This is a genomic window from Rhodoferax sp. MLSD5-FHT05B10, from assembly GCF_058793415.1.
The window spans coordinates 1-113992 of sequence record NZ_JBXAFT010000001.1; the positions used below are offsets into that span (position 1 = coordinate 1).

At 62.1% G+C, this 113992-nt stretch carries 103 protein-coding genes and 3 tRNA genes (1 of these 106 cut by a window edge); 76 read left to right on the top strand and 30 right to left on the bottom strand.

Translation table 11 applies throughout. From position 1 onward, the window contains the following. The 4 genes from AC1Q5W_RS00005 to AC1Q5W_RS00020 all read left to right on the top strand — a co-directional run. The coding region (locus AC1Q5W_RS00005; RefSeq protein WP_492703985.1) for a DNA polymerase III subunit gamma/tau C-terminal domain-containing protein at positions 1–690 on the top strand (690 nt) is incomplete at its 5' end. A gap of 27 nt (positions 691–717) precedes the next feature. Then, the gene (locus AC1Q5W_RS00010) at positions 718–1050 is read left to right on the top strand and encodes a YbaB/EbfC family nucleoid-associated protein (protein ID WP_296162168.1); all 333 of its coding nucleotides are present in this window, start codon (positions 718–720) and stop codon (positions 1048–1050) included. Positions 1051–1072: 22 nt separating this feature from the next. Further along, positions 1073–1663 carry a recombination mediator RecR gene (gene recR, locus AC1Q5W_RS00015; RefSeq protein WP_492645677.1) on the top strand — a complete coding sequence of 197 codons (591 nt, stop codon included), beginning with the start codon at positions 1073–1075 and terminating at the stop codon, positions 1661–1663. A 41-nt stretch (positions 1664–1704) separates the two neighbouring features. Continuing rightward, positions 1705–2118, top strand: a complete 414-nt coding sequence (locus AC1Q5W_RS00020; protein ID WP_492645678.1) for an MAPEG family protein — start codon at positions 1705–1707, stop codon at positions 2116–2118. Positions 2119–2149: 31 nt separating this feature from the next. Here the strand turns inward: AC1Q5W_RS00020 and AC1Q5W_RS00025 are convergent, their stop codons facing one another. Together AC1Q5W_RS00025 and gloB are read right to left on the bottom strand one after the other, a co-directional pair. Then, positions 2150–3715 carry a transglycosylase SLT domain-containing protein gene (locus AC1Q5W_RS00025; RefSeq protein ID WP_492645679.1) on the bottom strand — a complete coding sequence of 522 codons (1566 nt, stop codon included), beginning with the start codon at positions 3713–3715 and terminating at the stop codon, positions 2150–2152. Next, positions 3712–4482, bottom strand: coding sequence for a hydroxyacylglutathione hydrolase (gloB, locus tag AC1Q5W_RS00030; RefSeq protein ID WP_492645680.1), 771 nt, complete (start codon positions 4480–4482; stop codon positions 3712–3714). The genes AC1Q5W_RS00025 and gloB overlap by 4 nt, the downstream gene beginning before the upstream one ends. Here gloB and AC1Q5W_RS00035 point away from each other — a divergent pair. The 4 genes from AC1Q5W_RS00035 (at position 4481) to AC1Q5W_RS00050 (ending at position 10170) form a co-directional block, all read left to right on the top strand. Further along, the gene (locus AC1Q5W_RS00035; RefSeq protein ID WP_492645681.1) at positions 4481–5251 is read left to right on the top strand and encodes a class I SAM-dependent methyltransferase; all 771 of its coding nucleotides are present in this window, start codon (positions 4481–4483) and stop codon (positions 5249–5251) included. The two genes, gloB and AC1Q5W_RS00035, sit on opposite strands and share 2 nt — an antisense overlap. 38 nt (positions 5252–5289) lie before the next feature. Beyond that, positions 5290–5742 (top strand): ribonuclease HI, encoded by a 453-nt coding sequence (rnhA, locus tag AC1Q5W_RS00040; RefSeq protein WP_492646178.1) that lies wholly within the window; start codon positions 5290–5292, stop codon positions 5740–5742. Between the two features lie 160 nt (positions 5743–5902). Further along, a complete protein-coding gene (locus AC1Q5W_RS00045; RefSeq protein ID WP_492645682.1) occupies positions 5903–7084 on the top strand; it encodes an efflux RND transporter periplasmic adaptor subunit in 1182 nt (393 codons plus the stop codon). Next, complete coding sequence (locus AC1Q5W_RS00050; protein ID WP_492645683.1) at positions 7081–10170, top strand: efflux RND transporter permease subunit; 3090 nt, start codon at positions 7081–7083, stop codon at positions 10168–10170. The genes AC1Q5W_RS00045 and AC1Q5W_RS00050 overlap by 4 nt, the downstream gene beginning before the upstream one ends. Here AC1Q5W_RS00050 and moaA read toward each other — a convergent pair. Continuing rightward, positions 10167–11327 carry a GTP 3',8-cyclase MoaA gene (moaA, locus tag AC1Q5W_RS00055; RefSeq protein ID WP_492645684.1) on the bottom strand — a complete coding sequence of 387 codons (1161 nt, stop codon included), beginning with the start codon at positions 11325–11327 and terminating at the stop codon, positions 10167–10169. The two genes, AC1Q5W_RS00050 and moaA, sit on opposite strands and share 4 nt — an antisense overlap. Before the next feature lie 187 nt (positions 11328–11514). Between moaA and AC1Q5W_RS00060 the strand changes: the two genes are divergently transcribed. Genes AC1Q5W_RS00060 through AC1Q5W_RS00070 form a run of 3 tightly spaced genes read left to right on the top strand, consistent with a single transcriptional unit; the run spans position 11515 to position 16296 of the window. Next, entirely contained in the window at positions 11515–13383 is a 1869-nt protein-coding gene (locus tag AC1Q5W_RS00060; protein ID WP_492645685.1) for a TonB-dependent receptor plug domain-containing protein, read from the top strand. A gap of 10 nt (positions 13384–13393) precedes the next feature. Beyond that, complete coding sequence (locus AC1Q5W_RS00065; protein WP_492645686.1) at positions 13394–14329, top strand: ABC transporter substrate-binding protein; 936 nt, start codon at positions 13394–13396, stop codon at positions 14327–14329. Next, the gene (locus AC1Q5W_RS00070; RefSeq protein WP_492645687.1) at positions 14326–16296 is read left to right on the top strand and encodes a hybrid sensor histidine kinase/response regulator; all 1971 of its coding nucleotides are present in this window, start codon (positions 14326–14328) and stop codon (positions 16294–16296) included. Before AC1Q5W_RS00065 ends, AC1Q5W_RS00070 begins: the two co-directional genes overlap by 4 nt. On the opposite strand, the gene AC1Q5W_RS00075 is transcribed toward AC1Q5W_RS00070, so the two are convergent. After that, positions 16281–16910 (bottom strand): response regulator transcription factor, encoded by a 630-nt coding sequence (locus tag AC1Q5W_RS00075; protein WP_492645688.1) that lies wholly within the window; start codon positions 16908–16910, stop codon positions 16281–16283. The two genes, AC1Q5W_RS00070 and AC1Q5W_RS00075, sit on opposite strands and share 16 nt — an antisense overlap. A gap of 118 nt (positions 16911–17028) precedes the next feature. Beyond that, positions 17029–19080: a sodium-translocating pyrophosphatase gene (locus tag AC1Q5W_RS00080; RefSeq protein ID WP_492645689.1), complete on the bottom strand. Its 2052-nt coding sequence runs from the start codon at positions 19078–19080 to the stop codon at positions 17029–17031. Between the two features lie 255 nt (positions 19081–19335). Here AC1Q5W_RS00080 and ppa point away from each other — a divergent pair, with 255 nt between their 5' ends. Continuing rightward, positions 19336–19875 (top strand): inorganic diphosphatase, encoded by a 540-nt coding sequence (gene ppa / locus AC1Q5W_RS00085; protein ID WP_492645690.1) that lies wholly within the window; start codon positions 19336–19338, stop codon positions 19873–19875. Positions 19876–20028: 153 nt separating this feature from the next. Here ppa and AC1Q5W_RS00090 read toward each other — a convergent pair whose 3' ends face one another. Next, positions 20029–20823 carry an esterase/lipase family protein gene (locus tag AC1Q5W_RS00090; RefSeq protein WP_492645691.1) on the bottom strand — a complete coding sequence of 265 codons (795 nt, stop codon included), beginning with the start codon at positions 20821–20823 and terminating at the stop codon, positions 20029–20031. A 337-nt stretch (positions 20824–21160) separates the two neighbouring features. Between AC1Q5W_RS00090 and AC1Q5W_RS00095 the strand changes: the two genes are divergently transcribed. Continuing rightward, entirely contained in the window at positions 21161–21679 is a 519-nt protein-coding gene (locus tag AC1Q5W_RS00095; RefSeq protein ID WP_492645692.1) for a chemotaxis protein CheW, read from the top strand. Between the two features lie 44 nt (positions 21680–21723). Continuing rightward, positions 21724–23541, top strand: coding sequence for a methyl-accepting chemotaxis protein (locus AC1Q5W_RS00100; RefSeq protein ID WP_492645693.1), 1818 nt, complete (start codon positions 21724–21726; stop codon positions 23539–23541). Between the two features lie 13 nt (positions 23542–23554). Here the strand turns inward: AC1Q5W_RS00100 and AC1Q5W_RS00105 are convergent, their stop codons facing one another. Next, complete coding sequence (locus AC1Q5W_RS00105; RefSeq protein WP_492645694.1) at positions 23555–24763, bottom strand: GNAT family N-acetyltransferase; 1209 nt, start codon at positions 24761–24763, stop codon at positions 23555–23557. 62 nt (positions 24764–24825) lie between these two features. Between AC1Q5W_RS00105 and AC1Q5W_RS00110 the strand changes: the two genes are divergently transcribed. Together AC1Q5W_RS00110 and AC1Q5W_RS00115 are read left to right on the top strand one after the other, a co-directional pair. After that, positions 24826–26502 carry an NAD+ synthase gene (locus AC1Q5W_RS00110; RefSeq protein WP_492645695.1) on the top strand — a complete coding sequence of 559 codons (1677 nt, stop codon included), beginning with the start codon at positions 24826–24828 and terminating at the stop codon, positions 26500–26502. Positions 26503–26568: 66 nt separating this feature from the next. Further along, on the top strand, positions 26569–26907 hold the full coding sequence (locus AC1Q5W_RS00115) for a P-II family nitrogen regulator (protein WP_492645696.1): 339 nt from the start codon (positions 26569–26571) through the stop codon (positions 26905–26907). A 3-nt stretch (positions 26908–26910) separates the two neighbouring features. Here the strand turns inward: AC1Q5W_RS00115 and AC1Q5W_RS00120 are convergent, their stop codons facing one another. The 5 genes from AC1Q5W_RS00120 to AC1Q5W_RS00140 all read right to left on the bottom strand — a co-directional run bounded on the left by AC1Q5W_RS00120 (position 26911) and on the right by AC1Q5W_RS00140 (position 29686). After that, positions 26911–27246 (bottom strand): diacylglycerol kinase, encoded by a 336-nt coding sequence (locus AC1Q5W_RS00120; RefSeq protein WP_492646179.1) that lies wholly within the window; start codon positions 27244–27246, stop codon positions 26911–26913. An 86-nt stretch (positions 27247–27332) separates the two neighbouring features. Continuing rightward, positions 27333–27827, bottom strand: a complete 495-nt coding sequence (locus AC1Q5W_RS00125; protein WP_492645697.1) for an RDD family protein — start codon at positions 27825–27827, stop codon at positions 27333–27335. A gap of 83 nt (positions 27828–27910) precedes the next feature. Then, a complete protein-coding gene (locus AC1Q5W_RS00130; RefSeq protein WP_492645698.1) occupies positions 27911–28699 on the bottom strand; it encodes a DUF3106 domain-containing protein in 789 nt (262 codons plus the stop codon). Beyond that, positions 28692–29123: a DUF3619 family protein gene (locus AC1Q5W_RS00135; RefSeq protein ID WP_492645699.1), complete on the bottom strand. Its 432-nt coding sequence runs from the start codon at positions 29121–29123 to the stop codon at positions 28692–28694. Before AC1Q5W_RS00135 ends, AC1Q5W_RS00130 begins: the two co-directional genes overlap by 8 nt. Further along, the gene (locus AC1Q5W_RS00140) at positions 29120–29686 is read right to left on the bottom strand and encodes an RNA polymerase sigma factor (RefSeq protein ID WP_492646180.1); all 567 of its coding nucleotides are present in this window, start codon (positions 29684–29686) and stop codon (positions 29120–29122) included. Before AC1Q5W_RS00140 ends, AC1Q5W_RS00135 begins: the two co-directional genes overlap by 4 nt. Positions 29687–29983: 297 nt before the next feature. Here AC1Q5W_RS00140 and AC1Q5W_RS00145 point away from each other — a divergent pair, with 297 nt between their 5' ends. From AC1Q5W_RS00145 to AC1Q5W_RS00170, 6 genes are all read left to right on the top strand, one after another. Next, positions 29984–31777 (top strand): acetolactate synthase 3 catalytic subunit, encoded by a 1794-nt coding sequence (locus AC1Q5W_RS00145; protein WP_492645700.1) that lies wholly within the window; start codon positions 29984–29986, stop codon positions 31775–31777. A gap of 97 nt (positions 31778–31874) precedes the next feature. Further along, the gene (ilvN, locus tag AC1Q5W_RS00150; protein ID WP_492645701.1) at positions 31875–32366 is read left to right on the top strand and encodes an acetolactate synthase small subunit; all 492 of its coding nucleotides are present in this window, start codon (positions 31875–31877) and stop codon (positions 32364–32366) included. A gap of 63 nt (positions 32367–32429) precedes the next feature. Beyond that, complete coding sequence (gene ilvC, locus AC1Q5W_RS00155; RefSeq protein WP_492645702.1) at positions 32430–33446, top strand: ketol-acid reductoisomerase; 1017 nt, start codon at positions 32430–32432, stop codon at positions 33444–33446. Positions 33447–33615: 169 nt separating this feature from the next. Next, a complete protein-coding gene (gene pssA / locus AC1Q5W_RS00160; RefSeq protein WP_492645703.1) occupies positions 33616–34431 on the top strand; it encodes a CDP-diacylglycerol--serine O-phosphatidyltransferase in 816 nt (271 codons plus the stop codon). Between the two features lie 217 nt (positions 34432–34648). Then, positions 34649–36187: a 2-isopropylmalate synthase gene (locus AC1Q5W_RS00165; RefSeq protein ID WP_492645704.1), complete on the top strand. Its 1539-nt coding sequence runs from the start codon at positions 34649–34651 to the stop codon at positions 36185–36187. Between the two features lie 146 nt (positions 36188–36333). Beyond that, positions 36334–37365, top strand: coding sequence for a serine hydrolase (locus AC1Q5W_RS00170; RefSeq protein WP_492645705.1), 1032 nt, complete (start codon positions 36334–36336; stop codon positions 37363–37365). Between the two features lie 9 nt (positions 37366–37374). Here AC1Q5W_RS00170 and AC1Q5W_RS00175 read toward each other — a convergent pair whose 3' ends face one another. Genes AC1Q5W_RS00175 through aat form a run of 3 tightly spaced genes read right to left on the bottom strand, consistent with a single transcriptional unit; the run spans position 37375 to position 39699 of the window. Beyond that, complete coding sequence (locus AC1Q5W_RS00175) at positions 37375–38163, bottom strand: IclR family transcriptional regulator (RefSeq protein WP_492645706.1); 789 nt, start codon at positions 38161–38163, stop codon at positions 37375–37377. Next, positions 38160–38939, bottom strand: coding sequence for an arginyltransferase (locus AC1Q5W_RS00180; protein ID WP_492645707.1), 780 nt, complete (start codon positions 38937–38939; stop codon positions 38160–38162). The genes AC1Q5W_RS00175 and AC1Q5W_RS00180 overlap by 4 nt, the downstream gene beginning before the upstream one ends. Positions 38940–38949: 10 nt before the next feature. After that, on the bottom strand, positions 38950–39699 hold the full coding sequence (gene aat, locus AC1Q5W_RS00185) for a leucyl/phenylalanyl-tRNA--protein transferase (RefSeq protein WP_492645708.1): 750 nt from the start codon (positions 39697–39699) through the stop codon (positions 38950–38952). An 83-nt stretch (positions 39700–39782) separates the two neighbouring features. Between aat and AC1Q5W_RS00190 the strand changes: the two genes are divergently transcribed. Further along, a tRNA-Pro gene (locus tag AC1Q5W_RS00190) sits at positions 39783–39859 on the top strand. A 65-nt stretch (positions 39860–39924) separates the two neighbouring features. Continuing rightward, a tRNA-Arg gene (locus tag AC1Q5W_RS00195) sits at positions 39925–40001 on the top strand. A 420-nt stretch (positions 40002–40421) separates the two neighbouring features. On the opposite strand, the gene AC1Q5W_RS00200 is transcribed toward AC1Q5W_RS00195, so the two are convergent. Next, positions 40422–40994, bottom strand: coding sequence for a GIY-YIG nuclease family protein (locus AC1Q5W_RS00200; RefSeq protein WP_492645709.1), 573 nt, complete (start codon positions 40992–40994; stop codon positions 40422–40424). A gap of 79 nt (positions 40995–41073) precedes the next feature. Here AC1Q5W_RS00200 and AC1Q5W_RS00205 point away from each other — a divergent pair, with 79 nt between their 5' ends. Next, complete coding sequence (locus tag AC1Q5W_RS00205; RefSeq protein ID WP_492703988.1) at positions 41074–41319, top strand: hypothetical protein; 246 nt, start codon at positions 41074–41076, stop codon at positions 41317–41319. Positions 41320–41796: 477 nt separating this feature from the next. Here AC1Q5W_RS00205 and AC1Q5W_RS00210 read toward each other — a convergent pair whose 3' ends face one another. Continuing rightward, positions 41797–43533, bottom strand: a complete 1737-nt coding sequence (locus tag AC1Q5W_RS00210; protein ID WP_492645711.1) for a PAS domain S-box protein — start codon at positions 43531–43533, stop codon at positions 41797–41799. Between the two features lie 458 nt (positions 43534–43991). On the opposite strand from AC1Q5W_RS00210, the gene AC1Q5W_RS00215 reads away from it, so the two are divergent. The 14 genes from AC1Q5W_RS00215 to AC1Q5W_RS00280 all read left to right on the top strand — a co-directional run bounded on the left by AC1Q5W_RS00215 (position 43992) and on the right by AC1Q5W_RS00280 (position 56744). Further along, positions 43992–44099 carry a potassium-transporting ATPase subunit F gene (locus tag AC1Q5W_RS00215; RefSeq protein ID WP_492645712.1) on the top strand — a complete coding sequence of 36 codons (108 nt, stop codon included), beginning with the start codon at positions 43992–43994 and terminating at the stop codon, positions 44097–44099. Beyond that, the gene (gene kdpA, locus AC1Q5W_RS00220; protein WP_492645713.1) at positions 44099–45898 is read left to right on the top strand and encodes a potassium-transporting ATPase subunit KdpA; all 1800 of its coding nucleotides are present in this window, start codon (positions 44099–44101) and stop codon (positions 45896–45898) included. The genes AC1Q5W_RS00215 and kdpA overlap by 1 nt, the downstream gene beginning before the upstream one ends. 32 nt (positions 45899–45930) lie before the next feature. Next, a complete protein-coding gene (kdpB, locus tag AC1Q5W_RS00225) occupies positions 45931–48006 on the top strand; it encodes a potassium-transporting ATPase subunit KdpB (RefSeq protein WP_492645714.1) in 2076 nt (691 codons plus the stop codon). Positions 48007–48015: 9 nt separating this feature from the next. Further along, the gene (kdpC, locus tag AC1Q5W_RS00230) at positions 48016–48588 is read left to right on the top strand and encodes a potassium-transporting ATPase subunit KdpC (RefSeq protein ID WP_492645715.1); all 573 of its coding nucleotides are present in this window, start codon (positions 48016–48018) and stop codon (positions 48586–48588) included. A gap of 10 nt (positions 48589–48598) precedes the next feature. Further along, positions 48599–48748, top strand: a complete 150-nt coding sequence (locus AC1Q5W_RS00235; protein WP_492645716.1) for a hypothetical protein — start codon at positions 48599–48601, stop codon at positions 48746–48748. Beyond that, positions 48732–51491, top strand: coding sequence for a DUF4118 domain-containing protein (locus AC1Q5W_RS00240; protein WP_492645717.1), 2760 nt, complete (start codon positions 48732–48734; stop codon positions 51489–51491). Before AC1Q5W_RS00235 ends, AC1Q5W_RS00240 begins: the two co-directional genes overlap by 17 nt. Positions 51492–51502: 11 nt before the next feature. Beyond that, on the top strand, positions 51503–52204 hold the full coding sequence (gene kdpE, locus AC1Q5W_RS00245; RefSeq protein ID WP_492645718.1) for a two-component system response regulator KdpE: 702 nt from the start codon (positions 51503–51505) through the stop codon (positions 52202–52204). Between the two features lie 210 nt (positions 52205–52414). Then, on the top strand, positions 52415–53107 hold the full coding sequence (locus AC1Q5W_RS00250; protein ID WP_492703991.1) for a GIY-YIG nuclease family protein: 693 nt from the start codon (positions 52415–52417) through the stop codon (positions 53105–53107). 324 nt (positions 53108–53431) lie between these two features. After that, complete coding sequence (locus AC1Q5W_RS00255) at positions 53432–54424, top strand: helix-turn-helix transcriptional regulator (RefSeq protein WP_492645720.1); 993 nt, start codon at positions 53432–53434, stop codon at positions 54422–54424. Between the two features lie 71 nt (positions 54425–54495). Beyond that, positions 54496–54774: a hypothetical protein gene (locus AC1Q5W_RS00260; RefSeq protein ID WP_492645721.1), complete on the top strand. Its 279-nt coding sequence runs from the start codon at positions 54496–54498 to the stop codon at positions 54772–54774. 17 nt (positions 54775–54791) lie between these two features. Further along, positions 54792–54971, top strand: a complete 180-nt coding sequence (locus AC1Q5W_RS00265) for a hypothetical protein (protein ID WP_492645722.1) — start codon at positions 54792–54794, stop codon at positions 54969–54971. Further along, positions 54968–55333 carry a metal-dependent hydrolase gene (locus AC1Q5W_RS00270; protein ID WP_492645723.1) on the top strand — a complete coding sequence of 122 codons (366 nt, stop codon included), beginning with the start codon at positions 54968–54970 and terminating at the stop codon, positions 55331–55333. Before AC1Q5W_RS00265 ends, AC1Q5W_RS00270 begins: the two co-directional genes overlap by 4 nt. A gap of 48 nt (positions 55334–55381) precedes the next feature. Further along, complete coding sequence (locus tag AC1Q5W_RS00275) at positions 55382–55732, top strand: hypothetical protein (protein WP_492645724.1); 351 nt, start codon at positions 55382–55384, stop codon at positions 55730–55732. Between the two features lie 496 nt (positions 55733–56228). Next, positions 56229–56744 carry a hypothetical protein gene (locus AC1Q5W_RS00280; protein WP_492645725.1) on the top strand — a complete coding sequence of 172 codons (516 nt, stop codon included), beginning with the start codon at positions 56229–56231 and terminating at the stop codon, positions 56742–56744. A 92-nt stretch (positions 56745–56836) separates the two neighbouring features. Here AC1Q5W_RS00280 and murI read toward each other — a convergent pair whose 3' ends face one another. Together murI and AC1Q5W_RS00290 are read right to left on the bottom strand one after the other, a co-directional pair. Further along, positions 56837–57691 carry a glutamate racemase gene (gene murI / locus AC1Q5W_RS00285; RefSeq protein WP_492645726.1) on the bottom strand — a complete coding sequence of 285 codons (855 nt, stop codon included), beginning with the start codon at positions 57689–57691 and terminating at the stop codon, positions 56837–56839. A 10-nt stretch (positions 57692–57701) separates the two neighbouring features. Next, positions 57702–59255 (bottom strand): fumarate hydratase, encoded by a 1554-nt coding sequence (locus AC1Q5W_RS00290; RefSeq protein ID WP_492645727.1) that lies wholly within the window; start codon positions 59253–59255, stop codon positions 57702–57704. Between the two features lie 168 nt (positions 59256–59423). On the opposite strand from AC1Q5W_RS00290, the gene acs reads away from it, so the two are divergent. The 5 genes from acs (at position 59424) to AC1Q5W_RS00315 (ending at position 65120) form a co-directional block, all read left to right on the top strand. Further along, positions 59424–61421, top strand: coding sequence for an acetate--CoA ligase (gene acs / locus AC1Q5W_RS00295; protein WP_492645728.1), 1998 nt, complete (start codon positions 59424–59426; stop codon positions 61419–61421). Between the two features lie 112 nt (positions 61422–61533). Then, positions 61534–61779 (top strand): TIGR04438 family Trp-rich protein, encoded by a 246-nt coding sequence (locus AC1Q5W_RS00300; protein WP_492645729.1) that lies wholly within the window; start codon positions 61534–61536, stop codon positions 61777–61779. Between the two features lie 51 nt (positions 61780–61830). Further along, the gene (gene lgt, locus AC1Q5W_RS00305) at positions 61831–62631 is read left to right on the top strand and encodes a prolipoprotein diacylglyceryl transferase (protein WP_492645730.1); all 801 of its coding nucleotides are present in this window, start codon (positions 61831–61833) and stop codon (positions 62629–62631) included. 58 nt (positions 62632–62689) lie between these two features. Beyond that, positions 62690–63535 carry an enoyl-CoA hydratase/isomerase family protein gene (locus AC1Q5W_RS00310; RefSeq protein WP_492646181.1) on the top strand — a complete coding sequence of 282 codons (846 nt, stop codon included), beginning with the start codon at positions 62690–62692 and terminating at the stop codon, positions 63533–63535. Positions 63536–63551: 16 nt separating this feature from the next. Next, complete coding sequence (locus tag AC1Q5W_RS00315) at positions 63552–65120, top strand: malonate--CoA ligase (protein ID WP_492645731.1); 1569 nt, start codon at positions 63552–63554, stop codon at positions 65118–65120. A 36-nt stretch (positions 65121–65156) separates the two neighbouring features. Here the strand turns inward: AC1Q5W_RS00315 and AC1Q5W_RS00320 are convergent, their stop codons facing one another. Beyond that, positions 65157–65600: a universal stress protein gene (locus AC1Q5W_RS00320; protein WP_492645732.1), complete on the bottom strand. Its 444-nt coding sequence runs from the start codon at positions 65598–65600 to the stop codon at positions 65157–65159. Positions 65601–65706: 106 nt separating this feature from the next. Here AC1Q5W_RS00320 and AC1Q5W_RS00325 point away from each other — a divergent pair, with 106 nt between their 5' ends. The 9 genes from AC1Q5W_RS00325 (at position 65707) to AC1Q5W_RS00365 (ending at position 73592) form a co-directional block, all read left to right on the top strand. After that, entirely contained in the window at positions 65707–68070 is a 2364-nt protein-coding gene (locus AC1Q5W_RS00325; RefSeq protein ID WP_492645733.1) for a heavy metal translocating P-type ATPase, read from the top strand. After that, positions 68070–68207, top strand: coding sequence for a cbb3-type cytochrome oxidase assembly protein CcoS (gene ccoS / locus AC1Q5W_RS00330; protein ID WP_492645734.1), 138 nt, complete (start codon positions 68070–68072; stop codon positions 68205–68207). The genes AC1Q5W_RS00325 and ccoS overlap by 1 nt, the downstream gene beginning before the upstream one ends. A 99-nt stretch (positions 68208–68306) precedes the next feature. Further along, positions 68307–69743, top strand: coding sequence for a cytochrome-c oxidase, cbb3-type subunit I (ccoN, locus tag AC1Q5W_RS00335; RefSeq protein ID WP_492645735.1), 1437 nt, complete (start codon positions 68307–68309; stop codon positions 69741–69743). A 13-nt stretch (positions 69744–69756) separates the two neighbouring features. After that, positions 69757–70383, top strand: coding sequence for a cytochrome-c oxidase, cbb3-type subunit II (ccoO, locus tag AC1Q5W_RS00340; protein ID WP_492645736.1), 627 nt, complete (start codon positions 69757–69759; stop codon positions 70381–70383). 19 nt (positions 70384–70402) lie between these two features. After that, a complete protein-coding gene (locus tag AC1Q5W_RS00345; protein WP_305648168.1) occupies positions 70403–70540 on the top strand; it encodes a cbb3-type cytochrome oxidase subunit 3 in 138 nt (45 codons plus the stop codon). A 21-nt stretch (positions 70541–70561) separates the two neighbouring features. Further along, complete coding sequence (gene ccoP, locus AC1Q5W_RS00350; protein WP_492645737.1) at positions 70562–71473, top strand: cytochrome-c oxidase, cbb3-type subunit III; 912 nt, start codon at positions 70562–70564, stop codon at positions 71471–71473. Positions 71474–71499: 26 nt separating this feature from the next. Next, positions 71500–72966 (top strand): cytochrome c oxidase accessory protein CcoG, encoded by a 1467-nt coding sequence (gene ccoG, locus AC1Q5W_RS00355; RefSeq protein ID WP_492645738.1) that lies wholly within the window; start codon positions 71500–71502, stop codon positions 72964–72966. 9 nt (positions 72967–72975) lie between these two features. After that, positions 72976–73248 (top strand): FixH family protein, encoded by a 273-nt coding sequence (locus AC1Q5W_RS00360; protein ID WP_492645739.1) that lies wholly within the window; start codon positions 72976–72978, stop codon positions 73246–73248. A gap of 53 nt (positions 73249–73301) precedes the next feature. Next, on the top strand, positions 73302–73592 hold the full coding sequence (locus tag AC1Q5W_RS00365) for a hypothetical protein (protein WP_492645740.1): 291 nt from the start codon (positions 73302–73304) through the stop codon (positions 73590–73592). Positions 73593–73608: 16 nt separating this feature from the next. Here AC1Q5W_RS00365 and fnr read toward each other — a convergent pair whose 3' ends face one another. Continuing rightward, the gene (gene fnr, locus AC1Q5W_RS00370) at positions 73609–74328 is read right to left on the bottom strand and encodes a fumarate/nitrate reduction transcriptional regulator Fnr (RefSeq protein WP_492646182.1); all 720 of its coding nucleotides are present in this window, start codon (positions 74326–74328) and stop codon (positions 73609–73611) included. Positions 74329–74530: 202 nt separating this feature from the next. Here fnr and hemN point away from each other — a divergent pair, with 202 nt between their 5' ends. The 3 genes from hemN to AC1Q5W_RS00385 are packed head-to-tail and all read left to right on the top strand — an operon-like array spanning position 74531 to position 77751. Continuing rightward, positions 74531–75925, top strand: coding sequence for an oxygen-independent coproporphyrinogen III oxidase (hemN, locus tag AC1Q5W_RS00375; RefSeq protein WP_492645741.1), 1395 nt, complete (start codon positions 74531–74533; stop codon positions 75923–75925). A 9-nt stretch (positions 75926–75934) separates the two neighbouring features. Next, positions 75935–76624: a sulfite exporter TauE/SafE family protein gene (locus tag AC1Q5W_RS00380; protein ID WP_492645742.1), complete on the top strand. Its 690-nt coding sequence runs from the start codon at positions 75935–75937 to the stop codon at positions 76622–76624. 41 nt (positions 76625–76665) lie between these two features. Continuing rightward, positions 76666–77751 (top strand): GGDEF domain-containing protein, encoded by a 1086-nt coding sequence (locus AC1Q5W_RS00385; RefSeq protein ID WP_492645743.1) that lies wholly within the window; start codon positions 76666–76668, stop codon positions 77749–77751. Between the two features lie 52 nt (positions 77752–77803). On the opposite strand, the gene AC1Q5W_RS00390 is transcribed toward AC1Q5W_RS00385, so the two are convergent. The 3 genes from AC1Q5W_RS00390 to AC1Q5W_RS00400 are packed head-to-tail and all read right to left on the bottom strand — an operon-like array spanning position 77804 to position 82143. Beyond that, positions 77804–78991 carry an efflux RND transporter periplasmic adaptor subunit gene (locus tag AC1Q5W_RS00390; protein WP_492645744.1) on the bottom strand — a complete coding sequence of 396 codons (1188 nt, stop codon included), beginning with the start codon at positions 78989–78991 and terminating at the stop codon, positions 77804–77806. Positions 78992–79006: 15 nt separating this feature from the next. Next, the gene (locus AC1Q5W_RS00395) at positions 79007–81370 is read right to left on the bottom strand and encodes an ABC transporter permease (RefSeq protein ID WP_492645745.1); all 2364 of its coding nucleotides are present in this window, start codon (positions 81368–81370) and stop codon (positions 79007–79009) included. Beyond that, the gene (locus AC1Q5W_RS00400; RefSeq protein WP_492645746.1) at positions 81367–82143 is read right to left on the bottom strand and encodes an ABC transporter ATP-binding protein; all 777 of its coding nucleotides are present in this window, start codon (positions 82141–82143) and stop codon (positions 81367–81369) included. Before AC1Q5W_RS00400 ends, AC1Q5W_RS00395 begins: the two co-directional genes overlap by 4 nt. A gap of 83 nt (positions 82144–82226) precedes the next feature. On the opposite strand from AC1Q5W_RS00400, the gene dusA reads away from it, so the two are divergent. After that, complete coding sequence (dusA, locus tag AC1Q5W_RS00405; RefSeq protein ID WP_492645747.1) at positions 82227–83228, top strand: tRNA dihydrouridine(20/20a) synthase DusA; 1002 nt, start codon at positions 82227–82229, stop codon at positions 83226–83228. Here the strand turns inward: dusA and AC1Q5W_RS00410 are convergent. Together AC1Q5W_RS00410 and AC1Q5W_RS00415 are read right to left on the bottom strand one after the other, a co-directional pair. Next, on the bottom strand, positions 83225–85738 hold the full coding sequence (locus tag AC1Q5W_RS00410) for a sensor domain-containing protein (protein ID WP_492645748.1): 2514 nt from the start codon (positions 85736–85738) through the stop codon (positions 83225–83227). The genes dusA and AC1Q5W_RS00410 overlap by 4 nt on opposite strands. A gap of 126 nt (positions 85739–85864) precedes the next feature. Beyond that, entirely contained in the window at positions 85865–86536 is a 672-nt protein-coding gene (locus AC1Q5W_RS00415) for a GntR family transcriptional regulator (RefSeq protein ID WP_492645749.1), read from the bottom strand. A 126-nt stretch (positions 86537–86662) separates the two neighbouring features. On the opposite strand from AC1Q5W_RS00415, the gene scpA reads away from it, so the two are divergent. From scpA to AC1Q5W_RS00445, 6 genes are all read left to right on the top strand, one after another. Continuing rightward, positions 86663–88834: a methylmalonyl-CoA mutase gene (scpA, locus tag AC1Q5W_RS00420; protein WP_492645750.1), complete on the top strand. Its 2172-nt coding sequence runs from the start codon at positions 86663–86665 to the stop codon at positions 88832–88834. A gap of 35 nt (positions 88835–88869) precedes the next feature. Next, entirely contained in the window at positions 88870–89919 is a 1050-nt protein-coding gene (gene meaB, locus AC1Q5W_RS00425) for a methylmalonyl Co-A mutase-associated GTPase MeaB (protein ID WP_492645751.1), read from the top strand. A 61-nt stretch (positions 89920–89980) separates the two neighbouring features. Then, complete coding sequence (locus AC1Q5W_RS00430) at positions 89981–91513, top strand: acyl-CoA carboxylase subunit beta (RefSeq protein ID WP_492645752.1); 1533 nt, start codon at positions 89981–89983, stop codon at positions 91511–91513. A gap of 20 nt (positions 91514–91533) precedes the next feature. Beyond that, a complete protein-coding gene (locus AC1Q5W_RS00435; RefSeq protein WP_492645753.1) occupies positions 91534–93582 on the top strand; it encodes an acetyl-CoA carboxylase biotin carboxylase subunit in 2049 nt (682 codons plus the stop codon). A gap of 5 nt (positions 93583–93587) precedes the next feature. Beyond that, complete coding sequence (locus AC1Q5W_RS00440) at positions 93588–94073, top strand: VOC family protein (protein ID WP_492645754.1); 486 nt, start codon at positions 93588–93590, stop codon at positions 94071–94073. A 145-nt stretch (positions 94074–94218) separates the two neighbouring features. Next, complete coding sequence (locus tag AC1Q5W_RS00445; RefSeq protein ID WP_492645755.1) at positions 94219–95736, top strand: methyl-accepting chemotaxis protein; 1518 nt, start codon at positions 94219–94221, stop codon at positions 95734–95736. A 14-nt stretch (positions 95737–95750) separates the two neighbouring features. On the opposite strand, the gene rsxB is transcribed toward AC1Q5W_RS00445, so the two are convergent. The 4 genes from rsxB to AC1Q5W_RS00465 form a co-directional block, all read right to left on the bottom strand. Next, a complete protein-coding gene (gene rsxB / locus AC1Q5W_RS00450) occupies positions 95751–96440 on the bottom strand; it encodes an electron transport complex subunit RsxB (RefSeq protein ID WP_492645756.1) in 690 nt (229 codons plus the stop codon). Further along, positions 96437–97789 (bottom strand): polyhydroxyalkanoate depolymerase, encoded by a 1353-nt coding sequence (locus AC1Q5W_RS00455; RefSeq protein ID WP_492645757.1) that lies wholly within the window; start codon positions 97787–97789, stop codon positions 96437–96439. Before AC1Q5W_RS00455 ends, rsxB begins: the two co-directional genes overlap by 4 nt. Positions 97790–97842: 53 nt before the next feature. Then, positions 97843–99189: a hypothetical protein gene (locus AC1Q5W_RS00460; protein WP_492645758.1), complete on the bottom strand. Its 1347-nt coding sequence runs from the start codon at positions 99187–99189 to the stop codon at positions 97843–97845. Positions 99190–99252: 63 nt separating this feature from the next. Next, a complete protein-coding gene (locus AC1Q5W_RS00465; RefSeq protein ID WP_492645759.1) occupies positions 99253–100449 on the bottom strand; it encodes an amino acid aminotransferase in 1197 nt (398 codons plus the stop codon). 140 nt (positions 100450–100589) lie between these two features. On the opposite strand from AC1Q5W_RS00465, the gene uvrB reads away from it, so the two are divergent. The 13 genes from uvrB to AC1Q5W_RS00530 form a co-directional block, all read left to right on the top strand. Next, the gene (gene uvrB, locus AC1Q5W_RS00470; protein ID WP_492645761.1) at positions 100590–102710 is read left to right on the top strand and encodes an excinuclease ABC subunit UvrB; all 2121 of its coding nucleotides are present in this window, start codon (positions 100590–100592) and stop codon (positions 102708–102710) included. Positions 102711–102811: 101 nt separating this feature from the next. After that, the gene (locus AC1Q5W_RS00475; protein ID WP_492645762.1) at positions 102812–103348 is read left to right on the top strand and encodes a Fe-S cluster assembly transcription factor; all 537 of its coding nucleotides are present in this window, start codon (positions 102812–102814) and stop codon (positions 103346–103348) included. Between the two features lie 48 nt (positions 103349–103396). After that, entirely contained in the window at positions 103397–104617 is a 1221-nt protein-coding gene (locus tag AC1Q5W_RS00480) for an IscS subfamily cysteine desulfurase (protein ID WP_492645763.1), read from the top strand. 22 nt (positions 104618–104639) lie between these two features. Then, positions 104640–105026, top strand: coding sequence for a Fe-S cluster assembly scaffold IscU (gene iscU / locus AC1Q5W_RS00485; RefSeq protein WP_492645764.1), 387 nt, complete (start codon positions 104640–104642; stop codon positions 105024–105026). Positions 105027–105032: 6 nt separating this feature from the next. After that, on the top strand, positions 105033–105356 hold the full coding sequence (gene iscA, locus AC1Q5W_RS00490) for an iron-sulfur cluster assembly protein IscA (RefSeq protein ID WP_492645765.1): 324 nt from the start codon (positions 105033–105035) through the stop codon (positions 105354–105356). After that, positions 105353–105871 carry a Fe-S protein assembly co-chaperone HscB gene (gene hscB, locus AC1Q5W_RS00495; protein ID WP_492645766.1) on the top strand — a complete coding sequence of 173 codons (519 nt, stop codon included), beginning with the start codon at positions 105353–105355 and terminating at the stop codon, positions 105869–105871. The genes iscA and hscB overlap by 4 nt, the downstream gene beginning before the upstream one ends. A 60-nt stretch (positions 105872–105931) precedes the next feature. Beyond that, positions 105932–107788: a Fe-S protein assembly chaperone HscA gene (hscA, locus tag AC1Q5W_RS00500; protein WP_492645767.1), complete on the top strand. Its 1857-nt coding sequence runs from the start codon at positions 105932–105934 to the stop codon at positions 107786–107788. An 8-nt stretch (positions 107789–107796) separates the two neighbouring features. Next, positions 107797–108135 (top strand): ISC system 2Fe-2S type ferredoxin, encoded by a 339-nt coding sequence (gene fdx / locus AC1Q5W_RS00505; RefSeq protein WP_492645768.1) that lies wholly within the window; start codon positions 107797–107799, stop codon positions 108133–108135. A 2-nt stretch (positions 108136–108137) separates the two neighbouring features. Then, the gene (gene dnaQ / locus AC1Q5W_RS00510) at positions 108138–108842 is read left to right on the top strand and encodes a DNA polymerase III subunit epsilon (RefSeq protein WP_492645769.1); all 705 of its coding nucleotides are present in this window, start codon (positions 108138–108140) and stop codon (positions 108840–108842) included. A 41-nt stretch (positions 108843–108883) separates the two neighbouring features. After that, positions 108884–108958, top strand: a tRNA-Val gene (locus AC1Q5W_RS00515). 199 nt (positions 108959–109157) lie between these two features. Further along, complete coding sequence (locus AC1Q5W_RS00520; protein WP_492645770.1) at positions 109158–111173, top strand: sensor histidine kinase; 2016 nt, start codon at positions 109158–109160, stop codon at positions 111171–111173. Continuing rightward, positions 111170–111778, top strand: coding sequence for an ANTAR domain-containing response regulator (locus tag AC1Q5W_RS00525; protein ID WP_492645771.1), 609 nt, complete (start codon positions 111170–111172; stop codon positions 111776–111778). The genes AC1Q5W_RS00520 and AC1Q5W_RS00525 overlap by 4 nt, the downstream gene beginning before the upstream one ends. A gap of 248 nt (positions 111779–112026) precedes the next feature. Then, a protein-coding gene (locus AC1Q5W_RS00530) for a putative bifunctional diguanylate cyclase/phosphodiesterase (RefSeq protein ID WP_492645772.1) crosses the window boundary here: on the top strand, positions 112027–113992 show its 5' portion. It continues 233 nt past the right edge of the window; 1966 of the gene's 2199 nt are visible here — the first part of the coding sequence; its start codon is at positions 112027–112029; its stop codon lies off the right edge, out of view.

Sequence of the window (113992 nt, forward strand, 5' to 3'; positions counted from 1 at the left end):
GCCCGACCCCGGGCGGTGCAGCCGTGGGAAGAGGCCGAGGACGCACCGCCCAAGGCGGCTGCGGTGGTGCCACCGGGCCAGGTGCTGCCCGTGCGCAACAGTGCGCCGCCCACCGCACCCGATGCGCCAGACGATGAAGACGGGTATGAGACCGATCCGGCCTTCAATTCGGAACCCAATTGGTCTGCAGCCCCCGTGGAACCTGCGCGGGAAGCTACTAAAGTTGTAGCAGTTCCGGTGCGCATGCAGGCCGAGTCCCGCGCCGACGCCGTCGCTGCCCAGGCCGCGCCGGTGCTGGTTCCCACCGAAGAGGGCGACTTCTGGCACGCCACGGTGCAGCAACTCATCCAGGCTGAGGCCATCACCGCCATGGTGCGGGAACTGGCGCTGCAATCGCAACTGGTGGCGCGCGATACCGACCAGTGGATCTTGCGCCTGGAGCGCGAGTCGCTCAACCAGGCCGGCACCCGCGACCGCCTGACCGCCGCGCTGCAGGCGGCCGGGTTTGACGTCAAGCTGGTGGTGGAGATTGGTCGCGTGACCGACACCCCGGGGCGGCGCAACCAGGCGGCGTCGGCCGAGAAGCAGCTCGCCGCCGAGAAGATTATTTTTGACGCACCGTTTGTGCAGGCCATGATGCGGGACTTTGGCGCGAAAATCGTGCCCGGTTCCATCAAGCCGCTCAGTTAATTCATTGCAACCTTTCAAAGGAAACCCATGTTCAACAAAGGACAACTCGCCGGCTTGATGAAGCAAGCCCAGGCCATGCAGGACAACATGAAGAAGGCCCAGGACGAGCTGGGCAATATCGAAGTAACGGGTGAGTCGGGCGCGGGCCTGGTCAAGGTCACCATGACCTGCAAGCACGACGTCAAGCGCGTCACCATCGACCCCAGCCTGCTGGCCGACGACAAGGACATGCTGGAAGACCTGGTGGCCGCCGCCTTCAATGCGGCGGTGCGCAAGGCCGAGGAAACTTCGGCCGAGAAAATGGGCAAGATCACCGCCGGCATGCCCGGTCTGCCCGGTGGCATGAAGTTCCCGTTCTGAGTACAAGCGCAGGACGCTGCCGGTGGCCGACGCCCATTCCCTGGAGATGCTGATCCAGTCGCTCAAACGCCTGCCCGGCGTGGGGGTGAAGTCGGCCCAGCGCATGGCCTTCCACCTGTTGCAGCACGACCGCGAGGGCGCGTTGACCCTGGCGCGTGCGTTGCAGGCGGCTGCCAGCGACGTGCGCCACTGCGAGCGCTGCCACACGTTCACCGAAGCGCAGATTTGCGCCACCTGCCTGGACCCGCAGCGCGACCACAGCAAGCTGTGCGTGGTGGAAACCCCGGCGGATCAGTCGGCCCTGGAGCGCACCGGCGCCTACCGCGGACTGTATTTCGTGCTGATGGGCAAGCTCAGCCCGCTGGACGGCGTGGGCCCGAACGACCTGGGCCTGAAGAAGCTGTTTGAACGCGCCTGTGACGGCGTGGTGCAGGAGGTGATCCTGGCGACCAATTTCACGGCCGAAGGGGAGGCCACGGCGCACGTCATCAGCGAGGCACTCAAGGCCCGCGGCCTGCGGCTCACCCGCCTGGCGCGTGGTGTGCCCGCAGGCAGCGAGCTGGAGTACGTTGATCTGGGCACCATTGCCCATGCCCTGGTGGACCGGCGCTGACGCCCCCTGAACCCCAGTTTTTTTATCCGAAAGTTTTTTTCATGCCTTACGCCCACTTCACCATCGCCTACTGGTGCGTGCTGATTGCCGCGCTGTTGCCTCTAGGTTGTTCCAGTCTGGCCAAGGCCGGCATGTTTGGCAAGCCGCGACGCGAAGGCGGGTACGACAACGAGAACCCCCGTGCCTGGTTGGCACGCCAGACCGACTGGCGCGCCCGCGCCAACGCCGCGCAGGCCAACAGTTTTGAGGCGCTGCCGTTTTTTGTGGGTGCGGTCATCATCGCCCACCTGCTCGGCGCCCATCAGGGCCGGCTGGACGTGCTGGCCTTCCTGTTCGTGGTGATCCGCCTGCTGTACATCATGATGTACGTTTCGGGCATGGCCAAGGCGCGCAGCCTGGCATGGACGGCCGGGCTGCTGGTGAACATTGCCATTCTGTTCGTAGGCTACCGCTAGACCGGCGCGGCAGCGCCCTGGCGCGGCGCGGTCAGCGCTTGGCCACCCGGGTGCTGGACGCTTTCGATTTCTTGCCGTGCTTGCCACCGGCGGCCTTGCCGGCGGAAGCCGTGCGGGTTCCACCTTTTTTGGATGCCGTGGCCCGTGAGCCGGCATGCGACTTGCCGCCGCGCGACGTGGCGGGCAAAAACACCACCACCTGCTGGCCCGGCTTGAAGCGGGCCGATGCATTGACCTTGTTCCACTGCGCCACTTGGTCCGCGCTGACCCGGTATTTGCGGGCCACGCTGGCCACGCTGTCGTTCTTGCCGGCCCGCAGCACGCTGCGCTTGAGCACTACTTCGGGGGCCAGCGAGAGCTGGCCGTTGTCCGCCACTTTCTCGGTCACGTCCTGGTTGATGTGGTTGGCGCGGGGAACCAGCAGGGAGGAGCCGGCCCGGATCACCACCCGGGGGGGAATGGCGTTGACGCTGCGCAAATCGGCCTCGGTCATGCCGACGCGCTTGGCAGCATCGGCGGGACGCATGGTGCTGGGGGCAATCCAGACGGTCCAGCTCGCCAGCCGGCCGCCGCCATAGGCTTCCAGATTGCTTTGGAAAATTTCGGCGTTGTCCCAGGGCAGCAGGATCTGCGGGGTGCCGGCGGCCATGATGACGGGCCGATTGATGGACGGGTTCAGGGCCTTGAAGTCGTTCAGCGGCACTTCAGCCAGCCGGGCGGCGAGCGAAACATCAATGTCGCGCCGGATGGTGACGGACTGGAAGTACGGGTGGTTTTCAATGAGCGGCAGGGCGGAGTTGAAGGCCTCGGGTTGCGACACGATGTTCTTGATGGCCTGCAGCTTGGGCACGTAGAACCGGGTCTCCATCGGCATGTTCAGGTCCGGGTAGCCGGTGGGCAGGCCGGCACGTCGGTTCTTGGCAATGGCGCGCCCTACGCTGCCTTCGCCCCAGTTGTAGGCCGCCAGCGCCAGATGCCAGTCGCCAAACATGCCGTACAGCTTTTGTAGGTAGTCCAGTGCCGCGCGGGTGGAGGCCAGCACGTCGCGTCGGTCGTCCCGAAATGCGTTCTGCTTGAGTTCGAAAGACTTGCCCGTGGCAGGCATGAACTGCCACATGCCCGCGGCCTTGGCCCCGGAGACGGCCTGCGGATTGAAGGCGCTTTCAATGAAGGGCAGCAAGGCCAGTTCGGTGGGCATGTTGCGCACTTCCAGCTCTTCCACGATGTGGAAGAGGTATTTCTTGGACCGCTCCGTCATGCGCAGGATGTAGTCGGGGCGCGAGGCATACCACTGCTCGCGGTCATGGACCAGGTCGTTGTCCAGGTCCGGCATGGCATAGCCGCGGCGGATGCGGTCCCACAGATCGACCGGCGGCGCCAGCGACATGACGGTTCGCGTGGGCATTTGCTGCGCGGTGATGGGCGTGAGCGCAGGGCGGCCGGTTGCAGTTCTGGCGGCAGGGGCTGCGGAGCGCCCCAGCACGTTGCTGGAGTGCAGCGTGAGCCCGTCCGGCGGGGTGGCGTCGGTGGAGAGGGTGCTTGCGCACCCGGTCAGCCACAGCAGGCCCGCGAGGCAGGAGAGCTTGAAAAAGTTCATCGGTATTGGTTCTTCCATTCGCGCAGCGTGGCAAAGGTGCCTGCCTGGTCCACGCCCCGCGCATCAAATCGGCGGGCGGCGGCTACGACGGTGGGTTGGCGGCTGCGCAAAAAAGGGTTGATCTGGCGTTCCAGCGCAAGGGTGGACGGCAAGGTAGGTTGCCCCTGGGCGCGCAGGGCCTGGCAGTGGGCATTGTAGGCAACGAGCTGGGCATTGTCGGGTTCGATTTCCAGCGCAAATTTCAGGTTGCTCAGGGTGTATTCGTGGGTGCAGCAGACACGGGTGGCATCGGGCAGGGCCGCCAGCTGGTCCAGCGATGCCAGCATTTGCTCCGGTGTGCCTTCGAACAGGCGCCCACAGCCGGCGCTGAACAGGGTGTCGCCGCAGAACAGCAGGGGGCTGGCGTCCATGGCCGGGCAGTAGAAAGCGATATGCCCGGCCGTGTGGCCCGGCACCTCCAGCACCTGGAAATCCAGCCCGAGGAGGCGCACCACCTCGCCACCGACCAGCCGTTGCAGCGGCTCGGGCATGGGTTCGTGTGCAGGGCCGAAGACCGGCGCACCGGTCACTTGGCGCAGGCGGTCGACGCCCGCGGTGTGATCGGCGTGGTGGTGCGTGACTAAAATGCCCTGCAGATGCACGCCCTCGCGCTGCAGGGCCTGGATCACCGGCTCGGCATCGCCGGGGTCCACTACCAGAGCCTGTTGCCCGTCGTGCAGCATCCAGATGTAGTTGTCGACATAAGCAGGCAGCGGTATTAACTTCATGAGCACTCAAATTATAGGTTTGCAAGACTGGTTCCACACGCCTGCAGGCCAATACCTGCTGGAATGGGAGCGCACCCAGGTGGACGCAGCGGTGGCCGACATATTTGGTTACCATGCGCTGCAGTTGGGTGTGCCGGAACTCGATGGCCTGCAGGCTAACCGCATGCCCCACCGCTGGCTGGCCACGGATGACCTGCCGCAGGCCGGACATCCGCCTGTGCGCGAGGTGGTGCTGGTGAACGACTTTACCGCCTTGCCGTTTCCCGCCGCCAGCCTGGACCTGGTGGTGCTGCCCCATACGCTGGAATTCAGTGCCGACCCCCATGTGACCCTGCGCGAGGTGGAGCGCGTGCTGGTGCCGGAAGGCCGGGTGGTCATTTGCGGGCTCAATCCCACCAGTCTGTGGGGTTTGCGCCAGCGCCGTGCCCATCTGTACCGCAAACTGGGCGTGGGGCGCCTGTTCCTGCCGGACGGTGGCGAGTTCATTGGCTACTGGCGGCTGCGGGACTGGCTGCGTCTGCTGGGCTTCGAGGTCGAGGTGGGGGAGTTTGGCTGCTACCGTCCCGGTGTGGGCAATGACAAGTGGTTGCAGCGCTTTGAATGGATGGACCGTGCCGGGGCGCGTTGGTGGCCCATTTTTGGTGCCGCGTATTTTTTGGTGGCAGTCAAGCGCGTGCGGGGCATGCGCCTGCTGGAGCCGCAGTGGAAAACCGCGCCGGCGCGTGTGCGCAAGTCGGTGTCGGTCGCCAACCGGGCGAACGACCGTTAATGGATGCAGGAATCAGGATAGTGACCAAGAAAGAAACGTTGAGCCATGTAGTGATTTACACGGACGGTGCCTGCAAGGGCAATCCGGGCCCCGGTGGCTGGGGCGCCTTGCTGCGCTCGTCCGATGGGACCGAAAAGGAGCTGTTCGGCGGCGAGCTGGAAACCACCAACAACCGCATGGAAATGACGGCCGTGATCCAGGCGCTTGCCGTGCTCAAGCGCCCGTGCGCGGTGACGCTGAACGTGGACAGCCAGTACGTCCTCAAGGGCATGACCGAATGGCTCGCGGGCTGGAAGGCCAAGGGCTGGAAGACGGCAGCCAAGCAACCGGTCAAGAATGTGGACCTGTGGCAGCAGCTGGACCACCAGGTGACTCACATGGGGCACTCCATTGACTGGCAGTGGGTTCGTGGACACAACGGCGACCCGGGCAACGAGCGCGCGGATGCGCTGGCCAACCGGGGTGTGGAGAAGGCCCTGGGCCGGCACTGAACGCGCGGGCCGGATTGCGCGGCCCGTGTAAAGCTGTGCAAAGTTGTGGCGCCGTCGGCTGGCGCCTGGGTTCCCGACGCCGATTGGCGCGGCTCGAACTGGTACATTGAGGGTCTGCTGCGTGTCGCTTTTCCAGGCGCGCCTTGATGAGATTCCAAAGATGTTTTTCGTTCGTTTTTGCGCTGAAGTGGTGAACCGGAAAAAATGGACGCTGTCGTTTCCGCTGGTCGCAGCCCTGGCCGGTGCCAGTCTGGTGGCGGCCTGCGGTAGCAAGACGGATTCAGGGCCCGCACCTGCAGCCAGTGCCGGTGCCAGCCGGGCAGGGACCGCGGCGCCGATTGCCGTGACCACATCACTCGCCCGGCAGCGGGATTTCGATGTGAACCTGCAGGCGATCGGCACCGTGGCAGCCGTGTCGAGCGTGGACGTGAAACCCCAGACCACCAGTGTGCTCACGCGGGTGCATGTTCAGGAGGGGCAGTTCGTGCGGGCCGGTGATCTGCTGTTTTCACTGGATGCACGCGCGGACGAGGCCAACGTGGCCAAGGCGCGGGCCCAAATGGCCAAGGACGAGGCCGCGCTGGCCGACGCCCAGCGCCAGCTGGCACGGAGCCGGGACCTGATTGCCAAGAATTTCATCTCGCAGGGGGCGTTGGACACCAACCAGGCGCAGGTGGAGTCCCAGCTGGCAACGGTGGCGGCGGATCGCGCGGCCCTCAATGCGGCGGAGCTGTCGCTGTCGTACACGCGGGTCAAGGCGCCGGGCGCCGGGCGGCTGGGTACGGTCAATGTGTACGCCGGAACCGCCGTCCAGGCCAATCAGACCACGCTGGTGACCATCACCCAGCTCGACCCGGTGTCCGTGGCATTCAACCTGCCCCAGAGCAATTTGGAAACCGCGCTGGCCGGCCTGAAGGGTGGGGGCATCCGGGTGACCGCGAAACTGCCGGAAAACAAAGGTGCTGTGCAGGGGCGTCTGCAGTTTGTGGACAGTGCGGTGGATGCAGCAACCGGAACGGTCAAGGCCAAGGCCCGTTTTGACAACCGCGAGGCCCAGCTGTGGCCAGGCGCCTTTGTCAACGTAGAGCTGACCGCCGGCACGCTGAAAGATGCCGTGGTTATTCCGCTGGCATCCATCATCCAAAGCACGCGCGGGCCCATCGTGTACGTGGTTCAGGACGGGAAGGCAGTGGTCCGCAAGGTCCAGGTTCTGGCATCGCAGGCCGATGAGGCAGCCGTGACCGGTGTGCAGGGTGGCGACCGTGTGGTGCTGGAAGGGCGGCAGAACCTGCGGCCGGACTCGGCCGTAGTGGAGCGCGCAGCCGGGTCGGCGAAGCCATGAACCTCTCTGAACTGTTCATTCGCCGTCCGGTGATGACGGTGCTGCTGAATCTGGCCATTGTGCTGGCCGGAGTGATCGGCTACCGCAGCATTCCGGTGGCGGCCTTGCCGAGCTATGACACGCCGGTGATCAACGTGTTTGCATCGCTGCCCGGTGCCAATCCGGAGACCATGGCGACCTCGGTGGCCTTGCCCCTGGAGAAGCAGTTCCAGACCATTCCGGGCCTGGCGCTCATCAGCTCGACCAGTACCCTGGGCAACACGTCGCTGACACTTGAGTTCGAGGAGGGGCGCGACATTGACGGTGCGGCACTGGACGTGCAGGCGGCGCTGCTGCGGGCGCAGCGCTCGCTGCCCCAGGACATGACGCAGTTGCCGGCCTACCGCAAGGTCAATCCGGCTGACGCACCGGTGCTGCTGGTGGCCCTGACTTCGCCGTCCCTGGCCCCGTCGGACCTGCAGGACTACGCGGAACATCTGATTTCCCCTACGCTGTCCACGATCAGTGGCGTGGCCCAGGTCAACATCTTTGGTTCCAAGCGCTTTGCCGTGCGCGTGCGCGTGCTGCCGGAGGCGATTGCCGCGCGCAACATCGGGCTGGATGAACTCTCTGCCGCCCTGCGCGCAGCGAACGTGAACACCCCCGTCGGGACGCTGGACGGTAAGCGCCAGATGCTCACGCTGCAGGCCAACCGGCAATTGCGCAACGCGGCCGAGTTTGCGGACCTGATTATCGCCACGCGCAATGGCGCACCGGTGCGGCTGAAGGATATTGCCAGCGTGGAAGACAGTGTGGAAACGGCAAAGACGTTTGCCAACTTGAACGGCGAGCCGTCGATTACGCTGGCCATCCTGCGCCAACCGGGGGCGAACACGGTGCGGGTGGTGGACGCGGTGCGGGCCGCTTTGCCCACCTTGCAGGCGCAGATGCCGCAGTCGGTCCGGATGACGGCGGTGAACGACCGGTCGGTTTCGGTGCGCGACGCGTTGCACGACGTCTCGCTGACGCTGGTGGGAACCATCGCGCTGGTGGTGCTGGTGATTTTCCTGTTCCTGCGCCGTTTCGTGGCCACGGCCATTCCCACATTGTCCTTGCCCGTTTCGCTGATTGGCGCGGTGGCGTTGCTGTGGGGGATGAAGTACAGCCTGGACAATGTCTCGCTGCTGGGGCTGACACTGGCCGTGGGGCTGGTGGTGGACGACGCCATCGTGATGCTGGAAAACATCATGCGGCACGTGGAAAACGGAGAGGCGCCGTTCAGCGCGGCACTGCGTGGTTCGCGCGAGGTGGGGTTCACCATTGTGTCGATCTCGACCTCGCTGATTGCCGTGTTCATTCCCATCTTTTTCATGCCAGGCGTGATCGGCCTGCTGTTTCATGAGTTCGCCGTGGTGGTGGGCTTGTCCATTGTGGTGTCGGCCTTTGTGTCTCTGACCCTGGTTCCTATGCTGGCCAGCCGGTTCCTGAAGAATGAGCCACACGAAAAGACGCCGGGCAAGCTGGAACGTGTGGTGGAAGCCGGGTTCGATGCAACCCTGCGCGCCTACACGCGCACGCTGGACATGGCATTGGGGCACCGCAAGACCGTCCTGCTGGTAGCGCTGCTCACGTTCCTGGCAACTGCCTGGCTGTTCAATGTCATTCCCAAGGGGTTTTTCCCGGAAGAAGACATTGGCCAGATCACGGTCTCGACCGAGGCGGCAGAGGACACGTCGTTCACCGAGATGGTTCGTCTGCAGGAGAGCGCGGCGGCCATTATCCGGGCGGATGCCAATGTGGGCGCGGTCAGCTCCTTCAACGGCGGCAGCGGGGCCCAGAATGCCGGACGCATGTTCGTTACGCTCAAGCCCCGTGGTCAGCGCCAGCCGATGAAGCAGGTGATTGAAGGCCTGCGACGCAAGCTGCGGGACGTGACGGGGATTGCCGTTTTCATGCGGCCGATTCAAAACCTGCAGCTCGGCGGACGCCCGAGCAAGGCCCAGTACCAGTACATTCTGCAGAGCGTTCGCGCCGATGAGCTCAACGACTGGGCCTCGAAGCTGCAGGAACGATTGCGGGCCGATCCGCTGTTTCGCGATGTGACCAGTGACGCCCAGCTGCGCGGACTTCAGGCCCAGTTGCAGATAGACCGCGATCGTGCCAATTCCCTGGGCGTTTCCATTGACCAGATCCGCTCCACCCTGTTCAGCGCCTTCGGCGAGCGCCAGGTTTCCACCATCTATCTCCCGACGGACAGCTACCAGGTGATCCTGGAGGCTGCTCCGCAAGCCAAGCTCGATGAGCGTGCCATTAGCGCCATCTATGTGCGATCTGCCACGGGTTCGCTGGTGCCGCTTTCGGCGTTCACGACCGTGCAGAGAACGGTGGGGCCGACTTCCATCAACCATGTGGGCCAGTTGCAGGCGGTGACGGTGTCATTCAACCTGGCGCCCGGAGCCGCGCTGGGTGATGCAACAACCCGCATCGATGAGGCGCGCGCGGCCATCAGGCTGCCAACATCGATCATTACCAGCTATGGCGGAGACGCGGCTGTCTTCAAGAGTTCCCAGGGAAGCCAGATCGTGCTGATCATTGCGGCGCTGCTGGTGATCTACATCTTGCTGGGGGTGCTGTATGAAAGCTACATCCACCCCATTACCATCCTGGCCGGTCTGCCGTCGGCCGCGGTCGGTGCGCTGGGCACCTTGATGCTGTTTGGACAGGATCTCACGATCATTGCCACCATCGGCATTCTGCTGCTGATCGGCATCGTGAAGAAGAATGCGATCATGATGATCGACTTTGCGTTGGATGCACAGCGACACCACGGCATGACGCCGTCCGAGGCGATCCGCGAGGCCTGCATCCTGCGTTTCAGGCCCATCATGATGACAACGCTGGCCGCCTTGATGGGAGCCGTGCCGATTGCCCTGGGTCTGGGGGCCGGTGCCGAGTTGCGCCAGCCTCTGGGGCTGGCGGTGGTGGGGGGGCTGGTATTTTCCCAGGCCGTGACGCTCTATATCACCCCGGTGATCTATCTGGCGCTGGATCGCTTCAGCGGCAAGGGGCCGGTGACCACGCCGGAGTCGACAGCCGCGGCATCCTAGCCGCCGATGTAACTCATCTCGACCCGGCGGCCGCCGGTTCCGGTGTCGGCCGTCATGGCACCGCGCAATTCTGAATAGCGGTCCGCGCGCGCACCCCAGATATGGCCGATGGCCGAGGCCAGGTCCGCGTCGCTGGCCGTGCCCCGCACCAGACTGCGCAGGTCGTAGCCCTGGTTGGCGAACAGGCACAGGTACAGCTGGCCTTCGGTGGAGAGGCGGGCGCGGTTGCAGTCGCCGCAAAAAGCCTGCGTCACGCTGCTGATGACGCCGATTTCCCCGGCCTGCACGTCATGGGCACCTGCGGCGTCGGCAAAGCCCCAGCGTTGAGCGGTCTCTCCCGGTGCGGCAGGTTCCAGCGCCACCAGGGGCATTTCAGCCTGGATGCGCTGGATGACTTCAGCCGAAGGCAGCACGTCGTTCATGCGCCAGCCGTTGGTGGCGCCCACGTCCATGTATTCGATGAAACGCAGCACGATGCCGCTGCCCTTGAAATGGCGCAGCATGGGAATGATTTCCTGGTCGTTGGTTCCCCGTTTCACGACCATGTTGACCTTGATGGGGCCCAGGCCTGCCTCGCGTGCAGCGTGGATGCCGTCGAGCACATCGGCGACCGGAAAGTCCACGTCGTTCATGCGGCGGAATGTGGCGTCATCGAGCCCGTCCAGGCTCACGGTGACCCGCTGCAGGCCCGCTGCCTTCAGATCTCTGGCTTTGCGCGCCAGCAGCGACCCGTTGGTGGTGAGTGTCAGGTCCAGGGGCTTGCCTTCCGTCGTGCGCAACGTCGCCAGCTTTTCAATCAGTACTTCAATGTTCTTGCGCAGCAGCGGCTCTCCACCGGTCAGGCGGATCTTCTGCACGCCGTGGGCCACAAACTGCTGGGCAATGCGGGTGATTTCCTCGAACGACAGCAAGGCGGCGTGTGGCAGGTACGGGTGGTCCTTGTCAAAAATCTCCTTGGGCATGCAGTAGTTGCACCGGAAATTGCAGCGGTCGGTGACGCTGATGCGCAGATCGCGCAGATCGCGCCCCAGGGTATCGGTCAACAGGCCTTGCGCCGCGATGTGCTCCCCCGGCGCCAGAGGAATCGACGGTGGTGGGCTGACTTTTCCGGCTTGGACAACCAGTGGAATGACACGGGGAGTGGAACGTTCGGACATACCCGCTATTGTCCCTTGTCTGTGGCAAATTTGCGACGCAATACAGTGCAAAATTGTGAATACCAAACAAGAGCGAGAGAACGCGCCGTCGTTGGAGACCCTTTCATGCACAAAAAATACATTTTTTTCTTTCTGCTATTGCCAGCTTTCGCTGGCGCAGGCCCAAACCGGTGTTGCGTCAGCGGCCGTGTCCGAGCGCGATTTCCTGGGGGATGTGCCCATTGTCCTGTCGGTGTCGCGTCTGGCGCAGCCGTTGGACGAGACTCCCGGTGCCGTAACCATTCTGGACCGGCAGTTCATCCGCATGTCCGGCGCCCGGGACGTGGCTGACCTGCTGCGGCTGGTGCCGGGGTTCCAGACCACCACAGCCTTTGAAACCGATGCGCCCATGGCCACCTACCATGGTCGCAGCAACGATTGGGCCAACCGCATCCAGGTTCTGGTGGACGGTCGGTCGGTGTATTCCGGCTATTTGCAGGGTTCAATTGGCATGGGCCTGCAAACCCTGGGACTGGATGACATTGAGCGCATCGAAGTGCTGCGCGGCTCCAATTCTGCGGCCTACGGAGCGCGTGCCTTTTTGGGGGTCATCAATATCGTTTCGCGGGACGTCCGGGAAACGGCCGGAGCAGCCGGTAGTCTGACTGCCGGGGAGAACGGCGTGGCGGACGTGGCCGCCCGCCTGGGCTGGGGGGATGAATCGGCGATGTACCGCATCAGCGCCGATACCCGTGAAGACAATGGCCTGCGCGGAGCGTTTGGCAAGAACCAGGTTGGCCGGGCGAATTTCTCCACACACCTGTCACCCGGGGGCGGGAATGAACTGGATGTGCGCGTCGGCATGCTGGACATTAACGCCGGCCGTGGAACGCCTGGAGACGCCGGCAATGCCGCACGCATGCGTTACCAGGGCTCCCAGTTTGTGCAGCTGGACTGGCGTAAAACCGTGGCGGACGACCAGGACGTGGCGGTCACGCTCTCGCACACGGAAAACACGTACCGGGATAATTTCCCCTACCTGAGCAACAATTTTGGGGCCCTGTATTACGGAACGCTGATTGACTTCAGTGGGCGCGAGTTCAATGACGCGCTGACCCTGCAGCACACCGTGCGGTTTTCCTCTGCGCTGCGCACCGTATGGGGTGCCGAATTGCGACGGGAGCAGCTGGTTTCGCGCTCCAGTTTCGATGTGCGGCGACAGGTCAGCACGGATTTCCACCGCGTGTTTGGCAATGCCGAGTGGCGCTTGTCGCCGGCCCTGATCCTCAACGCCGGCCTGATGGGGGAGCATAGCGATATCGGGGGGGATTCCGCATCGCCGCGTGTCATGCTGAACTGGCATGTCGTCGACGGGCATACCCTGCGTGCCGGTGTTTCACGGGCATTCCGTCCCCCCAGCGCCTTTGAGAAATACGGGGACGTCAAGTACTACGACATCAACGGTGCCAACCCGCTCACCTTTGTCGCCAGCAACGGTCAGGTGAAGTCCGAGCGCGTGGAGACTCGGGAGTTGGGTTACTACATGAATCTGCCGGCCGCCGGCTTGAGCGGGGACTTGCGCCTGTTCGATGAGCGCATTTCGGACGGCATTGTGTGCCTGCTGGTCATTCCACAGAACTGCGTCAACAAGGAAGACTACGCCATTACGGGCGCCGAGTACCAGATCACCTGGAAGCCGGGTGTGGACACCCAGGTCTTCTTCAACCAGACCTGGACCAATATTGCGGATGCGACGGACTTCCGGACCCTGCACGGAGCCCCCAAGTTTGCGGGGTCGTTGACGGTGATGCACACGCTGGCATCGGGCATTGCGCTGTCCCTGATGCACCAGCGGACCGAGGAAGTCGCCTTGATGTCGAATGACTCGGGAGGCGTGGCCAATCCGTTGTGGTCCATGGGCCGCACCGACGTCCGCATTGCCAAGCCGTTCCGTGCGGGCAAGACCCGGGCCGAGCTGGCGCTGACGATCCAGAATCTGGATATGCCTTATCGCGACGGCGATACCAAGTTCTTCTTTGACCGCCGGGCCCTGGTGTCCCTGCGGTTCGAACAGTAAGGCCTGCCCGGTGCCCGTCCCCCTGCTCAAATTCCTTGCGTGCCTGTGGTGGACGCTGTGCTGGGTGGGGGCGGTGCAGGCGGCGAGCGTGGTGGTTGTCACCAGCGAACGCAGCGCCGGCTATACCGATGCTGCCGGCGCGCTGGTGGGCGAACTGGAACGCAGCGGGGTGCCCCGGTCGGACATCGCCCTCCTTTCGGTCCCGGAGTCCGCAGGTGTGGCGGTGGCGGGGGAGGCGGCACCCCGCCTGTTCGTGACCCTGGGTGCCGATGCGCTGAAGCAGATGCTCCTGCGCGATGTGCGGGTGCCGGTGCTGGCCGCACTCATTCCCCGCAGCAGCGTCGAACGGGTGCGCAAGGAATCGGGCAACAAGACCGCCGCGGTGACGGCGCTGTACCTGGACCAACCGTTTGGACGCCAGCTGGACCTGTTGCGGCTGGCGTTGCCCGCGGCCAAACGGATTGGGGTCTTGTGGGGTACGGAGTCCGTGCAACAGCAGTCCTTGCTGCTGCCGGCGCTCAGCGCGCGGGGCTTGAGCCTGGTCAGTGGTTCCGTGGCGCTGAGCGGTTCGCTGTTTGGCGGACTCAAGACCGTGCTGGATGATGCTGACGTGTTGCTGGCCATTGCCGACCCCCAGGTTTTCAACAGCGCCACCATTTCCAGCATTTTGTTGACGACCTACCGCGCGCATACGCCGGTGCTGGCCTTTTCTCCCGCGTATGTGAAGGCGGGTGCCTTGCTGTCCCTGCACACCACGCCGACCCAGGTCGGGTTGCAGGCGGCAACCATGGCACGCACCTTGCTGCAGGGAGGGGCACTGCCGCCGGCCCAGTACCCCGCGGAGTTCTCCATCGGAGTGAACGAGCATGTGGCCCGCTCACTGGGCTTGGCATTGGATGCTGCCACGCTCACCGACAGCTTGCGACGAATGGACAAACGGCCATGATATTCACCACCATCCGCACCCGCATGCTGGCCGCCGCGCTGCTGCCCGTGACTCTGGTCATTGTGGTCCTGGTCGGTGTCTTCTGGAGCACCCGGGTGGGCGACCTGGACGCGGCCCACCGGCAGCGGGCCAAGCTGCTGGTGCACCAGGTCGCCATCGCCAGCGAATACGGGCTGTTTTCCGGCAACCTGACCAACCTGCAGAGCGTGGTGAACGGCATGCAGCGTGAGCCCGACGTGCGATCGGTTGCCGTATTCGGTGCCGGTGGCTTGTTGCTGGCCCGGGCGGGTGCTGGCGGGTACCAGACGCTCGCGGACCTGTCGAGTCCCGTCTATGTGCAGCAACAGCGTGCGCGGGGCATTGACGTGTTGACGGAGGTCATCAGTACCAGCGATGTGCAGCTCGACGACCTGTTCTCACCGCCTCCGGGGGGGCAGTCGGTGCCCCCCATGGTGCTGGGTCACGCCGTGGTGGAACTGTCAACGGACGGCCTGCGCTCCCACCAGCGGGACATCCTGTTCGTGGCGGTTTTTGTGGGGTTTGTGGGTTGGATGGTGGGCGGTGGGCTGGCGACCCGGTTGGGGCAGGGGGTTGTGCTTCCTGTGGCCCGGGTGTCGCGCATGATCGAGCGCATTGGGCGGGGTGACCTGGCGGTGGGGGCCGATCCGGACCCGAAGGACCCCCTGTACGAGCTGCAGATGGGGTTGGGTCGGATGGCGGAGCGCCTGGCCTGGAGCCGAGAGGATCTGGAGCAGCGGGTGGCCACCGTCACGCACGAACTGCGCCTGAAAAAGGAGGAGGCAGAGGCCGCAACGCTGGCCAAGTCGCGCTTTCTGGCGGCGGCCAGCCACGACTTGCGCCAGCCCACCCATGCACTGGGCATGTTCATTGCCCGTCTAGGGCAGCTGCCGATGGATGCGCAGACCCGGCAGCTGGTGGGCAGCCTGGAGGCGTCCGTGCATGCCATGCAGGACCTGCTCGATGGCTTGCTGGATCTTTCCCGACTGGATGCCGGAGCGGTGCCGGTGCACGTGCGGGCGGTACCGATGGACGCGCTGTTGGAATCGGTTCGTAGCGTGCTGGGGCCTGTGGCGGCGGACAAGGGGCTGCGCCTGCGGGTACGCTCCACGGCCTTGTGGGCCATGACCGATGAGATGCTGCTGCAGCGCATGGTGATGAACCTGGTTCAGAATGCCATTCGCTACACCGAGCGGGGCACGGTGCTGCTGGCGTGCCGGTCGGCCGATCACGGCAACGGCGTGCGCATTGAGGTGTGGGACAGCGGCATCGGCGTTTCACCCGAGCACCAGTCCGAAATTTTCAAGGAGTTCTACCAGGTCGGCAATACCGGGCGCGAACGTTCCCGGGGGCTGGGCCTGGGACTCAACATCGTCGAGCGCAGCGCGCGCTTGCTGGGTCACACCGTGGTCCTGCGTTCCAACCTGGGCTGCGGTACCCGTTTTTCCATCACCGCGCCACGGGCAATGGCTCCGGCTGCCATGCCGGTGGTCGTTGCCAGCGTGCTGCCCAGTGTGGCGGGGCTCGATGGGGTGCGGGTGCTGGTGATCGAAGACGATGGTTCTGCCCGTGAGGCGATCCGCGAACTGCTGGCTTCCTGGGGCTGCCATGTGGAGGCGGCGCAGACCCTGGAGCAGGCACGGGTGCTCCTGCGCAACGGGGCCATTCCGGATGTGATCGTGAGCGACTTCCGTCTGGGCGACGGCAGCAACGGCTTGTCGGCCATTGCCAGTCTGCGCGATCTGGCCGGACAAGACATACCGGCCTGCCTGATGAGTGGAGACACCGATGGTGCGCTGATGCAGGCGGCCAAGGCGGCCGGTCTGACGCTGCTGCACAAGCCCGTTCGCCCGGCCAAGTTGCGCAGCCTGTTGCGCCATTTGACCAGCGCAGCCGCGGGAGGGCAGAGGACAGTGGCGCCGGGTGATGGGGTTCAGGACGCGGTGTAACCGCAGCGCGCTGCGGCAACCACCGCCTGGGTGCGGTTGTGTACGGCGAAGTGCCGCAGGATGGCGGTGACGTGGGTCTTGATGGTTTCTTCGGAAACGTTGAGTGCCTGGCTGATCTCCCGGTTGGACTGGCCATCAAGCAGACCGCGCAGCACCAGCTCCTGGCGCTGGGTCAGCGCAGGCCGCTCGGAGGCCGGATCGGGCTGTTCCGGCAGGGTGTCGGTTTCCAGTTCATGCGGCAGGTAGACGTCACCGTCGAGTACCCGCCGCACAGCGCCCAGCAGTTCGTCGCTGAGGCTGGATTTGGTTACAAAGCCCGCGGCGCCGGCCTGCAAAACCTGGCGCATGATCTGGACGTTGGCCGAACCGGACAGCATCACGATGGGAAGTTCCGGATGCTGTTGCCCAAAGATGGCCAGGGCCTCCAGCCCGGTCATGTCGGGCAGGCGGTAATCCAGCAGGATCAGATCCAGGTCGTTGTGGGATTGGGTTGTCGCGAATGCCTGGGCGCAGGTGCCCGCCTGCAGGACCTCTACAGATTCGTCCAGGCCCTTGAGCACCTGGCGCAACCCTTCGCGTACCAGGGCATGGTCATCAACAACAAGAATTTTCACGGTTGGATCGGTGACAAAGCGGCATTCGGAGATACGCAGCTATGGTAACCCAAGGTGTGAAGATCGGTTCAAAAAAAGAAAGCCCGCCTAAGCGGGCTTCTTTGGGGCACGGTGGAGATCAGCTGTGGATCTTCATCATGACGGGAACGATTAGCAGCGCCACGATGTTGATGATCTTGATCAAGGGATTGATGGCGGGGCCGGCCGTATCTTTGTAGGGATCGCCCACGGTATCACCTGTGACCGCGGCCTTGTGGGTTTCGGAACCCTTGCCGCCGTGGTGGCCGTCTTCGATGTACTTCTTGGCGTTATCCCACGCGCCGCCACCGGTGCACATGGAGATGGCCACGAACAGACCGGTCACGATGGTGCCCATCAGCAGGCCCCCCAGCGCCGCCGGGCCGAGGACCAGACCAACCAGAATCGGCGCCACTACGGGCAACAGGCTGGGGATCATCATTTCCTTGATGGCGGCGGTGGTGAGCATGTCGACGGCGGTGTCGTACTCAGGCTTGCCCGTGCCGTCCATGATGCCCTTGATGTCGCGGAACTGGCGGCGCACTTCCACCACCACCGAGCCGGCGGCGCGGCCGACGGCCTCCATTGCCATGGCGCCAAACAGGTAGGGGATCAGGCCGCCAATGAACAGGCCGATGATGACCATCGGATTGCTCAGGTCAAAGGTAATGGCCTTGCCGTAGGCCTCCAGCTTGTGGGTGTAGTCGGCAAACAGCACCAGCGCGGCCAGACCGGCGGACCCGATGGCATAACCCTTGGTCACGGCTTTGGTGGTGTTGCCCACTGCGTCCAGCGGATCGGTAATGTCGCGCACGGCAGCGGGCATCTCCGACATCTCGGCAATGCCGCCGGCGTTGTCGGTGATGGGGCCGTAGGCGTCCAGCGCCACCACGATGCCCGCCATGCTGAGCATGGAAGTGGCCGCAATGGCAATGCCGTACAGACCGGCCAGCGAGTAGGCGGTCCAGATGGACACGCAGACAAAAATCACCGGCCAGGCGGTGGAGCGCATGGAAACCCCCAGGCCGGCAATGATGTTGGTGCCGTGGCCGGTAGTGGATGCCTGTGCGATGTGCTGCACCGGCCCGTACTGCGTACCGGTGTAGAACTCGGTGATCCAGACCAGTGCCGCTGTCAGCACCAGACCGACGGTACAGGCGCCAAAGAGTTTCATCTGCGCACCGGTTCCGCCCAGCGCGTTGTCGGGGATGAGCGACTGCGTGACGAAGTAGAACGCGACCAGGGACAGCACGCCGGCGACGGCCAGGCCCTTGTACAGCGCCGGCATCACGTTCTTCATGCCGGGAGAGGCTTTGACGAAGAAGCAGCCGATGATGGATGCCACGATGGACACCGCGCCCAGCGCCAGCGGATAGATCACGGTGCTGGTGCCGCCACCGGAAACCAGCAGGGTGCCCAGCACCATGGTTGCAATCAATGTGACGGCGTAGGTCTCGAACAGGTCGGCGGCCATGCCGGCGCAGTCACCCACGTTGTCGCCCACGTTGTCGGCAATCACGGCCGGGTTGCGTGGATCGTCTTCGGGAATGCCGGCTTCGACCTTGCCCACCAGGTCGGCACCAACGTCCGCCCCCTTGGTGAAGATGCCGCCACCGAGGCGCGCGAAGATGGAGATCAGCGAGGAACCGAAGGCAAATCCGACCAGCGGATTCAGCTTGGCGACGGAGACGGCGCCATCGGGTACCAGAAACCAGTAAAACGCCGTCACGCCCAGCAGGCCCAGGCCGACGACCAGCATGCCGGTCGTGGCACCGCCACGGAAGGCCACGTCCAGTGCCGGGCCAATGCCCTTGGTGGCGGCCTGCGCCGTGCGCACGTTGGCACGGACCGAGACGTTCATGCCGATGAAGCCGCAGGCGCCCGACAGAACGGCGCCGACCACAAAGCCGGCGGCACTCAAGGGGTCCAGAAATACGCCAATCAGCACGGCCAGTACCACGCCGACAATGGCGATGGTCTTGTACTGCCGCGCCAGATAGGCGGCAGCGCCGGTCTGGATGGCAGCTGCAATTTCCTGCATGCGCGCGTTGCCGGCGTCTTGGGAAAGAATCCAACTGCGTGCCCAGAAGCCGTATGCCACGGCAATGAACCCGCAAACAAGCGCCAGAATCAGCGCCGAGTTGCCCGTCATAGAGATACCTCCTGATGTTGTTTCGCTAGGGAGGGGCGCCACGCTAGCGGAGCCCCGCTGCGTTGCTTCCTCGTGCGTCCGGGAGGGGAGACGATTGGCCAACCCGGTCACTGTACCCGGAAAAAACCGGTTTTCCGGGCCGAGCAAGGCGGGTGTCAGTAAAATCAGGGTTAATCCTAGGCACAGGCCTTGGCCCATCCCGATCATGGCGCCGCATCCAGCGGCCCCTGCAAACCTCAAAGCGGAGCAAATTCAATGTCCCTGGACAACGTCACCCCTGGAAAAAACATTCCCGAGTCGTTCAACGTCATCATCGAAATCCCGATGAACGCCGATCCGGTCAAGTACGAAGTGGACAAGGAATCCGGCGCCATTTTTGTGGACCGTTTCATGAGCACGGCCATGCACTACCCCACCAACTACGGCTATGTGCCCCAGACCATTTCCGGTGACGGCGACCCCGTGGACGTGCTGGTGATCACTCCCGTGCCCCTCATCCCGGGTGTGGTGGTGACCTGCCGTGCCATCGGCATTTTGAAAATGACGGACGAGGCCGGTGAAGACGGCAAGGTGTTGGCCGTGCCTACCAACAAGATCCTGTCGCTGTACAGCCGTTGGGAAAAGCCGGAAGACCTGCAACCTTTGCGCCTGAAGACCATTGCCCACTTCTTTGAACACTACAAGGACCTGGAAGAAGGCAAGTGGGTCAAGGTACTGGGCTGGGAAGGCCCCGAGTCGGCCCATAAGGAAATCATGGACGGCATCGCCAACTACAACAAGAAGACACAGGCCTGATACCCTGGCGCGTGAGAGGGAGTAAAAAACGCATCGTTTTTGCCCCTGAGCCGCGCAGATACTGCGCAAGCAGCTATCAAAAACAGAGCGCCTGCAGCGTGGCTGCCAGGCGCTTTTTCGTGTCTGCTCCAGCCAACGGCAGCTACAGCGGTCTTATCGGCCGGGGTTTGGGAACACCAGCCGCTTGATGCCGGAACTGCGCTCAAAATGGCGCCACTGCCCGGCGGGCTGTGCCAGCCGGTCGGCCACGGCCCACCAGGCGCTGGGGTTCATCCCCAGGCCGATATGGCTGGCAAAGACTTCCACATTCTCGGTGTGCGGGTTGCGCGCGCAGGGCGCCTGCACGCTGGTTGGCCAGGCCACGACACCGTCAGTCCGGGAATAGATGGACGTGGTGGGAACCGGTGGAGCAGCCGGCAGGTCGAAGTTCTCGGTTTCGCGCACGATGCTGCGCCCGCTGATCAGCTCGTACAGGCGCCAGGCATTGGTGCTTTTGTGCGAGCCGGAAAAAGGGGTTCCCAGGGTGATCACGCTGCGCACGCAGTGGGGCAGCGCCTTGGCCAGCTCGCGGGCGTAAATGCCGCCCAGGCTCCAGCCGATCAGGCTCGCCTTTTCGCCAGAGGCTTCAAACGTGTCGATGACCTGCCGCTTGGCCGTTTCCAGAATGCCGGCACGCGGGCCGAAGTTGTAGCCCTGGTTCCAGCCCGACACGTCGTAACCCAGGTTCCGCAGATAGCCGCGCAAGGGCAAGGTGGAGCCATCGCTGGCGGACAGGCCGGGAAACACGATGACGGGGTGCCCGTCTCCACACGGCGCGCGCATCAGCGCGGGCCAGCTCGGCAACACCGACCACAACTCCCAGGGTGCGCGCAACTCCAGCGCGACCAGGAGCGCGTTAGGCGGTGGTGGGTGGTTGCCGTCGGTTGCGGGTGTGTGCGCGTTTGCCATGGAGGGAAGGCCGGGCGGCCTTGTCAGTTGCTGAACCTGGGGCCAACGTTAGCAGCATTTGGTGCGGGTTGCTTCCATAAAGTGCCCGTTTTTGGGCCGGGTATTCGCTGGTTCGTCACCTAGGTGACTGGTTTCGCTTTGGGGGTCCGGGGCGCGTGGTTACGCTCGCGTACCGTGGGGCAGCCTGCGTGCGATGGCGTTTCCAAAGCAGGGAATGCGTGCCGATTGGAAGGGTATTCCCGCACCTTTTCCGACCGCTTTACACAGGAGCGCCGTGTATGATGAATTGAAGGTTCTGCGGCGCGCGGAGCCTTTGATTGATGTCAAGGAAACAACCATGCAAACTGCGCAGAACCCGTCTTCTTCTCCCGGTCAGGGTACACCTGAGAGCCCGGTGGTGGCGGACTCGGGGCAGTACCTGACGCTGCGTTTGGGCGGGGAGGAATACGCCATCGATATTCTGCGTGTGCAGGAAATCCGTTCGTATGAAGAGCCCACCAAAATGGTCAACTCCCCCAGCTTCATCAAGGGGGTGATCAATTTGCGCGGCGTCATTGTTCCCATTGTGGATCTGCGCCTGAAGCTCAACATTTCCAAGGTTGAGTACAACGAATTCACCGTGGTCATCATTTTGAACGTGCGCGGCGTCATGGTCGGGGTGGTGGTGGATTCGGTGTCCGATGTGGTGTCGCTCGATGCCAAGGTCATCAAGCCGGCCCCGCAATTCGAATCGTCGATCGAGGCGCGTTTCATCCTGGGGTTGGCCAATGTCGGCGAGCGCATGCTGATCGTCATGAACATGGACGCCTTGCTGAGCAATGCCGAAATGGGGATGGTTTCTGCCGCCTTGAGCTGATGCATGCCGGTTTGTTTTATTTCTGATTTTTGGGTTTCTGGTTCATGAATTTCTCCGACTTCAAAATCCGCACCAAACTGGGTGCTGCCTTTTTCGTCATGGCGCTGCTGACAGCCGTTACTGGCGGGTTTGCCGTATCGCAGCTGGCGCGCATCAATGCCAACACCGATGACATGGCCACCAACTGGTTGCCCAGCAGCCGGTATGTGGGGGAGATGCAGGGCTTGTTGGGGGACCTGCGCCAGGGCGAGCTTCTGCACGTGATGGCGGTCATTCCGGAAGACAAGAAGCCCGAAGCCGACCGCATTGCGGCCGACAAGGCCAAGCTGGCGGAAGTGGGCCGCAAGTTCGAAACGCACCTGAAATCACCGGCTGAAAAACAGGCCTGGGATACGTACAACAAGAACCTGGCCGCGTACTACGCCAGCAACACCAAGTTGCTGACCATGTCGGACTTGGGCCCTGCCGAGGCCGCCGCCAGCTTTGACTTCCTGCGGGGCGAATCCCGCCTGGCCTTCCGGTCGCTGTTCAAGGCAATGGAAGAGATGTATGCCTTGAATGGCCAGGGCGTCAAGGATGCCTATGGCGGCGCACAGCAAACCTACACGGCATCCCAGGTGGGGGTGCTCGTGATGCTGGGGCTGGCGGTGGCGCTCGCGGTGGTGATGGGTATCTGGATCACCCGCCAGATCACCGGGCCCATCGAGTCCGCAGTGGAGGCCGCCAAGGAGTTTGCCGATGGCAATCTGACGTCGGAGTTGCAGGCCAAGGGAACCGATGAACCGGCGCAACTCCTGCACGCGCTGGAGGCCATGCGCCTGGGGCTGGCCAAGGTGGTGGCCAATGTCCGCCAGGGCTCGGAAAGCGTGGCCACGGCCAGCGCCGAAATCGCCCAGGGCAACCATGACCTGTCGGCCCGCACCGAGCAGCAGGCCAGCGCCCTGGAGCAGACCGCGGCGTCCATGGAGGAACTCAGCTCCACCGTCAAGCAAAACGCCGACAGCGCCCGCCAGGCCAGCCAGCTGGCGACCAATGCGTCAACCGTTGCCGTGCGGGGCGGTGAAGTGGTGGGTCAGGTCGTGGAGACCATGAAGGGCATCAACGAGTCTTCGCGAAAGATCAACGACATCATCAGCGTTATTGACGGTATTGCCTTCCAGACCAACATCCTGGCCCTGAACGCAGCCGTGGAAGCGGCCCGCGCCGGCGAACAGGGCCGCGGCTTTGCCGTGGTGGCCAGCGAAGTGCGCAGTCTGGCCGGTCGCTCGGCCGACGCCGCCAAGGAGATCAAGAACCTCATTGGCGCCAGCGTGGAGCGGGTGGAGCAGGGCACGGCGCTGGTCGATCAGGCGGGTGTCACCATGACGGAAGTGGTGAGTGCCATCAGACGGGTGACCGATATCGTGGGCGAGATCAGCGCCGCCAGCCATGAGCAGGCCTCGGGTGTCACCCAGGTGGGCGAGGCGGTGACGCAGATGGACCAGGCCACGCAGCAAAACGCGGCGCTGGTGGAGGAGATGGCGGCGGCGGCTTCCAGCCTGAAAACCCAGTCGCACGATCTGGTGCAGGTGGTTGCGGCCTTCAAGCTCAGCGCCAGTGACGCCAATGCGGCACCGTCGCGGGTGGCGGTGCGCTCCAGTGTGCCGCGCAGCACGCCGTTTGCTGGGCCTGAACGCCGGATCCATGATCAGGGCACCGTGCTGTCACGGGCCGCGGTGGTATCCAAGCCACAGGGCGCCGGTGCAGCGCCGGTAGCGGCGGCCCGTGCCGCAGCCCCGGTAGCCAGCACACCCCCGGCGAGTCCGGCAGCCGCCGTCAAAGTGGCGGCCACGGCGGGGGATGGCGACTGGGAAACCTTCTGACCTCGCGGGGTGCCTAACGCCCCTGGCCGTTGTGCCGCAGGGGGCTGCGTTCGGCCAGGTCTTCCAGATACTGACCGATTCCCTGGTCCTCGCGCTCCAGAAACCGGGCCACCGCGTCGGCGAACGCCGGGTGTGCCAGCCAATGGGCGCTGGTGGTTTTGACGGGCAGCAGGGCGCGTGCCATTTTGTGTTCGCCCTGGGCACCTCCCTCAAAACGCTGGTAGCCATGGGTTATGCACCACTGCAGCGGCTGGTAATAGCAGGCCTCAAAGTGCAGGCAATCCACCCGTTCCAGTGCGCCCCAGTAGCGACCATAAGCAACCCCGGCTGAATTTTGTGTCCCATTTGGGCCACCAGACGTTGCAGCATCTGCGTCAACAGCTATCAAACTGCTAGCAACCGCGCGGCCAGCCCGCTCGGCGATGAACAACAGCCAGTGCTGCGGCATGGTGTCGGCCATACGCTGGAAGAAGTCGCGGTTCAGGTAGGGTGCGTTGCCGTGCTCCAGGTAGGTGCGCTCGTAGCAGTGGTAGAAGAAATCCCAATCGGCTGGGGTGATGTCGGAGCCCTGAGCCCAGCGGAAGGTGATGCCGGCCTCCTGCACCTTGCGCCGCTCCTGGCGGATTTTCTTGCGTTTCTCCTGCGTGAGCGATGCCAGGAAGTGCTCGAAGTCGCGGTAGGCGGGGGTGGCGTTGTTCCAGTGGAATTGCACCGTGTGGCGCAGCTTCAGGCCCGCCTCGGTGCAGGCCGTCACGTCCGCCGCCTGGGCAAACAGCAGGTGCAAGGATGACAAGCCCGACTGCCGGCACCATTGCACCAGTGCCTGCACCAGCGCAGCGCGGGCGTGCGCGCTGCGGGCCAGCAGGCGGGCGCCGGGAACGGGGGTAAAGGGCACGGCCACGACGGCTTTGGGGTAGTACGACAGGCCGTGCTGCTGGTAGGCATTGGCCCAGGCCCAGTCAAACACGTATTCACCATAAGAGTGGCTTTTGGCGTACAGGGCGCAGGCTGCGACCAGCACGCCGCCCGACTCCAGCGTGAAGAAATGGGGCGCCCAACCGGTTTCCGGGGTCGCGCAGCCGCTGGTGTGCAGCGCGCAGAGGTAGGCATGGCGCATGAAGGGGCTGGCGTCGGCTTGCAGGTGCAGCAGGGTGTCCCACGCCTGGGCGTCCACGTCCAGCGGTGAGGTGACGACGCGAATGACATAATCGTTGTCAGCCATGCGGCTCCTGGTGCGCGGGCCCTGCGCCGGCAGTGCCGCTATTAACGAAACGATGTTGGTTCATGACTCTCAAACTGTGCATTGCACAACTCAATTTCATCGTCGGTGATCTGGACGGTAATGCAAAAAAAATCATCGATGCCGCCCGGCAGGCGCATGCCAGTGGCGCGCGCCTGCTGCTGACACCGGAGTTGTCGATCTGCGGCTATGCGGCCGAAGACCTGTTCCTGCGCCCGGCCTTCATCCGCGCCTGCGATGATGCCGTGAAAACAGTGGCCCGCGAGCTGGCCGGGTTAAAGGACATGACGGTGGTGGTCGGCCACCCCACGGGAGGCGACAGCCGTACCCGCTCGGTGGCGGTGCAGAACCGCTTCAATGCCGCCAGCGTGCTGTGCGAGGGGCAGGTGGTGGCCACCTATGCCAAGCGCGAGCTGCCGAACTACCAGGTGTTTGATGAACGCCGCTACTTCACGCCCGGCACCGGCGTGTGCGTGTTCGAGGCAGGCGCCGCAGGCGAGCGCATCCGCGTGGGGCTGCTCATCTGTGAGGACGCCTGGTTTGAGGAACCCGCCCGCCTGGCCCAGGAGGCCGGCGCGCAGATGCTGGCGGTGATCAATGCGTCGCCGTTCCATGTGGGCAAGGGCTATGAGCGGGAAGACACCATGCGTGAGCGCGCCCGTGCCACCGGCTTGCCGCTAGTCTATGCCCACCTGGTGGGCGGGCAGGATGAGGTGGTTTTCGAAGGCCATTCGTTCGCCTTGAATGCCGACGGTTCGGTGGCCGGTCGAGCCCCCAGTTTCCAGGAAAAACTGTTCGAAATCATTGTGGAACCTGCGCAGACAGCTATGAATATCGTAGCAACGGTGGAGCCCATCCGCTCCCCCGAGCAGGACCTGTGGGATGCGCTGGTGCTGGGGGTGCGTGATTACATCGGCAAGAACGGCTTTCCCGGCGCCATTCTGGGCTTGTCGGGCGGCATCGACTCGGCGTTGGTGCTGGCCATCGCGGTCGATGCGTTGGGTGCGGACAAGGTGCGGGCCTTCATGATGCCCTCGCCGTACACCGCCGACATCAGCTGGCTGGATGCCCGCGACATGGCCGCCCGCATGGGGGTGCGCTACGAGGAAATCTCCATCGTGCCGCAGTTCGAGGCCTTCAAGGCGTCCCTGGCACGGGAGTTTGCCGGCCTGGCGGAAGACACGACCGAGGAAAATATCCAGGCCCGCATCCGCGGCACCCTGCTGATGGCGTTGTCCAACAAGTTTGGCAGCATCGTGCTCACGACCGGTAACAAGTCGGAAATGGCCACCGGCTATTGCACGTTGTACGGCGACATGGCGGGCGGCTTTGCCGTGATCAAGGACCTGGCCAAGACGCTGGTGTTCAAGATGGCGGCCTGGCGCAACGCCCATGACCCGTACGGCACGGGCAGCAATCCGATACCCGAACGCATCATCACCCGCCCGCCCAGCGCGGAGCTGCGCCCGGACCAGACCGACCAGGACAGCCTGCCGCCCTACGAGGTGCTGGACGCCATTGTGGACCGCTACATGGAAAACGACCAGAGCATCGAAATCATCGTGGCCGCAGGTTTCGCGCGGGCCGATGTGGAGAAAGTCACCCGCCTCATCAAGATCAACGAGTACAAGCGCCGGCAGGCCCCTGTGGGTATTCGGGTGACGCATCGCAGCTTTGGCAAGGATTGGCGTTATCCTATTACCAACCGCTTTCGCGCCTGAAACCTTGTGGGTCAGATCACTTTCACAGCAAATGTGCTCTGACCCCAACTGATGAGAGAGATTTCCATGAAGCAAATTACCGCCGTTATCAAACCGTTCAAACTCGAAGAGGTGCGCGAAGCACTGGCCGAATGCGGCGTTACGGGCCTGACCGTGACCGAAGTCAAGGGCTTTGGCCGCCAGAAGGGGCATACCGAGTTGTACCGCGGCGCCGAATACGTGGTGGATTTCCTCCCCAAGGTGAAGGTGGAAGTGGTCGTCAAGACCGATGATGTGGACCGCTGCGTGGATGCCATCGTCAAGGCCGCACATACCGGAAAAATCGGGGACGGCAAGATTTTTGTCACCAACGTTGAGCGTGTGGTGCGCATCCGCACCGGCGAGCAGGACGAATCCGCCGTCTGACCGTCAGGCAAGGCGCTGGTACAGGGCGGCAGCCCATATTCCAGCGCACAGCAGCAGGCTGAGCAAGACAGCCGCGCTTCCCATGTCCTTGGCCCGCTTGGACAGATCGTTCCACTCCGGGCCAATGCGGTCAATGGCGGTTTCCACCGCCGTGTTCAGCAACTCCACCACCATCACGAACACCACGCTGGCCGCCAACAGGGCGGTTTCCACCCAGGTCTGCCCAAGCCACAGGGAGAGCGGCAGCAGGACCATAGCCGCCAGCGCTTCCTGGCGAAATGCTGTTTCGCTCCAGCCGGCGCGCAAGCCGGCCATGGAGTAGCCGGTGGCGTGCCACATGCGGCTCAGCCCCCTGCGGGCTTTTTGCGGGTTGACGGCGGCCGGGGGTGTAGGGGCATTCACGGTGTGAAAGGGTGTCGGGGGTATTACCGGCTCAAGGGCGGCGAGACGACCAGGCGGGTGCCTGCCAAGGCATCGTGCCAGAATTGCCCTTGCGGGTGCAGGCGGCTCAACAAGGCCCAGACAACCACCCAGCCGGAGATGATGAGGGCCGATTCGGCCCCGGTGAGGTGAAAGGGGGCGATGCCGGCCAGCGGGGGCAAGAACCACAGCCAGCTCAGGCAGTAGCGCGCCAATGCGCGGGCCTGAGAAATGGCGGCGCCCTGGCGGTCAACGACACGGATATCCCAGGTTTTCATGGCCAGGGTCTGGCCTTTGGCCCAGAACCATACGAAGTAAATGCCAAAAATCACAAACAGGAACGCCTGCAGGGCGTGGCGATTGTCCAAGGCGTTGTGCGTCTGGCTCAGGGTGCCAAAGAGGTAGCCCGCCAGGAAAACCACGCCAAACATCAGCATGCCTTCGTACAGCCAGCAGGCCATGCGGCGCCACAGGCCCGGGGTTTTCAATTCGTTTTGCATTGGAAAAGGTACATGCCGTTAGAGGCGACTGCGCATTGTAGGGGGATGCGCAGTGGCTTCCCGCCGAACCGGCCCCTGCGGCCTCAGTTCGCCAGAACGGGGGCGAGTGCCGGAGCTGCAGCAGGGACTGTGGCGGGCACAGGGGCTGCGGTGGGTACAGGAGCGCTGGCTGCCGGGCGGGGAGCTCGAGGCAGCAAGGTGTTGCGGTCTACCAGGGGCTTGCCGCTGGTCGCAGCGGGGCCTTGTGGCGGCGTGCGGCGGGTAACCGGTACCTTGGCCAGCTTTTCGGGCGGTACGGGCTTCACGGCGATCGCCGTGCCAACGGGTTTCTTGGGCGCGTGGGCGGCCAGTTTTTCCTTTTCTTCCGGGCTCAGGGCCTGGTAGGCTTCCCAATTGGCGGCCCGTTCAGCAGGCGGCATTTTCTTGGTTTCAGCAAAGTTCAGACGGGCCCGCTCACGGTCACGCGGTTTGAGTGCGGCCCACTCTGCCATGCGGCTGTTCAGCTTGCCCTGCTCTGCGGGCGCCATGGCGGGGTAGTTTTTCGCAATGGTGATCCATTTGCCCCTTTGGATCACGCCCAACGTGTTCCAACTCGCGGCCAGTGGCTGCAGAATTTGCTGCTGCGCCGGGGAAAGCTCTTTCCACTGGGGGCCAGCAGCGGCTGCTCCGGGTGTGGACGCCGCTGGACGTGTCACGGCCGGCGCCGCCGTCATTTTGGGGGGCTCGGGGGTTTGGGCCGAGGCCGGAGCGTGGAGGCTCAGCAGGAAGCCTGCTCCCAGCGCCATCAGTGCGGCCAGCTGGCGCGCACCGCTGCGAGCACGCCGCAAAGGGTGGAAAAACGGTAGGGGCTGCTTCAGAAAATGCTCAGTCACGGTGTTTCAGGTTCAGGTACTGCGCGAAACCGGGGTCGGTATAGGCAGCGGGCGGGAGATCATCCGTGAGGAGTGCGGCATCCACTTCAGCGAGTTCATTGGTGCGCCGCTGTTCCTCCACGACGGCAATGGCCAGCAGCCCGGCGATCAGGGCCAGCAGCGGTACCAGGGAGGCAATGCGGTTCCAGAAGCTGCGGTCGTCACCACCCATGTGCAGGGTGGCGGCACCACCATGGGACGCCACGCCGGATGCCACCTGCAGCTTCACGACCTTGCGCTGGGACAGGGCCACCATGCGGGCTGCCTTCAGGCGCTCGGAAATATCGTTGGGCAGGCTGTCGGTGGTGTCGTTCAGGCGTGCAGCGATGCTGCGCCCCAGGCTGTCCTGGTAATCGTCCCAATGGACCTCGTGCGAGTTAGTCATAGTTGTATTCCCTTTGCCTTCAAGGCTTGCGCCAGGGCATGAACAGCCCGTGAGCAGTGCGTTTTGACACTGCCTTGCGAGCAGCCCATGGCCGCAGCGGTTTCCGCGACGTCCAGTTCCTCCCAATAACGCAGCAAAAAGGCTTCCCGTTGACGTGCGGGCAATTCCTGGATCTCCGATTCGATGGCTCGCAAGGTTTGTGCCCGGTCTGTCTGGCTCTCGGTGCTTTCGTTCTGCTCGGGGCTGCTGGAGGCATGCAGGGTCTCCAACAGGTCAAAATCCCCTTCGTCGTTGGCGGATTCAAAGTCCCCCATGTTGGAAAACAGCGCGTTATGCGTCTTTTGGCGCCGAAACCAGTCCAGCGTGCAGTTGGACAGGATGCGCTGAAACAGCATGGGGAGCTCGTCGGCCGGCTTGTGGCCGTAGTGTTCGGCGAGCTTCATCATGCTCTCCTGCACGATGTCCAAAGCCGCCTCATCGTTGCGAACGTGGTACACCGAGCGTTTAAAAGCGCGCTTCTCTACGCTTTTCAGGAATTCGGCAAGTTCGCGTTCAGTAGCCAAGAGAGTCCAGCCAGAGGGTGAAAAGAAGGAGTGCCGGTGCACCGCAGCCAAAAGTGGTGCGCGCAACGGGTCGCTGCGCCGGAATTATGGCACCGGCAGCCGCTATTTCGGGGCGGAATTTTGAAAGTATGCCCGTCCAGTGCGATAATGGCGCTTGCCATCAAAAAGCAAACGGGTTTTGGTCCGGCGCACGATTCCTGCGCTTATGGCTTCAACCTTAAGTTCCGACGCGACGCCACAAGTGTTTGTGAAGGGGCACCCAAGGTTTTTCGTTAGAGAAATTCACAAAGGTTCATCATGGAAATTTCAAAAGCCGAAATCACTTCGGCCGCTACTGCATCCACTACCGGCAAGCCCCATGGGGCTGCATCTCAGGAACTTCGCGGTGCCGAAGTCCTGGTCAAAGCACTTCAGGCCGAGGGCGTCAAGTACGTCTGGGGTTATCCCGGCGGGGCCGTGCTGCATATTTACGACGCGTTTTACAAGCAAGACTCCATTCAGCACGTTCTCGTGCGCCATGAGCAGGCTGCGGTGCATGCTGCGGACGGCTATGCCCGGGCCACGGGCGACGTGGGCGTAGCGCTGGTGACCTCGGGACCCGGCGTGACCAACGCCATCACGGGTATTGCTACAGCCTATATGGACAGCATCCCCATGATCATCATCACGGGGCAGGTGCCTACCAATGCCATCGGGCTGGATGCGTTTCAGGAATGCGATACGGTGGGCATTACCCGTCCGATCGTCAAGCACAACTTTCTGGTCAAAGACGCCCACGATCTGGCCGAGACCCTGAAAAAGGCCTTCCACATTGCACGCAGCGGCCGTCCGGGCCCTGTGGTGGTGGACATTCCCAAGGACGTCTCCTTCAAGAAGGTGCCCTATGCGGGGTACCCCAGCTCGGTGGAAATGCGCTCCTACAACCCGGTGCGCAAGGGCCACGGCGGCCAGATCCGCAAGGCGCTGCAGCTGCTGCTGACCGCCAAGCGCCCCTACATCTACACGGGTGGTGGCGTGCTGCTGAGCAACGCGTCGGCCGAGCTGCGTACGCTGGTGGATATGCTGGGCTATCCCTGCACCAACACGTTGATGGGGCTGGGTGCTTATCCGGCCAGCGACCGGAAGTACCTGGGCATGCCGGGCATGCATGGCACGGTTGAAGCCAACAACGCCATGCAGAACTGCGATGTCCTGCTGGCCGTCGGTGCGCGTTTTGACGACCGTGTGATTGGCAACCCCAAACATTTCGCCCAGAACGAGCGCAAGATCATCCACGTTGATATTGATCCGTCGAGCATTTCCAAGCGCGTCAAGGTTGATATCCCGATCGTGGGCGATGTCAAGGATGTGCTCACCGAGATGATTGCCATGATCCGGGAAGGCGCCGTCAAGCCGGACGCCAGCGCGCTGGGCGCGTGGTGGGAAACGATTGATGGCTGGCGCAAACGCGACTGCCTGAAATACGACCGTGGCAACAAGGACGTCATCAAGCCCCAATTTGTGGTGGAAACGCTCTGGAACATGACCAAGGACGTGGATACCTACATCACGTCCGACGTGGGCCAGCACCAGATGTGGGCCGCCCAGTACTACCGGTTCGACGAACCCCGTCGCTGGATCAATTCGGGCGGCTTGGGCACCATGGGCGTGGGCATTCCCTATGCCATGGGTATCAAACTGGCCAAGCCTGACAGCGAAGTGTTCTGCGTTACCGGCGAGGGTTCGGTACAGATGAACATCCAGGAACTGTCCACGTGCCTGCAGTACAACACCCCGATCAAGATTGTTTCGCTGAACAACCGCTACCTGGGCATGGTGCGCCAGTGGCAAGAGGTGGAATACGAAGGGCGCTACAGCCACAGCTACATGGATGCCCTGCCCAATTTCGTGAAATTGGCCGAGGCCTATGGGCATGTGGGTATGCTGATCGAGCGTCCCCAGGATGTGGAACCGGCATTGCGTGAAGCGCGCAAGCTCAAGGACCGTACGGTGTTCATGGACTTCCGCACGGACCCGACGGAGAACGTGTTCCCGATGGTGCAGGCCGGCAAGGGACTGACCGAAATGCTGCTGGGATCGGAAGATCTTTAAGCCCTCCCTTACACACTTTATTTGACGAATCTATTGTCTGCCAAGCCCGGCTGTTACCGCAGCCGGGGGAGGGCAACGAAAAGAGGAATCTGTTCATATGAAACACATCATTGCTGTATTGCTGGAAAACGAGCCCGGTGCGCTCTCCCGCGTGGTTGGGCTGTTTTCGGCCCGGGGTTACAACATCGAGTCCCTGACGGTGGCGCCCACGGAGGACGCCACGCTGTCGCGCATGACGATCCAGACGTCGGGTTCCGATGACGTGATTGAGCAAATCACCAAGCATCTGAACCGTTTGATTGAAGTGGTTAAAGTGGTCGACCTGACCGAGGGTGCATACATCGAACGCGAACTGATGATGGTCAAGGTCCGCGCTGTGGGCAAGGAACGTGAAGAAATGAAGCGCATGGCGGACATCTTCCGTGGCCGCATCATTGACGTGACCGACAAGAGCTACACGATCGAGTTGACGGGTGACCAGTCCAAGAACGACGCCTTCCTGGAGGCATTGGAGCACGCGGCCATTCTGGAAACGGTGCGCACCGGCTCCAGCGGCATTGGCCGCGGTGAACGCATTCTGCGCGTCTAGTTAGTTGGGGCAGGACCAAGGTCTGTCCCGCAAAATTATTGGTTTTTACAACGGAGAGATGAAATGAAGGTTTTTTACGACAAGGATTGCGACCTGAGCCTGATCAAGGGCAAGACCGTTGCCATCATCGGTTACGGCAGCCAGGGTCACGCACACGCTCAGAATCTGAATGACAGCGGCGTGAAAGTGGTTGTCGGCCTGCGCAAGGGTGGCGCTTCCTGGGACAAGGTTGGCAAGGCCGGCCTGACCGTGATGGAAGTCAACGACGCTGTCAAGGCCGCTGATGTGGTCATGATCCTGTTGCCCGACGAGCAGATTGCCGAGGTGTACACCAACAACGTCGCGCCCAACATCAAGCAGGGTGCCTCCCTGGTGTTTGCCCACGGTTTCAACGTGCACTACAACCAGGTCGTGCCCCGCGCCGATCTGGACGTGTGGATGGTTGCCCCCAAGGCACCCGGTCACACCGTGCGGTCCACCTACGCCCAGGGCGGTGGTGTGCCCCACCTGATCGCCATCCACCAGGACAAGTCCGGCAAGGCTCGTGACCTGGCGCTGTCCTACGCCATGGCCAATGGCGGCGGCAAGGCCGGCATCATCGAGACCAACTTCAAGGAAGAAACGGAGACCGACCTGTTCGGCGAGCAGGCCGTATTGTGCGGTGGTGCTGTCGAGCTGATCAAGATGGGTTACGAAACCCTGGTCGAAGCCGGCTACGCCCCCGAAATGGCCTATTTCGAGTGCCTGCACGAGCTCAAGCTCATCGTCGACCTGATCTACGAAGGCGGCATCGCCAACATGAACTACTCCATCTCCAACAATGCGGAGTTTGGCGAGTACGTGACCGGCCCCGAAGTCATCAATGACCAGTCCCGCGCCGCCATGCGCAATGCCCTGAAACGCATCCAGAATGGCGACTACGCCAAGATGTTCATCCAGGAAGGCCGCTTGAACTACCCCAGCATGACCGCACGCCGTCGCAACACGGCCGACCACTCCATCGAGAAGGTGGGTGGCCAGCTGCGCGCCATGATGCCTTGGATTGCCAAGAACAAGCTCGTGGATCAGACCCGCAACTGATGCGCCCGGGCAGATGAACAAAGGCCACTTCGGTGGCCTTTGTTATTTGGAGTGGTGTTTGTTCCGGATAAATATCCGATGACTGGCTTACACTTTGGCGTGTAGCCGTGGCAGTTGGCCCCCGGTGAGGGATTCGGTTTCACCCGGATGTGCCCGGCAAGGAGAATTTATGCATGATGGAAATGATTTGGACCTGATCGACAACGGCCCCGTGGTGGTGCGCAAGCGGCGTAAAGGCATTTACATCTTGCCGAACCTGTTTACGCTGGCGGCGCTGTTTGGTGGCTTTTATGCGATTGTCATGGCCGTGAACGGGCGTTTTGAGCTGGCGGCGGTCGGGGTTTTCTGTGCCATGGTGCTGGACAGCCTGGATGGGCGTGTGGCACGCATGACCAATACGCAAAGCGCATTTGGCGAGCAGATGGATTCCTTGTCGGACATGGTCTCCTTTGGGGCAGCGCCGGCGTTGATTTCCTACGTGTGGGCCCTCAAGGGCCTGGGCCGCTGGGGGTGGTTTGCCGCTTTCGTTTACTGTGCCTGTGCTGCCTTGCGCCTGGCGCGTTTCAATGTGAACACGGCCGTGGTGGACAAGCGGTATTTCCAGGGACTGCCATCGCCCGCGGCGGCGGCCCTGGTGGCAGGGTTTATCTGGGTCTGCACCGATCTGGGCGTGAAGGGTGATGCTGTTGCATGGCCCATGTTCGTGCTGGCGATGTACGCCGGGCTGACCATGGTGACCAATGTTCCTTTTTACAGTTTCAAGGATGTCAGCATGAAGCGCAGTGTGCCGTTCGTGGTCATCGTGCTGATCGCGCTGGGCATTGCGGTCATCAACATCGACCCGCCGACCGTCATGTTCGGCCTGTTCGTTGTGTACGGGCTGAGTGGTTACGCAGTCTATGGCTGGCGCAAAGCCAAGGGTGTTCAGACCAGTGTCATCAGTACTTCAACCGATGAGCCGGACGAGCGTGGTTTGCACAAGTAACCTGGTGGTGGCCGTCGCCGCTGGGAGGCTGTAGACTTGTGTTACATTGAACCCATGAATACCTCTGTGCTAGCGCTAACCCTCCTACGCCATAACGGGCGGAAGAAGTAGCGCACGCACGCTGTTCCACAAAGGCCCGTTAGCATCCGCAACGGGCCTTTTGCGTTCAGTGGCTTTGTTTCAGGTTGCGGATTTTGAAGATCAACAGGAGTATGAGATGGCTGACAAATTAATCATTTTTGACACCACGTTGCGCGATGGCGAGCAATCTCCCGGCGCGTCCATGACGCGTGACGAGAAACTGCGCATTGCCCGGCAACTGGAACGGTTGAAAGTGGACGTGATCGAGGCCGGCTTTGCCGCCAGCTCCAACGGGGATTTTGAAGCCGTCCAGCTCATTGCCAACACCATCAAGGACTCCACGATCTGCTCCCTGTCGCGCGCCAATGACCGCGACATTTCGCGCGCCGCGGAGGCGCTCAAGGGGGCCAACCGCGCCCGCATCCACACCTTCATTGCCACATCGCCCTTGCACATGGAGAAGAAGCTGCGCATGACACCGGATCAGGTCTGGGAGCAGGCCCGGCAGTCGGTGCGCTTTGCCCGCAACCTGGTGGAAGACATCGAATTCAGTCCGGAAGACGGATACCGCAGCGACGTGGATTTCTTGTGCCGCGTCATCGAAGCGGTCATCCAGGAAGGTGCCACCACCATCAACGTGCCCGATACGGTGGGTTATGCCATTCCGGAGTTGTACGGCAACTTCATCAAGACCCTGCGCGAACGCATCCCCAACTCGGACAAGGCTGTCTGGTCGGTACATTGTCACAATGACCTGGGCATGGCGGTGGCCAACTCCCTGGCGGGCGTGAAGATTGGCGGCGCGCGCCAGGTGGAGTGCACCATCAACGGCCTGGGCGAGCGGGCTGGCAACTGCAGTCTGGAAGAAGTCGTCATGGCGGTCAAGACCCGCCGGGATTACTTCAACCTGGATGTGGGCATTGATACCCGTCACATCCTCGCGGCGAGCCGTATGGTCAGCCAGACCACCGGTTTTGTGGTGCAGCCCAACAAGGCAGTCGTGGGCGCCAATGCGTTTGCCCACGCATCCGGTATCCACCAGGACGGCGTCCTGAAGGCCCGAGACACCTACGAGATCATGCGCGCTGAAGACGTGGGCTGGACGGCCAACAAAATTGTTCTGGGCAAGCTCAGCGGCCGCAATGCGTTCAAGCAGCGCTTGCAGGAATTGGGCGTGCAGATGGAGAGTGAAGGTGACATCAACACTGCCTTTGCGCGCTTCAAGGAACTGGCAGACCGCAAGAGCGAAATTTTCGACGAAGACATTCTGGCCCTGGTGAGCGACGAGAGCGTCACCCACGACAAGGAGCAATACGGGTTCGTGTCCTTGTCGCAGCGCAGCGAAACCGGGGAGCGCCCCCAGGCGTCCATTGTGTTCACCGTGGACGGCAAGGAGGTCCAGGGTACATCGGAAGGCAACGGGCCCGTGGATGCCTCGCTGAAGGCGATTGAGGCGCACGTCAAGAGTGGCGCCGAGATGGTGCTGTATTCCGTCAATGCCATCAGCGGCTCGACGGAAAGCCAGGGTGAGGTGACCGTGCGCCTGCAGAACAGCGGGCGGGTGGTCAATGGCGTGGGTGCTGACCCCGACATCGTGGTCGCGTCGGCCAAGGCCTACCTGAGCGCACTCAACAAATTGCAGAGCAAGGCAGATCGGGTGGCTGCACAGGGTTAGGGTAAATACCTATTAGCTACCTATTTGTTGAAGTTTGTCGCGCAAGTGCTTGATCTTGCGCGACTTTTTTGTTTAAATTCTGACCTGTTTGCAAGGTTCCCAGCCGCATTCTGTTCGCTTGCCTTGTTGTACTGTTGGAAGACCTCATGAAACGACATATTTTCCGGTTCGGTTTGCTGGCCGTTTTGTCTTCGCTGGCTTTGGTGTCCACCCAGGCGACGGCAACCCAACGGCAGTCCGCCACCGCCAAACAACGCGTCGTCAAGCGTATTCCTGCCAAGATGCAGGTCGCACGCAAGCGCCCCACGGTCCGGGTTGCGGCAGTTCCCAAGACCCCTTCGTACGGGCAGCTTGCCGGTTTGCATGGCGGGCGTGATGCGCTGGATCTGAAATCCAGCGTGGCCTTGGTGGTCGACCAGGACACCAAGGAAGTGCTTTTCCGGAAAAATGAAATGGCAGTGCTTCCCATTGCCTCCATTACCAAGTTGATGACCGGTTTGCTCATCAGTGAAGCCAAGCTGCCCATGGACGAGATGATCACCATCACCCAGGCAGACGTGGACATGGAAAAGGGCAGTTCGTCCCGGTTGAGCGTGGGAACGGAGTTGAGCCGGGGTGAGCTGTTGCACCTGGCATTGATGTCCAGCGAAAACCGTGCGGCCCATGCCCTGGGGCGCAGTTATCCTGGGGGTCTTCCGGTGTTCGTCGGTCTGATGAACGCCCGTGCCCGGATGTTGGGGATGACGGATACCAGCTATGTCGAGCCGACAGGGTTGTCGAGCAAGAACCAGTCCAGCGCCCGCGATCTGGCCACGCTGGTGAATTTTGCGTCCGGTGACCCCACTTTGCGGGAACTGTCCACATCGACGGGTTACCAGGTTGCCGTTGGCCGCCGGACCTTGCAGTACAACAACACCAACCGGTTGGTGAAGAACCCCGCCTGGGACATCGGTCTGCAAAAGACGGGCTACATCACCGAAGCCGGGCAGTGCCTGGTCATGCAGGCCAAGGTGGCAGGGCGCCAACTCATCATGGTGTTTCTGGACTCCGCTGGCAAACTCAGCCGTATTGCGGATGCGGAACGTGTGAAGCGCTGGGTCGAGTCTTTCCCGGTACCCGCCAACAGGAACGTACCCCTGGCGCGCACGGAGCTCGACCAGCGGGTGGTCGCCAATTAAGAGTCTGGATTAGCGGGAGGTGCTGGGCTTGTGCCCCAGCGTCTCCGAGATCTGCCGCGCGGCTTCTTTCAGCTTGGGCAGCCAGCTGTCTTCCAGGCGTTCGGAGGGGGCCGATATGGACAGCCCCGCCACCAGTTTGTCCTGGTCGTCGTAGATGCCTGCGGCCATGCAGCGTACCCCAAGTTCCAGTTCTTCGTTGTCGCTGGCCTGGCCGTATTGCCGCACCTTGGAGAGTTCCCGCTCCAGGTCCTCGAGCTGTGTGATGCTGTTTTTCGTATGCCCCTGCAGGCCCGTACGCGCCGCATAGGAGCGGATGCGCTGGGGGTCATCCACGGACAGGAACAATTTGCCTACGGAAGTCAGGTGCAGCGGAGCGCGACCACCTATGGCTCGCACCACCTGCATGCCGGAGCGTTCGCTGTAGGCGCGTTCGACATACACAATTTCGTCGCCCTGGCGCACGCTCAGGCTCACGGGCTGCTGTGTGAGTTTGTGCAATTCCCGCATGGGAACCACGGCCGCGTCGCGCACGTTCAGGCGCCCCTTGACCAGATTGCCCAACTCCAGCAGGCGCATGCCCAGACGGTAGCTGCCGGGCTGTGTGCGGTCCACAAAACGGCCGGTGGCCAGGTCGTTCAGGATACGGTGGGTGGTGGAGGGATGGAGACCGGCTTTTTCGCTGATTTCCTTCAGGGTGATTGCCTCCTCGCGCGAGGCGAGTACATCAATCAGCGTGAATATGCGTTCAATGACTTGAACCGCCGGTGTGGCGGGAAGATCGGGATTTTTTTTGGTCATGGTGCTTTGGTAGCCCTTATCTTATCCGCTGCCACCCGGGCATTGCAGGTGTGCCACTGGCCGTTGAGCAAAAGCTGCATCGGTGCAAACCTGGCCTTGTAGTTCATCTTGGGGCTGTCCTCAATCCAGTAGCCCAGGTAGACAAAAGCCAGCCCCAGATGCCGGGCCTGCTGAATTTGCCAGAGCACATTGAACGTTCCGTAGCTGGCGGCCTCGTTCGGTTCGTAAAACGTGTACACCGCGGATAGTCCGTCATCCAGCACATCCAGGATGGACACCATTCGGAGCGCGCCTGGTGAGCCATCGGTCGTCGGCTCGCGGAATTCGACCAGCCGTGAGTTGACCCTGCTTTGCAGCAGGAACTGGGTGTACTGGTCAATGCTGTCTTCGTCCATGCCGCCGCCAGCGTGGCGGCTGTTCTGGTAGCGCCGGTACAGGGCGTAGTGCTCGGCCACGAAGCCGAGTTTGAGCACACGTACCGACAAGGCCTGGTGGCGTACCCAGGCCCGGCGCTGGCTCCGGTTGGGCTGGAAACGGGCCGCTACCACCCGCAGGGGCGTGCAGGCCTGGCAACCCTCGCAGTACGGCCGGTAGGTGAACATTCCGCTGCGGCGAAAGCCCCGCGTCACCAGTTCCGAATAGGTGGAATTGTTGATCAGGTGGCTGGGTGTAGCCACTTGCGACCGTGCCTGCCGGTTCGGCAGGTAACTGCACTCGTAGGGCGCCGTGGCGTAAAACTGCAGCGTCTGTAGCGGAAGGTCCTTGAGGTCTGTCACGGTGGGTTACTCAGGCAGACAATATGTGCTCCCAGTATAGGGGGGAGAAACGCCAGTTCACTTCCGGTTCCCTTTGCGCCTGCTGGATGTGTGCCAAAAAGGCCTCGCGTGGCATCTCCGCGGCTCCCAGCGATGCCAGGTGACGGGTATTTTGCTGGCAGTCAATCAGGGCAATGGCATGGTGGCGGCAGAAACCCACCAGTGCAGCCAGTGCAATCTTGGACGCGTCAGGCACCCGCGCAAACATCGACTCGCCAAAGACGGCACGGCCCAGTGCCACGCAATACAGCCCACCAACCAGTTCGCCGTTGATCCAGGTCTCCACGCTGTGTGCATGGCCCGCGGCGTGCAGGCGGGTGTAGGCCTGCACCATGGCGGGCAGGATCCAGGTGCCGGGCTGGCCCTGCCGGGGTGTGCTGGCACAGGCTTGAATGACCGCCGGGAAGGCGGTGTTGAAACGCACCTCGCAACCCGTGTCCGCCCGAAAGCGGAGCAACACCTTGCGCAGGGAGCGGTGAAGGCGGAAGTTGGCAACCTGCAAGGCCATGCGCGGGTCCGGACTCCACCATAGGATGGGTTGCCCCTGACTGAACCACGGGAAAATGCCGTGGGCATAGGCGCGTTGCAAGGTGTCGACTTCGAGATCACCACCAGCGGCCAACAGACCGGGTGCGTCAGATTGCGCACCCCAAGCGGACGCCACTGGTGGAAACGCGCTGCCGGGTTCCAGCCAGGGCAGGGAAGGGGATGATCGGGGCATGGGGGAGTGAGTGTCGGCGTGGTCTGCAAATATATTACGGCCCGGGTGGGGCGCACGGTTCCAGCGGTTAGAATACTAGCTGTCGGGGCGTAGCGCAGCCTGGTAGCGCATCTGGTTTGGGACCAGAGGGTCGAAGGTTCGAATCCTTTCGCCCCGACCATTAATTTTGGCCAGAGTAACGCACTCTGGCCTCTTCGTTTCAGGGTTCACACAACCCTTTGCCTTCTGTCCGTAGCTCAGTTGGATAGAGCATCAGCCTTCTAAGCTGAGGGTCGGGGGTTCGATCCCCTCCGGACAGGCCATATTCCCCATGTCCAGTCTGGACGGTTTGTCACTAGAACCATAACCGTGCCGCCTAGGAACGCTTATGCCTCCAAAGAGGGGCGGAACACTTATGCTTCCACCTTGGTTGCGGACCCTTATGACGTGCCGCGATCACTGCAGACCAGAAATTCCTGAATGAATTTAATGCGTTGGATGTTCAGAGAGCAATCTTGGCGCATCTTCGATAACATTATTTTTCTGCATTTCCGGCACGCTTATGGTTCTCTGCGGCACGGATATGCCTCCCAAGAATTTCTGAAATCTGACTACCTTAGCCAGCTTTCGGTGACCAACTAACGTTTGATCGAGTGCTGTCGGCTCCTAGCTGTTGCAGACCGTCGCTGGCCAGTTCAATGCCACCCCCGCCAAGCTATAACGGCAAGCACGATCTGTTTCCTTCAACTAACTTCCTCGTCCTCAATTCGTTCTTCAATCGCAAGCTGGTGGCGAGTCCATTCCTTTTCGATATTCGGGTTCTCGCGAATTTGCTGCTCTATCTGGAGCGAGGCCCGGTACTCCTCAGCTTCAGCTTTCATTGTCCAGTGTGTCGCAACGCCAAGTTTTTCCAACTCCGTTCGAATTTCGGGCAATCCGATACGAAAAAACTCCTTGCGAGGATTAACTTTGTTCAGCTGTTGACGCAGGAAGTGGCGATGCAATGATTTTTCGAGACTTGGCGCGTCCTCGCTGAAGATCATGGCGTGGATATCGAACTCGAAGGGAACACTGGCATCTCCCAGCTCACGAACTCGATCCTTGGGTTCAAGTCGACGGGTCATTCCGATCTTGAACACTTCTTCACCGAACGAGCCGATATTGGAAATCACATAGACATGGCCTGTGCGCGTCTGCTGGGCCATGGACAGAGCGCGTTGATTCTTTTCTTCAGCCTGCTTCAGCTTCTCCTCTAGGTCGTGCAGTTTGGCTTCGAATTCGGCTCGTTGCGCTTCGTTAGCGGTGGCTATCCTCACGCTTCTGAGACGATCGCGCGAACCGGCGACTCTTCACCACCTGATCGAACTCTACGAGCACTTGATTCCCGGTGAGCCCGTGGCTGTCTTCACGGCGATCCACGCGATCCTGACCGGTCCGGGTGCCGAGGAGGGCTACCAGTTCGAAAGCCTCGGCAACACTGCGGTCGTGAAGGTATTGAGACGCTACATAGCCGACCATCGCAGCATCTTCGAGGACCCTCAGAGACGCGCGAAGCTCGTGGAGATCCTCCAGCTATTCTCGGACGTCGGATGGACCGATGCGATTAGGCTTCTATACGAGTTGCCCGACCTGCTGAGGTAAAACGGCAAGGGTTAAGGAAAATTCGGAGCGACGCGCCTACCCGCTAATGCTGGGGCCGCCGCCCAGTGGTGGCGCGGCGGGCCACCGAAAAGGTAAATCCGCAGGGTCTAAAACCCTACTTCTCGACTCAATCTATTTGAGGGCTGCCCATCGACGTGTCTCACCGCCGAGGGGCCTTCTTTAGGTGGCTGCTTTCGCGCAATACCGGTAGCCTTACTGTGACGAGATCGGGTCGACGAGTGTCGTCTCTGGGGCGGGAGCGTCAGTTCAGACCGAAGCGTCGAATGTCTCAGTCCAGCCTAAAGCGGTCATTGAGCCTGGACTCTTGAACGTCGGTTACTGGCCCAAAGTCGACTTCCCGCACGAAGTAGTTGCGTTCGGTTATCCGCCTCACTGCCTCCTATGCACAAAGGATAGATCTGGCTTGCCTACCTTCATGCGAGCAGTTCAATCCGCAGATGTGCTTAGATGCACGACCTATTGCGAGTCCGAAGTTGGTATCTGATAGCCCGTGACGTTTAAGAGATGCAAGCACGCTTTAACTACGTTGGGATCGTAAAGTGTGCCGCTGTTGCGCTCAATTTCATTCTGCGCTGCCTCAAGTCCAAGCCCCGCACGATAAGGTCGATGCGAGGTCATGGATTCAATCACGTCAGCGACGGCGATTATGCGTGCCTCCAACAAAATTTCATCGCCTTTTAGTCCATCCGGGTAGCCACTGCCATCCATGCGCTCATGGTGCTGCTTCGCAACATCGGCAAGAGGCCAAGGCGAGTCAATCCTCTTGAGAATCTGGTAGCCCTGTTCCGCATGCTCCTTGACGAGCACAAATTCAGCCTCGGTCAGACGTCGTGGACGAGTGAGTATCTCTGCAGGAACGGCAATCTTGCCGACGTCATGCACAGCGCCGGCAATGGTCAGTCCCAACTTGACGTTGTCATCCAGTCCCATTTCGTTGGCAATCGCTGCAGCAATTTTTCCGACACGCTCCTCATGACCGGCCGTGTAGGGGTCACGCAGGTCCACCATTCCTGAAATAGCACTTATCGTGCCCATAACCATGCGCTCAATGCGCTCAACGTGTTCCTTGATAGTCTGGTCTGCGCGCATCTTTTGCGTGACATCTTGCATGACGCCCATGATCACCTTGGCGCCATTGAACTCAATCAAACTGCCATGCACCCCTAGATTCACCTCCGTTTGATCTTTACGCCATCCAGTGAATTCAAAATGAACATCTGCAAGTTCACCAGACAAGCATTTTTGGATGTAGTCAGCAACACGATTCCAATCTTTCTTGACTACCAGATCCATTGGCCTTTTCAGCACAACTTCATCGGGGCGATAGCCAAAATAGCCTGCTGCAGTTGGATTGGCATAAACCATGGCGTCAGCGCTGATGATGTAAATCCCAACCAGAGATTGCTCAGCCAGTGCCCTGAACCGGGTTTCGCTCTCCGCCAGTTTTTTTTGCGCAAGCACGCGCTGGGTGATATCGCGCAGGATCGTGGAGGCCAAAGTTCGCCCGCTGGCATCCATGAATTCCTGATAGGAAATCTCTACCTCAAACTTCTCGCCGTTCTTTCGAACCAGCGTGACCTGTCCCATAAACCGCCCGGTCGTTTTTGCGGTGACCAAGGCATCCTCCAATCGGGCATCGCTCAAGTCAAAGACCAGGGAACGTCCTGAGCGTTGGAATTCCTCTTCTGTATACCCAAACATTCTCTGGGCGCTTCGGTTGGCATGAAGAATTTTCCCTTCGGGAGTCTCCAAAAAAATGCCATCCAAAGTATGTTCAAAAAGCAGCTGAAACCTCGCCTCGCTTCTGAGTAAAAGGTCACTCTCTCTTGCCTTGCGCTCCGTTATGTCACGGACGGCCGTGACATGGATAGCCTCCCCGTTATGGTCAATCGTTCGGCCATGCGCTTCAACGGCCTTGTGGCTCCCGTCTTTGCATCGCAAGCCATATTCAATACAGCTTTCAAGCCCAATCTTGACATTGACCACCACGTGCTCGCGCCTGTCGACGGAAATCAGGTCGCTAACGGTGCGTCCCATTAGTTCATCTTTACCGAAACCCGACAGCTTTGAAAATTGTTCGTTGCAATCAATCAGCACGCCCTTTCTGCTAACGGCGATACCTTCAAAGGTAGCCTCAGCAAGCATTTGAAAGCGGTGCGCGTTCTTTTCGAGTTCACTTAACTCTGTGCTCATGGTGTTCCTCCCTCTCCGCGTTCTGCAATTGCTTGATTAGCGTCAATTTGCGCGGGTATTGTTGTCACACGTTTGCCTAGTGTGAAGGCCAATTGCTAACTTGTATAGGTAGTTATAAGGCGCAATTCAAACCCTTTGAGCGATAGGGTGATGAGGTGTATGAAATCGCGCGAACGCACCGAGGTACTCGACTGCTAAGCACGTCTGTCAACGACCACCGACAGCAATCGACCCAAAGCGGAATTCTGCCGATTGAATTCATCCCGCGAAAGCAGACATACATAAGGGCCTGCAATTGGCCCGAAGCATCCCAGGCTGATGGATCGCGAAAGTAGATAGCGTTGCCTCATCGACGGGTTTGGCATTTACGCTTTTTTTACACCCTCCCGCCCAATCTGAATCCCGTTTTTACAGCACTTTGCACACACTTCTCTCATCGAATCTGGAGGAAGAAGTCGATGGAAACAGTCAACACATTGCATGTGGTCTATGGGGCTGGTGCTACCTGCGCCGCCCTGTTGTTTGCGTACCTGGTCTATGCGCTGGTGCGCGCGGAGGAATTCTGATGAGCAGTTCTGCATGGGGGCTGCTGGCTCTCTTCTTGGGCACCTTGCTGGTCCTGGCCTGGCCGCTGGGCATCTGGATCCATCGCATCAGTACCGGGCGTTTCCCAAGCTGGATGCAAGGCGCGGAATCTCCGCTGTACCGCTTGATGGGTACGTCGCCGGACCAGGCCATGGGCTGGAAGCAATACGCCGTGGCCTTGCTGGCATTCAACGCCCTGGGGGCAGTGGTGGTATTCCTGCTGCAACGCTGGCAGGCCGTGCTGCCGCTCAATCCCGCGGGCATGGCCGCTGTCTCGGTGGACTCGGCCTTCAACACCGCGGTGAGCTTTGTCACCAACACCAACTGGCAGGGCTACTCGGGCGAATCCACCATGGGCTACCTAGTACAGATGCTGGGTTTGGCGGTTCAGAATTTTCTGTCGGCCGCCACCGGTATAGCCGTGGTGTTTGCCCTGTTCCGCGGCTTTGCTGCGCGCTCCAGCGCCGTCATTGGCAACTTCTGGGTCGACATGACGCGCATCACGGCCTGGCTGCTGGTGCCGCTGTCGCTGGTGATTGCAGTGTTCTTTGTCAGCCAGGGCGTGATCCAAAACTTTGACGCCTACAAGGACGTCACTACCCTGGAGACCACGCAGTACCAGCAACCCAAGCTGGGGGCTGATGGGCAAGCTGTTTTGGACGACAAGGGTGCACCCGTATTGGAAGACGCCAGCACTACCACACAGACCTTGCCCATGGGGCCGGTGGCGTCGCAGGAAGCCATCAAGATGCTGGGCACCAATGGCGGCGGCTTCTTCAACGCCAACTCGGCCCACCCCTATGAGAACCCGACCGCGCTGAGCAATTTGGTGCAGATGCTGGCCATCTTCCTCATCCCGGCGGCCTTGTGCTTTGCCTTCGGACGTGAAGTCGGTGACCTGCGCCAGGGCTGGGCCGTGCTGGCCGCCATGACCGTCATGTTTGTGTTGGCGGTAGTGGTTATCACCTCGGCCGAACAGTTGGGCAATCCGCAGATTGCCGCCCTGGGCGTGGATCAGGCCGCAAGCAACCTACAGGCGGGCGGCAACATGGAAGGTAAGGAAAGCCGATTTGGCATCAACGCCAGCAGCCTGTTTGCTGTCATCACCACGGCCGCATCCTGCGGCGCCATCAACACCATGCACGACTCGCTCACCCCCATCGGTGGCGCCGTGCCCATGGTGATGATGCAGCTCGGTGAAGTGGTGTTTGGTGGTGTGGGCACCGGCCTGTATGGCATGCTGGTCTTCGCCATTCTGGCGGTCTTCATTGCGGGCCTCATGATCGGCCGTACGCCCGAATACCTGGGCAAGAAGATTGAGTCGCACGAAATGAAGCTCACTTCGATTGCGATTCTGGTGACACCCATTTTGGTGCTGGCCGGCACCGCCATCGCCGTACTGGCCACAGCGGGCAAGGCTGGCATTGCCAATCCGGGCGCCCATGGCTTCTCGGAAATCCTGTACGCCCTGACATCGGCCGCCAACAACAACGGCAGCGCCTTCGCGGGCCTCTCGGTCAATACGCCGTTCTACAACTACCTGCTGGCCATTGCCATGTGGTTGGGCCGCTTCGGCGTGATTGTGCCGGTGCTGGCTATTGCCGGATCGTTGGCCACCAAGAAGCGCCTGCCCGAAACGGCCGGCACCTTCCCCACCCACGGACCGCTGTTTGTGGTGCTGTTGATTGGCACCGTGCTGTTGGTGGGTCTCTTGAACTATGTGCCGGCGCTGGCGCTGGGCCCGGTGGTTGAGCACCTGATGCTCTGGCCCGCGGCCTGATCGCCCACTTGCCAAATTCGCGAGGTATTCCTATGAAAAGCAAAAACTCCCTGACCTTGCTGGACCCGGTGCTGGTCAAGCCCGCCTTGTGGGCGGCGGTCACCAAACTCGATCCACGCATCCAATGGCGCAACCCGGTGATGTTTGTGGTCTACATCGGCAGCATCATCACCACCCTGCTGGGGCTGATGGCACTGCGTGGTGAGGTGGCAGAACCCTATGGATTTGTCCTGCTGGTGGCGGTCTGGCTCTGGTTCACCGTGCTGTTTGCCAACTTTGCCGAAGCCCTGGCCGAAGGCCGCAGCAAGGCCCAGGCGGCTTCGCTGCGCAGTCTGAAAAAGAGCACCTGGGCCAAGAAGCTGCAAACCCCGCAGTATGGAACCACCTGGATTCCCGAGCAGGCTGAAAATTTGCGCAAGGGCGATGTGGTGCAGGTCGATGCCGGGGACATGATTCCCGTGGATGGCGAAGTGATCGAAGGCGTGGCCACCGTGGACGAAAGCGCCATCACCGGGGAATCGGCCCCCGTGGTGCGCGAGTCGGGTGGCGACTTTGCCTCCGTCACCGGTGGCACCCGCGTGCTTTCCGACTGGCTGGTGGTGCGCATCGCTGTCAACCCTGGTGAGTCCTTCCTGGACCGCATGATCGGCATGGTGGAAGGCGCCAAGCGCCAGAAGACCCCCAACGAAGTGGCGCTCACCATTTTGCTGGTGGCCCTGACCATCGTGTTCCTGGTGGTCACCGTTACCTTGCTGCCTTACTCCATCTTCAGCGTCGAAGCCGCAGGCAGCGGCGCGGTGGTCAGCGTCACGGCACTCATCGCCCTGCTGGTGTGCCTTATTCCGACCACCATCGGTGGCCTGCTGTCGGCCGTGGGCGTGGCCGGCATGAGCCGCATGATGCAGGCCAGTGTCATCGCCACCTCGGGCCGCGCGGTCGAAGCTGCGGGCGACGTGGACGTGCTGCTGCTGGACAAGACCGGCACCATCACCCATGGCAATCGCCAGGCGGCCCTGTTCATCACGGCGCCGGGCGTGCGCCAGGAGCAACTGGCACAGGTGGCCGCACAGGCCTCCATGGCCGATGAAACCCCGGAAGGCCGCAGCATCGTGGCGCTGGCCCTGCGCCAGGTGCAGGTACCGCCACTGGTGGGCATCACCCAGGAAGTGACATTTACGGCCCAAACCCGCATGAGCGGTATGGACGTGACGCCCCCCAACGGCAGCACCCGCCACCTGCGCAAGGGTGCCGTCGACGCCGTGCGCAAGTACCTGCAGGCCCAAGGCGTCACCATGCCGTCTGAGGTGTTGCGCGCCGCCGATGAAGTGGCCCGCCGTGGCAGCACGCCACTGGCGGTGGTCGATGGCCATCAGGTGCTGGGCATTGTCGAGTTGAAAGACATCGTCAAGTCCGGCATCAAGGAACGCTTCGGTGAACTGCGCCGCATGGGCATCAAGACCGTGATGATCACCGGCGACAACAAGCTCACGGCCGCGGCCATCGCGGCCGAAGCCGGCGTCGACGACTTCCTGGCCGAAGCCACCCCGGAAGACAAGCTCACGCTGATCCGCAGCTACCAGGCCGAAGGCCGCCTGGTGGCCATGACCGGTGACGGCACCAACGACGCCCCGGCGCTGGCCCAGGCCGATGTGGCCGTGGCCATGAACAGTGGCACCCAGGCCGCCAAGGAAGCCGGCAACATGGTCGACCTGGACTCCAACCCCACCAAGTTGCTGGAGGTGGTGGAAACCGGCAAGGCCTTGCTGATGACGCGGGGTTCACTGACCACTTTCTCCATCGCCAACGACGTGGCGAAATACTTCGCCATCATCCCGGCCATCTTTGTGAGCACCTACCCGCAACTGGCGGCGCTCAATGTCATGCGCCTGGGCAGTCCGAGCTCGGCCATCCTCTCGGCCGTGATCTTCAATGCCTTGATCATCGTGGCGCTGATTCCGCTGGCGCTCAAGGGCGTTAAATACCGCCCCGTCGGTGCCGCCGCCTTGCTGCGCCGCAATCTCACCATCTACGGTCTGGGCGGTCTGCTGGTGCCGTTTGTGGGCATCAAGGCCATCGATATTTTGCTCGTGGCTCTCCACCTGGCTTAAGGATTCACCATGAACAAACTGATTCGTCCCCTGCTGGTTTCTTTTGCGGTCCTGACGGCGTTGACCGGCGTGGCCTACCCTGTCATCGTCACCGGAATCGGCCAGTCCGTGTTCCTGCACCAAGCCAGCGGCAGCCTGATCCTGCGCGATGGCAAACCGGTGGGCTCGGCGCTGATCGGACAAAACTTCAGCGACCCCGGCCACTTCTGGGGCCGCCCCTCGGCCACCGGGCCCATGGGCAACAACGCGGTGGCTTCCAGTGGCTCCAACCTGGGCCCACTCAACCCCGCGCTGGTTGATGCTGCCAAGTCCCGCAAGGAGGCTCTGCTTGCAGCCGACCCCGGCAACCCGCTTCCGGTGCCCGTGGAGCTGGTCAGCGCCTCGGCTAGTGGCCTGGACCCCCACATCAGCCCAGCCGCCGCCCAGTACCAGGTGCAGCGCGTCGCCCGTGCTCGCAAGCTCAACCCGGAGATGGTGCAGACCTTGGTTGCAAACAACACCCAGCGTCCGATGCTGGGCCTTCTGGGAGAACCTGTGGTCAATGTGTTGCAGCTCAATCTGGCGCTGGACGCTCTGCGCTGAGGACTCCGCCATGGATTGGCTGATTGCAACGCTGGTGTTGGCCGTTCTGGTGCTGCCACTGGCGCTTGCGTGGGTGATTCTCAGTTGGAAAGAATGGCGCAAACACAAGGAGAATGGCGGCAACACCCCCGCTTACACAAAGCATGGCAAGTTATCCTGACACCCGCCCCGATCCCGACGCGCTGCTGGCCCAGATTAAGGAAGACGATCTGGAGCGGGTGCGCGGCAAGTTGCGCATCTACTTTGGTGCCAATGCGGGGGTGGGCAAGACCTTCGCCATGCTCAGTGCCGCCCAGAGGGCGCAGCGTGCCGGACAGGACGTCCTGGTTGGCGTGATCGAAACCCATGGCCGCAAGGAAACCATGGAGCTGCAAGCCGGCCTGAAGCTGTTGCCCCTGCGCAAAGTTCCTTACCGGGGTCAGGTGCTGCTGGAGCTGGACCTGGACGCTGCGCTGGAAAAGGCGCCCGAAATCCTGCTGGTCGACGAACTGGCCCACAGCAATGCCCCTGGCTCGCGCCACCCCAAACGCTGGCAGGATGTGCAGGAACTGCTGGACGCCGGCATCGATGTCTGGACCGCGCTCAATGTCCAGCACCTGGAAAGCCTCAATGGCACGGTGGGGGCCATTACCGGCGTGCGCGTGAATGAAACCGTGCCCGATACGGTATTGGACGGCGCCGACGAAATCGTGCTGGTTGATGTGACTGCCGATGAACTGCTGGCACGCTTGAAAGCAGGCAAGGTCTACATCCCGCAGCAGGCCGAGCGGGCCAGCCAGAACTTCTTTCGCAAAGGTAATCTCATTGCCCTGCGCGAGATTGCCCTGCGCCGCACCGCTGAGCATGTGGGCGACGACGTGCGCAGCTACCGCCAGAACCTGTTGCACAAGGCACACCAGGACACGGGTGCCTCCAGTGCGGCCTGGAACACATCGGGCGCCTTGCTGGTCTGTGTAGGGCCCGATGCAGGTGCTGAGCACGCGGTGCGTACGGCCGCCCGTTTGGCCGGGCAGCTCAATGTGCGTTGGCATGCGGCCTATGTCGAAACGCCAGCCTTACAAAGACGCAATGCCCAAGACCGCGACCACACACTGGCCGTACTCAAGCTGGCCGAAGAACTGGGTGGGGACACCGCCGTACTGGCTGGCGACGACATCGCTGCCGAGCTGTTGCAGCAGGCCCAGACCCTGAACTGCGCCACCCTGCTGCTGGGGCGCCCAGCCGCCAAGCGTTGGCCTTGGCTGCGGCGGCTATTTCAGTCCACCCTCACGCGCCGACTCGCGACGCTGGCACCCACCGTGGACATCATCGAAGTCGGGTTTACCGAGAGCGTGCGCAAGCTGGGACAGAGCTTGCCTGCGGACAGCGACGAGTCCGGTATGTCCTTAGGGCTGTCGACCCAGGTACAACGCTATGGCGCCGCGGTAGTGGCCTGTCTGGCCACCACGGTGCTGACCCAGCCCATGCGCCATTGGTTTGACTTGGCCAACATCGTCATGCTGTTCTTGCTGTGCGTGGTGTTGGTGGCCATGAAATACGGACGCGGCCCAGCCAGCCTGGCTGCTGTGCTGGCAGTGGCCTCGTTCGACTTTTTCTTTGTTCCACCGCGGCTTTCCTTTGCCGTCAGCGACGTGCAGTACCTGGTGACTTTTGCCGTCATGCTGGTGGTGGGGCTCTTGATTGGCCAGCTGACCGCCAACCTGCGTTTCTCGGCCAAGGTGTCGTCCAGCCGGGAGCGCCGGGCCCAGGCCTTGTTCGAGCTCACCCGCGAACTCTCTGCCGCGTTGCAGACCGACCAGGTGACCGAAATGGGCGAAGCCGCGGTGCAGCGTACCTTTGGCGGCCAGGTCAAGATACTGCTGCCTGACAGTGACGACCGGTTGGTACTCGATGGCTCCTTGCCCGAAGGCATGGACGCCAGTATCGTCGACTGGACATTCCACAATGGGCAGCGTGCTGGCCTGACCACCAGCACCCTGCCTTCCAATCCCTGGCACTATGTTCCCCTGCAGGCCCCCATGCGCACGCGTGGCGTGCTGGCATTGCGCCCGGCCGTGGCGCGCTGGCTGCTGATACCCGAACAGGTGCAGCAGCTGGAAACCCTGGCACGGCAAATTGCCATCGCCCTGGAACGGGTCCACTACGTGGAGGTGGCACAGGGTGCCGTGGTGCAAATGGAGTCGGAGCGCCTGCGCAATACCCTGTTGGCCGCCATGTCGCACGACGTGCGCACGCCGCTTACCGCCTTGGTGGGGCAGGCTGAATCCTTGGCAGCCTCCGCGCCATTGACCGAGGCGCAACGAGTGTCGGCCCAAGCCATCAGCCAGGAAGCACGGGAGCTCAGCACCTTGGTGGGCAACCTGCTGGAGATGGCACGCCTGGAAAGTGGCCAGGTGGAGCTGCACATGGAGTGGCAATCGGTTGAAGAAGTGGTGGGTGGGGCCATCCGGGCTGCCCGCCATGCGCTGGGGCCATTGTCTGTGCACACCGACATTCCCCCTGATTTGCCCCTGGTGGAGTTTGACGCCAGTCTGATGGAGCGTGTGCTGGTGAACTTGTTGGAAAACGCCGCCAAATACGGCGTTTCGCATCCGGCCCAGGTTCCCGCCGTGGAGGTTTCTGCGCTGGTCACGCCCGCCATGCTGGAGCTGCGGGTGCGCGACCATGGTCCGGGTCTGCCTTCGGCCGCCCAAGGCCACAAAGTTGACTTGTTCGAGAAGTTCACCCGGGGTAAGAATGAGTCCGCCACCCGCGGAGTGGGATTGGGACTGGCCATTTGCAAGGCCGTGGTGCAGGCGCACCGCGGCCAGATTGCAGCGGCCGATGCCATCGGTGGTGGTGCAGAATTCACCATCACCATTCCACGTCGGGAGCCGCCACAGGCTCCCAGCGAAACGACCTGAATCCCGTCACGATGTCCACCCCTGCGCCCGTAGCTGTTTTGATCGAGGACGAGCCCCAGATCCGGCGCTTCGTGCGCGCGGCGCTGGAGGCCGAAGGCTGGCAGGTGTTTGAAGCCGAAACCGCCCGCGACGGTGTGCGCGACGCCGCCACGCGCAAGCCAGACTTGCTGGTGCTGGACCTGGGCCTGCCCGATGGTGATGGGCTGGACGTGATCCGTGATGTGCGCAGCTGGTCACCCGTGCCCATCGTAGTGCTGTCGGCCCGCAGTGACGAAGGCGACAAGATTGCGGCCCTGGACGCCGGGGCCGACGACTACCTGACCAAACCCTTCGGGGTTGGCGAATTGCTGGCGCGCGTGCGCGCCAACCTGCGCCGCCCGCGCGCGGCAGGTGCCGATGGCAAAGTGGACGAGGCTTTGTTCAGCTTTGGCGATGTGGAAATTGACCGTGCGTCACGTGTGGTGCGCCGCTGCGGTGAGGAAGTACACCTCACCCCGCTGGAATACCGGCTGCTCTTGGTGCTGGTGGCCAATGTGGGCCGGGTACTGACGCACCGCCAGTTGCTGCGCGAGGTTTGGGGCCCGTCACATTCCGACCAGAGCCACTACCTGCGCATCTACATGGGGCACCTGCGCCAGAAGCTCGAAGCCGACCCCAGTCAGCCCCAGCACCTGCTGACTGAAACCGCAGTTGGCTATCGGTTGGTCGACTGAATGTTTTGATAAGTACCCGTAGTAATTGCATCTCCTATTGCAGTCGTTCATGGATGACTGCTTGTGGCCCTGAGCCGTAGCCGCAGTCGACCCAAAGTAAGCATTGGCGTCCTGGGACTCGTGCCCGATTGCAGACATTCCGAATTGGGAACAGAGCGTATACGATCAGCAGCCGAAACGCAGGGGGTAAGTGAAATGCCGAGAGAAAATTTGGCTGACTCAAGTCGAGAAGCTAAAAAAATCTTGCAAGCGGCGATCGATGATGGAACTATCACGACAAAACCCCAGCTACTTGCATGCATTTCAGAGAATGGCTGGCGGATAACTCGTAATGGGCAAAACTATGTAGGCGTTCTGCATCGAGATGGGACACGCTTCCGCCTACGGTTTGAGTTTGGACGGTTGTCTAACGCGCAGTTCTCTCCTGCGGTACTAACAGAATTGTCGCAAGCCACAATGCGCTCTGAACTACGACGCAATACGGTGCGTAACTATTGGTTCTATGCACTGCTTGCCCACAGCGAAGACCAACAGCAGAAGGCTTGCTATGTTGGGCAAACGATTAATCTGGCGAGAAGGCTAAAGGAGCATATCAAGGTGCAAGGGCATCTGTTGGGTCGTTCGTCCTCTGGATTGTTTAAGTGGGCCGCGCAAAGAGGTGTCGACGTGCGTTGGGTCGTGCTGAGTCAGGAAAAGACTACGCAAAGAATGGCGCTCCGCTTTGAAGGGCATTGGTTAAAGTTGGCAATCGAGGCGGGATATTGCACCCCGAATGTAGCTAGTTGGGGGAAGTTGCTGCTTGTCAACGGTGAGCGTGACCAGCCGAAAGTCTGGCCTGAACAGGAAGTCATAGCTGGGGCGCCAATTCTCACGGAGGTGAGTGCTGGTACTGATTTGGATTAGTCTTTCTTATCTGTATATATGTGACTCAATGCGGACACTCTTGAATTCGAGCAATGGTCCACTTGGAGTGGATTTTTCTAGCGTTCCATTTGGTAGCGTATTCGCTTGGCGTACCAATTGCACCTCGATGCTAGGTGTTTGGTATTTCCTCTTTTCAGCCTAACCAGTGAGAGACTTGGTAGCGGACGGACGTCGTTGGCTGCTTCTGGCCCAGCTCTGCCAGTCATTGCCAGTAGAACGGTCAACCCTAACCGGCACGGGTGGTCTATTTAGTCGGAATACGCACTTGGTGGATTAAATGCGAATACTTAGGGAGAGGCTGGAATGTCCAAGATCAGCATCGAGCGCATGACAAAAATCGTGCGTCTCATTCGTAAGAAGAACTCCGTTTCGATGGCTTTTCTGAAAGAAGAGCTTGAAGTATCGGAGGCATCCATTAAGAGAGACCTCGAATTCCTTCGCGATCGACTTGGATGCCCTATGGAGTGGGATCGAAGCTTGCGTGGATATGTCATCCGGGATGATTTGGCCCAGGGAGGGCGCTTTGAGTTGCCTGGTATTTGGTTCGATTCCTCTGAAGTCTTCGCCTTATTGACCATGCTGCACCTGGTGGACGGTGTGCAGCCGGGCCTGCTAGAGGAGCATATCGGTCCCCTTAGGGCCCGGTTGCGTGGCATGCTCGCTGAGGGCGCTAAGTCTGCCAAGTCAATCGAGTACAAGTTAAAGCTAATTCACTTCGCTCCCCGAAAGGTTGAGCCCAAGCACTTTCAGTTGGTCGCAGGCGCTCTGCTCGAAGGCAAGCGACTGAATCTGCAGTATTGGAATCGCAGTCTGAAAGAGCAAACCAATCGCGTCATCTCACCTCAAAAGCTGGTCCACTATCGTGAAAACTGGGTGCTAGACGCTTGGTGCCATACCCGCAACGCATTGCGCATATTTGCGCTGGACGCTATGGAGAGCGTGCACGTGCTTGATGAAGCTGCTGTCGAAGTAAGTCAAGACGTGATGCAGGAACATTTCCGCAGCGGTTACGGCATCTTTGCAGGACCTGCAAAGCACACCGCACGCTTGAGGTTCACACCCGAGCGAGCGCAGTGGGTGGAAAAGGAGTGCTGGCATCATGAGCAGAAAAGCTATTACCTTGATGATCAGAGTTACGTACTGGAGGTTCCATACGCGAGCGATCAAGAGCTGGTGATGGATTTGTTGAGGCACAGCCCGGAAGTGGAAGTGCTTGAGCCACCGGAGCTGCGCCAAAAGCTTCATGTTGCATTGTGCGCTGCAGCAAAGAAAAATCAACCCGGATCACCTCAGTAGGTCACTATATGAGCGAGTGCTCTCGCAAGAATACTTCCAAAGCTCGGAGTTGGTCTGAGCATGGAGTGACCATGAAAGTAAATCTTGCGCACCTTCGAGAGTCCGCCCGCAGTGGTGGGTGGATCAATTTCGCCGTCTTCGACGCCCGTTCGTCGTCAGGCACAACTGCAGACAACACGCGACTTCTTGCGCAACTGGCCGCAAAGGCGCGTGCAGCCAATCTACGTGTTGACCAAGCGGCGTTGGCTTTCATGTCTGGCGGCAGGGTGCAGTTCTTCGGCAGCCCTCCTTTGGTGGACTATCTGTCCAATCGTGGCGTTCCTGGCTGGACCCACACCATTGACGTCTAAATAGGAAGGAGCTGAATATGGCCAAGAATGCCCCCATTGGTGACAACGCACGCCGTGGCGCAGTTCGCGACCGCTCGCAAGTGTTCAACCCCGGCAATCAAGTTTGGACAAAACGTGACACTGGCAATGGCCAGTTCCTGAACCAAAAAAAGGATGGCGAGCCGTTTAAGGGTGTACGCAAGGAGAGCAAGAAATGAACGGGCCAACGCACAGGTTGGTGGCAGGCGCCGCCGTAGGGATCTATTTGGCCGATCAGGAGGCCAAGGCAGGGCCGCCTACGCTCAAGCCGTTTGCCAGTGGTGTCGCCGCCGCTTTTTTCACAAATTTGCCGGACATTCTGGAGCCAGCGACTTCCCCGAATCACCGAGCGTTCTTTCACAGCGTAGCCTTTGCCGGCTTGCTGGCTACAGGCTTGCATAAGCTGCACCGATGGGAACCGGAGACCGAATCTGACAAGTTATTGAGAGGAGTTGGTCTGCTGGCCGGCTCTGCTTACTTGATTCATTTGGCACTGGATTTCACCACGCGAAAGTCCTTGCCTGTCCTTGGCCGCGTTTGACGGCTGTACGCCATAGAGCCATTGCGTAACCTACATTGAGAAATTTAAATGTTTGAAGAAACGATTCAATTTCTACTGAATCCTCCAACAAGGTTAAAAGCTTTGGGGAAAATTTTAAGTGGAAGTAGTGCGGCGATCATCATCATTGCGCTTTACCTGTGTATGGGTGTGATGGCCATTGGTTTAGTGCAATCTATGGCGAAAGTGAAGGCTCCTGAGGTCACACTTGCATCGCTCTATCCCGGCCTGCCGACCTGGTTCATCCCTGAGTCCCTATTTAGCTTTGCCTTTTGGATGATGGTTTGGGCTATCGGCGTCTATGTCACGTGGTTTTCCAGACGATTCGAAGCCGTGTACGGCTCAACTACGGGCCGAAGTTGGCCGAGAAAATCAAGGTAGAGGGCTCAGTCGCTGTGTCCATTGCCAACCGCTGGGAACTAGGATGGCCGGAGCGAGTCGCAGATCTTCTGCGCGATAAGCAACGATACCTTGCTAACCTGCAGAGTCAGACTGACAGGGAGTTGGATGTCTTGGCGGAGGCTTTGAATCTGGAGCACTTATCGTACAGCGATATCATGCAAGATGCATTGCGTTACGGAATTTCCGCCGACCGAGAAAGAAGCGATTTATCCATCGCCACACTTTGTAACTTTTGCTGCTCCCCGTACAGCTGAGCAGCAGGCCAGTTGGGCAGCTGCCCTTAAAAGGCAGGAGCTATAAGCCAGGGTCCTCAGAATGCTGGTTTTCCTCGATACCGAATTCACTGACTTCGCGAAACACGGCCTTATCAGCCTTGCCTTGGTGGCAGAAGATGGGCGTGAGTTCTATGCAGAGCGCACAGACTACCGGCGTGAGGACTGCAGCGACTTTGTGCGCCAGGAGGTTTTGCCATTGCTTGGCCGGGTACCCAAAAACCCGCTTTGGTGCTGGGCAAGTATCGCTTGCGGCGAAGCTGGTTGGAGGCCATTGGTACGGGGGGTTTTACGTCTATGCGCCAGAGCATCAAGTAGACGATAAGAACTGCATCCGGTCTTTGAAGGCTTCACTTGCGCGGGCAATTCTTCCCCGGTTGCCAACACGATTGCGTTGCACCGTTTTCAGGCCCGATAACTACGACGTGGGTGCATGGCGTGTGGAGATGCACCTGCCGCCCGAGATCCAACGCTTCTGGAATGGTGCAACTTTTCAGTTTGATCTGCCGCAACTACCTTACCGCCTCTTCTATGCTGGCAATGAGTTTGGCTTTGGTCCTGACAAGGGACGTTTTGTAGGTGGCGTGTGGAAAGCTGATCTTTATTCCAATGGAATTCCTGAAGCTGAGAATCCAACAAGCCTGGCCCTCACCAAACGCGAGCTCATCCACTCTGTAGGCCAGCGAATCCTGGATGCGGGGTATGTTCTGGGCGGCTAGTTGAGCGTTCTAAGGGGATTCATCAATCTGAGGATCACCTGCGGCACAGATATGCTTCCTATCGCGGCACGGTTATGCTTCCAGCGACACGGTTACTCAATTTCCAGCGTGTCCGCCTCGACCGCCATGTGCAGCCACCGCTGTACCGCCGAGACCAGCTCATCGCGCTGGCCGGTGGTGCCGAAGGTCAGTGCGGCAGCCGCAGGACGCTGGGCAGCGTCGGAGGTGGCCAGCCAGCCGCGCTCGGCCAGCCGGCGCCGGGTTTGCCGAGCCACCGGAGCGCCGCCTTCCAGAAACGCCACCTGGTCGCCGACCAAGGGGCGCAATACATCCGCCACAAACGGGTAGTGGGTGCAGCCCAGCACCAGTGTGTCCATGGCGTTGTTTTCAGTGCCAAATGGGCCCATGGCGCCCGTGTATTTTGCGCACGCAGCTATTATTTTTGTAGCATCTGCGTGTTCGATGGCATCGGCCAGGCCGTCGCAGGGTTGCAGCACGAAGGTGGCCTGCCCGTGCAGCGACTCCAGCAGGGTGCGAAATTTCTCGCTGTTGAGCGTGCCCCGGGTAGCCATGACGCCAACGTGCTTGGTCTGGCTCTGGGCTGCTGCGGGTTTCAGGGCGGGTTCGATGCCCACGATGGGCAGGTCGGGGTAGTCCTGGCGCAGCAGTTTGATGGCCGCTGCCGTGGCCGTGTTGCAGGCCACCACCAGTGCCTTGATATGGTGGCGCTCCAGCAGGTACCGGGTGATGGCATGGGAGCGGGCGATGACGTGTGCGTCATCCCGCTCTCCGTAGGGTGCATGGCCGCTGTCGGCCACATAGACAAAGCGCTCCGCCGGCAACTCCTCGCGCAGCGCCCGCAGCACGCTCAGCCCTCCCACGCCGCTGTCAAAAACCCCGATGGAGTCGTGTGCGCGGCTGGCGGGCAGTGCGTCGGCGGGCGTCATGCCGGGGTGTTTACCGGGAAGTCACCGCGATGTTCTTGAACTCGCCCGTGGCAATTTTCTTCTGCCACTCGGCCGGGCCGGTAATGTGGGCGCTGGTACCGCCCGAATCCACGGCCACGGTGACGGGCATGTCGACCACGTCAAATTCGTAGATCGCTTCCATGCCCAGGTCGGCAAAACCGACGACCTTGGCGGCCTTGATGGCCTTGGACACCAGGTAGGCGGCGCCGCCCACGGCCATCAGATAGGCCGACTTGTGCTTCTTGATCGCCTCAATGGCGACCGGGCCACGCTCGGCCTTGCCCACCATGGAGATCAGGCCGGTTTGCGCCAGCATCATTTCGGTAAAGCCGTCCATGCGGGTGGCGGTGGTGGGGCCGGCGGGGCCCACGGCCTCGCCCTTGACCGGATCGACCGGACCCACGTAGTAGATGACGCGGTTGGTGAAGTCCACGGGCAGCTTCTCGCCCTTGGCCAGCATGCCCTGGATGCGCTTGTGCGCGGCGTCGCGGCCGGTGAGCATCTTGCCGTTGAGCAGCAGGGTCTGGCCGGGCTTCCAGCTGGCCACTTCGGCGGGAGTTAGGGTATTCAGATCCACGCGCTTGCTGGTTTCGGTGTTGGGGGTCCAGTCCACCTTGGGCCAGGTGTCCAGCGACGGCGGTGTGAGGTAGACCGGGCCGCTGCCGTCCATCACAAAGTGGGCGTGGCGGGTGGCCGCGCAGTTGGGGATCATGGCAATGGGCTTGCTGGCGGCGTGGGTCGGGTACATCTTGATCTTGACGTCCAGCACGGTGGTCAGGCCACCCAGGCCCTGCGCGCCAATGCCCAGGGCGTTGACCTTCTCGAACAGCTCCAGGCGCAGTTTCTCGACGTTATCGAGTTCGGCGCCGCTGGCGGCCTTGGCCTGCAGTTCGTACATGTCCAGGTCGTCCATCAGGCTTTCCTTGGCCATCAGGACGGCCTTCTCGGCTGTGCCACCGATGCCGATGCCCAGCATGCCGGGCGGGCACCAGCCGGCGCCCATGGTGGGCACGGTCTTCAGGACCCAGTCCACTACCGAGTCACCGGGGTTGAGCATGTACATCTTGCTCTTGTTCTCGCTACCGCCACCCTTGGCGGCTACGGTCACCTCCACGGTGTTGCCGGGGACGATCTCACTGAAGATCACGGCCGGGGTGTTGTCCTTGGTGTTCTTGCGCAGGAACTCGGGGTCGGCCACCACGCTGGCGCGCAGCGTGTTGTCGGGGTGGTTGTAGCCCTGGCGCACGCCTTCGTTGATGGCGTCGTCCAGGCTGCCGGTGAAGCCTTCCCAGCGCACGTCCATGCCGACCTTGAGGAACACGTTGACGATGCCGGTGTCCTGGCAGATGGGCCGGTGGCCGGTGGCGCTCATCTTGCTGTTGGTCAGGATCTGCGCGATGGCATCCTTGGCGGCAGGGCTTTGCTCGCGCTCGTAGGCGCGCGCCAGGTGGGCAATGTAGTCTGCGGGATGGAAGTAGCTGATGTACTGCAGTGCAGCAGCGACGGACTCAATCAGGTCGGCTTGGCGGATGGTCGTGGTCATGGGAAGTATTTCAAGAACAGGGGGGTGGGGCGAGTTTACCCAAACCAGCCTTCGGGTCGCTGACGGCTGGCCAGCCGGCCGCAACCGCTGGCACCCTCAGTCAGTGATGCGTAAGTGCAGTCCATAACCATACGCGCCAATTCCAATTCATACGTAGGAGACCCCCCCATGAGCACACCATCGTCCGCAATTGAATCCGTTTTGGTGGAAAACCGGGTTTTCCCACCGAGCGAGGCCATGGTCAAGTCGGCCCGCATTTCGGGCATGGACGGCTACAACGCCCTGTGCGCGCAGGCCGACAGCGATTTCGAAGGTTTCTGGGCCAAGCTGGCGCGCGAGAACCTGGTGTGGAGCAAGCCCTTCACCCGCACGCTGGACGAGTCCGAGGCCCCGTTCTACAAGTGGTTCGACGATGGCGAACTCAACGCCTCGGCCAACTGCCTGGACAAGTGGGTGGGCACCCCGACCGAAAACAAGACCGCCGTCATCTTTGAAGCCGACGACGGAACGGTCACCAAGACCACGTACAAGGAGCTGCTGGCCCGCGTGAGCCAGTTCGCCAACGCGCTCAAGGCTGACGGCATCAAGAAGGGCGACCGCGTGCTGGTCTACATGCCCATGACGCTCGAAGGCGTGATTGCCATGCAGGCCTGCGCCCGCATTGGTGCCACCCACAGCGTGGTGTTTGGCGGCTTCTCGGCCAAGGCCTTGCAGGAACGCATCATCGACGCCGGCGCCGTGGCTGTCATCACTGCCAACTACCAGATGCGCGGTGGCAAGGAGCTGCCGCTCAAGGCCATCGTGGACGAAGGCCTGGCCATGGGCGGCTGCGACACCATCAAGACCGTGTTCGTGTACCAGCGCACGCAGACCGCCTGCGCCATGGTGGCCGGGCGCGACAAGACCTTCACCGAAGCCCTGGCCGGCCAGAGCACCGTGTGCGCCCCGGTGGCCGTGGGCGCCGAGCACCCCCTGTTCATTCTTTACACCTCCGGTTCCACCGGCAAACCCAAGGGTGTGCAGCACTCCACCGGTGGTTACCTGCTGTGGTCCAAGGTCACGATGGACTGGACGTTCGACCTGAAACCTGAAGACGTGTTCTGGTGCACCGCCGACATCGGCTGGATCACCGGCCACACCTACGTGGCCTACGGCCCCCTGGCCGCCGGCGCCACCCAGATCATTTTTGAAGGCGTTCCCACCTTCCCCAATGCCGGCCGCTTCTGGCAGATGATCGAGCGCCACAAGTGCTCCATTTTCTACACCGCGCCCACGGCCATCCGTTCGCTCATCAAGGCTGCCGAAAGCGATGCTTCCGTGCATCCCGACCGCTCCGACCTGAGCAGCCTGCGCATCCTGGGTTCGGTGGGCGAACCCATCAACCCCGAAGCCTGGATGTGGTACTACAAGAACGTCGGCCATGAGAAATGCCCGATCGTCGACACTTTCTGGCAAACCGAAACCGGCGGCCACATGATGACGCCGCTGCCCGGTGCCACGCCCCTGGTGCCCGGTAGCTGCACGCTGCCGCTGCCCGGCATCATGGCCGCCATCGTGGACGAGGTGGGCAACGACATCCCCAACGGCTCCGGCGGCATGCTGGTGGTCAAGCGCCCCTGGCCGTCCATGATCCGCACCATCTGGAACGACCCCGAGCGTTTCAAGAAGAGCTATTTCCCCGAGGAAATGGGCGGCAAGCTGTATCTGGCCGGTGACGGCGCGGTGCGCAGCGCTGACCGGGGCTACTTCCGCATCACCGGACGCATCGATGACGTGCTCAACGTTTCGGGCCACCGCATGGGCACCATGGAAATCGAATCGGCCCTGGTGTCCAAGACCGACCTGGTGGCCGAGGCCGCCGTGGTGGGACGCCCCGACGACCTGACGGGCGAGGCCATCTGCGCCTTCGTGGTGCTCAAGCGCGCACGCCCCACGGGCGACGAGGCCAAGGCCATTGCCAAGGAGCTGCGCGACTGGGTGGCCAAGGAGATTGGCCCCATTGCCAAGCCCAAGGACATCCGCTTTGGCGAGAACCTGCCCAAGACCCGTTCCGGCAAGATCATGCGCCGTCTGCTGCGCTCGCTGGCCAAGGGCGAGTCCATTACCCAGGACACCTCCACACTGGAAAACCCCGCCATCCTGGACCAACTGGGTCAGGCCTACTGAACCCGCGCCACCCGGCGTGATGCAAAGGCCCGCGCAAGCGGGCCTTTGTCATGGGCTTGGGTTACAGTCCTTGCGGGGCGAATGCCGTTTGTACGCAGAACAGGAGACACGCATGTATTTTTTGGGTTTGGGCCTGGTTCTTCTGGCCATGAAATATCTGGAAATAGGTCCCGTTGCCGCCTGGAGCTGGTTGGTGGTGCTGGCGCCCTTCGGCCTGGCCGTGGTCTGGTGGGCCTGGGCCGACGCTTCGGGCTACACCAAGCGCAAGGCCATGGAGCGGGAAGACGCCCGGCGCAAGGACCGCATTGAGCGCAACCGCGAGGCCATGGGCACCCTCAGCAGCAAACGCCGGCGCTGAAGGCATCGGGCCTGCCGTGCCCGGTTCCCGGCGGGAGGCACAATAGCGCCCATGCTGATTCATCCCCAAATCGATCCCATCGCCCTGCAACTCGGCCCCGTCGCCGTGCACTGGTACGGCCTGACCTACCTGGCGGCCTTTGCCCTTTTCATGTTCCTGGGCAGCCGCCGGCTCAGGCACCAACCGTTTTCGACCATCACGGGTGAGGGCAGTTGGGCCTACCGCGACGTGGAGGACATCCTTTTCATGGGCGTGGTGGGGGTCGTGCTGGGCGGGCGCCTGGGCTACTGCCTGTTCTACAAGCCTGCGTATTACCTGACGCACCCGCTGGAGGTGTTTGCCGTGTGGCAGGGGGGCATGAGTTTTCATGGCGGCATGCTGGGTGTGATCGCCGCTATGGTGTGGTTTGCCTGGTCGCGCCGCAAGCCGTTCTGGCAGGTGGCCGATTTTGTGGCGCCCTGCGTGCCGACCGGTCTGGCCGCCGGGCGGGTGGGCAATTTCATCAACGGCGAGTTGTGGGGCCGTCTGGCCGACCCGTCGCTGCCCTGGGGCATGGTGTTTCGCGGGGCCGGGGACTTGCCGCGCCATCCGTCGCAGGTGTACCAGTTCCTGATGGAGGGCTTGCTGCTGTTCGTGCTGCTCTGGTGGTACGCCAGCACCCCGCGCAAGCCCGGGCAGGTGGCCGCGGCGTTCCTGTTCGGCTACGGCGTGTTCCGCTTCATTGCCGAGTTTTTCCGTGAACCCGATGCCTTCCTGGGCCTGTTGTCACTGGGCATGAGCATGGGTCAGTGGCTGTGCGTTCCCATGATTGTGGGGGGCGCCGCCTTGTGGTTGTGGGCCGGAAAGCGGTAGGAAATACAAGGGAAATAAGCCTGCAGGCAGCGTAAAACCTGCGCAGATAGCTATGGAAATGGTAGCAAATATGGATGCGGAAGAACGGCTGCAAGCCGGTCATGTACGGCTGGAGCACGACGGGGCGCTGGCCTACGTCACGCTGAGCCACCCCGGCAAGTTCAATGCCATGTCCCGCAGCATGTGGCAGCAGTTGCGCGCCGTGTTTGAGGGGCTTCAGCACGACTCCCGGGTGCGCTGTGTGATCGTGCGCGGCGAAGGCGGGCATTTCTGCGCCGGAGGCGACATTGCCGAGTACCCGGCCTTTCGTTTCAATGCCCACAGCCTGCGGGCCTTTCACGAGGACGACGTATGGGGCGGTCTGCAGGCCATGCTCGATTGCGATGTTCCCATCGTGGCGCAGATTGAAGGCAATTGCATGGGCGCCGGCGTGGAAATTGCCAGTTGCTGCGACTTGCGCCTGGCCGGTGCCTCGGCCCGTTTTGGCGCTCCCATTGCGCGTCTGGGTTTTCCCATGGCGCCACGTGAGGCGGCGTTGGTCGCGCAGGCCGTGGGCAACACCGTGGCCCGGGCCATGTTGCTGGCGGCCGAGGTGTTTGATGCCCCAGCCCTGCAAGGCAGTGGTTTCCTGACACAGGTGCTGGCGGACGCGCAGGTCGCCGACCACGCGCTGGCCATGGCGCAGCGCATTGCAGCGCTGGCACCCCAGGCGGCGCGCCTGAACAAGCAGACGTTTCGGGCATTGAATAGCCCGAAAGATACCGTGGAATATGCGCAGACAGCTATCAAAACCATAGCAATTGCCGCGTCCGGTGCCGCGGCCGACCCCTATGCCTACGCCGACAGTGCCGAGCACCGCGAGGGCATTGCCGCCTTCCTGGCCAAACGCAAGCCCCAGTTCTGAAATCCTCCTACCCACCATGTCTGCTGCCGCCCCGTCTTCTCTTCCTGCGCCCTCTGTGAGCACCAACCTGTTCAGCGCACTGCGCAGCGCCTTTCCGGCCGACCTGACAGCCTGCGCCATCGAGACCGATACCGGCCTGCAGTACTCCTGGCGCGACCTGGACGAGGCGACCGCCATGGTGGCCAACCTGCTGGAGTCGCTCCAGCTACCCACGGGTGCACGCATTGCCGTGCAGGTGGAAAAGTCGGTGGAGGCGCTGGTGCTGTACCTGGCCACGCTACGCGCCGGTCTGGTGTACCTGCCGCTGAACACGGCCTACCAGAGCGCTGAAATGGCGTATTTCCTGGAAGACGCCCAGCCGGCGGTGCTGGTGTGCAGCACCCGCAGCTTCGGCTGGCTCAGCAAGCTGGCGTTCCTGGCCGGTACGGCCCATGTGTTTACCCTGAACGATGACCGCACCGGCTCCCTGCTGGGGCGGGCGGCGCAGTTTCCCCGCCACCAGCGCGTGGCAGCGGTGCGCTCCGATGACCTGGCGGCCATCATCTACACCAGTGGCACCACCGGGCGCAGCAAGGGAGCCATGCTGTCGCACGGCAACCTGCTGAGCAATGCCCGGGTGCTGCAGGCCTACTGGGGCTGGCGCACACCGGAGCAGGGGGGCGACGTGCTCATCCATGCCCTGCCCATCTTCCACGTGCACGGCCTGTTCGTCGCGATCCACGGCGCGCTGATCAACGGCAGCAAGATGATCTGGCTGGGTAAGTTCGACCCCCGGGTGGTGCTGGAGAAGATGCCGCAGGCCACGGTATTCATGGGCGTGCCCACCCTGTATGTGCGCCTGCTGGCCGAGCCGGGCCTGAACCGGGACGTGGTGCGCAACATGCGCCTGTTCATTTCCGGTTCGGCACCGCTGTTGCTGGATACCTTTGCACAGTGGCAGCAGCGCACCGGCCACACCATCCTGGAGCGCTATGGCATGAGCGAGACGGCCATGCTCACCTCCAACCCCTGCGCGGCGCAGGACGGCGAACGCCGTGGCGGCACCGTGGGCCGGCCGCTGCCCGGGGTGCAGCTGCGCGTGCAGGACGAGTCGGGAGTGAACCTGCCGGCCGGCGACATTGGTGGCATCCAGGTCAAGGGGCCGAATGTGTTCCAGGGCTATTGGCACATGCCGGAGAAAACGGCAGAAGAATTTACCGCCGACGGTTTTTTCAAGACAGGCGATGTTGGCTATGTGGACGCACAGGGTTACGTCACCATCGTAGGGCGCAGCAAGGACCTGATCATCAGCGGCGGCTACAACGTTTACCCGGCCGAGATCGAGGGCTACATCAATGCCCTGCCGGGTGTGGCAGAGAGCGCCGTGGTGGGGGTGCCCGATGCCGACTTTGGCGAGGTGGGGGTGGCTGTGGTGATCGCCCGGCCGGGGATGACGGTGCAGCCAGCGGACATCCTGGCCCGGCTGAAGGCCACGCTGGCCAATTTCAAGATTCCCAAGCGCTGCTATGTGGTGGCCGAACTGCCCCGCAACACCATGGGCAAGGTGCAGAAGAACCTGCTGCGCGCCCAATACCAAGGCTCCTGACGCTGCAGCGCCAGAAGCCCCGGCCCGCGCGGAACCTTATTTCAGGATCAGCACCGGAATCGTGGCGTGGGTCAGCACGTGCTGGGTCTCGCTGCCCAGCAGCAGGCGCTTGATGCCTTTGCGGCCATGCGACGCCATCACGATCAGGTCGCACTGGTGCTTTTTGGCGGCCGCCAGCAGGGCATCCGACACCACGTCCGACTTGACGGTCAGGGCCTTGGTGGTCACGCCTTTGCCCAGAGCCTGCTTCTTGACCGCGTCGACGACGGCCTGACCTTCGTCGGCCCACTGCTTTTCCACCCGGCTCACCTCTTCGGGCTGCAGGGCGATGCCGCCTTCGAAGTAGCTCTGCGGGTAGCGGGGGACCACCTTCAGTGCCACCAGTTCGGCGCCGCACAGCGCTGCCAGTTCAATGGCGCCCTTGACGGCTTTTTTGGACAGGCTGGATCCGTCCGTGGCGACCAGAATACGTTGGTACATGGGATGCTCCTTGCAGGTTATAAACTCTCAGGTTACTCTTGGTGGGTGTTTCAGTCTTGATTTGCATCAAGCAGTTGAGGCCCCTAGCCCCGCACACTCCCCAGTTATGCATTCTGCCAGCGTTGTTTCCCCGTCTGTCCCTTCTGTTTCATCGCCAGTCGCGGCGCCGCAGGTAGTTCTTCCGCACAGCAGCGAGGCACTGCAGCTGCTGGATGATCCGCAGGAGTGGAGTGCCTTCAGCCGCCCGTCTCCCCGCGACGCGAATTGCTGGGAATCCAGCGTGGTGATTGAAGGCATGCACTGCGCTGCCTGTTCCCTGACGGTGGAAGAAGCGCTGAGCCGGGTGCCGGGCGTGATCAGCGCGCAGGTCGGCGCTGCCAGCCACCGGGCCAAGATCGTGTGGTCGGCCAGCCAGGTCCACCCGTCGGCCTGGATGCAGGCCGTGCAGGACAGCGGCTACCGCGCCGTACCCGCCAACGACGTGTTTGCCAGCGAGCGGCGCAAGCTGGAAACACGCCAGGCCCTGTGGCGCTGGCTGGTGGCGGTGCTGTGCATGATGCAGGTCATGATGTACGCCTACCCGGCCTACATCGCGCATCCCGGCGACCTGTCGACCGAAATGGAACAGCTGCTGCGCTGGGCGTCCTGGGTGCTCACGCTGCCGGTCATTCTGTTTTCCTGCGGTCCGTTTTTCAGGAACGCCCTGCGTGATGTGACGCAGGCGCGCATCAGCATGGACCTGCCGGTGGCCCTGGGCATGCTGATCACGTTTGCCGTGAGCACGGCCGGCACCTTCGACCCCCAGGGAACCTTCGGACACGAGGTGTATTTTGATTCGCTGACCATGTTCGTCGCGTTTCTGCTCACCGGGCGTTGGCTGGAGCTGCGCCTGCGCGACCGCACGGCAGGCGCCCTGGAAGCGCTGATGAACCGCTTGCCCGATAGCGTGGAGCGCTTGCGGGCCGACGGCGCGTTCGAACGCGTGGCGGTGCGTCGCCTGGTGGTGGGCGATGTGGTTCGGGTGCACCCGGGTGAAACTTTTGCCGCAGACGGCGTGGTGGAGCAGGGCGACACCCTGGTGGATGAAGCCCTGCTGACCGGCGAATCCCGGCCGCTGGCGCGGGGAGTGAGCGCCCAGGTGCTGTCGGGCAGCCACAATCTCCACAGCACGGTGCAAGTGCGGGTGCGGTCCGTGGGCAGTGACACCCGTTTTGCCCAGATCGTGGCGCTGATGGAGAGCGCTTCGGCCAGCAAGCCCCAGGCAGCGCAACTGGCCGACCGGCTGGCCAAGCCTTTTCTGCTGGCTGTGCTGGTGGCCGCGGCGGGTGCCTGTGCCTGGTGGTGGCGTTACGACCCGGGGCACGCCCTGATGGTGGCGGTGGCGGTGCTGGTGGTGACTTGCCCGTGTGCCCTGTCGCTGGCCACGCCTGCAGCCATGCTCGCTGCCGCGGGCGCGCTGGCGCGGGGGGGCGTGATGGTGCGCCGCCTGCAGGCACTGGAGGTGCTGGCGGCGGTGGACACCCTGGTGTTTGACAAAACCGGCACCCTGACCCGTGACGCCATGGTGCTGGGTGCGGTGGATGTGCGGGCTGGGTTGGATGCGAAACAGGCTTTGGCCATGGCCGCTGCGCTGGCCCAACACTCCTTGCATCCGGTTTCCCGGGCCGTGTGCGCTGCAGCGCGCGCGCGGGTCGCAGGCCAGGAGGCGTCGCTCGGGCAGTGGACCTGCGACGGCGCCACCGAGTCCGCCGGCCAGGGGGTTCGGGGAACCGTCCGTGGCGGACCGCCCGATGCGGGTGCTGAGAACCACGATCTGCGGCTGGGCTCCGCGGCATTCTGCGGCGTGGCGCCCCGGGTGGCCTCCGGCCTGCGGGTGTATCTGAGCGATGTGCAGGGCTGGCTGGCAACGTTTGAGTTGCAGGAAGACCTGCGTCCGGAGGCAATGGCGGTGGTGGCCGCGCTGGCCGAAGAGGGCGTGACCGTGCACATGCTGTCGGGGGACCAGCCGGAGTCTGTGGCACGGGTGGCCGCGCTGGCCGGCATTGACCATGCCCGGGGCGGTTGCTCGCCTGACGATAAACTTGTACTTTTACGTCAACTACAGGTATCAGGGCATACTGTGGCTATGGTGGGCGACGGCCTGAATGACGGTCCGGTATTGGCGGGCGCCAACGTGTCTTTTGCCTTTGGCCAGGCGGTGCCTCTGGCGCAGGCCCAGGCCGACTTCGTGGTGCTGGGTGACCGGTTGATGAGCGTGGTGCAGGCGTTGCGCCTGTCCCGGCGGACGCTGGCTGTGGTTCGACAAAATTTGTGGTGGGCGCTGCTGTACAACGCAGCCTGTGTGCCGTTGGCCATTGTGGGCCTGTTGCCAGCCTGGCTGGCGGGCTTGGGCATGGCAACCAGTTCACTCGTGGTGGTGGTCAACGCCTTGCGCCTTGCCCGGGACGTGCCTATTCTGGAGTCACACTGATGGACATTCTGTATTTGCTGATTCCGCTGTCGGTGGTTTTGGTGTTTTTTATCCTGGGCGGTTTGTGGTGGGCCATCCACCGGGGACAGTTCGAGGATATCGAGGCTGAGGGGGAGCGTATCTTGAGAGATTCTTAAGAAATATTAAGAATTCCTGTTGATATTTGATGTGAGTCAACCCTGGGGTGCGTGCAGGGGAGGAAACTCCCGCCCAGGTTAATAGTAGAAGAGGTAAAAATGGCATTTGCAAATCAACAAGCGACTGTTTACAACGACACCGTTGTACGGCAGTTCGCCATCATGACGGTGGTTTGGGGGGTGGTTGGGATGCTGGTGGGCGTGATCATTGCCGCCCAGCTGACCTGGCCCGAGCTCAATCTGGGCATTCCATGGCTGAGTTACGGTCGCTTGCGTCCGTTGCACACCAATGCGGTGATTTTTGCGTTTGGCGGTTGCGGCCTGTTCGCAGCGGCCTATTACGTGGTGCAGCGTACCTGCCAGGTCCGCCTGTTTGGAGACAAACTGGCGGCCTTTACCTTTTGGGGTTGGCAACTGGTGATTCTGGCTGCGGCCATCTCCCTGCCGCTGGGCTACACCCAGGGCAAGGAGTACGCTGAGCTGGAGTGGCCCATCGACATTCTGATTACCCTGGTTTGGGTGTCGTTTGCGGTTGTCTTCTTCGGTACCGTCGGAACCCGCAAGGTCAAGCACATTTACGTGGCCAACTGGTTCTTCGGCGCGTTCATTCTCGCCGTGGCGATCCTGCACCTGGTCAACAGTGCTGCTATTCCCGCCGGCTTCATGAAGTCCTACTCGGCCTACGCCGGTGTGCAGGATGCCATGGTGCAATGGTGGTACGGCCACAATGCGGTGGGCTTCTTCCTGACCGCCGGTTTCCTGGGCATGATGTACTACTTCATCCCCAAGCAAGCTGGTCGCCCGGTGTACAGCTACCGTCTGTCCATCGTCCACTTCTGGGCGCTGATCTTCACTTACATGTGGGCGGGTCCTCACCACCTGCACTACACCGCCTTGCCTGACTGGACCCAGTCTGTCGGCATGGTCTTCTCCCTGATTCTTCTGGCTCCCAGCTGGGGCGGCATGATCAACGGCATCATGACCCTGTCGGGTGCATGGCACAAGCTGCGCGACGATCCTATCCTGCGCTTCCTGATCGTGTCCCTGTCTTTCTACGGCATGTCGACCTTCGAAGGTCCCATGATGTCCATCAAGACCGTGAACGCCTTGAGCCACTACACCGACTGGACCGTGGGCCACGTGCACTCGGGCGCCCTGGGCTGGGTGGGTCTGGTGACCATGGGTTCCATGTACTACCTGATCCCGAAGCTGTTCGGTCAGAAACAGATGTACAGCGTGAAAGCCATCGAAGTCCACTTCTGGACCGCGACCATTGGTATCGTGATCTATATCGCTGCGATGTGGATTGCCGGTGTGATGCAGGGCCTGATGTGGCGCGCCATCAACCCCGATGGCACCTTGACCTACACCTTTGTGGAATCCGTGAAAGCAACCTTCCCGTTCTACGTGCTGCGTTTGCTCGGTGGTCTGCTGTATCTGACCGGCATGCTGATCATGTTGTGGAACACGCTGAAGACGGCTACCGCCGGACGTGCTGTGAGCGTCAACGTTCCCGCTGTTACTGCGCACGCTTGAGAAGGAATACACCATGGCAAACAACAATGCAAATTCCAGCTTTTCTCACGAAAAGATCGAAACCAATAACTTCCTGATGATCGTTCTCATCCTGCTGGTGCTGCTGGTGGGTGGTCTGGTGGAAATCGTTCCACTGTTTTTCCAGAAGTCCACCACGGAGCCGCTCAAGGGTGTTCAGCCCTACACGGCGCTGCAACTGGCGGGTCGTGACATCTACACCCGTGAGGGCTGCTACAACTGCCACTCGCAGATGATCCGCCCCTTCCGGGCAGAGACTCTGCGTTATGGCCACTACTCGGTGGCTGGCGAGTCGGTTTACGACCACCCGTTCCAGTGGGGCAGCAAGCGCACCGGTCCTGACTTGGCCCGCGTGGGAGCCAAGTACAGCGATGAATGGCATCGCACCCACCTTACCAATCCGCGTGACGTGGTGCCCGAGTCGAACATGCCTGCGTACCCCTGGTTGGCCAAGACCCTGGTGGATGCCGACGTGATGCCTGCCCACATGCGCGCCCTGCGTACCGTTGGTGTGCCTTACACCGATGAGCAGATCGCCAAGTCGGTTGAGGAAGTCAAGGGCAAGACCGAGCTGGATGCCACGATCGCCTACCTGCAGGTTCTGGGCCTGGCGCTCAAGTAAACGCAAAAAGGATCAGCACATGGATATCAACACCCTTCGGTCCGTGGCCACGGTGGCCAGTTTCGTGACCTTCATCGGTATTGTTTGGTGGGCCTGGTCCCGGCAGCGTTCTGCGGACTTCTCGGAAGCTGCCAACCTGCCGTTCGAGCAGGACTGATCCCCCGAATAAGGAATAAAAATGAGTGACTTTACAAGCAACTTCTGGTCGGTCTACGTTGCTGCCATTACGGTGGTGAGCATTGCGGCCTGTGCGCTCCTGTTGTGGTTCAGCGGCAAGGCCAAGGCCATGACTGCCAATGACAACACCACCGGGCACGTGTGGGACGGCGACCTGCGTGAAATGAACAATCCGCTGCCCCGTTGGTGGGTGTGGCTGTTCGTCATCACCATCGTTTTCGCTGCGGCCTATCTGGCCATGTACCCGGGTCTGGGCAACTCGACCGGCAAGCTCGGCTGGACGTCCATCGGTCAGTACCAGGCCGAGGTGGAAAAGGGCAACCGTGAGGTTGCACCCCTGTACGCCAAGTTTGCGGCCATGACGCCCGAAGAAGTGTCCCGTGATCCCCAGGCCCAGGCCATTGGCGAGCGTTTGTTCATGAACAACTGCTCCCAGTGCCACGGCTCGGACGCACGCGGCTCCAAAGGCATTCCCAACTTGACGGATGGCGACTGGATTCACGGTGGTACCCCTGACAAAATCAAGGAAACCATCACCAAGGGTCGCATCGGCAACATGCCTCCCATGGCTGCTGCAGTGGGCACCTCGGATGACGTGAAGAACCTGGCAAACTACGTGCTGAGTCTCTCCAACAGTCCCCATGACTCGGTGCGCGCCGCATTGGGCAAGCCGAAGTTCGCAGCCTGCGCAGCCTGCCACGGCATGGACGGTAAGGGCAACCAGGCTCTGGGTGCACTCAACCTGACCGATGACATCTGGCTGCATGGTTACGGTGAAAACGCGATCATTGCCATGATCAACAACGGCAAGGTCAACCAGATGCCAGCCCAGGCTGACAAGCTGACCGAGAGCCAGATTCATGTCCTGACTTCGTATGTGTGGGGCCTCTCGAACAACGCCCAGGCCAAATAAGCGAAGCATCTAGAAAGCACAGTCTCTTGGACCCACAAGACAAGCCCGTACGCAAAGTCATTCCCATTGCTGAATCGCCCGACAAAGGCCCGATAGAGCCTCCGGCGGGCGCCGATGCGGAAATGATTTCGCTGTACGAGGCACACAAGAAAATCTATCCCCGCAGCGTTTCTGGACTTTTTTCCAACTGGCGCTGGGGGATGGTTTTCCTGACCCAACTGGTGTTTTACGGCATCCCTTGGCTGGAGTGGGGACAGAGACAGGCTGTGCTCTTTGACTTGGGAGCGCGGCGCTTTTACATTTTCAATCTGGTTTTATACCCGCAGGATTTCATCTATCTCACCGGTATTCTGGTGATTTCTGCGCTGTCCCTGTTTTTGTTCACGGCCGTTGCCGGGCGTTTGTGGTGTGGCTATGCCTGTCCGCAGACCGTGTACACCGAGATTTTCCTCTGGCTGGAGAAGAAGACCGAAGGCGACCGCTCGGCGCGCATGCGCCGCGATGCAGGCCCCTGGACTGCTGACAAGATCCTGCGCAAGGCGGGCAAGCATTTCCTCTGGCTGGTCGTCGCGTTGTGGACCGGTTTCACCTTCGTCGGCTATTTCACACCCATTCGCGAGTTGGGGCTGGAATTTGTCCAGCTGAACATGAGCGCCTGGGAAACGTTCTGGACCTTGTTTTACGGGTTTGCTACCTACGGCAACGCAGGCTTCATGCGCGAGCAGGTATGCAAGCACATGTGCCCCTACGCCCGTTTCCAGAGCGCCATGTTTGACCGCGATACGCTGATCGTCACGTACGACGAGGAACGTGGCGAGCCGCGCGGGGCCCGTTCCAGGAAAGCCGATCCGGCGGCCCTGAATCTGGGGGCCTGTGTGGACTGCAGCCTGTGTGTGCAGGTGTGCCCAACCGGAATTGATATCCGCAAAGGCCTGCAGTACGAATGCATTGGTTGCGGTGCCTGCGCCGACGTGTGCGACACCGTCATGGACAAGATGGGCTACGCACGCGGGTTGGTGAAGTACTCTACGCAGAATGCGGTCAGCCAGCATTGGACACGCTCGCAGACCTTGCGCCATGTGCTGCGCCCGCGGGTACTGGTCTATACCGCCATTCTGGGGACGGTGGTGCTGGCCATGGTGGTGAGCCTGGCAACCCGCACGCCCTTCAAGGTGGATGTGGTCCGCGACCGTGGGGCGTTGGCGCGCATCGTGTCCGGTGGACGCATCGAAAATGTGTACCGTCTGCAGGTCATGAACGCTACCGAGTCGACACAGCGATTCCACATCAGTGTGGAGGGCCTGCCCGGTCTGGAAGTGGCATCGGAAGACGATGTGGTGGTGGAATCCACCCAGGCCCGCTGGGTCGCGGTGCGGGTTCAGGCCCCCTTTGACGCGGCGACTGCCGGGTCGCATCCCATCCGGTTTGAAATTGCCGCGCAGGATATGAAGGGCCACGCGTCCGAGAAATCGGTATTTATCATTCCCCGTTAAGGATCTTTCATGAGTGCATCCCAATCGTCTCCCGAGCGCCGCTGGTGGCAATTCGGCCACGTGTGGCTGGTGATTTCCGGCCCTGCCGTCGTGGTCGTGGCGTCGTTCGTGACGCTGTATCTGGCCGCTGTCGGCAAGGACCCCGTGCTGGATGAGGACTACTACCGCAAGGGCGTTGAAATCAACAAGACGCTGGCTGACAACCCGGCCAGTCTGGCCCCCGCAACCCTGGCGCGCAACCATGCGGCCACCGGGGTGCGTCTGACCCCGGCAGAGCCCTGAGGGGGTGCCTTGCCAGCCCTAAAACATTCATTTTTCAAGTACCGAGGCAAAACATGTTGCAGCAACGATTGATGTGGATTGTCTGGCCGGCATTCCTGATGGCCGGCGTACTGGAAATCCTGGTGTTTGCGCTGGTCGACCCCCAGGACCTGCACTGGGCGGGGCAGCCGCTGGAGTGGTCGCGCCAGAGCGTCTATACCGTGGCGTTTTTTCTCTTTTGGGGTATCACCGTGGTGTCCAGCGCCTTGACGACTTTGCTGGCGCAGTCCCCCTTTGAAGTGAACCGTTGTCCGCTGCCGGCCACCGATCGGCCGGACGGATGCCCCAAGCAGGGCTCCTGCTGAACCCGAAGGGGGGCACTCAGTTGCAGATGCGGGAATTCACGATGTCGCGCAGGGCATCGGTGTTGAGGATGCGCACATGGCGCTGTTTGACTTCAATGATTCCGTCTTCTACAAACCGGGAGAACGTGCGGCTGACCGTTTCGAGCTTCAGCCCGAGATAGCTTCCGATTTCCTCCCGTGTCATGCGCAGTACCAGTTCAGATTGCGAGAAACCCCGCGCATGCAGGCGTTGCACCAGGTTCAGCAAAAAAGCGGCCAAGCGCTCTTCGGCACGCATGCTGCCCAGCAGCAGCATGACGCCGTTTTCACGCACGATTTCACGGCTCATGATCTTGTGCACGTGGCGTTGCAGCGAGTTGATTTCCCGGGACAGCTCCTCAATGCGGTCGAAGGGCATGATGCACACTTCGGCATCTTCCAGTGCCACGGCGTCGCAGGTGTGGTGGTCGTGCACGATGCCGTCCAGACCGATCACTTCCCCGGCCATCTGAAAGCCGGTCACCTGATCGCGGCCATCTTCGGAGGCCACGCAGGTCTTGAAAAAACCGGTCCGAATGGCGAACAGGCTGGTGAACTTTTCGCCGTTGCGAAACAGGGTGCTGCCGCGTTTGATCTTGCGGCGGCTGGCGACCACGTCCTCCACCCGGTCCAGTTCGGTCGGGGTGAGGCCCAGCGGCATGCACAACTCGCGCAAATTGCAGTTGGAACAGGCAACTTTGATGGTTTGAGGATTCACAGCGACGACCTTGACGCTAGGTTTGACAGGTGTGGGTGCCTGTGCCTCGGCACAGGAAATGGATTTGGATTCGGGGTCAAACATAGGGTTCGCACGGATGTCGATTAGGCGTCAGTTTACCCACTTTCGATGTCATTGACGCACATCAAGCGCGGCGGGGCGGAATTGTTGCAAAGTTGCACCCGCTTTCCCTGGAGTATTCATGAGCGTTGCAGCCGAAGCCATATCCGATGAATTGTTGCGTCGATTTGATGTATCCGGCCCGCGCTACACCTCGTACCCCACCGCCGACCGGTTTGTGGAGGCGTTCACGGCCGACGATTATGTCCAGGCGCTTTCACAGCGGCGGGGCGGAGCGGCGGCGTTGGCCCTGCCCTTGTCGCTGTATGTGCACATCCCCTTCTGTGAATCCCTGTGTTACTACTGCGCCTGCAACAAGATCATCACCAAGCACCATGACCGTGCAGCGCCTTACCTGCGCTATCTGAGTCGCGAGGTGGATTTGTATACCGCCCAGATCGGTGTGGGCCAAATCGTGAGTCAGTTGCACCTTGGGGGAGGGAGCCCCACATTCCTGGATGACAACGAACTGCGTGAATTGATGGGCATGCTGCGGCGCAACTTCACGTTTGAGCCTGGCGGAGAGTACTCCATAGAGGTGGACCCCCGGACCATTGATGCGTCCCGCCTGGACACGCTGGCGGAGCTGGGCTTCAACCGGTTGAGTTTTGGGGTGCAGGATTTTGATCCGTCGGTCCAGAAGGCGGTGCACCGCGTGCAGCCGGCCGAACAAGTGTTTGCCCTGGTGGAGGCGGCCCGTGCCCGTGGTTTTGCTTCGATCAACGTGGATCTGATCTATGGCCTGCCCCGGCAAAGCCCGGAGTCGTTTGATCGAACCCTGGCGCAAGTGAAAGCCTTGCGACCGGACCGCATCGCCCTGTACGCCTATGCCCACCTGCCGGAGCGCTTCAAGCCCCAGCGCCGTATTGCCACCGTGGAGCTTCCCAGCGGGGCGTCCAAGGTGTCCATGCTGTCGCGCTCGCAGGCGGCTTTCATGGGTGCCGGGTACGTGTATGTGGGGATGGACCACTTCGCACTCCCGGAAGACGCGCTGGCGGTCGCCAAGCGGCAGGGGCGCCTGCACCGCAACTTCCAAGGCTACAGTACCGAACCCGACTGCGACCTGATCGGACTGGGGGTGTCCTCCATCGGCCGTATCGGTGCCACCTACAGCCAGAATGCCAAGACGCTCGAGGAATACTACGATTTCCTCGACCAGGGGCGTATTCCTGTGGTGCGGGGACTGGCCCTGTCCCGTGATGACCTGGTGCGTCGCACCGTGATCATGGCCCTGATGTGCCAGGGGGAGGTCCAGTTCGAATCTATCGAGTTGGCGTACCTCATGGATTTCCGTTCCTATTTCGCCAAGGAACTGGAAGCCTTGCAGGACCTGGTGGAGCAGGGGCTGGTCTCGGTGGACGAATCCAGCATCCAGGTCACGATCCAGGGCTGGTTCTTTGTGCGGGCGGTGGCCATGGTGTTTGACCGCCACCTGCAGTCTGACCGCAGCCGGGCACGGTTTTCCAAGATCATTTAGCATCAGCAGATGCAATCTTCTCTGGCGCTGACGGCGCTCTTGATGGGGCTGGTCGGCGGGCCCCACTGCGTGGCCATGTGCGGTGCCGCCTGTGCGGGCATCGGACAAGCGGCCGGGGCGCATAAAAATTCTGCTTTGTGGACCTTCCAGCTGGGGCGCGTGGTGGGGTACTCCCTTCTGGGAGGCCTCGCGGCCGCTTCCCTGCAGGGGCTGGGCTGGTTGACCGTCCAGTCCGCCGCCTTGCGCCCGGTCTGGTCCCTGTTCCATGTGGCGGCCCTGTTGCTGGGCCTGGTGCTGCTGTGGCAGGCGCGTCAACCGGTCTGGCTGGAGGATACGGGCCGCAAGGTGTGGGCCCGTGCCCGCGCGCTGGCCGCCACGCGGGGGCGGGGGGTACCGCTGGTCCTGGGCGTGATGTGGGCGCTGTTGCCGTGCGGTCTGCTGTATTCGGCCTTGCTGGTGGCGGCCATGGCCGGAAGTGCCGCCGCAGGCGCGATGGTGATGGGGCTTTTTGCCATTGGCACCAGCGTGACCATGGTGGCAGGCCCCTGGCTGTGGCTGCGCCTGCGCGGGCAGGGTGCCGGGCAGGGCAGCGGGCAATGGGGAGTTCGTCTGGCCGGCGCGGCACTGGCCGCCAGCTCCGGGTGGGCGTTGTGGATGGGGCTGGTGCACAATGCGGCGCCCTGGTGTGTTACGCCCTAGCGTTGCGGGGTTGTTGGCAGTACTAACCGGAGTACGGTGGCATGCAGGAAGCGTTGAATGTTGACGACTTACAGCGACTCGAAGCACTCAGGAGCTACGCCATTCTGGATTCGCAGGCCGAGCAGGCTTACGACGACATTGTCAGTCTGGCGGCCCATATCTGCGGCGTTCCCATTGCCCTGATTTCCCTGATTGACGAAGACCGCCAATGGTTCAAGGCCAAAGTGGGACTGGATGTTGCGCAGACGCCGCGCAGCCAGGCTTTTTGCGCACATGCCATTCTCCAGCCGGACCAGATCATGGAGGTTCCGGACGCGACGCAGGATCCCCGTTTTGCAGATAATCCGCTGGTGACGGAAGATCCCGGTATCCGGTTTTATGCCGGGGCACCGTTTGTGGGTGCGTCGGGTATGGCGCTGGGGACGGTTTGTGTCATTGACCGGGTGCCGCGTGCCTTGACACCCGCCATGGCCGATGCACTGAAGGCACTGTCCCGGCAAGTGACAGCTTTGCTGAATTTGCGCCGGGCGGTGGTGGACCTGCGGGTGTTGACCGAGGCGCAGGCCCAGCAGCAACGACAGCTGGACAGTTACCACAAGCGCCTGGAAGAGGTAAACCGCGACCTGTCGGAGCAAACCCAGCGGGACCCGCTGACCGGGTTGAAAAACCGGCGTGCTTTCGATCGCATCTTGCATGACGAACTGGCGCGTGCGCAGCGCGTCCATTCGTCCCTGGGTTTGTTGATGGTGGATGTGGACCACTTCAAGCCGTTCAACGACGATTTTGGCCACGTGGCAGGCGATGAGGCCTTGCAGCGGCTGGCAAACGCTCTGCAGGCGCAGGCACGCAGCTACGACCATGTGGTCCGCTATGGCGGTGAAGAGTTCGCGGTGGTGCTGCCGGATTCGAAACTGGAAGAGGTGCTGGCCGTTGCCAAGCGGGTTCGTTCCGCCGTTGCGGCAATGCCCAGTTCACTTCGCAGTTTCACGGTGAGCGTGGGGGTTGCCATGGCGATGCCAACCGATACGCCCACGAGTTTGATCGAGCGGGCGGACAAAGCCTTGTACCGGGCCAAGAACCAAGGGCGCAACTGCGTGGTGGCGCTGGAGGAAGGCGCCGTACGGTAAGCCGCCTGCGGGCTGCCCCAGCGGTTGTTTCAACTTCCCATTTCAGCTTCTGTTAGCGGGCGGTGACCCGCGAGCCATCCTGAAGCGCCGTGGGTGGGTAGACAATGACCGGCGTGCCAGGTGTGAGCCCGGACTTGACCCAGGCCTCAGTGCCATTGCGTGCGGCAACCTCGACCTCGCGCTGGCGAGCCCTGCCGCCCTCCACTACAAAGAGGGCCGAACGCGCCCCCACGGGGAACAGGGCGCTGACGGGCACCTTGACGGCGTTTTCCACCACCTGCACCAGTACCCGCACGTCCATTTTGAACCCGTCACCCAGTGCGCGCCATTTTTCAGGCGCAGAGCGGATATCAATCACGGCGTTGACGCGCTGTTCCTCCACGCCCAGCGCCGAGACTTTGGTGAAGGCGGCGGGTTCGATCAAGCGGACACTGCCTTCCAGCGTGTCCGCTCCGCCCCAGCCGGTCAGTTGCACCGGGGTGCCCGGTGCAATCTGTGCGGCATCTTCGGTCAGGATGTCCACCACCACTTCCAGCTGTGTGGGGTCGCCCAGTTCCAGTAGGGGGGTGCCAGCAGGCACCATGCCTTCGCTTTGTTGCTGAACCTTGAGTACCCGGCCGGAAACCGGCGCCTTGATCAGCCAGGGGCCTTGCTGGGCGGTTTCCGATCCGGATGCGTATTGCCGCAGGGCTATGCGCGACTGTTCCAGCTCGTGGCGCGCGGCTTCCATTTCCTGTTGCGCGCTCTCCAGTTCCTTCTCGCGCAGGCGGACCGTGAGCCGGCCGGTTTCATTCTGGTTGGGGGAGACGAAACCTTGCTGGGCCAGCGTTTCACTGCGTTTGAGTTCGGCGCGAGCCTGCTCCAGTGCGGCGCGGGCGCGCGCGACATTGGCTTTGGCACGAGCCACCGAGGCTTCCATGGCGCCCATGCGTGCGGTTTGCTCCTCCCGAGTGCGCTGGTCCAGCAGCGCAGGTGCCTGCGGCCACAATGTCGCCACCGGCGTGTCGCGTTCCACCAGATCGCCTTGCTTGAGCGCGATGCGTGCCACCCGCCCGGCGAGCGGAGTCGAGACAACATAGCGATCCCGCAGGCGTGTCTTGCCGTCCTCCTGGACCGTGCGCTCGAACCGGCCCTGGCTCACGGTTGCCATTTCAACCTCGGTCGCCCGCGGCATAAAAGCCCACACCACCAGTGACAGGACGGCCACACCGCCAACGCCCAGCGCCAGTTTTTTCTTCATGCTTTCCCCTGCTTGTTATTCACGTGTCTTCAGTACACCGACCAGATCGAGCGTATCCACGCGGCGCCGCACGATCAGCCCGCTGACCACACCAGCCCCGACCACGCACAGCGTGGCATAGGCGTAGGTGGCTGGTGCGATCACCATCGGGAAGAAAAACTCGTCGGTCTTGATCAGGCCCACGATGGTAGATGCCAGCACGTAGCCCAGCACCATGCCCAGTGGAATGGCCAGCGCAATCTCGATGGCGAGCTCCCCCAGCAGGAAAGCCGACACCTCCGTGCGGGTAAAACCCAGCACCCGCAAGCTGGCCAGTTCCCAGGCCCTCTCAGCCAGCGCGATACGGGCATTGTTATAAACCACCCCCACAGCGATGATGGTGGCAAAAACGGACAGGATGCCGCTGAAAACCTGGACGTTACGTGCCGTCACTTCCTCGATATTGCGCTGCATGATGGATTTGCTGACGGCCGCCGCCACCCGTGGCAGTTCCTTCAGGCGGGCCAGCAATTCCGGCTCATGGCCACGATCCACCGCGACCGTGACGTGGTTGACGATGTCACCTTCGCGCAGCAAGCGGTTCAGGGCGTGCCGCTCGATATAGGCATTCATGCCCATCATTTCGCCCACGGTGCCGGTCACCGGGAGCTCCAGCACCTCGCGTCGCCCTTCCTGTAACTCCACGCGGACCGTGTCACCGGGTTGGATGTGCAGCCGCTCGGCCAGCCGGTCGGTCACCAGCAGACCGCTTGGAGACGGCGGGAACACATGGTTTTCCGTATCCACGATGCGGTGCAGTTCCGGCTGCATCGGTTTGCCCTGGATGGCGCCGCGCCAGCTGTGGTTGGCGTGCACCAGCCGCACGGCAACACTGCGCGCACTTTCCACGGCCGTCACATGTGGCAAGCGGGCGATTTCATATTCAATGCGCGCCGGGGTTGCTTCCACCAGACTGATGGAAACGTCGCCGCGCAGAACCTGGTTGAACTGGGTGTTCATGAGCACCACGATGGCGTCGCGCCAGAACGCGCCTGTGATCACGATGGCCATGGACACCGCAATGCCGAAAATGGTCAGGGCGGTGCGCAGTAGGCGCCGTTCCATGGTGCGCAGAATCATGCGCAGGGCCGGGGAGAACCAATGCCGCAAACCCAGGGCTTCCACCAGCATGGGTTTGTAGATGCCGGGCGACGGTGGACGCATGGCCTCGGCGGGTGCCAGCCGCACCGTGGCGCTGATGGCGTGGAGTGTGGCGGCTACGGCTGCTGCCACGGAGACACCAAGCGCGGACAGAATCAACTCCGGTTTGACGCGGTAGCGCAACTCCGGAAAACGGAAGACATCGGCATAGATGCCAATGAACCAGTGCCCCAGGACGGCGCCCAGGGCCAGCCCCAGCACCGTACCGACAGCCACGATGAGCAGCACGAATTTCAGGTAGTGCTCGCCGATGGCGCGGTTGGAATAGCCCAGTGCCTTGAGTGCAGCAATCTGTTCACGTTGCGTGGCGATCTGGCGGCTGAGCACCACGTTGAGGAGGAAGCCGGCCACTGCCAGGAAGATGCTGGGCAAGACCGTGCCCAGCACGCGCTGCTCCTTGATTTCCGAATTGAGGATCATGTGCGACATCTGCTCGTCGCGGTTGTAGGCGCGTATGCCTCCGTAGGGCTCCAGCAGCCGGTTCAGCTGGTCGATCACCACCCCCTCGCTGGCTTGCGGCGCCAGCCGGACCGCCACCTGGTTGAAGGCGCCTTCCATGTTGTAGGCGGCGGCGAGTGCCTGCCGGTCCACCCAGAACACCCCAAAGCCGCGCTGGTCTGGTGAGCCCATCATGCCGGCAAAAATGTATTCCGGCGACAGCGCAATGCCCACGATCAGCAAGTCTTCCCGTTTGCCGTTGATCAGGGCCTTGATGCGGTCGCCCGGTTTGAGTTTGCGTGCGATGGCGAAACCTTCGGAAACCACAGCCTCCATGGCGCCGTTGTGCTGTCGCTCGATCATGCGTCCCGTGCGCACATAGACCGTGTTCAGGCGCTGCGGCGTGCGGGTGTCGATTCCGACCAGGCGGCCAATGATGGGGTCTGCCACGTTGGGGATGTCCACCGGAACAATCTGCGTCAGGGACGTCTCGACATGGGCTGCGCCCGGTATTTGTGTGAGCTGGCGCTCCAGTGAGAGGGGCGCACGCTTCAGGGTGGCAAACACGTCGGCGAAACGCGAGTCGGTGTAATACAGGTCGCGCGACCAGGACAAGGCATCGTAGGCGCTGAAGCAGGTGATGAAGCCGGCCACGCCGCTGGCCACCACCAGCGCGATGGTCAACGCCTGGCTCCACATCAGGCGCAGGTCGCGCAGCAGCTTGCGGTCCAGTGCCCTCACCAGGACAGCTCCGAAGGCTTGAGCTTGTGGGTGTTGGGCTCGACCTTCTGGATGCGTCCGCCCCCGAGGTACAGCACCCGGTCTGCCATGCCGGCAATGGCGGCATTGTGGGTGATCACAATGGCAGTGGTGCCCAGCTCCTGGTTGATGCGCTGGATCACCTCCAGTACCAGCTTGCCGGTGACATAGTCCAGGGCGCCGGTGGGCTCGTCGCACAGCAGCACCTCCGGCCGTTTCACAATGGCCCGCGCAATGGCCACGCGTTGCTGTTCGCCGCCCGAGAGCTGGGAAGGAAAGTGGTCCAGCCGGTCGGCCAGGCCGACCATGCCCAGCGCTTCCTCGGCCGGCATCGGGTTGTCAACAATGTCGGTTACCAGCTCCACGTTCTCGCGCACTGTCAGGCTGGGAATCAGGTTGTAGAACTGAAACACAAATCCCACATGCTCGCGGCGGTAGCGCGTGAGTTGCTCGTCGGTGGCAGCGGAGAGGTCGTGTTCGGCAAACCGGGCTATTCCGCTGCTGGGGCGGTCCAGCCCGCCCAAAATGTTGAGCAGGGTGGACTTGCCGCTGCCGGAAGGCCCCAGCAGCACAATGAATTCGCTGCGGTAGATCGTCAGGTTCACGTCCACCAGTGCGTTGACGACGACTTCCCCCATCTGGTAGGTCTTGCTCAGCTCGCTGGCAAAAAAGACGGCCGGACGGCCTGCGCTGTCGGCTGGCGGTGTGCCGGGCAGGGGAGGGGCGGAAGCGGTGGTGGGACCGGAAGCGTGCATACCTCCACTATGTCATGGGCGTGCACCCCTCGCAATGGATATGCGCCAGGTTTGTGCCGGGTGTGGCGGGGATAATCCAGTTTATGTCACAACCCAAGCCCATTTCTTCAGAGCGCTGGAGACTTTCTGTTGCCCCCATGCTGGACTGGACGGATCGGCACTGCCGCTATTTCCACCGCCTGCTGACCCGCCATGCCCTGCTGTATACCGAAATGGTGACCACGGGTGCCCTGGTCCATGGTGACGTGGCGCGGCATCTGCAATTCAACGCCGAAGAGCACCCAGTGGCCCTGCAACTGGGCGGCAGCGACCCGGCAGACTTGGCGCACAGTGCCCGCCTGGGCGTGCAGTGGGGTTACGACGAGATTAACCTCAACTGCGGCTGCCCCAGCGAGCGGGTGCAGCGCGGGGCCTTTGGTGCCTGCCTGATGGCCGAGCCGCAGCTGGTGGCCGACTGTGTCAAGGCCATGGTGGACGCGGTGGATGTGCCGGTGACGGTGAAACACCGCATCGGTATCGACAAGGTGGAAAGTTACGACTTTGTGCGGGATTTCGTGGGTACGGTCAGCGAGGCCGGTTGCCGGGTTTTCATCGTCCACGCCCGCAACGCCTGGCTCAAGGGCCTGAGCCCGAAGGAGAACCGCGAGGTGCCGCCGCTGCGCTACGAACTGGCGCACCGGCTGAAAACGGATTTCCCGCAGCTCACGATTGCGGTCAATGGCGGCATCACCACCAGTGCGCAGATTGCCGAGCAGCTGCAGCGGGTTGACGGCGCGATGCTCGGACGCGAGGCCTACCACAACCCGTGGTGGCTCAGCGGCTGGGATGCGCAGTTTTACGGGGCTGCGCCTTCCACCCTGAGCCGTGAAACGGTGGAGCGGCAGATGGTGGATTACATGGTTCGCCAGGCCAGCGAGCATGGCACGCCTTGGAGCAACATTGCCCGCCATATGCTGGGCCTGCGCCATGGTTTGCCGGGTGCGCGGCGCTGGCGCCAGGTCTGGAGCGACCACCGCCTCAAAGCCATGCACCCCCAGGCGGTGATGGAGCTGGCCCACCGTCCCGCCGCGGCTGGCGAGGTCTAGCCGACCAGGTAGCGCGCGAACGCGTCGGCCGGCAGGGGGCGGGCGAAGTGGTAGCCCTGCGCCTCGTCACACTGGAGGGCTCGCAGTTTTTCCAGTGCAGCCACCGTTTCCACGCCCTCGGCAACGGTTTTCAGGTTGAGGCTGTGGGCCATGTGGATGATGGCATTCACGATGGCCGCGTCGTCCGCATCGCTCGCCAGGTCGCGAATGAACGACTGGTCGATCTTGAGTTTGTCGATGTCAAACCGCTTGAGGTAGGACAGGCTGGAATAACCGGTGCCGAAATCGTCAATGGACAGCTTGACCCCCAGCCGCTTCAGGCCCTGGACGGTGGTGAGCACGCTTTCGACGTTCTGGATCAGGATGGACTCGGTCATTTCCAGCTCCAGAAGGGCCGGCTCCAGCCCGGACGCCTCCAGTGCACGGGTCACGACCCGGCCAACGTCGCCCCGCTTGAACTGGGCCGCCGAGAGATTGACCGCAATCGACAGCGGGGGCAAGCCGGCGCGCTGCCAGGCCATGGCCTGCTGGCAGGCCTCGTGGAGTACCCATTCACCAATGGCAACAATCAGGCCGCTTTCCTCGGCCGCCGGTATGAAGCGCCCGGGTGGAACCATGCCCTGGTCCGGATGGTTCCAGCGCAGCAGTGCTTCGGCACCGATGACCGCGCCGGTGGCCAGCTCGATTTTGGGCTGGTAGTGCAGCACGAACTCCTTGCGCTCCAGCGCACGGCGCAAACCGCTTTGCATCGCCAGCCGCTCCATGGCCTCGGTGTTCATGGACTCGTCAAAAAACCGGTAGGTGTTGCGCCCGGCGTCCTTGGCCCGGTACATGGCCATGTCGGCTTTCTTCAGCAGGCTGTCGAAGTCGCGCCCGTCTTCCGGGAAGAGCGTGACGCCGATGGAGACCGACGTGGCCAGTTCCTGGCGATCGGCATGAAATGGCTCCTGCAGCCGGTCCAGCAGTTTGCCCAGGATGGGTAGCACGGTGTCGGTATCGGGCAGGTCGCTCAGCACGATCAGGAATTCGTCGCCGCCCTGGCGGCTGATGGTGTCGGTCTCGCGGATGCAGTGCTCCAGCCGGGTGGCGACTTCCACGAGCATGGCGTCGCCGGCGGCATGGCCCAGTGAGTCGTTGATGTTCTTGAAGTTGTCCAGATCCAGAAACAGCAGGGCAACCTTGCTTCCCACGCGGTCTGCGTGGGCCACGGCTTGCTGAAAACGGTCCCGCACCAGCAGCCGGTTGGGCAGGCCGGTCAGAGGGTCGTGGTAGGCCAGCAATTCGATCCGCTGCTCCGCCATTTTGCGGGCCGTGATGTCGGCGACGATGGTCAGGTAGCCGTACATCTGCCCCGCAGGGTCCCGCAAGGGGGCCAGCGTGACACTGACGTCGATGGGCGTGCCGTCGCGTCGCAGGCGCACCAGTTCCAGTTGCACCAGGGTTTCTCCGTTCAGCACCCGGCGGCGCAAGTTCTCCACCTCGGCCAGCTTGTCCTGCGGAGTGGTGGCCAATGTCTGGCCCATGATCTCGCTGGCCTTCCAGCCAAACATGCGTTCGGCGGCCGGATTCCAGCTTGTGACCCGGCTGTCAAGGTCTCTGGCATAGGTTGCCAGAGGGGAGCTCTGGATGATGGTTTCCAGCTCCCGGTGCGCTTTCGCCAGTTCTGCGGTGCGCTCCTGCACCCGCTGCTCCAGCTCCTGGTGTGCCCGGGCCAGCGCTTCCTGGGTTGCCTTGCGCTCGCTGATGTCCTCCGTGATCCAGAGGGTGCTGCGGCTGCCGTCTTTCGCCGGCAGGGCCTTGGCCAAGTTGCGGCACCAGAACCGCGTGCCGTCCTTGCGGGAGTTCAGCCATTCAATGTCAACCAACTCGCCTGCAGCGAGCCTGGGGCCGACCACGTTGCCGAACTGTGCGTATTCCTGCTCGTCCTGAAAGAAGACGCGGGCGCGGTTGCCCTGCAGCGTTCCCGACGGCCAGCCGTAGATGGCGTCGGCACCGGGGTTGCAGTGCGCTATCACGCCGTCGCGGGTGAAGACGATGCCGACAGAGGCATTTTCCAGGATGGCCTGCTGGCGCAGCATCAGCTCCTGCGTCTCGGCCTGCGCGCGCCGGCGTTGGCTGATGTCCTCAATGATCCAGATGGTTCCTTCGGCCGTGCTGTTCGGGTTGATGGCCTTGGCGCGGACGTGGCAGTGCACCGTGTGGCCGTCCTTGTGGCGCATGGGCCATTCACAGTCCAGCAGACCACCGCTGGAGAGAATCGGGGCGGCTATGCGCCCCATTTCCGCATAGTCTTCAATGGATTGGTAGAACACGGACGCGGACTGGCCCACCAGTTCGCTTTGGGACCTGCCGCAGATTTCCAGCAGTTTGGGGCTGCAATGCAAGACCCGCCGGTCACGCGTGAACAGGATGCCGATGGAGGCATTCTCCAGAATCGCCCGGTATTCGAGCAATGTCTGCTGCGCGTTGGCAGGTGTCTGGTCCGGCAGCAGAGGGCTAGGGTCTGTCATGGCGCTTCAATACTGGTGTTCTCCGCATCCGCCCCGTTTCTCCGAAGGGCTTGCCAGGTTCGCGTCTGGTCGTTGGGCGAATTCTAGGCGCTGTACCCCATGCCACGCTTACGGCCGGTGCAGGACCTATGCAGCGGCTTCCAGCCCGCTGGAGAAGTGTTCTCGCATCCGCAAAGCCGCTGCATCGGGCTGGCGGGCGGCGAGGGCGGCCATGATGGCGCGGTGCTCCTGCAGCGATTCCTCGATGCGACCCGACTTGAACAGGGAGTTGTGGCGGTTGAGCTTCATGACCTTGCGCAGATCGGCCACCATCTGGTCGCGCCAGCGGTTGTCGGCAATTTCCAGCAGGCGCATGTGAAAGCGCTCGTTGATCTCGAAAAACCGCTCGCGGTCCTGCTGCCCCGGCTGGGCAGCGGCTTCCAGCTCCGCGTGCAGGGCCTGCAATTCGCGCAGCTGCCCGTCCGTGGCCCGGGAGGCCACCACGCCGGCGGCGTCGCTCTCCAGCAGGCTCAGCAGGTGGTACACGTCCGTCAGGTCACGGGTGGACACTTCGGTGACGTAGGCGCCGCGGCGCACCTTCATGGTCACCAGCCCTTCGGCGGCCAGCACCTTGAGCGCTTCGCGCAAAGGGGTGCGGCTGATGCCGTATTCCTCGGCAATTCTCAGCTCGTCAATCCAGCTGCCGGGTTCCAGCTCGCGCCTGAAAATGCGTTGACGCAGGCGTTCCGCCACCTCAACATAGAGCGCGCGGGGCGAGAGGGACAGGCCGGGGCGGATTTCGGACGGAAGAGCTGCCATGGGGCGCCTTGTAAGCAAAAATGAATATTTTGAATCAATAATTATGAATAATGTAAACTAAAAGCTGGCTAAAACCCAAACGCCTGTGCGCAGGCGCCACACCTATACGGCATATTGGACCTTGTCATGACCGAAAAGAACCCCGAATTCAAATCCGCCACACTGGACGCCTGGGCCAAGGCTGCGGCCAAATCTGCCCCCGGTGGCAATGTGGATGCCCTGAACTGGGTGACCCCGGACGGCATCACAGTCAAGCCGCTGTACACCGCGGCTGATACCGCCAGCCTGGCCCATGCCGACACCTTGCCGGGGTTTGAGCCCTATCTGCGCGGCCCGCAGGCCACCATGTACGCGGTGCGCCCCTGGACCATCCGGCAGTACGCCGGTTTTTCCACCGCCGAGGAAAGCAATGCCTTCTACCGCAAGGCGCTGGCAGCTGGCGGCCAGGGCGTGTCGGTGGCGTTCGACCTGGCCACCCACCGGGGCTACGATTCCGACCACCCCCGTGTGACGGGCGACGTGGGCAAGGCCGGCGTGGCCATCGACTCGGTGGAGGACATGAAGATCTTGTTCGACCAGATTCCGCTGGACAAGGTGAGCGTCTCCATGACCATGAATGGCGCCGTGCTGCCGGTGCTGGCCGGTTACGTGGTGGCGGCCGAAGAGCAGGGCGTGTCGCAGGACAAGCTCAGCGGAACCATTCAGAACGACATTCTGAAAGAGTTCATGGTGCGCAACACCTACATTTACCCGCCCGAGCCGAGCATGCGCATCATCGGCGACATCATTGGCTACACGGCCAAGAACATGCCCAAGTTCAACTCGATCTCGATCTCGGGCTACCACATGCAGGAAGCCGGCGCCAACCAGGCGCTGGAACTGGCTTTCACGCTGGCCGACGGCAAGGAATACGTGAAGACCGCCATTGCTTCGGGTCTGGATGTGGATGAGTTCGCCGGACGCCTGAGCTTCTTCTGGGCCATCGGCATGAACTTCTACCTGGAAGTGGCCAAGATGCGCGCTGCGCGCCTCTTGTGGTGCCGCATCATGAAGGGCTTCAACGCCCAGAACCCCAAGAGCCTGATGCTGCGCACCCACTGCCAGACCAGCGGCTGGAGCCTGACCGAGCAGGACCCCTACAACAACGTGGTGCGCACCACCATCGAGGCCATGGCGGCCGTGTTCGGCGGCACGCAAAGCCTGCACACCAATTCCTTCGATGAGGCCATCGCGCTGCCCACCGAATTCAGCGCCCGCATTGCCCGCAACACCCAGCTCATCATCCAGGAAGAGACCCACATCACCAACGTGATCGACCCCTGGGCCGGCAGCTACATGATGGAGAAGCTGACCCAGGACATGGCCGATGCCGCCTGGAAGATCATCGAGGAAGTGGAAGCCATGGGCGGCATGACCAAGGCGGTCGATTCCGGCTGGGCCAAGCTCAAGATCGAGGCCGCCGCGGCCGAGAAGCAAGCCCGCATCGACAGTGGCCAGGACGTGATCGTGGGCGTGAACAAGTACAAGCTCAAGACCGAAGATGCCATCGAAGCGCGCGACATCGACAATATGGCGGTGCGCGAGTCGCAAATCGCCCGCCTGCAAAATATCAAGGCAAAACGCGATGCGGCCGGCGTAAATGCTGCGTTGGCTGCTATCACTTCTGCAGCAGAATCGGGCACGGGCAACCTGCTGGACCTGTCCATCAAGGCCATTCGCCTGCGTGCCACGGTGGGTGAGGTGAGCGACGCCATGGAAAAGGCCTTTGGCCGCCACCGTGCGGATACCCAGAAAGTCAGCGGCGTGTACGCTGCAGCCTACGACACGGCCCAGGGAGACACCATGGAATACTGGAACGCGCTGAAGAAGGACATTGCCGACTTTGCCGAAAAAGAGGGCCGCCGTCCCCGCGTGATGATCAGCAAGCTGGGCCAGGACGGCCACGACCGCGGGGCCAAGGTGGTGGCCACCGCCTTTGCCGATCTGGGCTTCGACGTCGACATGGGCCCGCTGTTCCAGACCCCCGAGGAGTGCGCCCGCCAGGCCATCGAGAACGACGTGCACGCCGTGGGGGTTTCCACTCTGGCGGCCGGCCACAAGACCCTGGTGCCGGCCATCATCGCCGAGCTGAAGAAGCAGGGCGCGGACGACATCGTGGTTTTCGTGGGCGGCGTTATTCCCCGCCAGGATTACGACATGCTGTACGCCGCTGGCGTCAAAGGCATCTACGGCCCGGGCACGCCCATTCCCGCCAGCGCCAAGGACGTGCTCGAACAGATCAAGAAGGCCATTGCCTGAGAGGCACGGGTTTCAGACTGGCGTTCAGGACCACGATGACCACAGCGACACACCATGCACAGCATCCAGGGGCTCAGGCGCCCCTGTCTGTGGCGGCGATCACGGGCAGCGCGGGGCCCCGGCAGCGCCGCGCCATCGCCAAGGCGATCACGCTGCTGGAATCCACCCGCGCGGACCACCGGGCGCAGGCCGATGCGTTGCTGACCGGTTTGCTGCCGCACACCGGCCAGGCCTTTCGCTTAGGGATAAGCGGTGTGCCGGGCGTGGGCAAGTCCACCTTCATCGAGGCGCTGGGCCTGTACCTGATCGACCAGGGGCACCGCGTGGCGGTGCTCACCATCGACCCATCCTCCACCGTTTCGGGCGGCTCCATCCTGGGCGACAAGACCCGCATGGAGCAGCTGTCCGTGCGCGAGGAGGCCTACATCCGGCCCAGCCCCAGCAGCGGCACGCTCGGTGGGGTGGCCGAGAAGACGCGCGAGGCCATGCTGGTGTGCGAAGCCGCCGGGTATGACGTGGTCATCGTGGAAACCGTGGGCGTGGGCCAGAGCGAGACGGCGGTGCAGGGCATGACGGACATGTTCGTGCTGCTGCAGCTACCCAACGCGGGCGACGATCTGCAGGCCATCAAGAAGGGCGTCATGGAGCTGGCCGATCTGGTGGTCATCAACAAGGCCGACATCGACCCCGATGCCGCCACCCGCGCCCGCGCCCAGATTACCTCCAGCCTGCGGCTGCTGGGCATGCACGGCAGCGCCGGCCATGACGCCGATGTGGCCAAGGTCTGGCACCCCCAGGTGATCCAGATCAGTGCCCTGCACGGCACCGGAGTGGACGCTTTCTGGGCGTCCGTGCAGGAATTCAAGACCCTGGGGCAGGCCAACGGCAGGCTGGCGGTGCGCCGCCAGCAGCAGGCGCTGGCCTGGATGTGGGAGCGCATTGACGCCGGCTTGAAACAGGCCTTTCGCGCCAACCCGGCGGTGCGGGCCAGCCTGCAGGCCACGACCGACGCCGTGGCCTGCGGACAGGTGGCAGCCTCCACTGCAGCACGAAAACTACTCGCAGCCTTTGATAATTCTGCGTAGATAGCTACTAAATCGATAGCAAAAGAAGATAAACCTATTACTGACCGGAAAGAAGGAAACCATGCACGACATCCTTGAACAGCTGGAGGCCAAGCGCCAACTCGCCCGCCTGGGCGGTGGAGAAAAGCGCATCGCCGCGCAGCACAAAAAGGGCAAGCTCACGGCCCGTGAGCGCCTGGAGCTGCTGCTCGACGAAGGCACGTTTGAAGAGTGGGACATGTTTGTCGAACACCGCTGCGTGGACTTCGGCATGCAGGACAACAAGATCCCCGGCGACGGCGTGGTCACCGGCTACGGCATGATCAACGGCCGCCTGGTGTTCGTGTTCAGCCAGGACTTCACCGTGTTCGGCGGCGCGCTGTCGGAAGCGCATGCCGAGAAAATCTGCAAGGTAATGGACCAGGCCATGAAGGTCGGCGCCCCGGTGATCGGCCTGAACGACTCGGGTGGTGCCCGCATCCAGGAAGGCGTGGCCAGCTTGGGCGGTTACGCCGACGTGTTCCAGCGCAACGTGATGGCCAGCGGTGTGATCCCGCAGATCAGCATGATCATGGGCCCATCGGCCGGTGGCGCGGTGTACTCGCCTGCCATGACCGACTTCATCTTCATGGTGAAAGACAGCTCCTACATGTTCGTGACCGGCCCCGAAGTGGTGAAGACCGTGACGCACGAGGAAGTGACCGCCGAGGAACTGGGCGGCGCCGTCACCCACACCACCAAGAGCGGCGTGGCCGACCTGGCGTTTGAGAACGACGTGGAAGCGCTGCTGATGCTGCGCCGCCTCTACAACTACCTGCCCCTCTCCAACCGCGAGAAGGCCCCGGTGCGCAAGAGCGGCGACCCAATCGACCGCGCCGACCTGTCGCTCGACACCCTGGTGCCCGACAACCCCAACAAGCCCTACGACATGAAGGAGCTCATCGTCAAGACCGTGGACGATGGCGACTTCTTTGAGTTGCAGCCCGAGTACGCCAAGAACATCCTGATCGGCTTTGCCCGCATGGACGGCCAGACCGTGGGCATCGTGGCCAACCAGCCGCTGGTGCTGGCCGGCTGCCTGGACATCAAGAGCTCCATCAAGGCCGCGCGCTTCGTGCGCTTCTGCGATGCCTTCAACATCCCGGTGGTGACCTTCGTCGACGTGCCCGGCTTCATGCCCGGCACCAGCCAGGAGTACGGCGGCATCATCAAGCATGGCGCCAAGCTGCTCTACGCGTATGCCGAGTGCACCGTGCCCAAGATCACCGTCATTACCCGCAAGGCCTACGGCGGCGCCTACGACGTGATGGCCTCCAAGCACCTGCGCGGCGATGTCAACTTTGCCTGGCCCAACGCCGAGATTGCGGTGATGGGTGCCAAGGGTGCAGTGGAAATCATCTTCCGCGAGGACAAGGGCGACCCGGCCAAGTTGGCCGCCAAGGAAGCCGAGTACAAGGCCCGCTTTGCCAACCCCTTTGTGGCTGGCGCACGCGGCTTCATCGACGACGTCATCCTGCCGCACGAGACGCGCAAGCGCATCTGCCGCAGTCTGGTCATGCTCAAGGACAAGAAGCTGGAAAACCCGTGGCGCAAGCACGGCAACATTCCACTCTAAGCCCCTAGGAGAACAAGAACATGTTTACAAAAATTCTGATTGCCAACCGCGGTGAAATCGCCTGCCGCGTCATCGCCACCGCCCGCAAGATGGGCATCAAGACCGTTGCCGTCTATTCCGAGGCCGACAAGGACGCCCGCCACGTGCTGCTGGCCGACGAGGCCGTGCACATCGGCGCTGCGCCCAGCCGCGAGTCCTACCTGCTGGCCGACAAGATCATTGCCGCCTGCAGGCAGACCGGCGCGCAGGCCGTGCACCCGGGCTATGGTTTCCTGTCGGAGAACGAGGCCTTTGCCAAGCGTTGCGAGGACGAGGGCATTGCCTTCATCGGCCCGCGGGCGCATTCGATTGCGGCCATGGGCGACAAGATCGCCTCCAAGAAGCTGGCCAACGAGGCCAAGGTCAACACCATCCCCGGCTACAACGATGCCATTTCCGGCCCGGAGCAGGCGGTGGAGATTGCCAAGGGTATCGGCTACCCCGTGATGATCAAGGCCAGTGCCGGCGGCGGCGGCAAGGGCCTGCGCGTGGCGTTCAATGACAAGGAAGCCTTTGAGGGCTTTTCCAGCTGCCAGAACGAGGCCCGCAACAGTTTTGGCGATGACCGCATCTTCATCGAGAAATTCGTGCAGGAGCCGCGCCACATCGAGATCCAGGTGCTGGGCGACAGCCACGGCAACGTGATCTACCTGAACGAGCGCGAGTGCTCCATCCAGCGCCGCCACCAGAAGGTGATCGAGGAGGCGCCCAGCCCCTTCATCAGCGACGCCACGCGCAAGGCCATGGGCGAGCAGGCCGTGCAGTTGGCCAAGGCCGTGAAGTACCAAAGCGCGGGCACGGTGGAGTTTGTGGTCGGCAAGGACCAGGACTTCTACTTCCTGGAGATGAACACCCGCCTGCAGGTGGAGCACCCGGTGACTGAGTGCATCACCGGCCTGGACCTGGTGGAGCTGATGATCCGTGTGGCCGCCGGCGAGAAGCTGCCGCTTACCCAAGCCGAGGTGAAGCGCAATGGCTGGGCCATCGAGTGCCGCATCAACGCCGAAGACCCGTTCCGCAACTTCCTGCCCTCCACCGGCCGTCTGGTGCGTTTTGCGCCCCCCGCGCAGACCATGTTCCAGTCCAACACGGCGGATCTGTTCGGCGTGCGCGTGGACACTGGCGTGCAGGACGGCGGCGAAATCCCGATGTACTACGACTCGATGATCGCCAAGCTCATCGTGCACGGCAAGGACCGTACCGACGCGATTGCCAAGATGCGGGAAGCCCTCAACGGCTTCGTGATCCGTGGCATCAGCAGCAACATCCCGTTCCAGGCCGCGTTGCTGGCGCACCCCCGCTTCGTGTCGGGTGACTTCAACACCGGCTTCATTGCCGAGCAGTACAGCAAGGGATTCTCGGCCGAAGACGTGCCGCACGAGGACCCGCAGTTCCTGCTGGCGCTGGCGGCCTTTGTGCGCCGCAAGTCGCGCGAGCGCGCCACCCGCATCAGCGGACAGTTGCCGGGCTATGCCGTCAACGCCGGCAAGGACTACGTGGTCGTCACCCTGGGCGCAGACGGGCAGAACAGCTACACCCCGGTGCATGTCGATGAATTCGTAGGTGAAACCGGCTCGGCCCGAGTCAAGATCGGCGCAGCCAGCTATGAAATCCGTAGCAATTCGCGCATCAACGACATTGCCATCAACGGCACCATCAACGGCCAGCCGTTCACCGCACAGGTGGAACGCGGCACGCTGAAGAACCCGCTGGCGTTGCGCCTGCAGCACAACGGCACGCGCATTGACGCACTGGTCATTTCGCCCCGCATGGCCGAACTGCATGCCCTGATGCCGTTCAAGGCAGCGCCGGACATGAGCCGCTATGTGCTGTCGCCCATGCCGGGCCTGCTGGTGGACGTGGCCGTGGTGCCCGGACAGAAGGTGCAGGCCGGTGAGCGTGTGGCCGTGATCGAGGCTATGAAGATGGAAAACGTGCTGTTTGCCGCCGCCGACGGCGTGGTGGGCAAGGTGTTGGCGGCCAAGGGCGAGAGCCTGACGGTGGACCAGCCCATTGTTGAGTTCGTCTGAGGACCATGGTGATGGCACAACGACCTTTCAAGGTGCTGGGCATCCAGCAGATCGCCATTGGCGGCCCCGACAAGACCCGCCTGCAGAAGCTGTGGGTGGACATGCTGGGGTTGGAGGTGACGGGCACCTTCAGGAGCGAGCGCGAGAACGTGGACGAAGACATCTGCGCCATGGGTACGGGCCCCTTCAAGGTGGAAGTGGACCTGATGCAGCCGCTGGACCCGGACAAGAAGCCGGCCGTGCACACCACGCCCCTGAACCATGTGGGCCTGTGGATCGATGACCTGCCGGTGGCCGTGGAGTGGCTCACCGCCCAGGGCGTGCGCTTTGCTCCGGGCGGCATCCGCAAGGGTGCCGCGGGTTTTGACATCTGCTTTCTGCACCCCAAGGCGAACGACGAATTCCCGATCGCGGGCGAGGGCGTGCTGATCGAGCTGGTGCAGGCGCCCACGGAGGTGGTGCGCGCGTTCGCGGCGCTGGCCGCGGGCTAGGGAAGGACTTGGGGTTTCTCCGGGGGAGAAGGTAACAGGGTTGTAAGTCTGCGTGGGGGTTTCCCTACTTAGAATTTGCGGGATAGAGGCATATACCTGTCAGGGTATACATGAAAGCCCAAACCGTCGTTCAGGAGACGCATCCATGACGTTCGCATCCTTGTTGTACCCCGGCGCCTGGCTCCTGCGCCGCATGGGTCTCGCCGGCAAGCTGGCTGTACTGGCCGCGCTGTGCGCGGTGCCAGTTGCGGTGGCGTTGTGGGCCCTGTTCCTGGGTAACAACCCGGTCACCGCGCTGGAAGGCGTGGTCCTGGCGTGCTGCGTGGGGTGGCTGGTGCTGGTGTACTTTCTGCTGGCCTTGCACCACAGCGTGGCGCAGGACCTGGGGCAGGTGATTCTTGCTGCCGACAGCATGGTGGCCGGTGACCTGCGTCTGACCCTGGTCGACCACAGCCGGGACGAGCTGGGTCGCCTGGCGGTGGCGGTCGGGCAACTTGGTCGCACGGTGTCGGGTATGGTGGCCAACGTGCGCAGCAACGCGGCCTTTGTGGCGCACTCCGGCAAAAGCATGGCCATGGGCAACCGGGAGTTGTCGGATCGCACCGAGCAGCAGGCGGCGAATCTGGAGCAGACCGCCGCCAGCGTGGAGCAACTGTCTTCCACGGTGCAGGAGAACGCGAATACCGCCAGCCAGGCCAATGCCCAAGCGGCGCAGGTGCGCGATGTGGCCGACAGCGGCGCCGCCATCATGGCCGAGGCCATTGAATCGGTCGAGGCCATCCAGGGCAGCGCCAAGCGCATGGACGAAATCGTGGGTGTCATTGACGGGCTGGCCTTCCAGACCAACATCCTGGCCCTCAATGCCGCCGTGGAAGCCGCACGTGCCGGCGAGTCGGGCCGAGGGTTTGCCGTCGTGGCCAGCGAGGTGCGTTCGCTGGCGCAGCGCTCGGCCGAATCGGCCAAGGAAATCCGTCTGCTGATCGGCACCTCCTCCAGCCAGGTGGCGTCGAGCGTGCAGAAAATCCGGGCAGCCGGTTCGAACATCACCCAGATCGTGTCGGGCATCCGGGGGGTTGCGGCGAACATGTCGCACATATCGACTTCCAGCGCCGAGCAGAGCTCCGGGCTGACCGAGATCACGTCGGCCGTGCGCCAGCTCGACGAGATCACCCAGCGCAACGCCCAGATGGTGGAGCAGGCCGTGACGCAGGCGGTCGCACTGGAAGGGCGGGCCAGCACCCTGGTGGAGTCCGTGGCCACGTTCAAGTTGCAGCAGGGCTCGGCAGACGAGGCGGTGGCCCTGGTGGAGTGCGCCGTAGCGCACCGCCAACGCGTGTCCAAGGACGTGTTTGTGCGCGACATCACCGACCCGGAAAGAGCTTTCTACGACCGCGACATGTACGTGTTCGTGCTCGACCGCAATGGCACCTACCTGTCCTTTGGCGGCAACCGGTCTAAGGTGGGAACGCATGTGCAGGACATTGCGGGGATCGATGGCAACGGCCTGCTGCAGTCCATCATCGAGCAGGCCAGCCGCGAGCCGGGTTGGGTCGAGTACGACATCACCAACCCGTCCACGGGCAAGGTGCAGTCCAAGATGTCCTACGTGCAGCTGGTCGATGACCTGTACGTCGGCTGCGGCGTGTACAAGAACCTGGTGTGAGCGGGCGCTGAACGTCAGCCCTTTGCGGGGCCGGCACCGCGTTTTTCCCGGGCCCGTGCCAGGGCGGCTTCAATGATGGCCCGTTTCTGGTCCAGCACCCCGGTATCCGTGATGCGGGAATGTGCCGCCAGGTCGGCAAGCTTGGCCTGTGCCAGGGTCTGGCGCTTGTGTTCGTCGCGGTCCTGGTCGCGCTTGCGGCGCTCGTTATGGAACGCATAGCGGTTACGCGCCTGATCAGCCTGCGGTGCCGACCAGGCGGCCCAGCCGGTGGCGTTGCCGGACGCATTTTCCAGCAGCATGCAGTCCACGGGGCAGACCGGCAGGCACAACTCGCAACCGGTGCAATAGGCTTCGATCACCGTGTGCATCCGCTTGTTGCTGCCCAGAATGGCATCGGTGGGGCAGGCGTCGATGCACAGGGTGCAGCCGATGCACCAGTTCTCGTCAATGAAGACGACATTGCGCGGCCCCTCGGTCCCGAACGCCGGATTCAAGGGGACGGCCGATTGGCCGGTGAGTTGGGCAAGGCGCTCTATGCCCTGTGCCCCGCCTGGCGGGCACTGGTTGATGTCGGCCGCGCCATCGGCAATGGCCTGGGCATAGGCCGCGCAGTCCGGAAAACCGCACCGGGTGCACTGGGTCTGGGGCAGCGCATCCAGCAGGCGCTCGCTGAGCGTGCCGGACTGGGGAGCTTCGGAACTCACTTGCTGCTGGTGCGTTTTGGTGCTACTTTTTTGATAGCTGCAGGCGCAGTCTTTTCAACGGGGTTGGCGGATTTTTGTCCGCGGGAAAGGTGGTTGGCCAGGATGAAGGACTTGACTTCCGGGTACACGAGTTCGCGCCAGCGCCGGCCCGAGAAAATGCCGTAGTGGCCGGCTCCCTTGGCTTCAAAATGCTTTTGCCGGCTACGCGGCACGCCGCTGCAGATGTCGTGCACGGCCTGGGTCTGGCCTGAGCCCGAAATGTCGTCCAGTTCTCCTTCGACCGACATCAGGGCCGTGGTCTGGATGTCGGCGGGGTGCACGCGTTCAATCTGGCCGTCTTCTCCGCGCACGTCCCAGGTGCCGTTGACCAGGCTGAAGTCTTGGAACACCACGCGGATGGTTTCCAGGTAGTAGTCGGCATCCATGTCCAGCACGGCGTTGTACTCGTCGTAGAACTTGCGGTGCGCCTCGGTGCTGGCGTCGTCGCCCTTGATCAGGTCCTTGAAGTAATCGTAGTGGCTCTTGGCATGGTGGTCCGGGTTCATGGCCACAAAGCCGGAGTGTTGCAGGAACCCGGGGTACACCCGTCGCCCTGCGCCGGGGAAATTGGACGGCACGCGGAAGATGACGTTGTGCTCGAACCAGCTGTGACTCTTGTTGGTGGCCAGATTGTTGACGGCCGTGGGGGACTTGCGGGCGTCGATGGGGCCGCCCATCATGGTCATGGACAGTGGCGTGGTTTCACCGCGGCTGGCCATCAGGGAGACGGCCGCCAGCACGGGAACGGTGGGCTGGCACACGCTCATGACGTGGCAGTTGCCATACTTGCCTTGCAGGTGGCGGATGAACTCCTGCACGTAGTTGATGTAATCGTCCAGGTGGAATTCCCCTTCCGACAGCGGGACCAGGCGGGCATTCTTCCAGTCAGTGATGTAGACCTTGTGGTCCTTGAGCATGGTTTTTACCGTGTCGCGCAGGAGCGTGGCATAGTGACCCGACAGCGGCGCCACGATCAGCACGGCGGGCTGGTTCTTGATCTTTTCCAGCGTTGCCGTGTCGTCGGTGAAGCGCTTGAAGCGGCGCAATTCGCAAAAGGGCTTCTTGAGTTCCACCCGCTCGTGGATGGCCACCTCCACGCCGTCCACGTCGATGGTACGCAGGCCGAATTCCGGCTTTTCGTAATCCTTGCCCAGGCGGTGCATCAGGTCGTAGCCGGCCGATATGCGCTGGGCAAAGGGGTTCTGGCCGGCGATGGACAGGGGATTGCCATAGAGCTTGGCCGCCGTCAGCGCCAGATCGGAAAACGGCTCCATCAGAGACCGCTGGGTTTCGTAGAACTGGTACAGCATAAAAACTCGCTTTGTGAGAAATGTTGCAGTGCAATATACCAGTAATGCGATTTTTATGGGTTGGTGTTTGCCCTCAGGATGCCGCGCACGGCATTGCGGCTGTGTGCACCAAAATGGCCCATCATGGTCGCAATGGCACTCTCCAGGCGGCTCCGGTCTTTCGGGTCACGTTTGGCCAGTTCCTCGGTCAGGTTGATGTCCGGTTCGTGCACGCCAAAGTCAAAGGAGGGATCGGAAACATAGCCATCGGGCAGGGTGGCCAGCAGTGTTTGAACCAGCTGGGGGGCATAGGCTGCGGACTGGGTCGATACCACGTCGTGCAGGTAGTTGCCGTTCCATTCCGGGTAGGTCGGGTCGCTGCTGGTGTTGTGCAGGGCTTTCTGGACCGGTGTCTCCTGCCCGTCGCGCGCGGCGTTTTGCAGCAATTCGGTCTGGTATTTCTCCAGCGCCAGGTGGCGGTTGGAGAGCAGGACCACCATGTTGTTCTTCGCGCCGGGCAGGCCGACCATGGCCAGGGCGTTGACGGCCAAGAGTTTGGCCGTGGATTCACCCGGCGCCAGACTGGCGTGGTAGGGCTGGGTCAGGTCCTGCAGGTAGTGCAGGGACAGGCCCGTGAAGCGCCAACCCCAGTAGGGGTGCCCGGTTCGGAAGGCCAGGGCGGCCAGCGTGGCGAACTGGTAGGCGCGCAGACGCGGGAAGGTCTTCTTGATGAAGGGGGCTGCCAGGTAGAGCACACGGTCTTCATGGAAAAAGCCCATGTGAAAGGGCGCCTGGGTGGAGTAACTCAGCGCGGGATTGCCAAACGGCAGCGGGCCAAAACCGTACAGCTTGCCCCATTCGGACGGGCTGTCCTCCCACAGATTGATGTCCAGGCCGTAGTCGGGCTCATCCGTTGCAGAAGCCAGCACTGCCAGGGGGGCGACTGTGTCGCCAGGTTTGAGCGCGACGAAGACATAACCGGAATGCGCAGGCTCAGGCAGGGTGTTGACTGCCGCAAAGGGCAGCCGTGTGCCGGTTGCGGGGGGAGCCTGCAGGTCGGGCTGGATGTACAGCGCCCATTTGCTGTTGGGTGCCACCCTGAGCGCCATCAGGAACGCCTGTCGGCGGGCTTCGTCCGAGCGGGCGGCGTTGGCGGTAAAGGCAAGGGCTTCCGGGCGCACCGGGTAGTTTTCCAGGTGGACCAGTGCCCACGCTTCCTGGCTGGCCAGCAAGGCCTCGACCGTCTTTTCCTCGGCTTTCAGGAAGGTTTCCAGCGGCTCCACCGTGACGGGCGCTGCATTGACAACTTCCGGCATGCGCTCAAATGCCCGGTAGCTTGCCAGGCTATGGTTGCCCCAGGCGAATGCCTGGGTTGCCGCCAAAGCCAGCATCACGGTCAACGTGGAAGCGGAATATTTCATGCGGGAGACTCCTATGCCCGCTGCGACATCCGCTGCGGGCCGGCCGCTATTGTGCGCCCAGGTTTACATGACCTTGGCGATCGAGGCGCACACGTAGTCGATGTTCTTGCTGTTGAGGGCTGCCACACACATGCGCCCGGTGTCGGTGCCGTAGACGCCGAACTCGCTGCGCAGGCGCACCATCTGGTCCTTGGTCAGGCCGGAGTAGCTGAACATGCCGATCTGTGTGGTGATGAAGCTCATGTCTTGCTTCACGCCAGCAGCCTTCAGACCGTCCACCAGCTTCTGGCGCATGGCCTTGATACGCACGCGCATTTCACCCAGCTCTTTTTCCCACAGGGCGCGCAGCTCGGGGTTGCCCAAAACGGCGGCTACCACGGCGCCCCCGTGGGTGGGCGGGTTGGAGTAGTTGGTGCGGATCACGATCTTGAGTTGGCTGAGCACGCGGTCGGCTTCTTCCTTGTTCTCGCACAGCACGGAGAGGGCGCCGACACGTTCGCCATACAGGCTGAAGCTCTTGGAGAACGAGGTGGAAACGAAAAAGGTCAGGCCGGCAGCCACAAACTTGCCGATGACGGCGCCGTCTTCGGCAATGCCGTAACCAAAACCCTGGTAGGCCATGTCCAGGAACGGGGTCAGGTTTTTGGCCTTGCAGGCTGCAATCACCTGGTCCCACTGCGCCGGGGTAATGTCGTAGCCGGTGGGGTTGTGGCAGCAGGCGTGCAGCACCACGATGGTTTCCGCGGCGGCCGCATTCAGGCAGGCCAGCATGGCGTCAAAGTTGACGCCGCGCTTGGCCGCATCGTAGTAGGGGTAGGTTTCCACGGTGAAGCCGGCGTTGGCAAACAGGGCGCGGTGGTTTTCCCAGCTGGGGTCGGAAATCAGTACCTTGGCCGAAGGGCTGAGCTTTTTCAGGAAATCAGCGCCCACCTTGAGGCCGCCGGTGCCGCCGATGGCCTGCACGGTGGCCACGCGGCTGCTCTTGACGGGCTCGCTGTCGGCACCAAACACCAGGGCCTTCACACCTGCGTCGTAGGCGGCAATGCCGTCGATGGGCAGGTAGCCGCGGGCGGTGGGCTTGTCCATCATGGCCTTCTCGGCGGCCTGCACACAGGCCAGCAGGGGCAGCTTGCCGTTGTCGTCGTAGTACACGCCCACGCCCAGGTTCACTTTGGCGGGGTTGGTGTCGGCATTGAATTGTTCGTTCAAGCCCAGAATGGGGTCGCGGGGGGCCATTTCGACGGCAGAAAACATGGACATGGAGAATCCTTTGGAGTGGTCAAAAAAGAATCAGAAACAGGGGCAAAAAACGGTTGATGCGGGCGGGCACTCCGCAAAGTGTCGCAATGCCGTATTCTTTCAGGTTGCCCGTGATTTTACCGGGCCAGAATTGAGTACCCATGCAAACCGCTTCTGATGCCGTTACCGATCCCGCTACCGCACCTGCCACAGGGGTTTTCGTGCGCTTTCCGGATTCGCCTTTCGAGCTGTACCAGCCGTATCCGCCCGCGGGCGACCAGCCCGAAGCCATTGCGCAGCTGGTGGAGGGGGTGAATGACGGCGAGGTGTTCCAGACCCTGCTGGGCGTGACCGGTTCGGGCAAAACCTTCACCATGGCCAACGTGATTGCCCGGCTGGGCCGGCCGGCCATCGTGTTTGCGCCCAACAAGACCCTGGCAGCGCAGCTGTACAGCGAGTTCCGCGAGTTCTTTCCCAAGAACGCGGTGGAGTATTTCGTCAGCTACTACGACTACTACCAGCCCGAGGCCTACGTGCCGCAGCGCGACCTGTTCATCGAGAAGGACTCGGCCATCAACGAGCACATCGAGCAGATGCGCCTGTCGTGCACCAAGAGCATCCTGGAGCGGCGCGATGTGGTGATCGTGGCCACCGTGTCGGCCATCTACGGTATCGGGCAGCCCGAGGCCTACCACCAGATGGTGATGACGCTGCGCAGTGGCGACAAGATGGGCCAGCGCGACATGATTGCCCAGCTGGTGCGCATGCAGTACCAGCGCAACGACATGGATTTTGGCCGCGGCACCTTCCGGGTGCGCGGCGACACCATCGACATCTTCCCGGCCGAACACTCCGAAATGGCGATCCGGGTGGAGCTGTTTGACGACGAAATCGAGTCCCTGCAGCTGTTTGATCCGCTGACCGGACGCATCCGCCAGAAGATTCCGCGCTTTACCGTGTACCCCAGCAGCCATTATGTGACGCCACGTGAGCAGGTGCTGGCGGCCGTGGAGTCCATCAAGGTGGAATTGGCCGACCGGCTTAAGGAGTTTGTCAGCCAGGGCAAGCTGGTGGAGGCGCAGCGCCTGGAGCAACGCACCCGGTTTGATCTGGAGATGCTCAGCGAAGTGGGGCACTGCAAGGGCATTGAGAACTATTCCCGCCACCTGAGCGGTGCCGCGCCGGGTGAACCCCCGGCCACCCTGACCGACTACCTGCCCAAGGACTCCCTGATGTTCCTGGATGAGTCGCACGTGCTCATCGGGCAGTTCGGTGGCATGTACAACGGCGACCGCTCGCGCAAGACGACGCTGGTGGAGTACGGCTTTCGCCTGCCCAGCGCGCTGGATAACCGGCCGCTCAAGTTCGAGGAGTTCGAGACCAAGATGCGCCAAGTCATTTTCGTCTCGGCGACACCCGCGCAGTGGGAGCAGGAGCATGCCGGGCGGGTGGTGGAGCAGCTGGTACGGCCCACCGGGCTGGTCGACCCGGAGGTGGAGGTGCGCCCCGCCAGCAGCCAGGTGGACGACGTGCTGCAGGAAATCCGCATCCGCGTCGAGAGGAACGAGCGCGTGCTGATCACTACCCTGACCAAGCGCATGGCTGAGCAGCTGACCGATTACCTGACCGACAACGGCGTCAAAGTGCGCTACCTGCACAGCGACGTGGACACGGTGGAGCGGGTCGAGATCCTGCGCGACCTGCGCCTGGGTGCCTTCGACGTGCTGGTCGGGATCAACCTGCTGCGCGAAGGCATTGACATTCCCGAGGTGTCGCTGGTGGCCATTCTGGATGCCGACAAGGAAGGGTTCCTGCGCTCCGAGCGGTCGCTGATCCAGACCATCGGTCGCGCGGCGCGCAACCTCCATGGCCGCGCCATCCTGTACGCGGACAAAGTGACCGACTCCATGGCGCGGGCCCTGGGTGAAACTGAGCGGCGCCGCAAGAAGCAGATCGCCCACAACCTGGAGCGCGGAATTACCCCGCGTGCCATCGTCAAGAAGGTGCGCGACCTGATCGATGGCGTCTACAGCGAAAAGGCGGGCAAGGAAGCCGAGCGCCTGGAGCGTGATGCCCTGCAGCGTGCCCAGGTGGAAGACATGAGCGAGAAGGATATTTCCCGCGAAATCAAACGTCTGGAGAAGCTGATGATGGAGCACGCCCGCAACCTGGAGTTCGAAAAGGCGGCGCGCATACGGGACCAGCTGGGCATCTTGAAAGAGCAGGCTTTTGGCGCCGCGGGTCACGACAACGTGGTCGCAATTTCATCTGGTGGGAAGTAGGGCCGAGGGAGGCTGGCGGACCCGGGTACCCGAGCAAAATACTTGGGTTATTGGTATACTTGATTTCGATAGTCAACCAAGTACGACTGAAGGAGCATGCTATGCGTCTCACCACCAAAGGCCGCTTTGCGGTCACAGCGATGATTGATCTGGGTTTGCGCCAAAGTGGCGGACCGGTGACCTTGGCTGCCATCAGTCAGCGCCAGCAGATTTCGCTCTCGTATCTGGAGCAGTTGTTTGGGAAACTGCGCCGCCATGAACTGGTGGAGTCTACCCGTGGTCCGGGTGGCGGATATACCCTGGCGCGCAAGGCCTCCGACATTACGGTGGCGGACATCATTGTGTCTGTGGATGAGCCGATCGATGCGACCCATTGTGGCGGGAAGGAAAACTGCTTGGGCGAAGGTGCGCGCTGCATGACCCACGATCTGTGGACCTCGCTCAATGTGCGCATGGTAGAGTTTCTCGACTCGGTGTCGTTGCAGAAACTGGTGGACGACCAGTTGGCCAAGGGCATGCAGGTGGAAGACAAGCCCAGCGTCAAACGCGCCATTTCGGCTCTGCCTCAGACCAAACCCATTCGCATCAACGCGCCCAATTCGGTGTTTGCCCTGGGCAATGCGTTTTCCAAGCCGTAACCGCACCGCATACCGTTTTATTTTTTGATGAGCCAGCAGCAAACCTCCATGGACACCACTCCCCATTTCCCCATTTACATGGACTACAGCGCCACCAACCCGTGCGACGAACGGGTAGTGGATGCCATGGTTCCGTGGTTGCGGGCCCATTTTGGCAATCCCGCCTCGCGCAGCCACGCCTGGGGGTGGGAAGCCGAGGCCGCAGTGGAGAAAGCCCGCGGTCAGGTGGCTGACCTGATTGGCGCTGATCCCCGTGAAATCGTCTGGACTTCGGGCGCGACCGAATCCAACAACCTGGCGCTCAAGGGTGCCGCGCATTTCTACCAGTCCAAAGGCAAGCACATCATCACGGTGAAGACCGAGCACAAGGCGGTGCTGGATACCTGCCGTGAGCTGGAGCGCCAGGGGTTTGATGTGACCTATCTGGATGTGCAGCCCGATGGCCTGCTCAACCTGGATGCCTTCAAGGCGGCCATCCGCCCCGACACCATTCTGGCCAGCGTCATGTTCGTGAACAACGAAATCGGCGTCATCCAGGACATTGCCGCCATCGGTGCCGTGTGCCGCGAAAAGGGGGTCATTTTCCATGTGGACGCGGCACAGGCCACGGGCCGTGTGGCGTTCGATCTGAGCCAGTTGCCCGTGGACCTTATGAGTCTGACCGCCCACAAGACCTACGGTCCCAAAGGCATTGGTGCATTGTTTGTGCGCCGCAAGCCGCGTGTGCGGCTGGAGGCGCAGATGCACGGCGGCGGCCACGAGCGTGGCATGCGCAGTGGCACGCTGCCCACGCACCAGATCGCTGGCATGGGCGAGGCCTACCGCATCGCCAAGGAAGAAATGGCGGCGGAGAACCTGCGCATCCGTGCCCTGCATGACCGCTTGCTGGCCGGCCTCAAGGACATCGAGCAGGTGTTCATCAATGGCCACGAGACACAGCGCGTTCCGCACAACCTCAACATCAGCTTCAACTACGTGGAGGGCGAGTCGCTCATCATGGGTATCAAGGGGCTGGCTGTGAGCAGTGGTTCGGCTTGTACCTCGGCTTCCCTGGAGCCCAGCTATGTGTTGCGCGCACTGGGTCGTAGCGATGAGTTGGCCCATAGCAGCCTGCGCATGACCATCGGTCGCTGGACGACCGAAGCCGAAATCGACTACGCCATAGACACTATCAAGCAAAACGTGGCTCGACTGCGTGAACTCAGTCCCCTGTGGGAGATGTACCAGGATGGCATCGACATCAGCACGATCCAGTGGGCAGCCCACTAACCCCCATTGAACAGGTAGCACCATGGCATATTCAGAAAAAGTCGTTGACCATTACGAACACCCCCGCAACGTTGGCAGCTTTGAAAAAGGCGATGAAACGGTTGGCACTGGCATGGTGGGCGCGCCCGCGTGCGGCGACGTGATGAAGTTGCAGATCAAGGTCAACCCGCAAACCGGCGTGATCGAGGACGCGCGCTTCAAGACCTATGGCTGTGGCTCGGCCATTGCTTCCAGCTCCCTGGTGACCGAGTGGGTCAAGGGCAAGACGCTGGACGAGGCGGCAGCGCTGAAGAACAGCCAGATCGCCGAAGAACTGGCCCTGCCTCCGGTCAAGATCCATTGCTCGATTCTGGCGGAAGACGCCATCAAGGCGGCGGTTGACGATTACAAGAAAAAGCATCTGAGCTGATCACCCATGGCAGTTACTCTGACGGAAGCCGCTGCACGGCATGTGAGCCGTTACCTGGCGCGGCGCGGCAAAGGTGTGGGTGTGCGCCTGGGCGTCAAGACCACGGGTTGCTCCGGACTGGCCTACCAGCTGGAATACGTGGACGAACTCGCGCCGGAAGACCTGGTGTTCGAGGGCCACGGCGTCAAGGTGCTGGTGGACCCGAAAAGCCTGGCGTACCTGGACGGTACCGAGCTCGATTTTGTACGCGAGGGGTTGAACGAGGGTTTTCGTTTTAACAACCCCCGGGAGCGCGACAAGTGCGGCTGCGGTGAGTCGTTCCGGGTGTGAATCTCCAGTCCAACGATTTTGAGCTGTTCGGGCTCGCGCAGCAGTTCGCCCAGGACCGCAGTGCCATCGACGCCCGCTGGAAGGCCCTGCAGCGCGAGGCCCATCCGGACAAGTTCGCGGCGCAAGGCCCCGCGGCCCAGCGGGTCGCCATGCAGTGGTCGGTGCGTATCAATGAAGCCTACCAGCGCCTGAAGGATCCCCTCAAGCGCGCCGCTTATCTGTGCGAACTGGGCGGTGCGCCCATTAACGCCCATAGCAACACCGCCATGCCGGCGGCGTTCCTGATGCAGCAAATGGAATGGCGTGAATGGCTGGAAGAGGCCCGCAGCGTCCAGGCGCTGGAAGCGTTGCGCGACAATGTCGATGCCGTCCAGCGCGATTTGCTGCAACAGTGTGCCCAGTTGCTTGACGTGCAGCACGATTGCAGCGCAGCCGTGCAGCCGGTGCGGGCGCTCATGTTCATTGAAAAATTTGCGCATGATCTGGAGCGCAGCTTTGAAAAACTGGAATCCTGAAACCTGACACGACAGACTGCTGGGCCGTAGTTGCCCGGCCCGGTCGCTAAACGAAGAAAAATGGCGCTCCTACAAATTTCCGAACCGGGCCAGACGCCCAACCCGCACGAGCGGCGCATCGCGGTGGGTATTGACTTGGGAACGACCCATTCCCTGGTGGCATCCGTGCGCAATGGCGTGGCCGAGTGCCTGCCCGACGCTGCGGGGCAGGTCATTTTGCCGTCGGTGGTGCGTTACCTCGCTGACGGCGGACGGCAGATTGGTGCTCAGGCTCAGGCGGCGCTGGCTGCGGACCCGGAAAACACGATTGCCTCCGTCAAGCGTTTCATGGGCCGCAGTCTGGCGGATCTGGTGGGCGTGGAGAAGTTGCCCTACCACTTTGCAGCCCATACGGGCATGCTGGGCATTCAGACGGTCGCCGGGGAGAAATCGCCTGTGGAAGTCAGCGCCGATATTCTTGCGACCCTGCGTTTCCGCGCGGAGGACACCTTCAACGCCGATCTGTATGGTGCGGTCATCACGGTGCCCGCCTATTTTGACGACGCACAGCGCCAAGCCACCAAGGACGCGGCCAAGCTGGCGGGCCTCAACGTGCTGCGCCTGATCAACGAACCCACGGCGGCGGCCATTGCCTACGGGCTGGACAACGCCAGCGAGGGCATTTATGCCATCTACGACCTCGGTGGCGGCACTTTCGACATTTCCATCTTGCGGCTGACCCAGGGTGTGTTTGAGGTCGTGGCGACGGGCGGGGATTCGGCCCTGGGCGGTGACGACTACGACCACGCCCTGGCCGACTGGGTGCTGGCACAGACCGGTGCGCAAGCGGTCACGGCGGCCGACAAGGCAGCGCTGAAAGTGGCGGCGAGGGCGTGCAAGGAGGCCTTGTCTGCTACAGAAAATGTAGCTTTCCACGCAGATTTGGCGGGCTCCAGCGTGCATTTTGATGTGAATTCTGCACAGTTCCATGCTGCCACCGCTCACCTGACTGACAGGACCCTTGCCGCAGCACGCAAAGCCCTGCGGGATGCCCGTTTGCGGGTGGAAGACGTGCAGGGCGTGGTCATGGTGGGCGGTTCCACCCGCATGCCGCAGGTGCAGGCAGCGGTGGCCGCGTATTTTGGGCGCGCGCCTCTCAATAACCTCAATCCCGACGAAGTGGTGGCCCTGGGTGCAGCCATTCAGGCCAACCAGCTGGCAGGCAACAATGCCACGGGCGATTTGCTGCTGCTGGACGTGATTCCCCTGTCGCTGGGCGTGGAAACCATGGGCGGGCTGGTGGAGCGCATTGTTCCGCGCAACCAGACCATTCCCACTGCCATGGCGCAGGACTTCACCACCTACAAGGACGGCCAGACCGCCCTGGCACTGCACGTGGTGCAGGGCGAGCGAGATATGGTGGCCGATTGCCGCAGCCTGGCCCGCTTTGAGTTGCGCGGCATTCCACCCATGGCGGCCGGGGCGGCCCGCATTCGCGTGACCTTTACGGTGGATGCCGACGGCCTGCTTCATGTTTCGGCCCACGAGCAGCTCAGTGGCGTGCAGTCCCAGATCGATGTCAAACCCTCCTATGGTCTGAGCGATGCCCGGATTGCACAAATGCTGCAGGACAGCTTCTCCACGGCCGAGCAGGACATACGGACCCGCGCCCTGGTGGAAGCCCAGGTGGATGCCGACCGGCTGCTGCTGGCCACGCAGAGTGCGCTCGACGCCGATGGCGATTTGCTGGCCCCGCAGGAGCGTGCGGACATAGACACTGCCATGCAGGCGCTTGCGCATGCGCGCGGCGGTGATGACGCAGCGCTGATTGAATCTGTGAGCAAGACCCTGGCGCAGGCCACCGAAGCCTTTGCGGCTCAGCGCATGAACCGCGGCATCACGCATGCGCTGGCCGGCAAGAACATTGAATCGATTTAGGAACAGCCATGCCCACCATCAAAATCCTGCCGCATCCGGAATACTGCCCGCAAGGAGCCGAGATTTCCGCGCCTGCGGGCACGTCCATTTGCGAAGCCCTGCTGGAAAACCAGATTCCGATCGAGCATGCCTGTGACATGAGCTGCGCCTGCACCACCTGTCACGTCATCGTGCGCGAGGGCTTTTCTTCCCTCAATGCGCTGGACGAAAACGAGGAGGATCTGCTGGACCGCGCCTGGGGTCTGGAGCCCAACTCCCGCTTGAGCTGCCAGGCGTTCCTGGCGCAAAAGGACCTGGTGGTGGAAATACCCAAATACACCATCAACCATGCTAAAGAGAACCACTGACCATGCGCCAGATCATTTTGGACACGGAAACCACCGGCTTCTACTTTGACAAGGATGACCGGCTGGTGGAGATCGGTTGCGTGGAGCTGGTCAACCGCAAGCTGACAGGCAACAACTTCCACGTGTACCTGAATCCGGGGCGCGACAGCGATGAGGGTGCGTTGCGGGTGCACGGCCTGACCACCGAGTTCCTGCGCGACAAACCCGTTTTTTCTGCAGTCGTGGATGATCTGCTGTCCTATGTGCGGGATGCTGAGATCATCATCCACAACGCGCCGTTTGACCTGGGGTTTCTGGATAAGGAGCTGTCCCTGCTGGGGCGCCCCCGGTTCAAGGAGCATGTGTCCGGTGTCATCGACACACTCGTCATGGCCAAGGAGATGTTCCCTGGCAAGCGCAACAGCCTGGACGCCTTGTGCGACCGGCTGGAGGTCGACAACTCGGGCCGCACCCTGCATGGTGCCTTGCTGGATGCGGAGTTGCTGGCCGACGTCTACATCAACCTGACGCGGGGGCAGGACGCGCTCCTGATGGATGTGGCCTCATCCGAGGATGCGGGCGGGCTGGTTGCTGTCGAGGTGGACCTGAGCGGATTGGTGCTGCCGGTGCTGGAGGCCAATGCCCAGGAACTGTCGGCGCACGAAGAGGTGATGGCCCAGATGGATAAATCCAGCAGCGGAAAAACGTTGTGGCGCAAAATCACCTGAAACTTATTGTATAATTCAAGGCTATTCTGAATACATATTCAGGGCGGTTAGCTCAGGGGTAGAGCACTGCATTCACACTGCAGGGGTCACAAGTTCGAAACTTGTACTGCCCACCAATTTATTGGTCATGAAAAAGGACTTGCGAAGACTCGCAAGTCCTTTTTTTTTGTCATGTGCGCGCCAAAGGCCCCCGGGTGAAACACGATAAGCTTGCCCCTTATGCCGCGCCCCGTTCCCTCAACCGCAACTTCGCTTTTGCCTCGGCTGTCCATTCGCACTTGGCTGCTGCTGCTGGCTTTGGCGTTCGTGCTCCCGATGGGCGCCATACTGTTTCGCTACCTGGTGATTTGGGAAGAGCTGGACTCGCGCGCAGTGGCATACGCGAAAATCAAAATTATGGCCGACGCCAGCGTTGGCCAAATCGAGCTGCTGTTGCGCGACCAGGAAGCGGCATTGGCCGTCGTTGCCACGGAGTTTCGCGGCAGCCCACCCACCCATTCCCGTTATTTCCATCCGAAGCAGTTCATGGAACTGCACCCGCAGTTCACCAACCTCACGGTGCATGACGTGCACCTCAACACGATCTATTCATATCTGCCGTATCCCCCGGCGACCGATGCGCAGCGCCTGTTTCCCTGGCAACGGGAGGCGTCGCGCAGTGACGCGTTTGTCGTGGGGGATGCGATCTGGGGGCCGTTGAGTGGCAAATGGATTACCGTGCTGACCTACCCCGTCCGCAATGCGGTCGGCGAGCGCTCCGGGTTTGTCAGTGCTTCCATCGATTTGCTGTGGCTGAGCGAACGGCTGCTGGGCTCGGTGCCCAAGAGCACGGCGCTTGCGGTTGTCGACCGGCAGGGGAAATTCATGTGGCGATCGACGGATCCGGGAGTATGGATGGGCAAGGCCGGGCCTGCTGCCTTCAAGAGAGTGTTCGAGGGGCGGCGCGAAGGGTTTGCCACCCTGGTCGGCGTGGACGGGGTGGAGCGTATGGTGGCATTCGTGACCGTTCCCAGCACCGGCTGGCGGGTGGTGGCGGGGGTTCCGGAAGTGGAGGCCATGGCGGCCTACCGGGCACTGCGCAACCAGGGGCTGGCGATTGGTCTGGTGCTGCTGCTGCTGGTGCTGATGCTGGCCTGGCGCATTGCTTCGGTGATTTCCAGGCCGGTGCGGGCGCTTGCGGAGACCTCGGTGCGTGTGGCCGAGGGGGACACCACGGCGCGTGCCCGCCTTGCCGGTCCCACCGAGCTGGAAGCCGTTGCCCGGCAGTTCAACCACATGCTCGACGCCCGTACCCAGGTGGAGGCGGCGCTGCGTGACAGCGAGACGCGCTGGCGGTTTGCGCTGGAAGGCGCGGGGGACGGAGTATGGGACTGGAACGTGGTCACAGGGGCGATTTTCTACTCTGCCCGCTGCATGGAGATGCTGGGGTACTCCGAGGGTGATTTCCCTCCCGCGTTGGAGGCATGGTTCGCGCGCGTCCATCCGCGGGACTTGCCGGCCATATCGGCGAGCATCCGTGAGCATCTCGATGGCCGTGCTCCGACTTTCCTGAAGGAGTACCGCATGCGCTGCAAGGACGGCAGCTACAAATGGATCGAGATACGCGGTCTGGTGGTGGAGCGCACCCTGCGCGGGCGGCCATTGCGCATGGTGGGCACACATACCGACATTACTGAACGCAGGCGCATGCAACAGCAGCAGCGGATCGACCAGATGGCCCAGCGCGATGCCCTGGTGCGGGAGGTGCATCACCGCATCAACAACAACCTGCAGGGCATCATTGGCATACTGCGGGAGTTCGGACGCCAGCACCCCGAGGCGGCAGAGCCGGTTTCGCAGGTGGTGGGCCAGGTGCAGAGCGTGGCGGTGATCCACGGCTTGCAGGGCAGAACATCGTCCGGCCAGGTGCGCCTGTGCGAACTGACACTGGCTGTTGCGTCGGGTATTGATTCGCTGTGGAGTGCCGCCATTGCGGTGGACATTCCGGATCCCCGCAACGCCATTCTGGTGGCGCAGGACGAGGCCGTGCCGGTAGCCCTGGTCCTCAACGAGCTGATTCTCAATGCCGTGAAACACGGAGACCCATCCCTGGGGGGTGTCAAAGTCAGCATGCAGGACACGAACGAACCATGCACCGTCCGCATAGACATCGTCAATGGTGGGCGGTGGCAGCCCAGCGGGGAAGGGGCCCATGCCGGCCTGCAGCTGGTGGAGACCCTCATGCCCCGTCATGGCGCTAAACTGCTGCGCGAAGTGCGCGGTGACTGCATTTGCACCACGCTGGAACTAAGCCCACCTGTTTTGTACCTTGAGGGCGTTGAATCAACATGAACAGACCCCATTCCGAATTTGCCTCCCCGCATTTGTTGCTCGTCGAAGACGACCGGCTGATCTTGTCGTCCCTGGCCAGCGGCCTGCGTCGGGCAGGCTACCAGGTGACCACTGCCGATTCGCAGGAAGATGCGGAGGCATTCCTTGCCGGCGGTGTTCGGCCGGATCTGGCCATACTGGATGTGCACATGCCGGACGGGGATGGACTGCAGCTGGCGCAGCGGCTGCGCGAGCTTGAGCAGATCCCGTTCATCATGCTCAGTGCCTACAGCGATGCACCGACCGTGGACAAGGCCACCGCGCAGGGCGCCCTGGGTTACCTGGTCAAGCCGCTGGACGTTCACCAACTGGTACCCAGTATTGAAGCGGCGCTGGTCCGTGCCGGTGAATTGCGTAACCTGAAAACCACGGGCAACCAGTTGCAAAATGCGCTGGATACCGAACGCGCGGTCAGTGTGGCTGTGGGTATCACCATGGTGCAGTACCGTCTCGGCCGGGACGCCGCATTCAAGCTGTTGCGGGATTCGGCGCGCTCCCAGCGTCGCAAGCTGGCTGAGGTGGCAAGTGACCTGATCCGCTCAATTGAGACGCTTCATGGAACTTGATAGGCGTTTATCCCGCCTGTTTTGACTTTATTCTTTGGTATAAGTACGCACGACGGTCAACATCCGTGATCCCGATGCTTGACTTTCCCTGAGGCCCTGAACATGCCTCGTTGATTTATCCCTATGCCGCGTAGCGGCGTGGAAACTTTGACGAAACGCCCGCGTCTGGCGCGGGTGAGGCTGTTCATGTTCAGATTCGCCAGATCCTTTCAATTGCTGACAGCACCTGCCTTGCGGGGGGCGTGCGCATGCTGAGCCTTGCCCGGTCCTGGCGTGTCTGGGTGCGGCTGCACTACCTGCAGTTCCCCATTGGCAAGCGTCTGGGTGCCATGATGGGTCTGGCGGCTGCCGTGTCGGTGCTGCTGGCCGGCATGGGCATTGCGGGGCTGGCGGCATCCAACGAAAGCCTGCGCTCGGTGTACGAGGACCGCATGGTTCCCGTGCGCGAGCTCTCCCGGATTCACGCGCTCTTTCTTTCCAACAGGCTGATTCTGCAGTCGGCACTCAGCGCGGTGCACACCGAAGCGGGGCCGTCGGGTGTCTCCGTTCTGGTCATGGACCGTAACACTGCCCAGTTGGCGGCGGAGTCGATCAACCGCAATATCCAGGCCATCAATGACCTGTGGCAGGCCTACGCCAGCAAGACCCTGGCGCAGCAGGAGGCCGCACAGTCTGCGCGTTTCGAGCAAGTTCGCCAGCGCTACCTGGAAGACGCATTGGTGCCTGCGGTTGTGGCGTTGCGTGCCAATAACCACCCGCTCACCCTGCGCGCTGCCGAGCAAGGGCGGGTACATTTTGAGGTGCTGGCACCGCAACTGGAGCATCTCATCGACCTGCAGTTCGCGCTGGCCGATGCCGGTTACCAGGTGGGCGTTGAACGCTACCGAAATACCCGGTTATGGGCTCTGGTGGCGCTGGCTGTCTCCATGCTGACCATGAGTGGGCTGGGCTGGATGCTGATTCGTTCCATCGTGCGCCCCCTGGAGCGGGTGATCAATACGTTCCGGCAAATCTCGTTGGGTCATTACGACACGCAGATCCCGATCGAAGGCAGCGACGAAATCAGCAAGGTCATGCAGGCGCTGCAGGCCATGCAAACCAAGCTGGGCTCCCACGAAAATGCCATTCACCAGCTGGCCTTTTACGACCCGTTGACCAACCTGCCCAACCGCCGCTTGCTGCGTGACCGCCTGCAACTGGCACTGGGCGCCAGCGCCCGCAGCCAGACGTATGGCGCCATTTTGATGATTGACCTGGACGGTTTCAAGATCATCAACGACACCCAGGGGCATGGCGTGGGTGATGACCTGCTGGTCGAGATGGCACAGCGCCTCAAGAGTTGCCTGCGCCAGGCAGATACGGTGGCCCGCCTGGGGGGAGACGAGTTCGTGGTCATGCTGGTGAACCTGGGGCCGGACGCCAACCAGGCCGCCATCCACGCCGAAGGGATCGGCGAGAAAATCCTGCAGACCATCGTGCAACCCTGCCGGCTGGGCCAGCAGTCGCACCAGAGTTCCGCCAGCATTGGCATTACCCTGTTCGTGGACCAGAGCGCCACCATCGACGAACTGCTCAAGCGCGCCGATCTGGCCATGTACCAGGCCAAGAACAATGGCCGCAACACCCAGCGGTTCTTTGATCCCCGTATCCAGGCCGCGCTCGAGGCCCGCCTGAGCCTGGAGCTCGAATTGCGCCATGCCTTGCCCCAAGGACAGCTGGAACTGTATTACCAGGTACAGGTCGACAGCGAGCGAGACGTGTTGGGAGCTGAGGTGCTGCTGCGCTGGCGCCACCCGACGCGCGGCATGGTAGGGCCGGCCGATTTCATTCCCATTGCCGAGGAGTCCGGCCTGATCGTTCCCATTGGCGAGTGGGTTCTGCGCGGCGCCTGTGAGCAGCTCAAACGCTGGGAAAACAACCCGCTGACCGAACACTGGACACTGAGTGTGAACGTGAGTGCGCTCCAGTTCCGGCAGGCCGATTTTGTGCCGATGGTGCGGCGTCTGCTGGAGCAAACCGGCATTAATACACGGCGCCTGAAGCTGGAGCTCACCGAGAGTCTGGTGCTCGACAACGTGGACGATACGGTTCTCAAGATGAAGCTGCTCAACCAGCGGGGCATCCAATTCGCCATGGATGACTTCGGCACGGGGCACTCGTCCCTGTCGCAACTGAACCAGTTGCCCATATCCCAGCTCAAGATTGACCGCAGCT

Bases quoted from the DNA above. Each gene is read 5' to 3' on its own strand.
- AC1Q5W_RS00365 (WP_492645740.1), top strand. From the start codon at position 73,302: ATGTTGCAGCAACGATTGATGTGGATTGTCTGGCCGGCATTCCTGATG.
- AC1Q5W_RS00475 (WP_492645762.1), top strand. From the start codon at position 102,812: ATGCGTCTCACCACCAAAGGCCGCTTTGCGGTCACAGCGATGATTGAT.
- AC1Q5W_RS00265 (WP_492645722.1), top strand. From the start codon at position 54,792: ATGGCCAAGAATGCCCCCATTGGTGACAACGCACGCCGTGGCGCAGTT.
- AC1Q5W_RS00260 (WP_492645721.1), top strand. From the start codon at position 54,496: ATGAAAGTAAATCTTGCGCACCTTCGAGAGTCCGCCCGCAGTGGTGGG.
- AC1Q5W_RS00310 (WP_492646181.1), top strand. From the start codon at position 62,690: ATGGTAGCAAATATGGATGCGGAAGAACGGCTGCAAGCCGGTCATGTA.
- AC1Q5W_RS00430 (WP_492645752.1), top strand. From the start codon at position 89,981: ATGCACGACATCCTTGAACAGCTGGAGGCCAAGCGCCAACTCGCCCGC.
- meaB (WP_492645751.1), top strand. From the start codon at position 88,870: ATGACCACAGCGACACACCATGCACAGCATCCAGGGGCTCAGGCGCCC.
- ccoN (WP_492645735.1), top strand. From the start codon at position 68,307: ATGGCATTTGCAAATCAACAAGCGACTGTTTACAACGACACCGTTGTA.
- AC1Q5W_RS00020 (WP_492645678.1), top strand. From the start codon at position 1,705: ATGCCTTACGCCCACTTCACCATCGCCTACTGGTGCGTGCTGATTGCC.
- AC1Q5W_RS00300 (WP_492645729.1), top strand. From the start codon at position 61,534: ATGTATTTTTTGGGTTTGGGCCTGGTTCTTCTGGCCATGAAATATCTG.
- AC1Q5W_RS00480 (WP_492645763.1), top strand. From the start codon at position 103,397: ATGGACACCACTCCCCATTTCCCCATTTACATGGACTACAGCGCCACC.
- AC1Q5W_RS00380 (WP_492645742.1), top strand. From the start codon at position 75,935: ATGCAATCTTCTCTGGCGCTGACGGCGCTCTTGATGGGGCTGGTCGGC.
- AC1Q5W_RS00135 (WP_492645699.1), bottom strand. From the start codon at position 29,123: ATGACTAACTCGCACGAGGTCCATTGGGACGATTACCAGGACAGCCTG.
- AC1Q5W_RS00105 (WP_492645694.1), bottom strand. From the start codon at position 24,763: ATGGCTGACAACGATTATGTCATTCGCGTCGTCACCTCACCGCTGGAC.
- scpA (WP_492645750.1), top strand. From the start codon at position 86,663: ATGACCGAAAAGAACCCCGAATTCAAATCCGCCACACTGGACGCCTGG.
- AC1Q5W_RS00050 (WP_492645683.1), top strand. From the start codon at position 7,081: ATGAACCTCTCTGAACTGTTCATTCGCCGTCCGGTGATGACGGTGCTG.
- AC1Q5W_RS00435 (WP_492645753.1), top strand. From the start codon at position 91,534: ATGTTTACAAAAATTCTGATTGCCAACCGCGGTGAAATCGCCTGCCGC.
- kdpB (WP_492645714.1), top strand. From the start codon at position 45,931: ATGAAAAGCAAAAACTCCCTGACCTTGCTGGACCCGGTGCTGGTCAAG.
- dnaQ (WP_492645769.1), top strand. From the start codon at position 108,138: ATGCGCCAGATCATTTTGGACACGGAAACCACCGGCTTCTACTTTGAC.
- AC1Q5W_RS00415 (WP_492645749.1), bottom strand. From the start codon at position 86,536: ATGGCAGCTCTTCCGTCCGAAATCCGCCCCGGCCTGTCCCTCTCGCCC.
- AC1Q5W_RS00400 (WP_492645746.1), bottom strand. From the start codon at position 82,143: ATGCACGCTTCCGGTCCCACCACCGCTTCCGCCCCTCCCCTGCCCGGC.
- AC1Q5W_RS00095 (WP_492645692.1), top strand. From the start codon at position 21,161: ATGCAAACTGCGCAGAACCCGTCTTCTTCTCCCGGTCAGGGTACACCT.
- ccoO (WP_492645736.1), top strand. From the start codon at position 69,757: ATGGCAAACAACAATGCAAATTCCAGCTTTTCTCACGAAAAGATCGAA.
- pssA (WP_492645703.1), top strand. From the start codon at position 33,616: ATGCATGATGGAAATGATTTGGACCTGATCGACAACGGCCCCGTGGTG.
- AC1Q5W_RS00520 (WP_492645770.1), top strand. From the start codon at position 109,158: ATGGGCGCCATACTGTTTCGCTACCTGGTGATTTGGGAAGAGCTGGAC.
- hemN (WP_492645741.1), top strand. From the start codon at position 74,531: ATGAGCGTTGCAGCCGAAGCCATATCCGATGAATTGTTGCGTCGATTT.
- AC1Q5W_RS00385 (WP_492645743.1), top strand. From the start codon at position 76,666: ATGCAGGAAGCGTTGAATGTTGACGACTTACAGCGACTCGAAGCACTC.
- AC1Q5W_RS00010 (WP_296162168.1), top strand. From the start codon at position 718: ATGTTCAACAAAGGACAACTCGCCGGCTTGATGAAGCAAGCCCAGGCC.
- ccoP (WP_492645737.1), top strand. From the start codon at position 70,562: ATGAGTGACTTTACAAGCAACTTCTGGTCGGTCTACGTTGCTGCCATT.
- AC1Q5W_RS00170 (WP_492645705.1), top strand. From the start codon at position 36,334: ATGAAACGACATATTTTCCGGTTCGGTTTGCTGGCCGTTTTGTCTTCG.
- hscA (WP_492645767.1), top strand. From the start codon at position 105,932: ATGGCGCTCCTACAAATTTCCGAACCGGGCCAGACGCCCAACCCGCAC.
- AC1Q5W_RS00345 (WP_305648168.1), top strand. From the start codon at position 70,403: ATGGATATCAACACCCTTCGGTCCGTGGCCACGGTGGCCAGTTTCGTG.
- AC1Q5W_RS00410 (WP_492645748.1), bottom strand. From the start codon at position 85,738: ATGACAGACCCTAGCCCTCTGCTGCCGGACCAGACACCTGCCAACGCG.
- AC1Q5W_RS00320 (WP_492645732.1), bottom strand. From the start codon at position 65,600: ATGTACCAACGTATTCTGGTCGCCACGGACGGATCCAGCCTGTCCAAA.
- AC1Q5W_RS00035 (WP_492645681.1), top strand. From the start codon at position 4,481: ATGAGCACTCAAATTATAGGTTTGCAAGACTGGTTCCACACGCCTGCA.
- iscA (WP_492645765.1), top strand. From the start codon at position 105,033: ATGGCAGTTACTCTGACGGAAGCCGCTGCACGGCATGTGAGCCGTTAC.
- AC1Q5W_RS00025 (WP_492645679.1), bottom strand. From the start codon at position 3,715: ATGAACTTTTTCAAGCTCTCCTGCCTCGCGGGCCTGCTGTGGCTGACC.
- AC1Q5W_RS00210 (WP_492645711.1), bottom strand. From the start codon at position 43,533: ATGAGCACAGAGTTAAGTGAACTCGAAAAGAACGCGCACCGCTTTCAA.
- fdx (WP_492645768.1), top strand. From the start codon at position 107,797: ATGCCCACCATCAAAATCCTGCCGCATCCGGAATACTGCCCGCAAGGA.
- iscU (WP_492645764.1), top strand. From the start codon at position 104,640: ATGGCATATTCAGAAAAAGTCGTTGACCATTACGAACACCCCCGCAAC.
- lgt (WP_492645730.1), top strand. From the start codon at position 61,831: ATGCTGATTCATCCCCAAATCGATCCCATCGCCCTGCAACTCGGCCCC.
- AC1Q5W_RS00390 (WP_492645744.1), bottom strand. From the start codon at position 78,991: ATGAAGAAAAAACTGGCGCTGGGCGTTGGCGGTGTGGCCGTCCTGTCA.
- kdpC (WP_492645715.1), top strand. From the start codon at position 48,016: ATGAACAAACTGATTCGTCCCCTGCTGGTTTCTTTTGCGGTCCTGACG.
- AC1Q5W_RS00120 (WP_492646179.1), bottom strand. From the start codon at position 27,246: ATGTGGCACGCCACCGGCTACTCCATGGCCGGCTTGCGCGCCGGCTGG.
- AC1Q5W_RS00080 (WP_492645689.1), bottom strand. From the start codon at position 19,080: ATGACGGGCAACTCGGCGCTGATTCTGGCGCTTGTTTGCGGGTTCATT.
- AC1Q5W_RS00440 (WP_492645754.1), top strand. From the start codon at position 93,588: ATGGTGATGGCACAACGACCTTTCAAGGTGCTGGGCATCCAGCAGATC.
- AC1Q5W_RS00255 (WP_492645720.1), top strand. From the start codon at position 53,432: ATGTCCAAGATCAGCATCGAGCGCATGACAAAAATCGTGCGTCTCATT.
- moaA (WP_492645684.1), bottom strand. From the start codon at position 11,327: ATGTCCGAACGTTCCACTCCCCGTGTCATTCCACTGGTTGTCCAAGCC.
- ilvC (WP_492645702.1), top strand. From the start codon at position 32,430: ATGAAGGTTTTTTACGACAAGGATTGCGACCTGAGCCTGATCAAGGGC.
- gloB (WP_492645680.1), bottom strand. From the start codon at position 4,482: ATGAAGTTAATACCGCTGCCTGCTTATGTCGACAACTACATCTGGATG.
- AC1Q5W_RS00240 (WP_492645717.1), top strand. From the start codon at position 48,732: ATGGCAAGTTATCCTGACACCCGCCCCGATCCCGACGCGCTGCTGGCC.
- AC1Q5W_RS00445 (WP_492645755.1), top strand. From the start codon at position 94,219: ATGACGTTCGCATCCTTGTTGTACCCCGGCGCCTGGCTCCTGCGCCGC.
- acs (WP_492645728.1), top strand. From the start codon at position 59,424: ATGAGCACACCATCGTCCGCAATTGAATCCGTTTTGGTGGAAAACCGG.
- AC1Q5W_RS00360 (WP_492645739.1), top strand. From the start codon at position 72,976: ATGAGTGCATCCCAATCGTCTCCCGAGCGCCGCTGGTGGCAATTCGGC.
- AC1Q5W_RS00270 (WP_492645723.1), top strand. From the start codon at position 54,968: ATGAACGGGCCAACGCACAGGTTGGTGGCAGGCGCCGCCGTAGGGATC.
- AC1Q5W_RS00290 (WP_492645727.1), bottom strand. From the start codon at position 59,255: ATGACCACGACCATCCGCCAAGCCGACCTGATTGAGTCCGTCGCTGCT.
- AC1Q5W_RS00460 (WP_492645758.1), bottom strand. From the start codon at position 99,189: ATGAAATATTCCGCTTCCACGTTGACCGTGATGCTGGCTTTGGCGGCA.
- AC1Q5W_RS00525 (WP_492645771.1), top strand. From the start codon at position 111,170: ATGAACAGACCCCATTCCGAATTTGCCTCCCCGCATTTGTTGCTCGTC.
- AC1Q5W_RS00125 (WP_492645697.1), bottom strand. From the start codon at position 27,827: ATGCAAAACGAATTGAAAACCCCGGGCCTGTGGCGCCGCATGGCCTGC.
- AC1Q5W_RS00100 (WP_492645693.1), top strand. From the start codon at position 21,724: ATGAATTTCTCCGACTTCAAAATCCGCACCAAACTGGGTGCTGCCTTT.
- AC1Q5W_RS00465 (WP_492645759.1), bottom strand. From the start codon at position 100,449: ATGTCCATGTTTTCTGCCGTCGAAATGGCCCCCCGCGACCCCATTCTG.
- AC1Q5W_RS00110 (WP_492645695.1), top strand. From the start codon at position 24,826: ATGACTCTCAAACTGTGCATTGCACAACTCAATTTCATCGTCGGTGAT.
- kdpA (WP_492645713.1), top strand. From the start codon at position 44,099: ATGAGCAGTTCTGCATGGGGGCTGCTGGCTCTCTTCTTGGGCACCTTG.
- uvrB (WP_492645761.1), top strand. From the start codon at position 100,590: ATGCAAACCGCTTCTGATGCCGTTACCGATCCCGCTACCGCACCTGCC.
- aat (WP_492645708.1), bottom strand. From the start codon at position 39,699: ATGCCCCGATCATCCCCTTCCCTGCCCTGGCTGGAACCCGGCAGCGCG.
- AC1Q5W_RS00235 (WP_492645716.1), top strand. From the start codon at position 48,599: ATGGATTGGCTGATTGCAACGCTGGTGTTGGCCGTTCTGGTGCTGCCA.
- AC1Q5W_RS00215 (WP_492645712.1), top strand. From the start codon at position 43,992: ATGGAAACAGTCAACACATTGCATGTGGTCTATGGGGCTGGTGCTACC.
- ppa (WP_492645690.1), top strand. From the start codon at position 19,336: ATGTCCCTGGACAACGTCACCCCTGGAAAAAACATTCCCGAGTCGTTC.
- dusA (WP_492645747.1), top strand. From the start codon at position 82,227: ATGTCACAACCCAAGCCCATTTCTTCAGAGCGCTGGAGACTTTCTGTT.
- AC1Q5W_RS00045 (WP_492645682.1), top strand. From the start codon at position 5,903: ATGTTTTTCGTTCGTTTTTGCGCTGAAGTGGTGAACCGGAAAAAATGG.
- AC1Q5W_RS00455 (WP_492645757.1), bottom strand. From the start codon at position 97,789: ATGCTGTACCAGTTCTACGAAACCCAGCGGTCTCTGATGGAGCCGTTT.
- AC1Q5W_RS00175 (WP_492645706.1), bottom strand. From the start codon at position 38,163: ATGACCAAAAAAAATCCCGATCTTCCCGCCACACCGGCGGTTCAAGTC.
- kdpE (WP_492645718.1), top strand. From the start codon at position 51,503: ATGTCCACCCCTGCGCCCGTAGCTGTTTTGATCGAGGACGAGCCCCAG.
- AC1Q5W_RS00315 (WP_492645731.1), top strand. From the start codon at position 63,552: ATGTCTGCTGCCGCCCCGTCTTCTCTTCCTGCGCCCTCTGTGAGCACC.
- ilvN (WP_492645701.1), top strand. From the start codon at position 31,875: ATGAAACACATCATTGCTGTATTGCTGGAAAACGAGCCCGGTGCGCTC.
- AC1Q5W_RS00090 (WP_492645691.1), bottom strand. From the start codon at position 20,823: ATGGCAAACGCGCACACACCCGCAACCGACGGCAACCACCCACCACCG.
- AC1Q5W_RS00145 (WP_492645700.1), top strand. From the start codon at position 29,984: ATGGAAATTTCAAAAGCCGAAATCACTTCGGCCGCTACTGCATCCACT.
- AC1Q5W_RS00070 (WP_492645687.1), top strand. From the start codon at position 14,326: ATGATATTCACCACCATCCGCACCCGCATGCTGGCCGCCGCGCTGCTG.
- murI (WP_492645726.1), bottom strand. From the start codon at position 57,691: ATGACGCCCGCCGACGCACTGCCCGCCAGCCGCGCACACGACTCCATC.
- ccoS (WP_492645734.1), top strand. From the start codon at position 68,070: ATGGACATTCTGTATTTGCTGATTCCGCTGTCGGTGGTTTTGGTGTTT.
- AC1Q5W_RS00165 (WP_492645704.1), top strand. From the start codon at position 34,649: ATGGCTGACAAATTAATCATTTTTGACACCACGTTGCGCGATGGCGAG.
- AC1Q5W_RS00275 (WP_492645724.1), top strand. From the start codon at position 55,382: ATGTTTGAAGAAACGATTCAATTTCTACTGAATCCTCCAACAAGGTTA.
- AC1Q5W_RS00115 (WP_492645696.1), top strand. From the start codon at position 26,569: ATGAAGCAAATTACCGCCGTTATCAAACCGTTCAAACTCGAAGAGGTG.
- AC1Q5W_RS00325 (WP_492645733.1), top strand. From the start codon at position 65,707: ATGCATTCTGCCAGCGTTGTTTCCCCGTCTGTCCCTTCTGTTTCATCG.